89 protein-coding genes are annotated in these 115,343 nt (G+C 45.5%); 58 read left to right on the top strand and 31 right to left on the bottom strand.

Features of this window, described 5'->3' with window-relative positions; genetic code table 11:
- Window positions 1–86 precede the first annotated feature (86 nt).
- The 8 genes from slyA (at window position 87) to L5L98_RS15045 (ending at window position 6,417) form a co-directional block, all read left to right on the top strand.
- Window positions 87–560 carry a transcriptional regulator SlyA gene (gene slyA / locus L5L98_RS15080; RefSeq protein ID WP_105251323.1) on the top strand — a complete coding sequence of 158 codons (474 nt, stop codon included), beginning with the start codon at window positions 87–89 and terminating at the stop codon, window positions 558–560.
- 8 nt (window positions 561–568) lie between these two features.
- A complete protein-coding gene (locus tag L5L98_RS15075) occupies window positions 569–1,627 on the top strand; it encodes an HlyD family secretion protein (RefSeq protein WP_131524366.1) in 1,059 nt (352 codons plus the stop codon).
- Window positions 1,628–1,828: 201 nt separating this feature from the next.
- Complete coding sequence (locus L5L98_RS15070) at window positions 1,829–2,857, top strand: DUF2955 domain-containing protein (RefSeq protein WP_113940046.1); 1,029 nt, start codon at window positions 1,829–1,831, stop codon at window positions 2,855–2,857.
- Between the two features lie 225 nt (window positions 2,858–3,082).
- Window positions 3,083–3,706 carry a c-type cytochrome gene (locus tag L5L98_RS15065; protein WP_168825623.1) on the top strand — a complete coding sequence of 208 codons (624 nt, stop codon included), beginning with the start codon at window positions 3,083–3,085 and terminating at the stop codon, window positions 3,704–3,706.
- 10 nt (window positions 3,707–3,716) lie between these two features.
- On the top strand, window positions 3,717–4,784 hold the full coding sequence (locus tag L5L98_RS15060; RefSeq protein WP_263142115.1) for a c-type cytochrome: 1,068 nt from the start codon (window positions 3,717–3,719) through the stop codon (window positions 4,782–4,784).
- A gap of 505 nt (window positions 4,785–5,289) precedes the next feature.
- Complete coding sequence (locus tag L5L98_RS15055; RefSeq protein ID WP_259511485.1) at window positions 5,290–5,454, top strand: hypothetical protein; 165 nt, start codon at window positions 5,290–5,292, stop codon at window positions 5,452–5,454.
- Window positions 5,455–5,462: 8 nt separating this feature from the next.
- Window positions 5,463–5,984: a hypothetical protein gene (locus tag L5L98_RS15050; RefSeq protein WP_219234519.1), complete on the top strand. Its 522-nt coding sequence runs from the start codon at window positions 5,463–5,465 to the stop codon at window positions 5,982–5,984.
- A gap of 103 nt (window positions 5,985–6,087) precedes the next feature.
- Window positions 6,088–6,417: a cysteine-rich CWC family protein gene (locus L5L98_RS15045; protein ID WP_263142110.1), complete on the top strand. Its 330-nt coding sequence runs from the start codon at window positions 6,088–6,090 to the stop codon at window positions 6,415–6,417.
- 24 nt (window positions 6,418–6,441) lie between these two features.
- Here the strand turns inward: L5L98_RS15045 and L5L98_RS15040 are convergent, their stop codons facing one another.
- Together L5L98_RS15040 and L5L98_RS15035 are read right to left on the bottom strand one after the other, a co-directional pair.
- Window positions 6,442–7,557 carry an energy transducer TonB gene (locus L5L98_RS15040; RefSeq protein WP_263142108.1) on the bottom strand — a complete coding sequence of 372 codons (1,116 nt, stop codon included), beginning with the start codon at window positions 7,555–7,557 and terminating at the stop codon, window positions 6,442–6,444.
- A gap of 215 nt (window positions 7,558–7,772) precedes the next feature.
- Window positions 7,773–8,594 (bottom strand): hydratase, encoded by an 822-nt coding sequence (locus L5L98_RS15035; RefSeq protein WP_263142106.1) that lies wholly within the window; start codon window positions 8,592–8,594, stop codon window positions 7,773–7,775.
- A 318-nt stretch (window positions 8,595–8,912) separates the two neighbouring features.
- On the opposite strand from L5L98_RS15035, the gene L5L98_RS15030 reads away from it, so the two are divergent.
- Entirely contained in the window at window positions 8,913–9,887 is a 975-nt protein-coding gene (locus L5L98_RS15030) for a DMT family transporter (protein WP_113940039.1), read from the top strand.
- A 29-nt stretch (window positions 9,888–9,916) separates the two neighbouring features.
- Complete coding sequence (locus L5L98_RS15025) at window positions 9,917–10,531, top strand: HAD family hydrolase (protein ID WP_113940038.1); 615 nt, start codon at window positions 9,917–9,919, stop codon at window positions 10,529–10,531.
- On the opposite strand, the gene L5L98_RS15020 is transcribed toward L5L98_RS15025, so the two are convergent.
- The 4 genes from L5L98_RS15020 to uvrA all read right to left on the bottom strand — a co-directional run bounded on the left by L5L98_RS15020 (window position 10,528) and on the right by uvrA (window position 17,380).
- The gene (locus L5L98_RS15020) at window positions 10,528–10,899 is read right to left on the bottom strand and encodes a DUF6677 family protein (protein WP_263142103.1); all 372 of its coding nucleotides are present in this window, start codon (window positions 10,897–10,899) and stop codon (window positions 10,528–10,530) included. The two genes, L5L98_RS15025 and L5L98_RS15020, sit on opposite strands and share 4 nt — an antisense overlap.
- Before the next feature lie 138 nt (window positions 10,900–11,037).
- Window positions 11,038–12,960 (bottom strand): DEAD/DEAH box helicase, encoded by a 1,923-nt coding sequence (locus L5L98_RS15015; protein ID WP_011847889.1) that lies wholly within the window; start codon window positions 12,958–12,960, stop codon window positions 11,038–11,040.
- Between the two features lie 194 nt (window positions 12,961–13,154).
- Window positions 13,155–14,309 carry a M28 family peptidase gene (locus L5L98_RS15010; protein WP_219250634.1) on the bottom strand — a complete coding sequence of 385 codons (1,155 nt, stop codon included), beginning with the start codon at window positions 14,307–14,309 and terminating at the stop codon, window positions 13,155–13,157.
- Window positions 14,310–14,497: 188 nt separating this feature from the next.
- Window positions 14,498–17,380, bottom strand: coding sequence for an excinuclease ABC subunit UvrA (gene uvrA, locus L5L98_RS15005; protein ID WP_105251335.1), 2,883 nt, complete (start codon window positions 17,378–17,380; stop codon window positions 14,498–14,500).
- A gap of 403 nt (window positions 17,381–17,783) precedes the next feature.
- Between uvrA and L5L98_RS15000 the strand changes: the two genes are divergently transcribed.
- The 10 genes from L5L98_RS15000 to L5L98_RS14955 all read left to right on the top strand — a co-directional run bounded on the left by L5L98_RS15000 (window position 17,784) and on the right by L5L98_RS14955 (window position 32,389).
- A complete protein-coding gene (locus tag L5L98_RS15000; RefSeq protein WP_168825599.1) occupies window positions 17,784–19,151 on the top strand; it encodes an MFS transporter in 1,368 nt (455 codons plus the stop codon).
- 108 nt (window positions 19,152–19,259) lie between these two features.
- Complete coding sequence (ssb, locus tag L5L98_RS14995; RefSeq protein WP_263142099.1) at window positions 19,260–19,973, top strand: single-stranded DNA-binding protein; 714 nt, start codon at window positions 19,260–19,262, stop codon at window positions 19,971–19,973.
- 166 nt (window positions 19,974–20,139) lie between these two features.
- Complete coding sequence (locus L5L98_RS14990; RefSeq protein WP_263142098.1) at window positions 20,140–21,483, top strand: site-specific integrase; 1,344 nt, start codon at window positions 20,140–20,142, stop codon at window positions 21,481–21,483.
- The gene (locus tag L5L98_RS14985) at window positions 21,476–23,062 is read left to right on the top strand and encodes a site-specific integrase (RefSeq protein ID WP_263142096.1); all 1,587 of its coding nucleotides are present in this window, start codon (window positions 21,476–21,478) and stop codon (window positions 23,060–23,062) included. The genes L5L98_RS14990 and L5L98_RS14985 overlap by 8 nt, the downstream gene beginning before the upstream one ends.
- A complete protein-coding gene (locus L5L98_RS14980) occupies window positions 23,055–25,106 on the top strand; it encodes an integrase (RefSeq protein WP_263142095.1) in 2,052 nt (683 codons plus the stop codon). The genes L5L98_RS14985 and L5L98_RS14980 overlap by 8 nt, the downstream gene beginning before the upstream one ends.
- Window positions 25,107–25,108: 2 nt before the next feature.
- On the top strand, window positions 25,109–25,549 hold the full coding sequence (locus L5L98_RS14975; RefSeq protein ID WP_069454242.1) for a hypothetical protein: 441 nt from the start codon (window positions 25,109–25,111) through the stop codon (window positions 25,547–25,549).
- Window positions 25,549–26,001, top strand: coding sequence for a VPA1267 family protein (locus tag L5L98_RS14970; RefSeq protein WP_069454243.1), 453 nt, complete (start codon window positions 25,549–25,551; stop codon window positions 25,999–26,001). The genes L5L98_RS14975 and L5L98_RS14970 overlap by 1 nt, the downstream gene beginning before the upstream one ends.
- A complete protein-coding gene (locus L5L98_RS14965; protein WP_263142094.1) occupies window positions 25,998–28,160 on the top strand; it encodes an ATP-dependent RecD-like DNA helicase in 2,163 nt (720 codons plus the stop codon). Before L5L98_RS14970 ends, L5L98_RS14965 begins: the two co-directional genes overlap by 4 nt.
- A gap of 118 nt (window positions 28,161–28,278) precedes the next feature.
- A complete protein-coding gene (locus L5L98_RS14960; RefSeq protein WP_263142092.1) occupies window positions 28,279–30,318 on the top strand; it encodes an ATP-dependent nuclease in 2,040 nt (679 codons plus the stop codon).
- Window positions 30,308–32,389, top strand: coding sequence for a UvrD-helicase domain-containing protein (locus L5L98_RS14955; RefSeq protein ID WP_263142090.1), 2,082 nt, complete (start codon window positions 30,308–30,310; stop codon window positions 32,387–32,389). Before L5L98_RS14960 ends, L5L98_RS14955 begins: the two co-directional genes overlap by 11 nt.
- A gap of 434 nt (window positions 32,390–32,823) precedes the next feature.
- Here L5L98_RS14955 and L5L98_RS14950 read toward each other — a convergent pair whose 3' ends face one another.
- The 6 genes from L5L98_RS14950 to aspA form a co-directional block, all read right to left on the bottom strand.
- The gene (locus L5L98_RS14950; protein WP_263142087.1) at window positions 32,824–33,891 is read right to left on the bottom strand and encodes a porin; all 1,068 of its coding nucleotides are present in this window, start codon (window positions 33,889–33,891) and stop codon (window positions 32,824–32,826) included.
- Window positions 33,892–34,121: 230 nt separating this feature from the next.
- Entirely contained in the window at window positions 34,122–34,847 is a 726-nt protein-coding gene (locus tag L5L98_RS14945; RefSeq protein WP_113940031.1) for a fumarate reductase iron-sulfur subunit, read from the bottom strand.
- Window positions 34,844–36,853, bottom strand: coding sequence for a fumarate reductase flavoprotein subunit (locus L5L98_RS14940; protein WP_263142085.1), 2,010 nt, complete (start codon window positions 36,851–36,853; stop codon window positions 34,844–34,846). Before L5L98_RS14940 ends, L5L98_RS14945 begins: the two co-directional genes overlap by 4 nt.
- 151 nt (window positions 36,854–37,004) lie before the next feature.
- Window positions 37,005–37,730: a fumarate reductase cytochrome b subunit gene (locus L5L98_RS14935; protein WP_113940029.1), complete on the bottom strand. Its 726-nt coding sequence runs from the start codon at window positions 37,728–37,730 to the stop codon at window positions 37,005–37,007.
- A gap of 139 nt (window positions 37,731–37,869) precedes the next feature.
- On the bottom strand, window positions 37,870–39,171 hold the full coding sequence (locus L5L98_RS14930) for an anaerobic C4-dicarboxylate transporter (RefSeq protein ID WP_105251341.1): 1,302 nt from the start codon (window positions 39,169–39,171) through the stop codon (window positions 37,870–37,872).
- A 115-nt stretch (window positions 39,172–39,286) separates the two neighbouring features.
- Window positions 39,287–40,729: an aspartate ammonia-lyase gene (gene aspA / locus L5L98_RS14925; protein ID WP_131524382.1), complete on the bottom strand. Its 1,443-nt coding sequence runs from the start codon at window positions 40,727–40,729 to the stop codon at window positions 39,287–39,289.
- A 556-nt stretch (window positions 40,730–41,285) separates the two neighbouring features.
- On the opposite strand from aspA, the gene ansB reads away from it, so the two are divergent.
- The 5 genes from ansB (at window position 41,286) to L5L98_RS22395 (ending at window position 48,047) form a co-directional block, all read left to right on the top strand.
- A complete protein-coding gene (ansB, locus tag L5L98_RS14920) occupies window positions 41,286–42,344 on the top strand; it encodes an L-asparaginase 2 (protein ID WP_113940026.1) in 1,059 nt (352 codons plus the stop codon).
- A 484-nt stretch (window positions 42,345–42,828) separates the two neighbouring features.
- Window positions 42,829–45,663, top strand: coding sequence for a M16 family metallopeptidase (locus L5L98_RS14915; RefSeq protein ID WP_263142082.1), 2,835 nt, complete (start codon window positions 42,829–42,831; stop codon window positions 45,661–45,663).
- Window positions 45,664–45,916: 253 nt separating this feature from the next.
- Window positions 45,917–47,107, top strand: a complete 1,191-nt coding sequence (locus tag L5L98_RS14910) for an MFS transporter (protein ID WP_263142080.1) — start codon at window positions 45,917–45,919, stop codon at window positions 47,105–47,107.
- Window positions 47,082–47,666 (top strand): HTH-type transcriptional regulator YidZ, encoded by a 585-nt coding sequence (yidZ, locus tag L5L98_RS22400; RefSeq protein ID WP_317633961.1) that lies wholly within the window; start codon window positions 47,082–47,084, stop codon window positions 47,664–47,666. The genes L5L98_RS14910 and yidZ overlap by 26 nt, the downstream gene beginning before the upstream one ends.
- A gap of 39 nt (window positions 47,667–47,705) precedes the next feature.
- Window positions 47,706–48,047 carry a LysR family transcriptional regulator gene (locus L5L98_RS22395; protein WP_263186117.1) on the top strand — a complete coding sequence of 114 codons (342 nt, stop codon included), beginning with the start codon at window positions 47,706–47,708 and terminating at the stop codon, window positions 48,045–48,047.
- A 17-nt stretch (window positions 48,048–48,064) separates the two neighbouring features.
- Here the strand turns inward: L5L98_RS22395 and L5L98_RS14900 are convergent, their stop codons facing one another.
- Window positions 48,065–50,782, bottom strand: a complete 2,718-nt coding sequence (locus L5L98_RS14900; RefSeq protein ID WP_263142078.1) for a DEAD/DEAH box helicase — start codon at window positions 50,780–50,782, stop codon at window positions 48,065–48,067.
- A 372-nt stretch (window positions 50,783–51,154) separates the two neighbouring features.
- Here L5L98_RS14900 and L5L98_RS14895 point away from each other — a divergent pair, with 372 nt between their 5' ends.
- Both L5L98_RS14895 and L5L98_RS14890 read left to right on the top strand, forming a co-directional pair.
- Entirely contained in the window at window positions 51,155–52,525 is a 1,371-nt protein-coding gene (locus L5L98_RS14895) for a DUF4397 domain-containing protein (protein WP_113940022.1), read from the top strand.
- A gap of 250 nt (window positions 52,526–52,775) precedes the next feature.
- Window positions 52,776–53,897 carry a sterol desaturase family protein gene (locus L5L98_RS14890; RefSeq protein ID WP_263142076.1) on the top strand — a complete coding sequence of 374 codons (1,122 nt, stop codon included), beginning with the start codon at window positions 52,776–52,778 and terminating at the stop codon, window positions 53,895–53,897.
- Window positions 53,898–54,073: 176 nt separating this feature from the next.
- On the opposite strand, the gene L5L98_RS14885 is transcribed toward L5L98_RS14890, so the two are convergent.
- A complete protein-coding gene (locus tag L5L98_RS14885) occupies window positions 54,074–55,507 on the bottom strand; it encodes a LysM peptidoglycan-binding domain-containing protein (RefSeq protein WP_263142075.1) in 1,434 nt (477 codons plus the stop codon).
- A gap of 210 nt (window positions 55,508–55,717) precedes the next feature.
- Between L5L98_RS14885 and L5L98_RS14880 the strand changes: the two genes are divergently transcribed.
- From L5L98_RS14880 to L5L98_RS14865, 4 genes are all read left to right on the top strand, one after another.
- On the top strand, window positions 55,718–57,073 hold the full coding sequence (locus L5L98_RS14880) for a leucine-rich repeat-containing protein kinase family protein (RefSeq protein ID WP_263142074.1): 1,356 nt from the start codon (window positions 55,718–55,720) through the stop codon (window positions 57,071–57,073).
- A 296-nt stretch (window positions 57,074–57,369) separates the two neighbouring features.
- Window positions 57,370–58,584: an efflux RND transporter periplasmic adaptor subunit gene (locus L5L98_RS14875; RefSeq protein WP_317629530.1), complete on the top strand. Its 1,215-nt coding sequence runs from the start codon at window positions 57,370–57,372 to the stop codon at window positions 58,582–58,584.
- Entirely contained in the window at window positions 58,584–61,655 is a 3,072-nt protein-coding gene (locus L5L98_RS14870; protein WP_263142071.1) for an efflux RND transporter permease subunit, read from the top strand. The genes L5L98_RS14875 and L5L98_RS14870 overlap by 1 nt, the downstream gene beginning before the upstream one ends.
- A 199-nt stretch (window positions 61,656–61,854) precedes the next feature.
- Window positions 61,855–63,675: a sel1 repeat family protein gene (locus tag L5L98_RS14865; RefSeq protein ID WP_317633960.1), complete on the top strand. Its 1,821-nt coding sequence runs from the start codon at window positions 61,855–61,857 to the stop codon at window positions 63,673–63,675.
- A 138-nt stretch (window positions 63,676–63,813) separates the two neighbouring features.
- Here the strand turns inward: L5L98_RS14865 and L5L98_RS14860 are convergent, their stop codons facing one another.
- Window positions 63,814–66,930, bottom strand: a complete 3,117-nt coding sequence (locus tag L5L98_RS14860; protein WP_263142068.1) for a M9 family metallopeptidase — start codon at window positions 66,928–66,930, stop codon at window positions 63,814–63,816.
- Between the two features lie 409 nt (window positions 66,931–67,339).
- On the opposite strand from L5L98_RS14860, the gene L5L98_RS14855 reads away from it, so the two are divergent.
- On the top strand, window positions 67,340–68,341 hold the full coding sequence (locus L5L98_RS14855) for an NAD(P)H-quinone oxidoreductase (RefSeq protein ID WP_198573427.1): 1,002 nt from the start codon (window positions 67,340–67,342) through the stop codon (window positions 68,339–68,341).
- Window positions 68,342–68,831: 490 nt separating this feature from the next.
- Window positions 68,832–69,236, top strand: coding sequence for a hypothetical protein (locus L5L98_RS14850; RefSeq protein ID WP_105251357.1), 405 nt, complete (start codon window positions 68,832–68,834; stop codon window positions 69,234–69,236).
- A 134-nt stretch (window positions 69,237–69,370) separates the two neighbouring features.
- On the opposite strand, the gene L5L98_RS14845 is transcribed toward L5L98_RS14850, so the two are convergent.
- The 5 genes from L5L98_RS14845 to cutA all read right to left on the bottom strand — a co-directional run bounded on the left by L5L98_RS14845 (window position 69,371) and on the right by cutA (window position 76,029).
- Window positions 69,371–70,405, bottom strand: a complete 1,035-nt coding sequence (locus tag L5L98_RS14845; protein WP_263142064.1) for an aldose epimerase family protein — start codon at window positions 70,403–70,405, stop codon at window positions 69,371–69,373.
- Window positions 70,406–70,595: 190 nt separating this feature from the next.
- A complete protein-coding gene (gene galK / locus L5L98_RS14840; RefSeq protein ID WP_263142063.1) occupies window positions 70,596–71,741 on the bottom strand; it encodes a galactokinase in 1,146 nt (381 codons plus the stop codon).
- A 295-nt stretch (window positions 71,742–72,036) separates the two neighbouring features.
- Window positions 72,037–73,692, bottom strand: coding sequence for a cation:proton antiporter family protein (locus tag L5L98_RS14835; protein ID WP_263142061.1), 1,656 nt, complete (start codon window positions 73,690–73,692; stop codon window positions 72,037–72,039).
- A 181-nt stretch (window positions 73,693–73,873) separates the two neighbouring features.
- Window positions 73,874–75,709 carry a protein-disulfide reductase DsbD gene (locus L5L98_RS14830; protein WP_263142059.1) on the bottom strand — a complete coding sequence of 612 codons (1,836 nt, stop codon included), beginning with the start codon at window positions 75,707–75,709 and terminating at the stop codon, window positions 73,874–73,876.
- A complete protein-coding gene (cutA, locus tag L5L98_RS14825; protein WP_113940010.1) occupies window positions 75,706–76,029 on the bottom strand; it encodes a divalent-cation tolerance protein CutA in 324 nt (107 codons plus the stop codon). Before cutA ends, L5L98_RS14830 begins: the two co-directional genes overlap by 4 nt.
- Before the next feature lie 225 nt (window positions 76,030–76,254).
- Between cutA and L5L98_RS14820 the strand changes: the two genes are divergently transcribed.
- Window positions 76,255–76,851, top strand: a complete 597-nt coding sequence (locus L5L98_RS14820) for an FxsA family protein (protein WP_105251362.1) — start codon at window positions 76,255–76,257, stop codon at window positions 76,849–76,851.
- A 277-nt stretch (window positions 76,852–77,128) separates the two neighbouring features.
- On the opposite strand, the gene L5L98_RS14815 is transcribed toward L5L98_RS14820, so the two are convergent.
- The 3 genes from L5L98_RS14815 to L5L98_RS14805 form a co-directional block, all read right to left on the bottom strand.
- Window positions 77,129–78,115 (bottom strand): DUF3187 family protein, encoded by a 987-nt coding sequence (locus L5L98_RS14815; RefSeq protein ID WP_263142056.1) that lies wholly within the window; start codon window positions 78,113–78,115, stop codon window positions 77,129–77,131.
- 696 nt (window positions 78,116–78,811) lie between these two features.
- A complete protein-coding gene (locus L5L98_RS14810; RefSeq protein WP_263142054.1) occupies window positions 78,812–81,898 on the bottom strand; it encodes an efflux RND transporter permease subunit in 3,087 nt (1,028 codons plus the stop codon).
- Window positions 81,899–81,901: 3 nt separating this feature from the next.
- Entirely contained in the window at window positions 81,902–82,984 is a 1,083-nt protein-coding gene (locus L5L98_RS14805) for an efflux RND transporter periplasmic adaptor subunit (protein ID WP_263142052.1), read from the bottom strand.
- A gap of 128 nt (window positions 82,985–83,112) precedes the next feature.
- Here L5L98_RS14805 and L5L98_RS14800 point away from each other — a divergent pair, with 128 nt between their 5' ends.
- A complete protein-coding gene (locus tag L5L98_RS14800; RefSeq protein WP_263142149.1) occupies window positions 83,113–84,102 on the top strand; it encodes a LysR family transcriptional regulator in 990 nt (329 codons plus the stop codon).
- A gap of 1 nt (window position 84,103) precedes the next feature.
- On the opposite strand, the gene L5L98_RS14795 is transcribed toward L5L98_RS14800, so the two are convergent.
- Entirely contained in the window at window positions 84,104–85,471 is a 1,368-nt protein-coding gene (locus tag L5L98_RS14795; protein WP_113940005.1) for an MATE family efflux transporter, read from the bottom strand.
- Between the two features lie 224 nt (window positions 85,472–85,695).
- Between L5L98_RS14795 and L5L98_RS14790 the strand changes: the two genes are divergently transcribed.
- From L5L98_RS14790 to L5L98_RS14775, 4 genes are all read left to right on the top strand, one after another.
- The gene (locus L5L98_RS14790) at window positions 85,696–85,986 is read left to right on the top strand and encodes a co-chaperone GroES (protein WP_006086113.1); all 291 of its coding nucleotides are present in this window, start codon (window positions 85,696–85,698) and stop codon (window positions 85,984–85,986) included.
- 57 nt (window positions 85,987–86,043) lie between these two features.
- A complete protein-coding gene (groL, locus tag L5L98_RS14785) occupies window positions 86,044–87,672 on the top strand; it encodes a chaperonin GroEL (protein WP_263142049.1) in 1,629 nt (542 codons plus the stop codon).
- A 604-nt stretch (window positions 87,673–88,276) separates the two neighbouring features.
- Entirely contained in the window at window positions 88,277–88,513 is a 237-nt protein-coding gene (hipB, locus tag L5L98_RS14780; protein WP_105253052.1) for a type II toxin-antitoxin system antitoxin HipB, read from the top strand.
- Between the two features lie 3 nt (window positions 88,514–88,516).
- Window positions 88,517–89,818, top strand: coding sequence for a HipA domain-containing protein (locus L5L98_RS14775; protein WP_263142045.1), 1,302 nt, complete (start codon window positions 88,517–88,519; stop codon window positions 89,816–89,818).
- 667 nt (window positions 89,819–90,485) lie between these two features.
- Here L5L98_RS14775 and L5L98_RS14770 read toward each other — a convergent pair.
- Window positions 90,486–91,586: a hypothetical protein gene (locus tag L5L98_RS14770; protein WP_263142043.1), complete on the bottom strand. Its 1,101-nt coding sequence runs from the start codon at window positions 91,584–91,586 to the stop codon at window positions 90,486–90,488.
- Between the two features lie 927 nt (window positions 91,587–92,513).
- Here L5L98_RS14770 and L5L98_RS14765 point away from each other — a divergent pair.
- Both L5L98_RS14765 and L5L98_RS14760 read left to right on the top strand, forming a co-directional pair.
- A complete protein-coding gene (locus L5L98_RS14765) occupies window positions 92,514–93,089 on the top strand; it encodes a hypothetical protein (protein ID WP_263142041.1) in 576 nt (191 codons plus the stop codon).
- A 118-nt stretch (window positions 93,090–93,207) separates the two neighbouring features.
- The gene (locus tag L5L98_RS14760; RefSeq protein WP_219253638.1) at window positions 93,208–93,594 is read left to right on the top strand and encodes a carboxymuconolactone decarboxylase family protein; all 387 of its coding nucleotides are present in this window, start codon (window positions 93,208–93,210) and stop codon (window positions 93,592–93,594) included.
- A gap of 127 nt (window positions 93,595–93,721) precedes the next feature.
- Here the strand turns inward: L5L98_RS14760 and L5L98_RS14755 are convergent, their stop codons facing one another.
- A complete protein-coding gene (locus L5L98_RS14755; protein ID WP_006083102.1) occupies window positions 93,722–93,973 on the bottom strand; it encodes a DUF2999 family protein in 252 nt (83 codons plus the stop codon).
- Window positions 93,974–94,300: 327 nt separating this feature from the next.
- Between L5L98_RS14755 and L5L98_RS14750 the strand changes: the two genes are divergently transcribed.
- The 3 genes from L5L98_RS14750 (at window position 94,301) to L5L98_RS14740 (ending at window position 97,141) form a co-directional block, all read left to right on the top strand.
- Entirely contained in the window at window positions 94,301–95,815 is a 1,515-nt protein-coding gene (locus L5L98_RS14750) for an ATP-binding cassette domain-containing protein (protein WP_263142025.1), read from the top strand.
- 517 nt (window positions 95,816–96,332) lie between these two features.
- Window positions 96,333–96,629, top strand: a complete 297-nt coding sequence (locus L5L98_RS14745) for a DUF134 domain-containing protein (protein ID WP_012088215.1) — start codon at window positions 96,333–96,335, stop codon at window positions 96,627–96,629.
- Window positions 96,626–97,141: a NifB/NifX family molybdenum-iron cluster-binding protein gene (locus L5L98_RS14740; RefSeq protein ID WP_263142021.1), complete on the top strand. Its 516-nt coding sequence runs from the start codon at window positions 96,626–96,628 to the stop codon at window positions 97,139–97,141. The genes L5L98_RS14745 and L5L98_RS14740 overlap by 4 nt, the downstream gene beginning before the upstream one ends.
- A gap of 19 nt (window positions 97,142–97,160) precedes the next feature.
- On the opposite strand, the gene L5L98_RS14735 is transcribed toward L5L98_RS14740, so the two are convergent.
- Both L5L98_RS14735 and L5L98_RS14730 read right to left on the bottom strand, forming a co-directional pair.
- Entirely contained in the window at window positions 97,161–97,508 is a 348-nt protein-coding gene (locus tag L5L98_RS14735) for a thioredoxin family protein (protein ID WP_263142019.1), read from the bottom strand.
- A gap of 303 nt (window positions 97,509–97,811) precedes the next feature.
- On the bottom strand, window positions 97,812–98,459 hold the full coding sequence (locus L5L98_RS14730; protein ID WP_219236023.1) for an excalibur calcium-binding domain-containing protein: 648 nt from the start codon (window positions 98,457–98,459) through the stop codon (window positions 97,812–97,814).
- A gap of 411 nt (window positions 98,460–98,870) precedes the next feature.
- On the opposite strand from L5L98_RS14730, the gene L5L98_RS14725 reads away from it, so the two are divergent.
- On the top strand, window positions 98,871–99,257 hold the full coding sequence (locus tag L5L98_RS14725; RefSeq protein WP_105251375.1) for a PadR family transcriptional regulator: 387 nt from the start codon (window positions 98,871–98,873) through the stop codon (window positions 99,255–99,257).
- 1 nt (window position 99,258) lies between these two features.
- A complete protein-coding gene (locus L5L98_RS14720) occupies window positions 99,259–100,221 on the top strand; it encodes a hypothetical protein (RefSeq protein ID WP_263142017.1) in 963 nt (320 codons plus the stop codon).
- Between the two features lie 147 nt (window positions 100,222–100,368).
- On the opposite strand, the gene L5L98_RS14715 is transcribed toward L5L98_RS14720, so the two are convergent.
- Entirely contained in the window at window positions 100,369–101,184 is an 816-nt protein-coding gene (locus tag L5L98_RS14715) for a hypothetical protein (protein WP_263142016.1), read from the bottom strand.
- A 327-nt stretch (window positions 101,185–101,511) separates the two neighbouring features.
- On the opposite strand from L5L98_RS14715, the gene L5L98_RS14710 reads away from it, so the two are divergent.
- The 8 genes from L5L98_RS14710 (at window position 101,512) to L5L98_RS14675 (ending at window position 109,644) form a co-directional block, all read left to right on the top strand.
- Window positions 101,512–103,569 carry a TonB-dependent receptor gene (locus L5L98_RS14710; protein WP_411569212.1) on the top strand — a complete coding sequence of 686 codons (2,058 nt, stop codon included), beginning with the start codon at window positions 101,512–101,514 and terminating at the stop codon, window positions 103,567–103,569.
- Window positions 103,570–103,828: 259 nt separating this feature from the next.
- Complete coding sequence (locus L5L98_RS14705) at window positions 103,829–104,671, top strand: AraC family transcriptional regulator (RefSeq protein ID WP_113939990.1); 843 nt, start codon at window positions 103,829–103,831, stop codon at window positions 104,669–104,671.
- A gap of 135 nt (window positions 104,672–104,806) precedes the next feature.
- A complete protein-coding gene (locus tag L5L98_RS14700; protein ID WP_028759343.1) occupies window positions 104,807–105,520 on the top strand; it encodes a LysE family translocator in 714 nt (237 codons plus the stop codon).
- A 97-nt stretch (window positions 105,521–105,617) separates the two neighbouring features.
- Window positions 105,618–106,448: a hypothetical protein gene (locus tag L5L98_RS14695; RefSeq protein ID WP_263142008.1), complete on the top strand. Its 831-nt coding sequence runs from the start codon at window positions 105,618–105,620 to the stop codon at window positions 106,446–106,448.
- 805 nt (window positions 106,449–107,253) lie between these two features.
- Complete coding sequence (locus L5L98_RS14690; RefSeq protein WP_263142006.1) at window positions 107,254–108,195, top strand: hypothetical protein; 942 nt, start codon at window positions 107,254–107,256, stop codon at window positions 108,193–108,195.
- Between the two features lie 73 nt (window positions 108,196–108,268).
- Window positions 108,269–108,652 (top strand): hypothetical protein, encoded by a 384-nt coding sequence (locus L5L98_RS14685; protein ID WP_219253626.1) that lies wholly within the window; start codon window positions 108,269–108,271, stop codon window positions 108,650–108,652.
- A 101-nt stretch (window positions 108,653–108,753) separates the two neighbouring features.
- Window positions 108,754–109,167 (top strand): hypothetical protein, encoded by a 414-nt coding sequence (locus tag L5L98_RS14680; protein WP_263142004.1) that lies wholly within the window; start codon window positions 108,754–108,756, stop codon window positions 109,165–109,167.
- 81 nt (window positions 109,168–109,248) lie between these two features.
- A complete protein-coding gene (locus L5L98_RS14675; protein WP_263142002.1) occupies window positions 109,249–109,644 on the top strand; it encodes a hypothetical protein in 396 nt (131 codons plus the stop codon).
- A 188-nt stretch (window positions 109,645–109,832) separates the two neighbouring features.
- Here L5L98_RS14675 and L5L98_RS14670 read toward each other — a convergent pair whose 3' ends face one another.
- Window positions 109,833–111,773, bottom strand: a complete 1,941-nt coding sequence (locus tag L5L98_RS14670) for a GGDEF and EAL domain-containing protein (RefSeq protein WP_263142000.1) — start codon at window positions 111,771–111,773, stop codon at window positions 109,833–109,835.
- A gap of 224 nt (window positions 111,774–111,997) precedes the next feature.
- Between L5L98_RS14670 and L5L98_RS14665 the strand changes: the two genes are divergently transcribed.
- Window positions 111,998–112,756: a phosphatase PAP2 family protein gene (locus tag L5L98_RS14665; RefSeq protein WP_263142148.1), complete on the top strand. Its 759-nt coding sequence runs from the start codon at window positions 111,998–112,000 to the stop codon at window positions 112,754–112,756.
- A gap of 54 nt (window positions 112,757–112,810) precedes the next feature.
- On the opposite strand, the gene L5L98_RS14660 is transcribed toward L5L98_RS14665, so the two are convergent.
- Window positions 112,811–113,359 carry a DUF2799 domain-containing protein gene (locus L5L98_RS14660; protein ID WP_263141995.1) on the bottom strand — a complete coding sequence of 183 codons (549 nt, stop codon included), beginning with the start codon at window positions 113,357–113,359 and terminating at the stop codon, window positions 112,811–112,813.
- Between the two features lie 180 nt (window positions 113,360–113,539).
- Here L5L98_RS14660 and L5L98_RS14655 point away from each other — a divergent pair, with 180 nt between their 5' ends.
- From L5L98_RS14655 to L5L98_RS14645, 3 genes are all read left to right on the top strand, one after another.
- The gene (locus tag L5L98_RS14655) at window positions 113,540–113,854 is read left to right on the top strand and encodes a hypothetical protein (RefSeq protein ID WP_317633959.1); all 315 of its coding nucleotides are present in this window, start codon (window positions 113,540–113,542) and stop codon (window positions 113,852–113,854) included.
- 335 nt (window positions 113,855–114,189) lie between these two features.
- Window positions 114,190–115,050, top strand: coding sequence for a PA4780 family RIO1-like protein kinase (locus tag L5L98_RS14650; RefSeq protein ID WP_028759534.1), 861 nt, complete (start codon window positions 114,190–114,192; stop codon window positions 115,048–115,050).
- A gap of 111 nt (window positions 115,051–115,161) precedes the next feature.
- On the top strand, window positions 115,162–115,343 hold a 182-nt coding region (locus L5L98_RS14645; protein WP_263141990.1), incomplete at its 3' end, for a transposase domain-containing protein.

Below are 115,343 nucleotides of genomic sequence, written 5' to 3'. Positions count from 1 at the left end.
GACACAGATCTATTTTGGGCCTAAATATTTACTTAGCCTGCTAACTAAGTATAATGCTTAGCACGCTAACTAAGTGGGTGAGCAAGATGCAAAAAGAATTAGAGCGACTTAAAGAGTTATCGCTGGCGGAGCATTTAGGCCGTCTGCATCGACTGTGGCGTACCGTGGCCGATGTCGAGCTGGCACCTTTAGGATTAACTCATCCCCGTTGGACTGCCCTATGGAAACTGCTGCGTTTAGGCGACAGTGTTAGCCAAAAAGTGTTGGCCGATGCCTTAGAAATTGAATTGGCTTCGCTAATGCGCACCTTAGGGCAATTAGAAGAGCAAGGTTTAGTCGAGCGTCATTGTTGTGACAAAGATAAGCGGGCAAGGATTGTGAGCCTGACGCCAGCGGGATTAGATGTTTTAAAGCAAATGGAAGCGCGGATTATTCAAGTGCGCCGTGAGTTATTAGGCGGGATCAGTGCCGAAGAGTTGAGCGAATTTGAACGCATTATTAGCCTGATCAGCGACAACGCCAGCGCCAAATTAACCAAGGTTACAGACACCCTTTTGTGAGAAAGAAGATGACACCGGATCAACAGTTTGCCCGTTTAGTAAAATTTGCCATGTTTGGCTTTGTGATGGTTTTTGGCTATTTCATGCTGGCCGACACTATGATGCCATTGACGCCTCAAGCAATGGCGACCCGTGTAGTGACTAAAGTGACACCGCAGATCAGCGGTAAAATCCAGACCATAGCCGTGACCAATAACCAAACGGTTGCCAAGGGCGATTTGTTGTTTCAAGTCGATCCAGCGCCTTATGAGTTAGCGGTATCGCAAGCTAAATTGGCCTTAGAGCAAGCCCGTCAAGATAATGCTGAGTTAGATGCCTCGCTACTGGCCGCTAAGGCCGAGGTCAATGCCAATAAAACCACCTCACAACAAAAACGCAGCGAGGCTAAACGTCTCGATGCCTTGTATGCCACCCATGGCGTATCGCAGCAGCAAAAGGAGCTAGCCGATAGCGATGCCGCAGCTGCTGAAGCCAATTTGCTTGCCGCCAATGCGCGTTTAGAAAAACTCAAAGTGAGTCGCGGCAGTTATGGCGAAGAGAATCTTAAAGTGCGTCAGGCGCAAAACCATTTAGCCCAAGCCGAGCTTAATCTGTCTTACACCCAAATACGTGCCGATCAAGATGGGATAGTGACTAACCTGCAGTTAGAAGTCGGTAGTTTTGCGACCGTGGGGCAACCTCTGTTAGCCGTGGTATCGGATAAAGTGGATATTATTGCCGATTTTCGCGAGAAGAGCCTGCGTGGCGTGAATGCTTCTTCGACCGCTTTGATCGCGTTCGATGGCGAACCTGGGCGTTTATATTGGGCGACGGTGAGCAGTGTCGATGCGGGCGTGAGTGCTGGGCAATTCGATGCCAATGGCCGTTTAGCCGCGCCGCAGGAATCGGACCGTTGGGTACGTGATGCCCAAAGATTGAGATTACATCTAGTGTTAGATGGTATGGCAATGAACAGCTTACCTGCGGGTGCGCGCGCGACCGTGCAACTGCTGCCCGAGAATAGCCTGTTTAGCTTGCTCGCTAAGGTGCAGATTAAAGCAATCAGCCTGCTGCACTATATTTACTAGCCTATTTACTAGCGTATTTACCAGCATATTTATCGGCATATCCATTAGTACTTATCTGTGTTGACGAGCACGAGTGACTCGCGGTGGTTTGTATTTGCCGCGAGTGGCTTGAGTGAACGCTTCAAAGCAACATAAGTGTGAACGCAGCATAAGCCAGCTAAACATCCTCATTTAATGTATCGATAGAACAAGGCGACGAGCATGTTACTACGCCATAGCCCATTGACGGCCAACGATTTACGCCAGTGTTTACGGATTGCGACTGGCGCGACCTTAGGTTTTACCCTGTGTAAAATTTTTGGTTGGAGCAATGGAGTCTTTTTCACTGTGACACCTATGCTACTACTCGGATTAGTGCCAGTGATGAATGGTCATGCTATGCGCCAATTATTGGCTTCATCTGCCATGGCTGGGTTAGAGGTTGGGTTACTCGGCGGTTTCTTTGGCAGCCATCCTGGCATGATGACTCCCATCGTTTTCCTATTATTTTTATACCGCTTTGCGGCCATGTCCCGCGGCAGTTTGTTTCTCTTTGGTGCCAACGGTGTGCTGAGTCTCAGTATCATGCTGCACTTTGCCAGCTATCCAGGCGTTGACTTAAACGACTTAGTTTTCAGTAACTTTTGGGCTACCGCACTGTCAGTTGTTATCGCCTACGCTATGACGGCACTCTGGCCCGATGTGGAACCAAGAGCGGCTTACAAACCTGGGCCTAAGGCGCCGCATCGAATGCGCCACGAAGCCTTGCTCGGCGCGACCATAGCGACGGCATCGTTTCTGGTGTTCCAAATATTTGATCTGCGGGATTCGATGTCGGCTCAAGCGACCACTCTTTTGTTATTGTTTCCTATGCATTGGAATGGTGCACTCGACTATGCCCGTAAGCGCGCCATAGGCACTTTGTTGGGGGTGTCGTTTGGGATACTCGTGCAGTTGCTGCTCTATGATTGGTCAGGGCTATTGATGTTAGTTGTCCCCTTGTTGTGGATCGGACTGATGATTTTTAGCCAAGCCCATGTGCGCGAGGCGAATGGCTCAGGTGTCGGTTTTGGTGCTATGACCACGTTAGGGATTTTGTTTGGGCAGTATTTGACCCCAGGTAACGACTTAATCTTCAGTGCCTTATACCGAGTGAGCAGTATTTTAATCGCTATCGTTGGCACGTTACTTTTATGCTATTTGATACATAAGTTATTGAATCGTTTCGAATCGACGCGATTTGGTTATTGAGCAGGCCATTAAGTCTTGAAGGCTTGCAGCTTAACCTTGTACAGAGTAAGGTAAATTTATCCCGTTTGAATTGAACAATAAGTGACTCTTAATGAATGTTAAGGCTCATTTATTGGCTGTTTTAAAAATGAGCGGCTGATTTTAAAATGGGTTTAGTGTGTGAGCACAAACATAAATAACAATAACCCCTATGCTTTAGAGCTTAATTCTCTTCAAGGATAGAACATGAAGATTAAAACATTAGTCATAGGCTTAATGCTATGTAGCGGCTATGCCGCTGCCGCCGAGCCTTCTGACAAACAATCGATGAACGTTATGCCACAAGCTGCACAGCTATGTGTGTCTTGCCATGGGGCAGCGGGTGAGGGCATTGAACCACTTGGCCCTCGATTAGCGGGATTATCTAAAGAATATATCTCGACACAATTGCAGCATTTCCAAGCGGGCGTTCGCCAAAACGCGACCATGATGCCGATGGCAATGACGCTCCAAGGTGACGGTATTGAGCAAGTGTCGAGCTATTTTTCAGCTAAGCCTGCCAATGACGTCAAGCCTGTTATCCGCGGTGAACAAGTTGTTTTTAATGACGACACCGCCCGTTTAGCCTATCAAGGTGATTGGTCCCGTGGTTTACCAGCCTGCGTGACCTGCCATGGTCCTTCTGCATTAGGTGGCGGCTTATTTCCTCGCTTAGCAGGTCAACAGGCGAGTTATATCAAAACGCAATTATTGGCATGGCAGTCGGGAACACGTAAAGGTGACGTCGATGGCATGATGGGGAGCGTCGCGAATAAGCTCACCGTCGCCGAGATTGATGCGTTAGCCAACTATTTTGCGAATTTAAAATAAGGAGCCGGCCATGAAATATTCCGCAATGTTATTACTGGCCGCGATGGGGTCGTTAACCGTTCAGGCGCAAGCTGAAACTGAGCCAGTACAAGAACGCCCAGATAAGCAAGCTCCGCTGCCTTCTTTCCCTAAGGTAGCAGATCAAACCTATCTTACCCCTAGACCTTTGAGTGCGATTCCCGAAGGCGCCTTTGGTGACAAAGTGCGTTTAGGTTATCAATTGTTTGTGAATACCCAACAGCTGCGTGATAAGTATGTAGGTAATGAGCTTAACTGTACCAATTGCCATATGGATGCAGGCCGTAAAGCCAATGCATCACCCCTTTGGGGCGCGTATTTTGCTTATCCGGCGTATCGTAAAAAAGACAATAAAGTCAGTAGCTTTGAAGAACGCATCCAAGGCTGTTTTAACTATTCGATGAATGGTAAAGCCCCCGCATCAGGTAGCCCTGAGTTAGTGGCGCTTTCTGCCTACGCCTATTGGTTAGGCATGGGCGGCTTGATGGATGAGGCTAATATCAGTGGCCCTGTTCCTGAGATCAGTGATGCTGAGTTAGTCAAAGGTGCCAAGCGGGATGACTTCCCACTACCAGAGGCATTAGCTAAGGCGATGACAGTTGAGCAACGTGCTAACTTGCCGGGTCGAGCTTATCCAGAGATCCCAAAACCCGAACAAGCCTATTCACCTGAACGAGGTAAAGCCGTGTATGTCGCCCATTGTCAAACTTGCCATGGTGTTGATGGGCAAGGTCAAGCCATTGCGGGTGTGTATGCATTGCCCCCGCTGTGGGGACCTCAAAGTTATAACTGGGGAGCGGGAATGCACAGGGTCAATACTGCCGCATTTTTCATTTATGAAAACATGCCCTTTGGTAAGAGTATGCAGTTGACGAACCAACAGGCTTGGGATGTTGCCGCTTACATCAACTCCCACGAGCGTCCGCAGGACCCACGTAACAAGGGTGATGTGAAGCAAGCGCAGGAGAAATACCATAATGACAGCGATTACTATGGTCTCACTGTTGATGGCAAAGTGTTAGGCACTGAGTCCTATCCGATTTTTCCTAAGAAGTCATAGTTGAGCCGCTGAGATTAAGTGCTCGTGTGATGTTATAAAGCGAGTAAATAAGTTAGACAGAAAAGCCAGTAAGCATTTAGCTTTGCTGGCTTTTTTATTGGTCAAATATGTGTTGGTCAATTCTACTGAGCGCTCTGTGATTTCAGGGTATTAATACTTAGTGGTTTAGCCCGCTAGTATCGGCTTGTCATGGTATTCGCTCACCGACACGCAGCCAGTCCATCCGTGGATGCTCGACCGCCCCGTCTGATGTGAAAGGATTCACAAATGCCGTGATGGCATGGATGCCAAAAAGCGGCCATGGGGCGGACGGTCGTCTCGCAAATCACCATGACTCACCTTTCGAACATTTGTGTAACCTGTTGGTTTAAAATACAGAGAATTTAGCAATGGATGGCTTGTTAAACTTATTTTCATTAAACAGTTCGCTTGCCAACCTGTTTATTTCGGGTAATCTTTAAGCACAAATTTAACATATTTAATAACATCAAGAGATATTTACTACATGGAAAATAAAAATAATCCACCTCAGCCTAAACCCAATGATCAACGTCAACCTGGAACAGAAAGCCGAACGCCTGTGTTTGATCGCTCTGATAAAGCAAGTAACAATCCAAATACTATTTTACAAAGTGCAACGACACCACCAAGGCCACCCGCAAAACGTTAAGGGGCTATATGACAAATTCAAAACAAATACCAACTGATGATGATTATGACCGTCATTGGAAGTTATTATGGAATACACAATTAGGTGTGCGTTATCACATGCACATGCAAAATTGTTATGCTCGTTTTGGTAAGTTTGTCACTGCTTTCTCACTTGTTATGAGTTCAGCGGCATTTGCGACTTTTTATCAGAATGACAATATTTATGCTAAATGGTTGGCTTGTGCGGTGGCTTTGGCTCAAACACTAGAACTTGTGGTTGACTCAAAAGCGAAAACAACATTGCACGCATCTTTACGGCAAAAGTATTTGCAATTAGAGCTTGAGCTATCAGAGCGAGATTTTGTTTACGATTATGAGCAAAAATCATTAATGGCTAAGCGAATTGCAATAGAAGTTGAAGAGCCACCGATTATAAAAGAGTTGATGAATCATTGTAATAATGAGCTTGTCAGCGTTTATGATTTAGAAGAAAAACACAAAATTTCTATGGGCTGGTATGGGAAGGTAAAAGCCAACTTATATAGTTAATTTCACAGGTTGTCTAAACGCCCCACAATATGGATAGAGAGCTGTGATAGCGTCAAACTTCAATTTTTACGCTATAACAACTTATCTTGCTATAAGGATTACCGTGTCTCAGCCATCGGAACAACCTAAGTTAGAAACTGCGCAAATTTGCCCTTTGTGCCAAGGCGCGAATCAATGTGCTGTGATTGTTGGTAAGGGTATTGAGGATTGTTGGTGTACTAAGCAGGTGTTTCCGCCTTTGGCGGTGTTGCAAGCGCAAGCATCAGATTCGCTGCAAGGGGCAATCAGCCCCATTTTACCGTCTGCCGATGCGTGTATTTGCCAAACCTGTCTAAGCAAACTCAAGCAGAGTTTAAGTCAGGGACTGATTGCAACACAGGATGAAAAAAGCCCATCGAGTGTGAGCGACGGGCTAGGTTATGAGGTGAAATAATCTGTTATAGGTTACTGAAAAATATTAATATTTATCAACATAGTAATCTATACGCACTGTGGTTTGAGCTGACACTGGTTTGCCATTGTCAAACTTAGGGGCATAACGCCATTCTTCGATCATTTTTAGTGTGGATTTCTCAAATAGCACACCGCCTTTGGATTCGAGCACTTCAGGGTTTTTCACAAATCCCATCTCATCAACAGTGAAGTTAAGGGTTACATAGCCGCTTTTACGTTGTAGGAGGTAGGACTTGGGGTATTTTGGTATCGTACGAAACAGCGGTTGTTGCTCCTGAGTGTCGGCCCAGGGGCTCATCTTGCCGATAGCAATACAGTGAGCGGTGGATTCGTCACGTTTTCCTTGGCGCTCATAGAGTTCCACTAAATAAGCGTGGGCACTTAAGGCATAGGGATGGCTAAAGTTAAGGGCTTCAAACTGCTTAACGACTTCTAAAAGCAATGGAATCGCCTTGTCATCATGCTTTTCTGCATACTCAACGGCACCCACCACATAGGTTGCCTTGACTCTGTCTATGGCGTTCTCTGGTAAAATCTCTTTATAAATATCATAGGCATCGAAGGCATAGCGTCTTACGCTTTTGGTGTATAGCTCTGTATTTGATAAGCGGTTGAAGGCGGCCATTTTTACATCGGCGAGCAGTTTCTTTTTATCGGATTTTTCAGCAATTGCGATAGCAGTAAGCAAATCATTTTTCGCATCTTTGGCTTCAACGGCGGTTTGTGCAGCACCCAGTAAGGGATCGATAAGCTCAAGCGCTTCTTTGCCATAATGAACTTTATAGTTAGCCAGAGCGAGTTGATACAACTCATTCGCCTTAGCCGTTTTTGGCAGATTATTTTCTGTAAATGGGTAAGGTGCAACTTGCTTTTCTATCGCGCTGGCCCAGTTCATGGCTAGGTTAGCTAAGTCAACGCTGTCTTTGGTATATTGAGCTTCGCCGAGTTGATAAGCGGCTTTTGCGCTTGCTTCAATATTTGCAGCATCGCCTTTTTCTACGGCGGCTTGATAGTCACTATAGGCTTTGGTAAAGCTATTTTCTGAGGCATGCACGCTAAGAGAAGTGCCTAAAGTGAGGGCAAGAAGACAGGCGATTGGCAGCATTTTTCCGTGCGACATTCTATATATCCTTATTATTTATGAATTTAGATGATACATAGGTGTATATTTTGAGGCAAGTTGGTTTGGCTTTTGTTAATGATGCTTGTGGGGAATGCAGATAATTGAGCACTGAGAACTGAGATTGAAAATAAGCGAGCCCAGCTGAAACTGAGTTCGCTTATTTATCAGTGCCTTGTCGTTTTATAATCCGTAATGACTTCTATTAGCCGCAATCACTTAGCAGTGAAAGTCACTGCGAACTGTCCAAGCGCGCCGTATTCAAATTTGCAGACCTGTGCCAATGGCAGATCGAGGACGCCAGCGTAAGAGCCTGTGATCACATATTGCCCTTGAGTTAAGCCAATGCCTTGGGCGGATAAAAAGTTAACTAACCAGTAGAGTCCCGCCTTAGGGAAACCGTTGGGATGAATGGCGGATTTTTGCAGTGTGTCGCTTTGCTGGTGCTCGCCATTGGCAATATCAACGCTGAGTTCAAAACAGCTGGTCTCTAAATCTGCTAGTGGGTTTAGCACTGGCCCTAACCACAGTCCTTGATTGACTAAGCCATCGGCGAGGGCATCAAAATGCGTCGCTTCACTGGGTGTGTGGTAGCGGCTTTTGATCAATTCTAGCGCCAAACGAATGTCACCTAAGGCCTCGTCGATTTCAGCCTCTGTGTAAGGCGTGCTTCTTGGCGGTAAATCGCGAGCAATCTCGAAGGCGAGTTCGGGTTCGACTCGGGCGAGGCCTTTAGTCGATGGATAGAGTGGGCAAGTGGTCGATTGTTGATACACATCATCTTGATAAATAGGCGCTACGACGGTTTTTTCCGCCGTGGGTACTAGGCATTTCCACGCCGCGATAGGATTGTTGTCGCTTGCCTTAAATATTTCTGCTACGGCTTGTTGAATAGCGAAGGCCTGTTCGAAGCTGGTTGGCCTTAGTTCTGGGATCAGTAAATCGCCGCTCGTGCCTGCTGCGCGGCGCTCGGCTAATTCCTTGGCTGCGGTATTAATATGCGTTTTAACTTGTTCGATCGTGGCGGTAGATAACATTAACTTTCCTATTTAAAGCGTTAGCTTAAAAAGAAGTGGCCTAGAGAGTGTGTGGCAGAAGCCATTTTTATGGGCCAAATATACTCGGTTATTGGCAACGCGGGAAATGCCAATGTTGGCTTTCGGGGTAAATCTGCTGCAGTTGAATCAAGAGTGCGGCCAATATTCCAATTATCGTAAGATGCTGAAACTTGCCTCACATAAGTGTCAGCTAAAGTATCCAAGCTAACGCGAATGTTTCCATGATGATCCGCTAGATATTGTGTTGGCTCAGTGCCAGAATGGCTGTCCATTTTGCGGTTTCTACTGGACTCCTCCGTGAACCTTAGCCATAACGCCCCTCAGGCAAATAATCATGCTCAACTCGGGCTCCTGTTCATCTCAGTTGCGGTTTTATTTTGGGGCATGTTACCTATAGCATTAAAGCTCTCGGCGGCCTTTATCGATCCCGTGACTCTTACTTGGTTTCGTTTTCTGGTCGCGCTTCTAGTCAGCATAGTGATCCAATGGAGCGCAGGTAGTCTTAAGCAATTTGCAGCACTCGATGCCAAAGTTTGGTTAAGGTTAGTGCTTGCTGGCATCTTCTTGATGCTCAATTATGTGTCTTTTGTTTATTCACTCGATTACCTCGCACCGGGCGCCGCCCAACTGAATTTCCAGACTTCGCCCTTTTTCCTCGCGTTTGGTGGTGTGTTGTTTTTTAAGGAACGGCTTAATGCGGTGCAACTCAGCTGTTTTGCAACCTTAGCTTTAGGTATGTTGATGTTTTTCCATCCTAATTTAAATTTTTCTGGGGCTAATAATCATCAGGTTTGGATTGGGGTGATGATCATCCAGTTCTCAGCACTGTCGTGGACTAGCTATGCCTTATTGCAAAAATCCTTACTGAATCGTTTGTCGCCCGCGAACGTGCTCTTAGTGATCTATGGCTTAGGTATTTTCGTAATGGCTCCCTTTAGCGACTTTAGTCAGTTTGTCCGTATGGACAGCTTCGATTGGCAGATAGCACTGTTTTGCGCCGCCAATACCTTGATCGCCTATGGCTGTTTTGGCCAGTCGATGAAGTACTGGCCGACGGCGCAGGTTAGTGCCATGTTGGCCCTAACGCCAGTATTTAGCTTTAGTGCCACGGCGTTAGTGGTGAGCCTTGGCTGGTGGCCAGAAGTATTCCGCGCTGATGAATTAGATGGTTTATCTCTGCTGGGGATTGGCGTGATTATTGTCTCTGTGATGGTGGTGCAATTGCTGCCTATGTACCGTAATCGTCAGGCGAAGCGTTTGCAGGCTGTCTAACGCATACATTTTATCCATGGGAAAGGCCAGTGATCACTAGACTCAGCGAGTTAAAACTTCAGGATATCCGTGGCGTCATCTTCGATCTCGACGGCACCTTAGCGCATTCTAATCCCGATTTTGCTGGGCTGCGGCGGGAGTTGGGGATTCATTCTGGTACGGATATCTTGGCCCATGTCGAGAGTCTTAGTACTGATGAAGCACGGGCTAAGGCGTTAGACATTGTCCATGAGTACGAAAGACAAAGTTCACTCAAGGCCAGTTGGATTGATGGCGCGAGGGAGCTTATCGAATGCCTACGGGCCAAGTCACTGCCCTTGGCTATTTTGACTCGCAATATGCCAGAAGCGGCGCAAATCACTATCGATAAACTCGGCATAGATATCGCACTGGTATTAACGCGCTATGATGCTGAGCCTAAACCGCATCCCGAAGGTATTCATCTTATTTGCCAGCAGTGGCAACTCGCGCCCGCAGATATCTTGTATGTGGGCGATTATCTGTTTGATCTGCAAACTGCGCGCAATGCGGGTAGTCACTGCGCCCTCTATTGCCCTGAAACCATTCCCGATTATGCCCAAGCGGCTGATTTACTGGTCTCTTGCTACCACAGCCTGATTAAAGCATGGACAGTTGGCGACTAGGCATTTTTTGGGGCCGTGACTGCATCTTGCTTATCTTGTTTCAGTCCCAAGCGCACGCTATCTAATAAGGCAATTAGCCAGCAGAGGATAAATCCATACATCAGCTTGTCCGCACCATCACGAATGGTTGCCGTGGTTTGCTTGGTCACTTCGGCTGTAATCACGCCTATATCTAGCGGTAAAACACCAGTTTGAATATCAAGTGAGATAAGCTGTGCTACTTGCATGACTTGTTGCAGCATCAGGCCAAGACTCAGTATTGCCAGCACAAAAAACACTAGGGCGCTGCGTTTATGTTGCAGATAGAAATGGCCGCTGCCGGGGGCGACGAAGGCGGATAATAGTCCAGCGGTAAGGGCTTTTTTCATGGGAGTCGATTACTTATACCATTAAACTCTTTGGAGATTAGACACTAAGCTTTATCTTTGCTAAAGGCAAACTAAGACAAAATCAAGCCAACAAAAAAGGAGCCTAGGCTCCTTTTTTAGTCTCTAGCTTAAGCTAGATTAGTCTTCACGTGGTTTACGTGGTTTACGCTCACCGGCAGGTTTGTCTGCACGTGGTTTGCGGTCAGCAAATGGCTTGTCACCAGTAGACGCAGCACGAGGCTTACGATCACCCGCTGGGCGGTCACCTGTTGGACGATCGCCACGTGGTTTACGGTCACCCGCAGGACGGTCTGAACGAGCACTGCGGCCTGAATCAACAAATACTTGATCACCAGCTTCGCGGATGTTCAATGGCTTGCCACAAACACGTACTTTACGTAGGTGCTGTAACACGTCTTTTGGCATACCGTCTGGCAGGTCAACAGTGGTCACTGCATCATAAAGTTGGATTGCGCCAATGTAACGGCTGTCGATGTTAGCTTCGTTCGCAATAGCGCCAACGATGTTACCCACACCTACACCATTCTCACGACCTACGTCGATCACGTAACGGCACATTTTCAAATCTGGGTTGTCTTTCAACGCTTCAGCTGAGCCTAAGCTGGCTGGCATTGGACGCGGTTCGCGACTTCTGCGTTCACCACGCTCACCACCACGGTCATTACGATCACTTCCGCGGTCGCTACGTTCAGTGCGCTCACTGCGTTCATCACGAACACGTTCTTGAATGGCTGGCAATTGCAAAGGACGTTCTTGCTGAACTTGCTGTAATAATGCAGCGGCTAGCAGATCGGTATCGACTTCTAACTGTTGGCATAATTGAGCAACAGCTTCTTTCATGAAATCTAAATCGCCGTTGATTGTTTCAGCCAATTGCTCACCTAAGCGAGACAGACGACGTTCTGCAACTGTCTCTGGGCTTGGGATTTTCATTGGTGAAATGCGGCTGTTAGTTGAGCGTTCGATAGTGCGCAGCATGCGCATTTCACGGCTCGTTACAAACAGGATCGCCATACCAGTACGGCCAGCACGGCCTGTACGGCCAATACGGTGTACATAAGCTTCGGCATCATACGGAATATCGTAGTTCACAACGTGACCGATACGCTCAACGTCAAGACCACGGGCCGCAACGTCAGTCGCGATCAGAATGTCTAACTTGCCACGTTTCAATTGATCAACCGCACGCTCACGGGCTTGCTGGTTCATGTCACCGTGTAGTGGTGATGAAGCATAACCGCGGGCTTCTAACTTCTCAGCTAACTCAACACATGAGTTACGAGTACGGACGAATATGATTACACCTTCAGTGTTTTCAACTTCTAATACACGCACTAAGGCTTCAAGTTTGTTGTGTTGTGATACTTGTACGAAACGCTGTTCGATTGACTCAACCGTAGTTTGGCTTGATTCGATACGAACATGTACAGGATTACGTAAGTGCTGGTTAGCTACACGCTTAATTTGCTCTGGCATAGTGGCAGAGAATAACGCCAGTTGGCGCTCGCTTGGCGTGTGCTCAAGGATCCATTCGATATCATCGATGAAGCCCATTTTTAACATTTCATCGGCTTCATCGAGCACTAAAGCTTGTAATGAGTCGAGTTTCAAGGTGCCGCGACGCATATGGTCCATAACACGACCAGGCGTACCAACGATAACTTGTGGGCCGCGTTTCAGGGCATTCAACTGTTGTTGCATGCTTTGGCCGCCGTAAATTGGAAGAACGTGGAAATTCTTCATAAATTTGGCATAGCTACTGAACGCTTCAGCAACCTGCACGGCTAATTCACGTGTTGGTGCTAATACTAAAATTTGCGGTGTCGTTTGGCTGGTAACTTTGTTTAATAGTGGTAACGCGAAGGCGCCAGTTTTACCTGTACCAGTTTGCGCTTGACCTAAAATATCTTTGCCAGCCATAAGTGGATCGATACTGGCTGATTGGATTGGCGTTGGTTTTTCATAACCTAGCTCGTCAAGAGCACGCAACAAATTCTCGGATAGGCCGAGTTCACGGAAAGTTCTTTCATCGGATGACATTGGGTTGTAGCCTTGTGGATGCGCGCGCGAAATGGCGCTAAAGTTTCACAGACAGAAAATCAACCCCGTGTCGATTTCCCGCGAACGACGGATTATAGCAGCATGGCGGCCACTTTACCAATCAGAGTCACGCTATTTAACCTGTTTTCTGCATTTTTTTCGCTAAAACTGAGCAAGAAACGCGCCACTTCCCATTAATTCTTTAAATATTCAACATTTAATTGAAGTAACTCGAATGCTGACTCTGTCACTGCCGCAAGAAAAGTGATGTCGATTGTCGCGACGGTATCCTCTGGTGTGTGATATTGGGGATGGGTCGGCACACCAAAATACAGCCAAGGGATATTCGCTTTGTGGAAGGGGTAATGATCCGACGCCCGCAGCCAATCGGTACTTTGTATGCTTCGACCAACGGGTTTAGGGTGCGTGAGCTTAATGCAAAGTCGGTTCTGTTGATTCAGTAGGGGTTTAAATTGATTGAACTGAGTGAAGTTTCGACTGCCTTCGAGGTAAATCCCATAGGGCCTGCCGGGGTGACTCACCATATCTAAATTCAACATCAGCTCAAAAGTCGCTTCTGGCAGGCGGGTTTTGAGTTGCTCTACCAAGGCGATACTGCCATAGAGCCCGGGTTCTTCGGCATCGGTTGCCACAAACATCAGGTTTACCTTAGGCAAGGTATTGGGTTGTAGGGCAAATTGCTGTTGCCAATGTTTGGCAATGGCGAGCATAGCAGCGACGCCCGAGGCGTTATCATCAGCGCCGTGGTAAATCTTGCTGCCGCTCATGCCTAAGTGATCATAGTGGGCGACGATAATGCGCCATCGATTCGTCGGTTCTGCCGTCATCACGGTGGCGACCACGTTGGCGCCAGTTTCTTGGGTGAAGAAGGTTTTATATTCAAAGGGCACGATAAAGTCCGCTCCCCAAGGCTGTAAACCTAGCCCCTGAAATTGCTGCTTTATATAGTCACGACTTTTTGCCGCACCTTGAGTTTGGGTTTTGCGGCCTTCAAATTCATCCGAGCTTAATACTGTGACTGTCGCTTGTAACTCTGTGGGCTCGGCCCAAGTGAGTTTTAGCTCAGTGCGTGCACAAGTTTCGGTTGAGTTAGCGCAACCAGTGAGGGTCGTTGCAACAACGCAGGCCAGTGCTAATAAGCCAAGTCTTTGGGATTGATGTCTTATAAGGTGCGTGATCTTGAACTTGGCGAGCAGCTGACCGATACGACTGTGGTTGAATAGAGTCGATGCGCTTAGGTTTATGTCGCTTAGGTTTTTACTTAAAAGTGATTGATACTGCCTCGGTAATATAAGGTGAGTCACTGGGGACTGAGTGCTATCACGCATGGACATTCCTTATCGCTGAAGCCTTCGCCAGAAGATGAATATCATCTTTGCCTAAATCCGATTCTAATTCAATGAGATCTATATGTATGCGATAGCTTAAGCATATTGGATTGCTGAGCGAAAAAAAGCGCAGTGCTTAGGGCGACTGCGCTTTTATTATTCAGACCAACTGCGGCATGAGCCGAATGTTAAGCCTTAGCTTTATTGGCCTTTGCCAGCTCGATATCCCGTTTTAGCAGTGGCTTTAAGAAGCGTGCCGTGTGGGAGGTTGGATGCTCGGCGACTTCTTCCGGCGTGCCTGTGGCTAAAATCATACCGCCACCACCGCCACCTTCTGGGCCTAAGTCGATAATCCAGTCTGCGGTTTTGATCACATCCAGATTATGCTCAATCACCACAATCGTGTTGCCGTGGGATTTGAGACGATGCAACACGTCGAGCAGCAATTGAATATCGGCAAAATGTAAACCCGTGGTCGGTTCATCCAAGATATACAAGGTTTGGCCCGTGTCACGTTTGGACAGCTCTTTGGCAAGTTTCACCCTTTGGGCTTCGCCGCCCGAAAGTGTGGTTGCACTTTGGCCGAGACGCACATAGGACAAACCCACATCCATCAAGGTTTGTAGCTTACGGGCAATGGCAGGTACGGCATCGAAGAACTGACGCGCATCTTCCACTGTCATCTGCAGTACTTCGTGAATATTCTTGCCTTTATAGCGTACTTCTAAGGTTTCGCGGTTGTAGCGCTTACCTTTACAAGAATCACAGGGCACATACACATCGGGTAGGAAGTGCATTTCTACCTTGATCAAGCCGTCGCCTTGGCAAGCCTCACAGCGTCCACCTTTTACGTTAAAGGAGAAACGGCCGACTTGATAACCGCGAGTGCGTGACTCTTGGGTTCCGGCAAAAATCTCGCGAATTGGGGTAAAGATGCCCGTATAAGTGGCCGGATTTGAGCGCGGTGTGCGGCCAATCGGGCTTTGGTCGATATCGACCACTTTGTCGCACAGTTCCATCCCTTCGATACGATCATAGGGTGAAGGCTCATCCACTGTCGCCCCGTTGAGCATTCTATGGGCGATCTTGAAGAAGGTATCGTTGATTAAGGTCGATTTACCCGAACCCGATACGCCTGTTACACAGGTGAAGAGGCCAATGGGAATGGTTAAATCCACATTGCGCAAGTTGTTGCCGCGTGCGCCAAACAATTGAATGACTTGGTTTTTGTCGAAGGGAATGCGCGGCGTATCGATATGAATGCTGCGCTTACCGGAAATATACTGGCCAGTGACCGATTCTTCACAGGCGATGATCTTCTCAATCGGACCGTCACAAATGACTTCGCCGCCGTGTACACCTGCGCCTGGACCAATATCGATCACGTGATCCGCCATACGGATCGCATCTTCGTCATGCTCAACCACAATCACAGTGTTGCCCAAATCCCGCAGGTGGATCAGGGTTTGCAGCAGACGCTCGTTATCCCTTTGATGCAGACCAATTGAGGGTTCGTCGAGCACATACATCACGCCGACGAGCCCTGCACCGATTTGGCTGGCGAGTCGAATACGTTGGGCTTCACCACCGGAGAGGGTTTCTGCCGAGCGTGATAGGCTCAAATAATTGAGGCCCACGTTCACGAGGAAACCTAAGCGATCGCGGATTTCCTTTAAAATCTTCTCGGCGATCTGCGCCTTTTGGCCGCTAAACTCGACTTTCTCGAAGTAGTCCAAGGCTTCGCCAATCGACCAAGTGGTGAGTTGTGGCAGGTTGATATCACCTAAAAACACGTTACGTGCTTCTTCGCGTAAGCGCGAACCACCACAGCTTTGACAAGCTTGGGTATTGATAAACTTGGCTAATTCGTCACGTACCGAGTTGCTTTCGGTTTCGCGATAGCGCCTGTCCATGTTGTTTAGAATGCCTTCGAAGGGGTGATTACGCACCACCACATCACCGCGGTCATTAATGTATTTAAAGGCAATACTTTCTTTACCTGAGCCGTAAAGTACGATTTTGCGGACTTTTTCGCTAAGCTGCTCGTAGGGCACTTCGACATCGAACTTATAGTGTTCGGCGAGTGAGCTAAGCATTTGGAAATAGTAGAAGTTGCGCCTATCCCAGCCGCGAATCGCACCGCCCGCCAGTGAAAGCTCGGTATTGGTGATCACGCGCTCAGGATCGAAAAATTGTTGTACCCCTAAACCATCACAGGTTTGGCACGCGCCAGCGGGATTGTTAAAGGAGAAGATCCTTGGCTCTAATTCCGCCATCGAATAACCGCAGTGCGGGCAGGCGAAGTTGGCCGAGAAGATCAGTTCTTCGCCTTTGGATTTACCAGTACCCGTGTCGTCTTCCATGCTGGCAACGGTCGCTATACCGCCGGAGAGTTCCAGCGCAGTTTCGAAGGATTCCGCTAAGCGTTGCTTGATATCGTCACGCACTTTAAAACGGTCGACGACCACTTCAATCGTGTGTTTAACGTGTAAGTCTAAGGTTGGCGGATCGGTTAAGTCACACACTTCACCGTCGATACGCGCGCGGATATAACCCTGCGCTGATAGACCTTCGAGCAATTTAACGTGTTCACCCTTACGGGCGTTGACCACAGGTGCAAGCAGCATCAAGCGGCTGTCTTGGGGCATTTCCAACACTTTATCGACCATCTGGCTGACGGTTTGTGCCGCCAAGGGTTGATTGTGTGTCGGACAACGCGGCTCACCCACGCGTGCAAACATCAAGCGCAGGTAATCGTAAATTTCGGTAATCGTGCCCACGGTCGAACGTGGGTTATGGGAGGTGGATTTTTGCTCTATGGATATCGCCGGGCTTAAGCCTTCGATATGGTCCACATCGGGCTTTTCCATTAAACTCAAAAATTGGCGAGCATAGGCAGATAGGGACTCGACATAACGTCGCTGGCCCTCGGCATATAAAGTATCGAAAGCGAGGGAGGATTTGCCAGATCCCGATAAGCCCGTGATGACAATCAGTTTATCCCTTGGGATAGTCAGGTTGATATTCTTGAGATTGTGGGTGCGTGCGCCGCGTATTTCAATCTTATCCATCTATCGCTCTAATGCCATATGCTTAAAAAAATGAGCACAAGTATCGCACAGTTCCGCCGCTGAGTTTAGTTGATTCTGTGATCTGCACTAATCCTAGGGCTGGCACTGGCTTTAAGTCGGCCTGCTTTGCGGGATGTTGTGGATGGAATGGATTAACTAAGATTAATACTGTTGTTGCGCACTGACTCACAGGACAATTGTGAACACTATGTTAGACTCATTCCCCTGTGCCTGAGCGTTAAAAATAAAGATGTTAACTCAGACACAGTCAATATAGGTCCGTGATAAACGGGATAAAAGCTAAGTGTATAGTCAGTGGTTTAGGCCACTATTTCCTTTTGAGCAAATCCTTTTGGGTGTGGTAACATGCGCCCCTTAAAAGACTTCAATCCAGGGCAAAATCATGGGTAACAACGGACTTTCGGGTACTGAGAAAAAAGTCGCGTTTTCTTTAGCCAGTGTATTTGGTTTGCGCATGATGGGCTTGTTTATGATCATGCCCGTCTTTGCACTTTATGGTCAGCATCTCGAAGGCTTTTCGCCTCTGTGGGTGGGTATTGCTATCGGCGCCTATGGTCTGACTCAAGCCGTGCTGCAAATCCCTATGGGGATTTTATCTGACAAATATGGTCGTAAGCCGATTATTCTTGGTGGCTTAGTGTTGTTTGCTATTGGCAGTGTTATCGCTGCTAACGCAGATACGATTTATGGCGTTGTCTTTGGTCGAGCTGTACAGGGTATGGGCGCGATTGCCGCTGCCGTGCTGGCGCTTGCCGCGGATTTAACCCGCGACGAGCAGCGCACTAAGGTGATGGCGATTATTGGCATGTGTATCGGGTTATCTTTTGCCCTGTCTTTGCTAATGGGACCTATCGTTGCGCAACATCTTGGGTTGACTGGATTGTTTTGGTTAACGGCGGTATTGGCTATTGTCGGTATGCTGTTGATCCAGTTTTTAGTGCCTAATCCCATCACTCAGGCACCCAAAGGAGACACTCTAGCAACGCCCGCTAAGCTTAAACGTATGTTCCTCGAGCCGCAATTATTTAGGCTTAACGCTGGGATTTTTATCCTGCATTTAGTGCTCACCGCAGTATTTGTGGCATTACCGCTGGATCTGGTGGATGCGGGTCTAGTGAAAGAAAAACATTGGATGCTGTATTTCCCTGCTTTTGTGGGCGCATTTATTTTGATGGTGCCGTTAATCATCATAGGGGTTAAGCGCAAAAATACTAAGGCGATGTTCCAAATTGCCCTCGTGATCATGATAGTGGCATTGCTGGCGATGGCCGCATTTGCGAGCAATCTTTGGGTATTGAGTTTTGCCGTGGTGCTCTTCTTTACAGGGTTTAACTATTTAGAAGCCTCACTGCCAAGTTTGATTGCTAAATTTTGCCCCGTCGGCGAAAAAGGTTCGGCCATGGGCGTGTATTCTACTAGCCAGTTTTTAGGGGCTTTTTGTGGTGGTATGCTCGGTGGTGGTGCTTTCCAGCTCGTGGGCGCAGTCGGGGTATTTGTTGTTGCCGTGATCTTAATGTCTATTTGGTTATTCCTGACATTAGGCATGCAAAATCCTGTGTTGTTAAAGAGTTACACCTTAGAAGCCGAAGTGAAAGACAAGGCGCAAGCGCGCGATATGGCAACCCAGTTATCCCAATTAATGGGCGTCGTCGAAGCAATAGTCGTGCTGGACGAGAAAGTGGCTTATCTCAAGGTAGACGAGCATTTCGATTTAAGAGAAGCACGAGCTGTGTTAGGCTCTGCTCAATAATATCTGGTCTGCCGTGTGGTATTTGGGGAAGCTGATTTTCCTCTATGGCAATAAAGATAAACAACATACTGAATTAATAGATTATTTAAAGAATCGCAGGAGATTTCAATGGCCAGTCGTGGTGTTAACAAGGTAATTTTGGTTGGCAATTTGGGACAAGATCCAGAAGTGCGTTATATGCCAAACGGTAATGCAGTCGCAAACATCACAGTAGCGACTAGCGAATCGTGGAAAGACCAACAGGGTCAACAGCAAGAGCGTACTGAATGGCACCGTGTGGTTCTGTTCGGCAAATTAGCTGAGATTACAGGTGAATACCTGCGTAAAGGTTCACAGGTTTACCTTGAAGGTAAACTGCAAACTCGTAAGTGGAAAGACCAAAGTGGTCAAGACCGTTACAGCACTGAAGTGGTTATCGACCAAAGCGGTAGCATGCAAATGCTAGGTAGCCGTGGTCAAGGTGGACAAGCACAAGGCGCGCCAATGGGCGGCGGCATGCCACAAAACGCAGGTTATCAATCTGCACCACAGCAAGCCGCTCCTGCGCAAAATCAATATGCGCCAGCGCCTCAAGCTGCACCTGCTTACCAAGCGCCAGCTCAGCAACAATATGCTGCGCCAGCACCTGCCCAGCAGCAAGGTTATGGTCAGCCACAGGCTCAACAACCACAACAACAAGGTGGTTATGCGCCTAAGCCACAAGCCGCTCCAGCGCCAGCTTATCAAGCGCCTGCAGCACCGGCACAGCGTCCAGCGCCGCAACCACAGCAAAACTTCACTCCAGATTTGGATGATGGCTGGGATGACGATATTCCGTTTTAGCTTACGCATAAATTAAAAGTGTAAATTTAAATCTTAAATCCACACTTAAAATAACTGAACCCAGTATTTTTACTGGGTTTTTTATTTTTAACACTTTAAAAAGTCGAAATCTCATTTTATACTAGGTTTAACGTATAACTAAAGTGTTAAAATAAAGGTCGTATGGATGATCGCATATAGTGTGGAGACGTTGGTTTTTGATAATGGTGAACGTTACCCCATCTTAATGGGTGAAGACGATATGCCACATTTCCATATAACGCTTTGGGTAACAAATAAGTTAAGGTCAGGCGGAAAAGCGGAATCAACTATCTCTAACAAATTGGAACATGTGAAATGGTTTTTGGGTTGGCAAAATCAAGAGCAGCGAGACTTGTATCGTGAATTCCAACAAGGAAAGTTTCTTGATGAAGATGACATTGAAAATATCAAATCTTACCTAGCATTAGATATTCAGCAGTTGAAAGGAAAGGCTACCAAAAAGAGTAAGGGACGAAATAAAGTTGTAAGCTTAATGGATTCGCCAAAGCTGATTGATGTCGCTCCATCGGTTGGCCGCAGTCATCACTATAATCGTATGACATCTGTTATAGAGTATCTAACTTTCCTTGCAAAATTAGCAGTTAAGCAATCCCCCTCGCCTCAAATTAATCAAAAAATTGAAAAGATGGAAAAGGCATTCAAAGCTGCTCGCCCTAAAGGAAAGGGGCATAATGTACTAGATGACAAAGACAGTAAAACTCTGCCAGATGGGTTAGTTAAAGAGTTTATTGAAATTGCACATTATGAACATTCTCTTAATCCATTTAAGAATGAAAGCATACGATTCCGCAATTATTTGATGTTCCTTTTGATTGAACGACATGGCATCCGAAGCGGCGAATTGCTTTCGCTCAAATTAACAGATATGACCTTGCACGGGGACAAAAAGTCATTTTGGGTTCGACGAACACATGATGATAGAAATGACCCACGTAAAAAGCAGCGAGTTGCTAAGACAAGAGAGCGGAAACTAAGGCTCTCTGATGAAACGGCAGAGTTACTTGATACTTATATCCAAAAATATCGTCGCCCCCTGCAAAATGCGAAAAAACACCCATACCTTTTTGTAACTCATCGCAAAGGGAATACGCAAGGGTTACCAATTTCAGGATCATCTTTTGACAATACTATCGTCCCTGCAATGAAAGGGGTTGATGAAAAATTTGCAGATATTCATCCTCACTATTTTAGGCACAATTGGAACGAGGTTTTTTCAGATAAAATTGATAAAAACAATGTGTTAGCTGAGTCTAGCGTGGAGGGGTTCAAAAATATTGATAGCGGCACAGAAGCTAAAATGCGCATGCATCAAATGGGGCACTCAAGTGAAAAATCGGGGAACGTATATAACCAACGTCACGTTTCCAAAAAGGCTAATGAGGTGTCCTTAATGGAGCAAGAAGAACTCCAAAAGAAAGCTGCGGAAGTAAGGAAAGCAAACGTAGATAACGGAGGAACCAATGAATAATGTTGTATTAAAAGTACGTGATGGCCAAGGGCCATCTACTCTGAAATCCCCCTTTAAAACCTCACGGGATGGTTATAGCTTTGATATTAAAACTAATACATGGGCTCTAAATAAAGACACAACAATCAGTTTTCAAAAAGATGTTTTGGAGTTGGAATCAGACACACTAGATGGATTGCGAAAGGCACTGGCTCGCTATGCAGAAGAATCTTCAGCTAAACATACACTAAATATGTATCAAAGATTTCAACGGATGGTAAGGGACACCGGGTGTAAAGCTATTGATGAGCATGTTATTAGGAATTGGCGAGCTATGCTAGATGATGAGCATCAATGGTATTTAGGGGCACTGCGTGGCTTCTTAATCAGTTGGCATGACTACGGCTACAAAGGAGTTAGTAGTGAAGTCGTGAAAGTGCTTGAGAAGATGACACTATCAGGAAATCAGAAAGGAGTCGCGATTGCTAATCGTTGTCCATATACAGGTGCATTGACACAGAATGAGCAAATAGCAGTCGCAAATGAACTTATTCGCTTGTTTGCCGAGAACAAAATTACATTAGCATGTTATGGCTACCTATCTACTCTACAAGCGACAGCCAGAAGATCTGTACAAATACGGCAGTTAAAAGCAGAAGATCTGATAAAAGAAAAATGCGCTAAGAGCGGAGCTACTAACTTCTACCTTAATATCCCGCGAGCAAAGCAAAGAGGCGTCGGGTTTCGTGAGGTTTTTAAAAGACTGGCAATAACAGAAGAGCTTTATCTTACCCTCAAGAATTTAGTTGTTCAGGAGCAAAAGAGGTTAAGTGATACGTGTGGATTTGAACTTAGCCAGAGACAGAAAGATTTAACTCCAATTTTTGTAGATTGGGCTAGTGTGTCTCAATTTATTGATAAACATTCTGATGACTTTCGCTCAGAGCAAATATTCAGCTCGGACATTCTACATTTATCGACAAATCAGTTTCGGGACGGCTTTATGAGGCAAGTGAACTTGCTAAACCAAGCCGTAAGCGAACGCACGGGTGACTTTATTCAAATATCTGCCAGACGTTTCAGGCGAACTCGGGGTACTAATCTCGGGCGTAGGGGAGTTAGTGCATTTATCATCGCAGAGGCGTTAGATCAGTCAGATACTCAAAATGTGATGGTCTACACAGAAAACACTGCTGATACAGTAACGTACATTGATAAGGCCATTGGTCAACAATTGGCTCCATTTGCGAAGGCTTTTAAAGGGGAAATAATTAAAAATCTTCAAGATGGCGAACGTGGCAATGATCTAACAGCTCGAATTCCAAACAAAGATAATGAGGTTGTAGGCGCATGCGGAACCAATAATTTTTGCGTGAAAGGTTATGAAGCCTGCTACCTATGTGAAAAATTCAGGCCTCTCTTAGATGCTCCACACGAAAAATTCTTGGATAGTCTCTATCGAGAAAAAGATGCACGTCTTAAAGCAACAAAAAGTGAACAGTATGCCTCTACGAAAGACACATTAATTTTGGCAGTTGAATGGGTAGTACAGGCTTGTGCTGACATGAAACAAGAGCAAGAGGCCTCTAGTAATGGCTAATAATATAATTCGATTTAAAGCGAAAGCTGAGCTTGATGCTGCACAAAACCTAGCCAGGTTTATCGAAGATTGCCGTACTCATTTAACGGTTTTTGGTAAAGACAAATGGCATGAGAATAAATGGGATACTATAAATGGAAACCGCAAAGTTGTTGTTCGCTTTTCTACCAATCTCAAGCCATCAAATTCATACAGTTATGAGCCGTTATCTGAACCATTTTTAGACTTTGCTAAGGCCTACATCAAGAATTCATACACGGATAGACCTGTAACCAATTTACAACGTCATATGGAAGCATTTCGCGTGCTAGAAGAAGCGATAATTGCAGCGACTGGAAAAGCTGACATTTTGATGCTGAATGGAACGGTACTAGAGCATCTTGATGAAGTATTTCATCGCCAGCTTTCAGATCCCGCAGCAAGAAATAAGGCGGGTTATCAAATGCAATTGATACTCGATTTTTGCCGTGAAAACTTCATTGCACCAAGCTTACCAGAATGGTCTAACCCATATGGGAAAGTTAAAGATCTGACAATTGCTCTTGATGAAAAGGGGCAAGAATATCGTTCTGAAAAATTGCCAACTACTGAGGAAATGATGCTGGTTGCTGAATTATTTAGCAAGGCTCCGCAACTAGGCATTGAAGCTGAATATTATACAGCAATATATGCCTTGCTGATGACAGCTCCTTCACGAGGCTCAGAGGAAACGGCATTGCCAGTGGATTGTCTCGTATGGGAAAAAGACAGGGCTGGTGATAATCAGCTTGGCATACGATGGGTGCCTGCTAAAAAAGGCAAAATAGGAATTAAATGGGTTCCTACGGTGATGCAAGATATAGTCGTAATGGCCGTTGAGCGCCTGAAACGTATAGGTGAACCCGCTCGTAAAGCTGCAAAGTTTGCAGAGGAAAACCCTGAGCGGTTCATGGTTCATGATGGTTGTATTACACCATCAAATTTCCCTGAAAATGCACCGTTGTCGATAGAGCAGCTGAATGCCGCATTAGATTTAAACCTAAAAAGTTTCTCGCCACTAAATACCAAATGGTTAAAACAGCTGTTAGTTGAAAATGATGGTGTTATTACATATCAAACACTTGGGAAATTTGAGTACGAAAGATTCACAAAAAAATTTCCGAAATGGCCATATGTGGATAAAGGACAAAAAGTAAGGGTTTCAGAGGCCTTGTTGCTACATCGAGATAAAGAGTTTCATGCTGATTTCAATCCAAGAGGTTTTTCTTTTAGCATTCCAACAGTGAATTACATCAATGATCGCTTTGCTGAATCAGAGACTAAAGGTGAACGCACGCTGTGGGCAAAGCATAGTTTTAGTTTAAAAAGTGGTGAACCCATTGAATTGACCACACATCGTGCTCGTCACTGGCTCAGTAACATGGCCGAAAAAGGAGGAATGGATGAGCTTACATTGGCACACTGGGCTGGTCGTGCAAAAGTAGGTGACAACAGGAAGTATGATCACCGTACAGAGGACGAAAAATCCGAGCAAGTTGCAGATTTAATGATCCCAAAAAACGCTGGTATTCTTGATAAAATTAAGCACAGGATACCGGTGACGTTTAAGGAAATTGGTAAAGATTTGGATGGTGCTGCAATAGTAACTGAGTTAGGGATTTGCGAGCATGACTATGCAATGACCCCCTGCCAGCGCAATGGTGACTGCGAAACTTGCAAGGAACTAGTTTGCATCAAAGGGTTCAGTGACTCTTTAGATTTACTCAAAAAGCGAGAACAAGAGGTTCAGTCTCAATTAAACAAAGCATTAATTGATCATGATATGGGAGCTTTTGGGGCAGATCGATGGGTAACGAACCACGGATGGCGGTTGTCTCATATCCGCACAAAAATTCGTATTCTCGAAGATGAAAATACCCCAGATGGAGCAGTTGTTAGAATTCCTGAGGAATATGATCCGTCACCCGTTAAAGAAATGCTCAGAGAAAAGGGATTGGATACCGAAGTTACATCACCAGAAAAACTTCAATTTGAAGATGAATTGTTCGAGCTAATGGAGCTGTAATCATGCCTAAAATTGTAGTTACCAATGAAAATATCTCTGACATTTTGCATTTGATTGATACATGGAAAGGTAAATTAACTTGGCCGTTGCTATGCAATGAGGTCAAAGCAATGCTTGGGCTTGAAGATGTTACCCGCCAGGCTTTATCTGGATATAAAGAGATTCAGGAAGCGTACACCGCTCGCAAGCAGTCTTTACGGGAGACTCCCATTGAAAAAAAACGCAGCGAAGATAGTAACGTTGAGTATTGGAAAAATCAGGTAGAAGGCTTGGAAGCTGAACTGGTACGGGCAAATAATACAATTGCCAAATACAAACAACGCTTTGTTTTATGGCAGCACAATGCATATAAGCATGGTATACGTATTGACTCATTAGATGACGCAATTGAGATGCTGGAGCAGCCTATGACTGCGATTAAGCGCAGAACAGGAGGCGCATAATGGCTACTGAGAAAGGTGTTAATGGCACTGAGAAAGCTCTGCAAAACCTCAGTGCATTTCAAACTTGGGTAGCAACTCAATCGGATGAGGATTTTACGCAGATTACCTTTAGGGGGCAGCTCAATCGAGGAGAAGTAGCCAAAGCGATTGGCTGTGGTAAATCAGCATTAACGCAAAACCCTGCGCTTAAAGACGCCTTAAAGTTACTGGAAGACAATCTGCGGGGAAAAGGGATTCTGCCGCCCGAAGCCGAAACGGTCAAAGGTCTCAATGATAAACCTAAGCTATATGACAATACTGCTAATCGCAGAGCTATGGATTCAAATCGTCTTTCCGTGTTAGAAGCGGAAAATATTGAGCTGAAAGCCAAGGTTAAAGAACTAGAAGGGAAACTTGAGCGCTTTGGCGAGCTGTCTGAAACACTTTCTGAAATGGGGTTCATGCCACGATGAAAATTGCTTTGCATGAAGATCAAATTCGGATTACCAGTATCCCATTTTCTTCGGCCAACTTGGTGATATTCAGCGGCGTACCACTTAACCGAAACTCCTATAAAACTAATAGTGGTAAATACTACGTCACCATCAAAGTGCATCCTGATTCTATCCCTGTTCAACCCGCAATAGGTCAGCATTGGTCAGTAAAAGGTGCTCGCTTAATTACAGAAGCAGAAATAGGTGATTATGTGATGCAGCAGCATACCTATGAGTTACCTGAGCACATCGTGTGTAGTTTGCCTGAAACAGGTGAACAACTCATTCAATTTATCGCAAAAGAAAGTGACTTCAAAGGTATTGGTGAAAGCAAAGCCAGAGCTCTCTGGGCGAAGCTGGGTAAGGATTTTCACTCAATTGCTAGAAAAGATACACCTGAATCAAGAAAGCAGCTTAGAAGCGTTCTGAGCGAAGATTCTATCAGTGCCCTGTTTGAGGGTTACGCAAAATATAAGAATCTCGCCTACTGTAACTGGATGACGGAACATAAAATTCCTGCCAGCGTCCAGCAACGCTTGTTAAAACATCATGGCGAAGGCGCTATTGATGCCATAAAACAGGACCCGTACCTTCTGATTGGCTTTGGGATGTCGTTTGCGGATGTGGATAAATTAGCTCTAGTTAAGCCTTTTAATTGCAAAAATGACGATAATCGTCGGCTGAGTGCAGCACTAGAAGCTGCCATCCGAAAAGAAATCAACAAGGGCCACACTTACACCACGCAAGCAGCGCTAAAGCCATATATGGTTTCGCTTCTCAAAGATAAAACACTTGTGACACAAGCATTTATTGCAGGACATCACAAAGCGCAGTACCTGCTTAATCCAGAGAAGGGAACTTACCACCCTACAGCCCAATTGTTGATGGAGAATGTCGTTGCTAAACGACTCAAAGCTCTTGCCAGTCAAAATAACCTGTACGATGAAATGGCCAATGAGGCATTCCATGCTGCATTTACAGCGCTCCCATACGCCCTCACGCAGAAGCAAAGCGATGCGGTTGTCATCTGCATGGATAATGCTGTCAGCTGTATTACTGGTGGGGCGGGTACAGGTAAAACTACGGTGCTTAGAACAGCACTTCGAGCCTACCATCAGATGGGTTTTGAAATACACGCGGTGGCCCTTAGTGGCAGAGCGGCTATGCGTTTACATGAGTCGATTGGTTTTATCACATCAACCATTGCCAAACTGCTGCGTAAAGACCCAATAGAGCCGACAGATGAGAAGCAAAAACACCTTCTGGTTATTGATGAAGCAAGCATGATTGACCTGCCCACGATGTACCGTTTGGTGAATCATATCCACCCCTCAGTGCGTATTATTTTTACTGGTGATCCAGACCAGCTTCCGCCCATTGGCTGTGGGAAAGTGCTAGCGGATATCGTGTTTTCAAACGCTATCGCCAACACCAGACTTGATATCGTTAAACGCCAAGAGGGTTCAACAGGTATCCCTGAATACTCCAAGCTCATCAACCAGGGCATTTTACCAGCACAGTTAAGCACTGGGAAAATCACCTTCCATGAGACAGCAAAAGGCGATATACCTCAAGTGTGCTGTGCGTTGTTTAAGCAATCACCTGAAAACAGTCGTGTAATGGCACCGACTAAAGCACTTGTTGCTGACATCAATAAACTGATCCAGACGCAGGTTAACGCAGATGGTCAACTGCTTGAGTTTGAAATGCACGGAGAGCGATACTTTCAAAATCTGAAACTGAATGATGTTATTTTATTCACGCAAAACCATTACGACAAAGGCATTCAAAACGGCTCCCTTGGTACGCTAACTAGTGTTGAATCATCAGGTGAAAGCTACGGTGAAGTCACACTTGATACCGGTGACAAGATTGAGATAACGCAATCGGTGCTCGATTGTATGGAGTTGGGTTATGCGATAACCCTTCACAAAGCTCAGGGCTCGCAATTCCCTAGAATTATTATTGCATTACAGAACGGCAAAATCGTTGATAGAGCGTGGCTATATACTGCAATAACACGAGCTGAGCATGAGATCCATATTGTCGGTAGTTTTCAGGATATGAGGCTCATTACTGAAACCATCAGTAATTCACACAAAAGAAATAGCCATTTGGCTGATTTGTTGGCCAATTAATGGTTATGTCAGAAGCGAGCGAAAAGCGGACAATTTTAAAATTGTCTGATAGTCTGAGAAAAAATCAGTTGTCGACCCAAAGCGGACCTCTAGTAATTAACAATTAAGGACAATTACCTTGTACCTAGCCGAACTAACCATTACCAATTTTAGATCATTTGGCCCTGACGGCATTACGGTTAAATTTCGCGAAGGGTTAACAGCTCTTGTGGGTGAAAATGACTCTGGCAAGACGGCAGTAATTGATGCTTTAAGATTTCTCCTCGGAACAACCGATCAAGAATGGCTTCGATTTAGTGATGATGACTTCCATAAGGCAAGCAAAGGTAGCTCTGTATCAAATGAAATTAAAATATTTGGCACATTTAAAAAATTAACTCCCGGCGATAAGTCAGGATTCGCAGAATACTTAACCTACGGAGTTAGTCAGGGAGATGAACCTATCTTTCACCTTACGCTTACAGCAAAGCGAATGGGAACTAGAGCCGGGAGGCAATATATCTCCACAGACCTTCGATCTGGTAAAAATGGAGAGGGTCCAAATCTAGACAACAACTGTCGTTTATTGCTCGCAGCTACATATCTAAGGCCACTTCGTGATGCTGAACGAGAGCTTTCTTCTGGGCGTAATTCTAGGCTTTCGATGGTCTTAAACTCACTTGATGGCGCAGAAGTGGGCAAGCTGTTTGACGCGGCAAGTACTGATCTATCTTCATTTAGTTTCGATGACATTAGACAGCTGGGGTTGCTAGGACTAGGTGACTTATTCAACAAGCTGATTGAACTTCATCCTCATATTGATAATGGGAAATCAAAAGTTAATCGTCATTTAGATGAATTGCAACTTCATGGCGACTCACTAAAAAGCTCGATATCGGTTAGTCAGAATGGCTCGGGTTCTCAGAGGCTTAGGCAACTCTTAGATAAGTTAACTCTAAATGTGGATAATACACTTGGGAGAATGGGGCTAGGGTCAAATAATATCCTCTTTATTGCATGCGAATTAATCCTTTTAGCCGATGGTCAAGATAACTTTCCACTATTGTTAATAGAGGAACCCGAGGCACATGTGCATGCACAGCGTCAACTTAGGCTAATACAGTATCTTCAGAAAATAGTTGCCTCCCAAGATGATAATGAAAACAAACCTCAAATAATAATCACCACGCACAGCCCCAACCTAGCATCTGAGGTTGATCTCAATAATTTAGTTGTTATTCGAGCTGGCAAGGCTTTTTCTACCGCTGATGGTGAAACTGAGCTTGATTCAAATGATTATAAATTCCTCTCGCGTTTTCTAGATGTAACTAAAGCGAATCTATTTTTCGCTCGTGGAGTCATGATTGTAGAGGGCGATGCGGAAAATATTTTGATGCCTACCTTGGCAAAGTGCATTGGGAAAGATTTTACGGAACATGGAGTTTCTATGGTCAATGTCGGAGGAGTTGGACTGCGACGATACGCTAAAATCTTTATGAGAAAAAATCCTGCTCAAGATGGAATACAGCCTGCGCCAGTTGCTTGTGTCACCGACTTGGACGTTATGCCAAACTGTGGCCCCTATATTATTAAAATCATCAAAGACAATAGTGATTGGCCTATATTAGGGGATGGAGAGGAGAGAAAGTGGCGTGCTAAGCAGGATTTTCAAGGGACGGGATTAAATGAACATAAGGAAAAGATTAAATCCAAGGCCCATGGGCAGAGTGTAAAGTCATTTGTAGCAGATGAGTGGACTCTAGAGTATGACTTAGCATTTGCAAACAATAACGCTTTGGCTGAAGAGGTCTGTATTGCCGCTCAATTAGCAATATGGGATGAGGGTGATAATTACTCTGAATACACAGCTAAGGAAAAATTTGAGAAGGCCCAAACCAAATACGCTGACTTAAAGGAAGAAGCTGACCAACTTGCGGTAGATAAGGGTTGGGACAAGAATGAAGTTTTAGCCAGCAAAGTCTATGCAAAGTACGTCACAGGCTCTAAAGCTTCAAAATCCATCGCGGCACAGTATTTGTGTGAAATTATCTTGGATAATACAAAGCGCGACATAACTTATAATTTAAGGGTTAAACTCCCAAGCTACGTTGTTGAGGCAATAGACTACGTTACATCGAATCTTAATACTGCTTCAGGAGGCGAGATTCGTGGAAGTTGATCTGCTAAAGATTACGGATGATGATATTGCTTGGGTGGTGAGAGTGTTAGGTTTGCCTGATGATGCCTTCTCCCAGGAAAAAGATGGAGGCTCGAGGGAGAGAATACTTAAGTCTATTGGCGAAACATTGGATGTATCGGCTTGTCCCGGCAGTGGTAAAACAACTTTGCTTGTTGCAAAGCTGGCGATACTTGCACGTAACTGGCCTTATCGACGTCAAGGCATGTGTATTCTTTCGCATACGAATGTTGCGAAAGACGAAATTGAAAAGCGCCTAGGAGGAACGGAAGTCGGCCGAGCGCTTTTATCATACCCACATTACATTGGAACTATACATGGGTTTGTTAATGAATTTATGGCTCTCCCTTGGCTAAGATCGAAAGGGTACCCAGTTAAGGCTGTTGACGATGATATGGTTAAAAGGCATAGAGTTAGTTGCCTTAATTGGAAAGAGCACCCACAGCTTAACGGATGGCTAAAAAATAAGGTAAAAAGTTCAAAGTGGGATGTCAATATTTCGGACATCATTGACTCATGGACTATCTCGTCGGCGGCGTTCCATGTTGTAGATAAAAGCGGAATGCCAATATTTAAGAATTCCGGAGAATCCAGTGATCAACTAAAAAATATCGTTGAGCGTGTAGTTGCTAGCGGTTATCACCGATATGACGAGATGTTTATGTGGGCAAACGATCTTATCGATTGCTCGCCTGCCGTAAAGCAGCATATCCGAGGCCGCTTCCCTCTTGTATTTCTTGATGAAGTTCAAGATAACAGCGAAGTTCAATCATCCATACTTCACCGGATATTCATGGAAGGAGATGGCGCAAGCTGCAGAATGCGATTCGGTGATAGTGATCAGGAAATATTTAATCATGTTGGTGAGGTTAACAGGGCAAAAACTGATAAATTTCCATCAGATGAAGTTAAGTATGATCTCCCAAATAGCCATCGCTTCGGTCAATCAATAGCAAATTTAGCTTCTCCTTTATCGGTAGGCAAAATGATCTTGGCAGGCCAAGGGCCTAAGGTCGGTTCATCAAAAGACACTGCCCACGCTATATTTCTAGTTGACGAAGATAGCACCGGGGCTGTCTTAAAAGCCTACGGACAGTATTTGCTCTCAGTATTTGATGAAGAACAAGAATTATTGGATCGATTGACTTTTACCGCTGTTGGAGCTGTACACCGAAATAAAGAGGGGGCGGAAAAAAACAAACCCCACAATTTATCTCATTACCACATTAAATATGATCCAGATATCGCTAGTAAAGACCCAAAGCCTAAAACTTTTTTGCAATATGTCAAAGCTGGTCATAGGTTGGGAGAGAAGTTTGCCACCGAAGGAACTGGAGGTGAATCATTCACTACAGTTGAGCGTATTACTATCGGGATAATTAACTTTGCTAAAGAGTTATCAACACAATTCGATCTAAAACCAAGACAAAGAAATCATCGGTTCATTTTGGAGTCGCTAAAGGATGACAAAGCGAATTGCGATAAATACCTTAAGCTTATTGGCTCTCTCGCTGTTGACCGAAACTTCCCTTCGGAAGCTGATTGGAGTACCACATGGAAGGATATTGTAATCGACGTCGTGACTTCGCTATCCGGAGTCGCTCCACAGAGCGACCATCCTTTTCTAGATTATCAACAATCTGAAGATTTTTCTTCAAATCATATTGGTACTCGGAACAACACATATACTGTAGAGAATGACGGACGGAAAGTGAATATTAAGTTAGGTTCAATTCATTCCGTAAAAGGCGAAACGCATACTGCGACTTTGATGTTGGATACATATTTTAATAAATCGCATCATTTGAAAATGATCTTTCCATGGATAAAAGGCAAACTCAAAAAAACAATTTCTGATTCTGATGTAAAGCGATTAAAGCTTCATTACGTGGCTATGACACGGCCCTCGCATCTACTTTGCTTGGCAATGAAAAGGAGCCATATAGAAAATGAGAGTGGGGAATTAAATCAAAAGGAAGTCGACGCGTTGAAGAAGCAAGGATGGGGAAAAGTCGCTGTCGTCGATAAAACTGGTAAGTGTGATTGGTTGTGATGTACCTAATGTCCGCTTCTGGCACTAAGCAGTCTTGGGCTTTATAGGTATAAGTGCCATACAAAATGTGTTAAAATAAAGCGATTAAAAGACCGTTGTTTACTTATTATTGTTTTTATATTGACGGAATAGAATAAAGTGTAAAAATTAATGGTGGTGAGTTTTTATGTAAATTCATGAATTGAAATTGATTTTTACATTTCACTCACTCACTCGTGAATGTGGTTGCTGTTTTTTACGTATACTTCCTTTTTAGCCCGGAACTTTCTAAAAGTGTAAAGACAAAATTAGAATAAATCCATTTAAGCCACGCCAGTCGTGGCTTTGTTGTTTCTTGTCTTTATGTTTTTAAGTTTTGTGCTGTGAGGCCGTGGGCGAGGTTGCTAAATCTTTCACCTCGCTTGCTCACATAACGATACGTTTGAGATAGAAACTTAGAACGTATAATCGAAGTTATAACGCATGCCTAGCATGATCTGGTCATTGGTTTCGCGGTATTCAAAATCTGTTTTTTGATATTCGATGAAGGTGCTGAATTTCGGTGTTTTATGCCATTCCAGCGTAGTGTTATAGGCATTGTATTTCGCGGAGGTGATGTCATTGTCGCCATCGTCATATCTGGACACGCCTAGCTTGATTTTATAGCTGTCAGTGATGGGATAGCTTGCAACTACATCCAGTGTTGAACCATCCAATGTTGTGCCATCGACGCTGTCTTTTTCAATGTTTTGGTAGGCTGCGGCGAGGAACAGAGAATTGAAATTTTTTGCTAGTGTTACACCGAATGTATTTTCATCCTTGTTGTCCTCTAACTCTTTATTATAAAAAGCTGTGGCAATGTAGATGAAGTCGGTTTTATAACGGATGCCCGTGTTAACGAAGTCACTGCCGCCACTGCCTTTATTGCCGTCGAATTGCGCATCGGCCGAAAATAACAGGTCGCCAAACTCTTTACGATAGGTCACGAGATTATTGAGCCTGAATGGGCTCGCACTGTCATAGGCCAGAGGTGTTCCTGAGCGGTTAAAGATATCAACGGGATCGGAAATCATTTCCTGTGTGACGGCTTGTTTACCTATGGCAACGCTACCAAAAAATCCCTTTAATCCGACATAGGCTTTGCGCGCATCGCCAAAGTCACCGTCATCTTTGATATCGACCTTAAATTCCCCTTTCGCAAAACCGACTAAGCCATTACCGAGTTGGTGCTCTGCAGCAAAACCTATCCGCGAGTTTGCATCGCCAACATCCCACACATCGTCCGAGTTAGTGTGGGTCAGGCCGAATGTTGGGCGTAAAGAACCATAAAAATTAAACTGGGTATCCGATGGCACTGATGGCTCATTTTCTTGAGCTTCGAGCATGGCGAGTCTCTGCTGAATTTGTTGTAATTCAGTGCGTAATTCGTCATTGGTTTCTGCTGTATTATTGGCTTGAACGGCAAAAATAGGTGTGGCAAAGCTCAGCACAAGTATGGCTGATGTAAGTTTAGACGGTTTCATTTATGTTTCCTTACATAACAACTACTCGCGTTACGCTAATGGATTTTGTTGCCGATTGAGCTGTATCGCTAGTAGTAAGGAGCTGCACTTGTGATAGTGCTGGGGAGGCGCCTAACTAAGAAAATTAGGCTTCGTAACTCAGCAGCTGACAGATAAAACCTGCCAGCTGGCTTTGGAAAGGTGTTGCCCTAAAACCCCGCTAACGCAACGGGACTTTAGGTTAAGGAAAACTAGAGTATGCTTGCGGCCATTTTGCGACGCAGGTAAGCAATCTGCTGCATGTGCGGCAAATCTTTGGGGCAGTTATCTTGGCAGCCGAGTAACGTCATACAGCCGAACACGCCGTCTTGATTGCCAATCACATGGTAGAAATCATCCGCGCTGCGGCTGTCTCTGCTATCCATTTCAAAGCGGGCAATTTTCATCATGCCAACCGCGCCGACAAAGGTGTCACGCATTTGTTTGGTGGCGCAGGCCGACACACAAACGCCACATTCGACACAGCGTTCTAGCTCATAGATCCGTGCGGCTTCTTCGGGTGCCATTGGATTTTCGAGACGATGAATGTCCTGATCATCGGGTCTAGGGTGCAGCCACAGTTTTAAGCGTTCGGCTAATTCACGCATAAATTTACCCGTGTTCACAGATAAGTCGCCAATCAGCTCGAAGCCAGGTAGCGGCATGAGGGTGATTTCGCCATTAGGATAATTTGCCGTTAACGTGCGACAGGCAAGCGTGGGGAAACCATTGATCACCATGGCACAACTGCCACAGATGCCCGCGCGGCAGACAAAGTCGAACTGCAGTGAAGGGTCTTGTAGCTCACGTAGTTGATTTAAGGCGATAAACACTGTCATGCCCGGTGTTTCAGTCAACTGATAACGTTCCATCTTTGGCTTGTCTTGGCCATCTTGCGGATCGTAGCGAAAGATATTAAAGCTGATTTGACGGCTCATAGTGGTTTGTTTCCTACCGGTTGGGCTGGAGTGATCGCTAAGGTATCGCTGAGGCGTTCATTAGGAGCCTGCAGGTGGCTTGGCAGCTCGTATGGCATCAGGGCTCGCTGCAGTGTGTCTCTATCGGGGTCATCACCTAAGCTCGCGAGCACTTGATTGATTTCTTGTACGCGTTTTTCGGTATCTGGATGGGCGATAGTATTGTCGTTACCGTAGCCCCGGTATCCCGGTGGTAGCTCCATTTTCATTACATCTAGCGCTTCATAACGCAGTACTGGTTCAAGTGATTCGGCATCTGGCCAAGTCGCCAGTGTGCGGTTGAGCCAATCTTTATCATTGCGTTGTGGGTAATCTTCCCGTGAATGGGCGCCGCGGCTTTCAGTGCGAGCCTCTGCGCCACAGGCGACGGTTAGGGCTACTTTTAACATACGGGTGACGCGCAGCGCTTCGACTAACTCAGGATTAGCGTGACGTTTTTTACATTTAAGGCCAAGATTTTTTGCCCGCAGCAGCAAGTCTTTCAAGCCTTTGATGGCTTTATCTAACTCGGGTCCATTACGGAAGATCCCGACGTAGTTCATCATGATGCGTTGCATTTCTTTCTTTATTTGGAAGGGATTTTCTGTACCGTTGCCTTCGACCAGTCCATCGATTTCTTGCTGTAATTTATCGATGAATTTTTGAGTCAGTGCGGTATCAATTTCTAAGTCGTTATTCTGACAAAAATCAGCGACATATTTGCCGATGATCATGCCGCCGACCACAGTTTCTGCCACCGAATTACCGCCTAAACGGTTAAAACCATGCATGTCCCAACAGGCCGCTTCTCCGACACTGAACAGTCCTTTGAGTTGTGGACTCTCACCTGTGGCATTGGTGCGCACGCCGCCCATGGAGTAATGCTGGGTTGGCCTGACGGGGATCCAATCTTTGCACGGATCGATACCGAGGAAGTAATCACAAATCTCTTTCACTTCGCGCAGGTTGGTTTCGATATGTTCACGGCCCAGCTGCGTAATATCCAGCCACAGATGCGGGCCGTAAGGGCTTTCGACACCATTGCCTTTGCGCATGTGCTCTGTCATACGGCGTGAAACCACATCGCGGGAGGCGAGTTCTTTTTTCTCTGGCTCGTAATCTGGCATAAAGCGGTGGCCGTCTTTATCGCGCAGGATACCGCCATCACCACGACAACCTTCAGTGGTAAGGATCCCCGCGGGCACTATGGCGGTAGGGTGAAACTGCACCGCTTCCATATTGCCTAAGGTCGCGACACCTGTGTCGAGTGCTAACGCTTGGCCTATGCCTTCGCAGATGGTGGCATTGGTCGATATTTCATAAATCTTGCCATAACCGCCGGTGGCGATGGTGGTGGATTTGGCGACATAAGCGCGCAATTCACCTGTGACTAAACAGCGGGCAATGACTCCATGGCAACGCTTACCGTCATGGATAAGCGACAGGGCTTCAATCCGTTCATGTACTGGAATGCCCATGGAGATAGCTTGGTTATCGACCGCGTACAGTAAAGAGTGGCCAGTGCCGTCTGCGGTGTAACAGGTACGCCATTTTTTTGTGCCACCAAAATCGCGGGCATTGATTAGGCCGTGAGCTTCTTCAGCCTCATTGAGCGTTACCCTTTGCGCGTTCATGATGACTTCACGTGGGCCGGCGGATATTCTCGACCAAGGTACGCCCCAGTTGGTGAGTTCGCGGATCGCTTTTGGTGCAACGTGGGCAAACATGCGTGCGACGTCTTGATCGCAGCCCCAGTCAGAACCTTTTACCGTGTCTTGAAAGTGAATGTCTTCGTTATCGCCCATGCCTTTAACGGTATTGCCTAGGCTGGCTTGCATTCCGCCCTGTGCGGCGGCCGAATGTGAACGTTTTGCGGGAATTAACGATAGCACTAAGGTATCTAGGCCTCGCTCTTTGGTGGCAATCGCGACTCTAAGGCCTGCCAATCCTGCGCCAATGACTAATGAGTCTGTATAAATGATTTTCAAATCAGATCCTTATCTAATAATTTAGATAACATTTCATGGATTTATCATTGCGCTCCTCGGGCATAGATGCGCTGCAACTATGTATCAGAGGAGGATCCGTATGTTGTTTGTCTTGCTATATAGGCTAAGTGCGCCGATAGCGTCATGCCCATTACTGAGGAATAAACGGTTGTACCGGCAAAACTAATTCGATACCAATATTGATATAGGTCACTAGGCTTAATGTGCCTAAACACAATAAATAGACGATCAATACTTGCGCTATAGTGCGGATAAGTGGACGGTTACTACTCACACCCCACTTTAATATCACTCGGTATAAACCAACGATGCCGTGGAATAACACGATAGGTAAAAACACCACGTATAAGAGCCAAGCGTTATCGTGGTAAACCCGTTCGGCCGAAAGGTGAGGGCCAATATCAGGGTTTAAAATCATAGTGGCAAGATGGGCTGACACTAAGAAAAACAGTAAGAAACCGGTGATCATCTGCCAGAACCATGCTTGGGTATCTCTATGCTTGATAGTCGACATGAAGCCACGCATCGCTCGCCATTGACCTAATTGCACCGGAAAACGACGTAGTGCGGTGGCGGCATGTACTGCAACAATCACCAGCATAATGACTGAAATGATCTGGGTCACGATGGGGAAGCCATGACCCGTCGAGCTAAACATACTGCCTTCTAAGAATTGCACCATGTGAAAGAAGGTTTCTTTACCAAATAAAATGCTCGCCTCGAAATGCATATGAAATAAGAGGAAAATACCTAATATAAGCCCTGTCGCACTTTGTAAGCAGTCTGCTTTAGCCGACCAAGCTTGGCCAAATGGTCCGCCGTTAATGGCGGTAGGAACACGCGTTTTTGCTGACATTAATTCACCTCTTACTCGATTTGCTATGGCGTGAATGTACCTGCATCACGCCAAAACAAAGTCTATAGATACAGATTAAAAGAAGAGGGTTAATCCATTTGTAGGCATTAGCCCTGAGAGCACTTAGGGTAAAATTGAGCTACAGCATCATGCCGCCAAACAGGAAGGCCAATGCCACACTGGTGGCAATCGTCACAACGCCAGGGACCAGGAACGGATGGTTAAATACCGCCTTACCAATCCGAGTCGAGCCGGTATCATCCATCTCGACCGCAGCCAGTAGCGTGGGGTAAGTCGGTAATACAAACAGCGCGCTGACGGCGGCGAACGAGGCTACGGCTGTCAATGGACTTACGCCAATCGCCAAGGCTGCGGGCATTAGCGCTTTTGTTGTCGCGCCTTGGGAGTAGAGCAGCATGGAGGCAAAGAATAAGGTTACCGATAATAACCAGGGCTGACTTTGCAGTAAGGTGCCGGCTAAATCTTTGATTTCCTCGATATGATTCGACACTAAGGTATCGCCTAACCAAGCCACACCTAATACACAGACACAGGCTGACATGCCTGACTTGAAGGTGGCCGCATTGGATATTTCGCTCGCGTCTAACTTACAGAAAATCGTAATAGCGGCAGCTGCCGTGAGCATCAGCACCATAATGGCGGCGTCGCGTGGCAATACAGGGTCAACAATCAAACCGACTTTGTCAGATATCGCAGTGGCATAGGCCATGACAGCCGCAATCGCCAGCAAGAAAATCATCACAGATCGTTTCGCGCCGGCTTTAATTTTGATCTCAGTTTTACCGCGTGTTTTAACTAAACCTTTGGCTAAGCGTTCTTGATAGACAGGATCATCGGCCAGTTCTTTACCCATTAAGTTGGCAACAACGGCGCCGACCATGCAGGCGAGGAAAGTTGAGGGAATACAAACGGCTAACAGTACTAAATAATCTACGCCAAACGGCTCTAAGATACCTGAGAAGAACACGACAGCCGCTGAAATCGGTGAGGCGGTAATGGCGACTTGAGATGCGACAACGGCAATAGATAAGGGACGAGAGGGGCGAATGCCTTGCTCTTTTGCGACTTCGGCAATAACAGGTAAGGTGGAGAATGCTGTGTGGCCTGTACCCGCAAAGAGTGTCATGAAATAGGTGACGACAGGGGCCAGAAAGGTGATTTGTTTGGGATGCTTACGTAATAATTTTTCTGCCAGTGAGACTAAATAATCCATCCCTCCAGACACTTGCATGGCCGCAATCGCGGTGATAACTGACATAATGATGAGGATCACGTCAATCGGGATATTGCCCGGTTTGAGTCCCATCCCCGCGGTCAGTATCAGTACCCCGACACCGCCAGCGAAGCCGACTCCCATGCTACCCATCCTTGCACCAAGGTAAATAGCCCCGAGGACGATAATTATCTCTAATATAATCATAGTGTTAACTCTATTTTATTTTTTAATTTCAATAGCCTACGCATATTCACTCTGCGCAGGCTTATTCTTGAATCATCGAGTTGTGGGCTGGGAAAGGCTCCCCAGCCCCACTGAGTTACACTTTGGCTTTGCTGGTATTGCGTTTAGCCTGATATTTAGGATTCATCAGGTTTTCAACTGAGAGAATGTCATCGAGTTCTTCAACCGTTAACAAACCGCGTTCGAGTACCACTTCACGGACATTTTTACCCGTTTGAGCGCAAATCTTGCCTATGATGTCACCTTCATGGTGGCCGATGATTGGGTTAAGGTAGGTCACGATCCCGATAGAGTTCATCACATGGGCCATGCAGATCTCTGGATTTGCTGTGATACCTTCAACGCATTTTTCACGTAGAGAGATACAGGCATTGCCCATCAAACTGAGCGACTCAAACATTGCCTGTCCAATCACAGGTTCCATTACGTTAAGCTGTAATTGGCCAGCTTCGGCGGCCATAGTGATAGTGATATCATTGCCGACAATCTTAAACGCAACCTGATTGACGACCTCAGGGATCACAGGGTTAACCTTGGCTGGCATGATGGAGGAACCCGCTTGCAGCTCAGGAAGATTAATCTCCTTCAGACCTGTACGTGGACCCGATGAAAGTAAGCGTAGGTCGTTACAAATCTTGGACATTTTAATCGCCATACGCTTAATTGCACTGTGCAGCATAACGTAGGCACCACAATCGGATGTCGCTTCGATTAAATCTTCCGCTGGCACATAGGCACGCCCAGTAATGTCTGCCAGATACTTAATGGCTAATGCGGAATAACCGACAGGCGTATTGAGCCCTGTACCAATGGCGGTTGCGCCTAAGTTCACTTCTAACAACAACTCTTGGCAACGTTTGATGGACTTAATTTCTTCTCGCAATGTAACTGCAAAGGCATGAAACTCTTGGCCTAAGGTCATAGGCACGGCATCTTGCAATTGAGTGCGGCCCATTTTTAAGATGGTTTTAAACTCTGTGGCTTTAGTGTCGAAAGCGCTGATAAGGTCGGTTAATGCATCTAACAGAATATCGGTACTGTTGATGACCGCAATACGGAAACCTGTTGGATAGGCATCGTTAGTCGATTGGCATTTATTGACATGGTCATTAGGGTTGATGACATCGTAACGGCCTTTTTCAAGCCCCATGATTTCCAGTGCAACGTTGGCTAATACCTCATTGGTATTCATGTTGACCGAAGTACCTGCGCCTCCTTGATAAACATCGACCGGAAATTGATCAACAAATCGACCCGTTGTGAGTATCAGATCGCACGCTTCAATAATTTTGTCAGCGATTTCAGGACTTACAGCGCCTAATTCACTGTTAGCCATGGCAGCGGCTTTTTTTGTTAGCATCATGCCACGGACTAATTCAGGTACATCGGAAATTTTTTGATTACTCAGCTTAAAGTTTTCGATGGCACGCAATGTATGTATGCCATAATAAAATTCATTGGAAACTTCTTTCGTGCCCAATAAATCTTCTTCGATCCGTACGCTATTAGTATCTTTCATTTCGATCCTATTAAATCCAATTAATAGTAAGATATATCTCCGAGTATTGAGTTGTGGATGTGTACAATAAGTATACGTAACACATCAAGAATAACTCATCGAAAACATGAAGGAGAATCGTCTCCTTGACTATCGAAGTAGATCTTAACGCTTTGGCAATAACAGGATTAGGATGGTGATCACTTAACTGTATGAAATAGTGTATTTCTTTTTTTTCTTAGATAAGTCTCTCAACTAGGATCACTAGTGTGAGCCATTACTTTTTGATGCAAATTAGCTATAGATTTGTTATTCGTTAACCAATCGGCGACATATTTATTCAAGTGTTTTTAAAATTAAATAAACCATACGATATTTAATTGTCACTGCGTCAATAGCGAATAATCATTGATTAGTTAAATCTACTCAATAATAAATGCATGGTGTTTTCCTTAAAGTTTAAATAATCAATTAGATAACGCTAAATCTGTTATTTCATTTTAGTGAGAGCTATCACAGTGAGGCTTAGACAATAGTGCACACTGTGGGCGTTTATTATTAATCAAAGGATGTAAGCATGAATTTTCCAATGCGTAAGCTTTTGCTCTCGGTCACTTTAGGGTTATTTCTCTCCTCCGCGGCGCAGGCGCTTCCACAGGTACGTATTATTGCCACGGGTGGCACTATTGCGGGAGTCGGACAATCGGCTACTGAGTCTAACTATCAGGCTGGTGAAGTGGGCATTAGTAGCTTAATTGCGGCCGTGCCTGAAATGAAACAACTTGCTGATATTCAAGGTGAGCAACTGGTTAAAATCGGTTCGCAGGACATGAACGATAAAGTTTGGCTAGCCTTAGCCAAGCGCATCAATCTGCTATTGGCTGATAAAGATGTCGACGGTATCGTCATTACCCATGGTACTGATACCTTAGAGGAAACGGCGTATTTTTTAAATCTCACCATCAAGAGCGATAAGCCTGTAGTACTGGTTGGGGCAATGCGTCCATCAACTGCCATGAGTGCCGATGGCCCGATGAATTTGTATAACGCAGTCGCGACCGCCGCTAACCTCGAATCTAAAGGTCGAGGCGTGTTAGTGGTGATGAACGATACCGTATTGAATGCCCGCGATGTGACTAAGACTAACACTACAGGTGTACACACTTTTGCCGCGCCTAACTTTGGCCCGCTTGGCGTTATCCATAACAGCAAGATTGAATACATGGGCAAAACTGAGCGTCAACATACAAGGCAAACGCCTTTTGATGTTAGCAAACTCGACAAGTTGCCACAGGTAGGGATTGTCTACAACTATGCTAATGCCAGCGATTTACCTGTTAAAGCTATGGTTGAAGCGGGTTTTGATGGCATAGTCAGCGCTGGTGTAGGTAATGGTAATATTTACCACTCAATATTTGACACCTTAGCTAAGGCGAGTCAAAAAGGCACCTTAGTCGTTCGCTCTAGCCGAGTGCCCACAGGCGCAACCACGCTTGATGCCGAGATAGACGATGCTAAATATGGTTTTATCGCAGCAGGTAATCTTAACCCGCAAAAAGCCCGCATTTTACTGATGCTGTCGTTAACGCAAAGCAAAGATCCACAGCAGATCCAACGTTGGTTTCAACAGTTTTAAGATTCAACTGCGTGATAAAACAAAAGTCCTGCGAATATTCGTAGGGCTTTTGCATTTTGCATTAATGGCTTACCTGTGAAGTGGTTTTTTCACGAGGCCATGAGCCGAAATATCTAAACTTTGGTGTGATTTTTAAAGCCAAAATTGTGAGGGTTCAACTCAGATTTTCAATCAAGATATTGCTCTGTAATTAGATTTAAGAAAGTGCTTGGCTAATTAAACACTCAATATTTCGCTAATATATGTATACCATTCCACAGTAACCATTAAATCCACAGCTGTTTCAGCTTCCTTCCTCGCTCATTATTTTTCGGCATATTCTGACTATATATCAAGGCGATAAACTATTTTTAGTACGGCATAAGGTATTGATTTTGTGACTTAAAGTGCTTTAGGTACTATAGTGAAAGCTTATTTTATCTGAAACATAGGTGAGCGCTTCCTAGGTTTCTTGTTTGATTTTGGGGGAAAAGTGCGAATTTTAATGAACAATTTCAAGGTAATCAGTTTTGTGCGTCAGTGGTTACTGCTGGCGCTTTTGAGTATGGCGTTGCCACTGCAGGCGAGCGAAGATCCGCTGTGGATGGGAACGACAGGCTTGCCTATGAGTGAGCGGATCCATACCGGTGAACTTGCCAATGGTATGCGTTATTTATTGGTGAGCAATAAGACGCCGGAGCAGGCGGTCATAGTGCGGATGCGGGTGGATGTAGGCTCTTTGGTCGAGTCTGATGCCGAGCAAGGATTAGTGCATTTTCTTGAACACATGGCCTTTAATGGATCGACCGGATTGGCGGCGGGGGAGATGATGCCGACATTACAGCGCCTTGGCCTGAGTTTTGGCGCCGATACCAATGCTGTGACTGAGTTTCAGCAGACGGTCTATCAATTCAACCTGCCAAGTAATAGCCAAGATAAAATCGATACTGCTTTGTTTTTAATGCGAGAAATTGGCAGTAATTTATTACTCGACCCGGCGCTTATTGAGCGTGAAAAAGCGGTGGTGTTGTCTGAACTGCGTGAACGTAGCGGTGCGGATCTTGAGAATTACCGTAACCAATTACAGTTTTTAATGCCAAATACATTGTTGTCAAAGCGCTTCCCCGTGGGCGAGGCGAACAGTATCAGTAATGCCAATCGCGAGGCGTTGCTGTCTTTATATCAGCGTTTTTATACGCCCTCACGCACCACTTTAATTGTGGTGGGTGATATCGAGGTAGCCGCGGTAGAACAAAAGATAAAACAACAGTTTGCCAGCTGGAAAGCCGCGCCTTTGGCCGCTAAAACCAAGGAACAAGCTATTGGTACTGTCGCAGAGCGCCAAAGTGTCGATGCGGCGGCATTTTTTGATCAAAGTCTGTCAACGTCAGTTTCCCTTGGCATGCTAAAACCCATCTCAGCGATTACCGATAGCCCTGCTGTGCGGGAGCAGGAAATGTTGCTCGAGCTTGCCCACGGCATCTTGTATCGCCGTATGGAGTCGCAATTACTGCATAGCCAAGGTTTATATGGTGTAAACCTGCAGGTTGGGCCGCAGTTTGATATTGCCTATGGAACACAAATGAGCCTAGGTACGCAGGAAAATAACTGGCAAGAGGGAATCGCACTCTTGGATAAAACCCTGCGTCAAGCAAAAGAGTTTGGTTTTAGCCAGCAGGAAATTGACCAGCAAATCAAACGTATGCATAAGGGATATCAGCTAAGTGTCGCGGGGAGCAGTACCATTCACAGTGTGAATATTGCCGAGAGTCTAGTGTATTCGGTGGCGGGCAATCGCGTCCCTGTCGAACCCGATTGGCAGCTCGCATTTTTTGAAAAAATAATGCCAACAGTGACACCGCACAAGCTAAGCCAAGTGTTTAATCAAACATGGAACGCTACGCCGTATTTGTATCTGACGAGCAATAAGCCCATTGAAAATGCTGAAAAACAGCTTATCGCCAGCTACGAGAAAAGCCGTAAACAAGCGGTGAGCGCACCAGCAATCAAGGCGATTGATGAGTTTGCTTATACTCAGTTTGGCGAGCAAGGCAAGTTAGTGGCTGACAGTCGCGATAAGGAAACGGGGATTCGCCAACTGCAATTTGCCAATGGCGTGCGTCTTAATCTTAAGCCTACCAACTTTAATAAAGGCACCACATTGGTCAGCCTAAACATTGGCTTTGGTGAAGTGCCATTCCCTGAGTTGGATGGTTTGTCTTATCTGTTTAACAGTGCGTTTGTGCAGGGTGGGCTCAAGGCCCATGATTATGACAGTCTGCAGGATATTTTTGCTGGGCAAGATATTTCCATCAACTTAGGCCTGCGTGAACAAAGTTTTGGCGGCGAGATTAGCACTAATGCCGCAGAGCTACGCACGCAGCTTGGCTTAATGACGGCTTATTTAATTGAGCCGGGTATGGATAAGCAGGCTGAGCAATTGTTTCGTGAACAAGTGATTGCCGAGCAACAAAGTATTCATAGCAACCCACAATCTGAGTTTTCTAATCAGTTTGCCCGTATCTCCCATAATGGCGATAAACGCTATGGTTATGGTGAGCCTGAAGAAATTCTCAAACGTCACTTTGGCGAATTAGCGCCTAGTTTCCATTCGGCCGTCGAACAAGGGGCGATTGAACTCGCTATTGTGGGTGATTTTGACGAAGCGAGTGCCATTGCTGCTGTGGCTGAAACGCTTGGCGCTATTAAGCGTAGCCCTATTGCTAATGCTCAGTCGATAGTACCTGTGTTTCCGAAAGTGCCCGTTCAGAAAACATTAACGCATTATGGTCAACTGGATATGGCGGCACTTGCCATGGTGTGGCCTACAACGGACATGACTCACTTGAGTCAACACGCGGGATTGGGTCTGCTGGAGCAAGTGCTAAGCATTCTATTAACGGAAAACGTGAGGGAGAAGGCGGGTGCGAGTTATTCGCCATCGGCCTTTTCTTACAACGATTTCAATGCCAGCGGTTATGGTTACTTAGGTTTGTTTAGCGTGACGACTCAAGCCATGTTGCCAACGGTTGCCGAGTATTTCACCGCCGCAGTTAAGCAAGTTAAAGCGCCTTCGGGGATCAGTGAGGATTTGCTTAATCGAGCCCGCCAACCAGTGCTTGAGTGGATGCAAGCTGCACCGCAAACCAATGGTTTTTGGTTAGATCTCACCTCAACCGCCCAGAGTCATCCCGGTCGTTTTGCTGCCTTTAAACAAAGGCAAGCGTTAGCGCAGCAGATGACAGTTGCAGAACTTAATAAATTGGCGCAGCAATATCTGCAAGACGATAGTAGTTTAATGATCCAAGTCCTGCCTGCACCGCCAGAACCTCAGCAATGAGTGTTGGGCTCATAGAATAGTAGGCTGATCATTCACCGACATATCCCCAGTGGTCACAAACTGCAGGGGATATTTTTCTACCTCTTTCCTCCATCAGTTCTGTTACCAACTTTTCTTCCACGTTCGTGGTGTTATGTCCTCCCATAGGTCGTCAATGGAAATACCTGTTGTCGAAAATGCCACTCACAGATCTGCGCGAGTGAAACTAGGCTAGGCGCAACTTATGTGTGAGATGGCTAACGGAGTGAGGTATATGTTTCGATATCTATTGTGTAGTTTTTGTCTGGTGCTTTTGTATCCGACAGGGATAGATATGTACTTGGTCGGTTTGCCGCAAATTGCGCAGGATTTAGGGGCGAGTGAGGCGCAGCTGCATATTGCTTTTTCAGTGTATCTTGCGGGCATGGCGACCACTATGCTGTTTGCGGGGAGCTTAGCCGATAGGATTGGGCGTAAACCCATTACCTTGTTTGGCGCATTTTTGTTTGCTATTGCCTCTTACTTTGCCGGTAGTGCGCAAACCAGTGATCTCTTTTTAATGGCACGCTTTGCACAAGGCATTGGTGCGGGTTCTTGCTATGTTGTGGCTTTTGCGATTTTGCGTGATGTATTAGACGATAAGCGCCGAGCAAAAGTGCTCTCTATGGTCAATGGCGTGACTTGCATTATCCCAGTGATAGCACCTGTGATAGGCCATTTAATTATGCTTAAATTCCCATGGCCTAGCCTATTTAACACTATGGCGGGGATGGGATTAATGGTATTAACCCTGTGTATTTTTGTATTGCGCGAAACCTATCCTAAACCGCAATTTCACACCACAGTTGAGTCGGGTGGATATAAAGAATCCTTTAAACAGCGGTTTTTTCTCAGTCGCGTGGTGATAACGACTTTAGGCGTGACCACGATTTTAAGCTATGTAAATGTCTCTCCCATGTTGATCATGGGGCAGATGGGGTTTGACCGTGGACAATATTCCAACACTATGGCTATGACAGCATTTGTGAGTATGGTGGCCTCATTTTCGACGCCCTTTTTGCTTAACCTGTTTAAAGAAAAATCGTTAATTTTGTTCTCTCAGACATTATTTGCCGCCGCAGCACTGGTGTTGATCTTGACCCAATTGGGCTGGCTGGGTCAGTTATTCAATCTGCTCAGTTTTGGTTTTGTGTGTTCGGGCTTTGCGATTGGATTTGGGGTCACCATGAGTCAGGCGCTGAGTCCATTTGTTACTCGGGCTGGAGTTGCCAGCTCTTTACTGGGAATTGCCCAAGTGTGTACTTCAGCCTTGTATATTTGGGTGATGGGTCTGCTCGAAGTGAGTGCGATTAATATATTATTAGTGATCCTCGCTGTTGGTGCGCTGGTGAGCATTGCACTGATCTTAGCGGTTCCTAAATTGCCGGAAATTGTAATTAATGACCAAATCCCTGAGTCGGCTTGATCTTAACTTATTGTTTATTTTGCAGCTTTTATTACAGGAGCGGAGTGTCTCTAAGGCTGCCAAAAAGCTCAATGTCACGCCATCCACTGTGAGTAAGTCGCTGGCCAAATTACGGGATTGGTTTGACGATCCCTTATTTGTCAAAACGCCGCAGGGATTTCAGTTAACGCCATTGGCTCACGGTATGGAGCAGGAGTTATCGGAATGGTTGCAAATGGGTAAGCAACTGATGGCTAAGCGCGGTGACGAGATGACCAAAGGGCTCACCTTCGAGTTGATGCTTGAGTCGCCTTTGTTGCTTATCATGCTTAATGAGCTGACTCAGGCCATTTATACTCAATACCCTGATGCAAAGGTGAAGGTACGAAATTGGGATTACGATTCACTCGAAGCGATTGTGCGTGGTGAAGCTGATATGGGTTTTACCGGCCGAGAAAGTCATCCACGTTCCAAGGAATCCCTTGATTTACTGCCGTATTTTATCGATTTTGAGGTTTTATTTACCGATCTTCCTCAGGTGTATTTACGCCGCGATCATCCCGCCTCGCAGGAAGAGTGAAATATAGACACCTTTCTTAAATATTCGCATATCAATATCTTGTGGGAAAAAAGCGAAACTTGGGCCTTAGATGATGTGCTTATTGAGCTTGGGTTAAGCCGTAATATTGTGCTGACCTTGGCCAGTTTTGAGCAGTCACTGTTTGTCGCGGCAGAGCCTCACCACAGCATGATGGCAATTGCGCCACAATATTGCGAACAATATGCCCGCCAATTACATCCTGACTTAGTCAGTCGCCCTATTCCGATAAGTGGCGAATATCTTGATAAACTCGCGATCCCTTTTACCTTGATTTGGCATAAGAGAAACAGCCACAACCCCAAAATCACTTGGTTGCGAAGCAAGATAAAAGCGATTTATCAACAGCGTGCGCATGATTAAGGCTGTTATTTACTGCATTAACTTGTTTGGGTAATACCCAATTGCTGACAAATATGTTGGATACAAAGTTCTCGCTGTTGGCACCATAGCCCGTAGCTGACGGGGATAAGTTTAATGCCCGCGCGCTGTAACAGTTTATACAGTTCAATCTCGAAAAAGTCCGCCCAAGGTCCTGGGTAACCGATTAAATCTATTGCTAAATATTGGTTACCATAGCGGCACAGAATATCCAGTTCTAGCCCCGCCATATGGTAGGCGCGCCAGACAGTTATGCCTTTTTCTTCAATCGCGTGTGCCACAGACTGGCCGAAGTTATCGAGGGAATCGACATAATTATGTGCCGCTTGAAATTGACCCGCCGATGCTAAGTAAGTTGCCAGTAAATTATTGTTGGGGAGTTCATGCGCTTGTACCGATAAAAATAGCCACTGCATTTGTTTAGCTCGGGTGATCGCGACATTGAACATATCGGCTCGATTTAAATACACGGCGGCACGGCTGTCGTTGGCCGTAATGCTAAACGACAGCAGCATAATATCGCGCTCTTCCCCTTGAAAACCAAAGGGCGTGGCAATCCGTAAGTGGTGACGCTCGAGTTGTTGTGCGCTAAAGCGCGTGAGGATCTGCTGGGATAAATACTCTGCCTGATTGCGAAAACAGGAGAGCACACCAATGCTGGAAGGCACTAATACATTATCTTGTTCATTAATCAGTTGAGCTAACTTTTGAATTAATGCCTCAGCTTCTATGGCGTTAATTCCCTTACTATCACGGCTGCCAGTAACGTGGACTCTGTGTAAGTGCCCTGAACTCGTGCAGGGTCTGTGCTGCATAATCTTCAGCATGCCTTGATAAAACTGCTGATTACTAAATTGGATCAGCTCAGGTTTACTCCGAAAATGCTCATTTAAAAATACCACTTGGGATTGGCTCGCAAGGGACAGTGACGCTAAGTCGAGCATACTGGCATCACGGTAGCTCATTAGGCCGCGGCAATCCGGGGCGAGTCCGAGTTGGGTCTGGATTTGGGTTTGTTTTGCGCGGGATAAAAACGAGAAATGTCGCAGTTGTTTGCTATCTCCCACCACCAGTGCGGCCTTTGCTCGCTGCAAGGCCGGTAAACATGCGGCAATATTGGCTTGAGTGGCTTCATCAATAATGACTAAATCAAACATTTGCAGCTCCATAGGGAGCACTTTATGTAAGCTGGCAAGGCTAGATAACCAAATGGGAAAGGTTTGTTTTAAGGCATCAAAATCCGTCTTGTAGAAGCCGTCGAGTTGCTTAGCGGACTGCCGAGCGCGTAACGCACTGGCAAAACTCACCAATGTACTGCGCTTATTTTTGAGTAATTGGTTTAATCGATAGTGAGTGGCCAATTGTAAGTATTTGAGGCTTAAGTCTTCTTTTTGCGCGATGAGGGCCGTTAATTTATCGAGTTCATTCCATTGCTGGGCAAACCTTTTTATACCTGCATGGTAAGCCCAGTTGTAAAATCCTAAGCGCCAACGGGATTGTCCTTGTTGTAAGGTCGCCAGTTTTTGGCCGCGACGTATGGCATGGCGGCAATGACGTATAAAGTCCGCTTCCATTTTGACTTGCTGACGAGTCACAGTATTAAGTTGTTGTTTTGCATTGAGTAGCAACTTATCCGAGACGGCCTCATCAGATGCAGGGTGCTGACCATGGAGCATTTCATCAATCTGGTTTTTAAGGACTTTTATAAACTGCGGCGAGCCGGCTCGAATAAGACTGCTCCCAAGCTGGAATTGTTGTTGCAATTTATCGGCAATCACATCAACAGCAACATCAGTGTGGGCGACGATGAGGACAGATTTACCCCTTAATACCTGCTCTGCTGCCACAGTGGCTATGGTGTAACTCTTACCTGTTCCCGGCGGGCCTGAGATCTGCCCCAAAGTATGATTGGCCGCAATCTTTAAGGCCTGAATTTGCGCGCGGCTTAACAGCCCAGGAAGATAAGCCTCTTGCGTGTCTTCACTGGCGCTGATTGATGTTGTTTGTTGTGTTTCTGCGAATAGCGCTTTAAGCGGTGCTGATGGTTCAGCCGCTGTCATTAGTTTGTCGAGTTCGTGCAAAATGCCGCGACTTGCGATCGAACGTTCTGCCAAAATGATTTGGCTTCGACTAACCATAAACTGCCCACGTTTACGGCATAAGCTAGTGAATTCAGCCTCATCGATCAGCTTGGGAAAATGCAATAAATGACTGGTATCAACATCGGCTTGGCCCGCCCGCAGCCAAGATATCCAGCCACTGACATCCGTTGGATTATCGCGTAAATCTTGGCTTAGGCTATGTCCTTCAACGACTAATTTTTCTAATAGAGCTTCATTGATAGTGAATAGCCCTTGGCCAGCTAGAGTGTTATTGCTCTCTAGGTAGAGATTATCGCCGTCGGCCTGCAATTGGCATTCGCGATAAAGGAGTGGTGTCACGACTTTACGTTTTTCGCCATTAAGGTCGACTGTGCCGCAGAAAAACAGACAGCAGTGCAATAATACCTTTTCGCGTAAATACAAAGTGCTACGTGCTAGTAATGTACTGGCGGGAGCAAATGGCACTGGCAAGCGGGGTAGGAAGCCACTGCTTAACTCGTCTTCATGTTGGAGTAATAGCTGATCTTGCTCGGCAAGCTTGTGGCTAGACCAGAGATTGATTTCAGCACTATCGTGTTGAAAACATTGTTTGTAGTAGTTGAGAATCCCTTGCAAATCCTATCCATCCCAAAGGCTTAATTGGCGATGCGAGAGTAACCTAATCGCATTAGTCGAACAAGGTTTGTACCGTCTGAAGATAGTTTATCCATAGTCGCTTTAAGCCTAAAAGAGAGGTGTTCGATAGAACAGTCATTTTCCACTGGAGCAGAATTTTTGAGAGTCGAGCAAAAGTATCAGCAGCCGCATTTGTATCAATTAAGGGCCTGAAAAGTGTGGTTTGTATCACTTTTTGGTGTGTTATTGAAATGTTTGTTAAGTGTTTGAGTTTGTAAAATATTTGTTTTTGTTTTTAGTGGAAATTGCCATTGTTGTCATTGTATAACTGCGTAGATTGAACTGAATTTTTGTCTGCTAATGAGGGAAACAATGATAAAAAGTAAGCTAAAGGGATTCGCTGCGGTGGCTGTTGCCTGTTTAGCGGTAACGGCATGTGGCTCAGATGATAATAATGAAGAGGGCACAGATCAAAATGCCACCTATGTGCAATTCTATAATGCTTCAGCTGGAAGCACTGCTACTGCACTCAAAGTTGCCGATAAAACCTATGAAAGTGTGATCTATGGGGACACTATGCCGCGATTTACGTCGACGGCTGGCGTAACTGCGATTGAAGTGATGGCTAAGGATGCCTCTGATAAAGATATCTCTATTTATAAAGAAAATATCGATTTGAAAGTTGCAACGGACCATTTCTTTGTATTACATGGTGATTTTACCGAACCTAAATTACTTAATATCAACTATTCTCGCACTGAACTCGATAAGCTCAACGAAGTGGCTGAAAACAGTAAAATGCAGCTCTTGATTGCCAATACTGCTGTACATGCCCAAGCCTTTGACGCTTATGTTTCTAAGTCGACCCAAACCTTTGCCGATGCCGTGATGTTAGGCAGTGTGGCCTACGGTGAAGTGTCGCAGCCACAAGTGATGGATACGGGTGAATATAAGGTTTACCTCGCACCAGCGGGAACAACCAATGTTTCTTATACAACTGCGAACATTAAATTCAGTTCTAAGGTGCCTTATAAGCTGATCATCCGTGAAGGTTTTGGTGCTTCGGATTCAAAAATCACCTTGGACAGTGTCGATTCAACCACCAATGTTCGCAATCATGTAGCATTAGAAGCGAGTGTCGATTATCGCGTCTTTAACGGTTTAGGTTCGCACATTATCGATGTGAAAGTGGCTAGCAGTAAGCAAGATACTCTGTTTAGCGAAGTGCCATCTTTTGGGGTGACTAGCTATCAAGGTGCTGAGTTTAATGATTTTGGTGTGAGTGTGTTCGACCACAGTACGCAAAATAAATTGCTCGATAACGTGTTGATCACCCTTAACCAAGATGAGATTAAAACCATCTTCATCTATGAGCAAACGACCGAGCAGGGCAGCCAAGTGAAGGCGATGGAGATGAAGCAAACTAAGACGCCAAGTCCCTATAGCTTTAAGTTCGACATTGTGAGTTTTGCCGATAAAAGCAATCTAACCGTGTATTTCTTAAAGGCAAATGACACGATTGAAACGGCTGTAAATAAGATCACCGCAGTCAATCCTGCGAGCCCTCAGTCAGTGACTGTGCCAGCTGGCGAATATTCTATTAAGGTTATCGCTGTGGAAAACGGTACTAAAACCGTTGTCTATGCATCCGATTTAATGGATTTCAGCAATGAAGATAATGTGACTATGGTGCTGAATAAAGATCCTTCTACTAGCTTTGGTTATAACTTGATTAAGATCTAACCGCTAAGGTGAGTGAACGGCTCTAATAAAACAGCGCTACTTAGGTAGCGCTTTTTTTTGGCTGTTTTTTTGTGCTCGTTTTAGTGGGCTTAGTAGATTGAGCATTATTGTCTTAGCATTCACTTTTTATTGATTGTGGCTGCGGGGTTAATGTAGGCTGATCGGCAAAAATTAAGCCGAGCATTGCTGTGATGTGGATAACGCTGTGATGTGAATAACGCGAGCAATATAGGAAAAGGAGTTCACTGTGATGAGTAAAGGATTTAAAGACGGTCATTTCCAAATTGGTGAAGGCAGTATTAGCGGTACTATAGCGTGTATGTTAGCGATATTATCGTTTCTGGGCGTATTGGCGTTTCATTTTCCCGAATATCTCACCACTCCTGAATTACGTCAAAGCTATAGTGTCGATGTTATTCGCAGCTTAATATTTGTCGCCTTAGTGGTGTCGGGCAGTTTAGGTTTATTGAATTTTATTCGAAATAAAAATAAGCGTTTCGGCTTTGTGGCTTGGGTATTTGTGAGTTTAGCGATTGCCTTTGGTGGTCATCAAGTTGAGGTCGAGCCTTTTGCTAATCATAAGGTCTCACTGGGTTTAGATTGGTTTATTTTAGACTTATTAGGCTCAACCTTAATTTTCATTTTTATCGAGAAATGGCTACCCCATAAACCAGAACAAGCAATATTGAGACCCGAGTGGCAAGGGGATTTAAACCATTTTTTGGTGAATCACTTAGCGATTGGATTTGTATTATTGGTGGCAAACCAATTTGTGCAGTCGACCTTTTCTTGGGCTATTTCCAGCACAGTGCAAAGCTTTATCGCGGGTCTTCCCTTTGTGTTGCAACTGTTGTTGATTTTATTGGTCGCTGATTTAATGCAATATGCGGCGCACCGTGCCTATCATGAAATTCCTTTCCTGTGGCGCTTCCATTCGGTGCACCATAGCGCGAAACATTTAGATTGGTTGGCTGGTTCAAGGCAACATATGTTTGAGTTGATTGCTACCCGTTGTTTAGTGCTCACGCCGATTTTTATCTTGGGATTCTCCAAAGACATCATCAGTATTTATGTGATTATCGTTGGCGTGCAGGCGGTCTTTAACCATGCCAATGTGCAGGTTAACTTTGGCTGGCTACGTTACTTAATTGTCAGTCCGCAATTCCACCATTGGCACCATGCTTCCGATAAGGCGGCAATCGACCGTAACTATGCTGCCCATTTTTCTTTTTTAGATTACCTATTTGGGACTGCAGTTCGAGGTCAGAAAGAGTGGCCAGAGCAATATGGTGTCGTGGGCGATTACATGCCTGTTGGCATGTTTAAGCAGCAATTGTATCCCCTTGGTTTAGCGAAGAAAAACACAAAATAATGGCACTGCAATTGGAGTGGTTTGTTTTGGAATGATTGTCCGAGAGCATTGGTTAGGTCAACTGAGCAGTAACGCTGAACTGTGGCGGTTAACTCTGATATTGGGATAGAAACAAGCCCAACACAGCGCTTGGGAACCGCGCTTTGTTGGGCTTTTTGCCGTTCAAACTACAATCGTTATTCGGAAATTTTCAGTTCTTGGCCTGGCTTAATAATGCTTTTGCCATTGAGCTGGTTCCACTTCATTAAGTCAGCCAGTTTAACCTTATTCTTACGGGCGATTTTATCCAGCGAATCACCAGATTTCACCTTGTAAGTAGTCGCTTTTACTGCAGGTTTATCGGCCGATGTTGAGGTAGTCGCTTTAGCTTTGGTCGACGACTTATTGCTCACTTTTTTATCTGTCTTCGCCTTGGTTTTAGTGGGTTCAGGCTCATTATCATTGCCCGCCATTGGCGTTAACAGTGTGAGCTCTTGGCCGATTTTTAGGCGGTCAGATGTCAGATTGTTGGCCTGTTTTAATGCTTTCACTGACATATCAAACTTGGCTGCGATTGTGCCTAGGCTGTCACCAGATTTGACGATATAGCTTTGGCTGTCATAGCGTTTTTGAGCGTAGAGCTTGTCTTGATTTTCCTGATAATGACCTATGTTTTCCAGTGGTAAGGCGATTTGATATTTGCCTTTGCTGGGGATTACACCTTGGCGAAAGCCTGGGTTATAGGTTTTAAATTCTGCTTTGCTGAGCCCTGCTGCATTAGCAATCTGGCCAATATCTACGCCATTAGGTGCTGGCACTCTTTCCAAGAAAGGGCGGTTAGCAATAGGGGGGACTTTTAAACCGTAGTGGTTGGGATTTCGAATAATCTGAATAAATGCCAGCCACTTAGGAACTGTTTGTACTCGCTTAGCAGGGATACCCAGTGACCAAAAGTCCGTAGGTTTGCCCTTGGCTTTGTTTTTATCAATGGCGGCTTTGATCACTAGCTCACCGGTATTGTAGGCGGCGACGGCGTTGATCCAGTCTTTGTCTAAGGTGTCGTATAGGTGCTGTAGATAGTCGAGCACTGCATCGGTTGAGGCCAGCGCATCTTTACGGCCATCGTAGGCAGAATTCACCGTTAAGCCAAAATTACGTCCAGTAGCAGGGATCATTTGCCACAGTCCTGCGGGGCCGTTTGCTTGTGCTAAAGGGTTATAGCCACTTTCGACTATGGGCAATAACGCCAATTCTAATGGCATGTTACGCGCTTCGAGCTGGCTGACTATGTAATACAAGAATGGCTCGGCGCGATCGCCGACTTGGTTCATAAATTTTTGTTTATCATCGAAAAAGTTACGCTGTTTACGTACTTCGGCATCATCATGGACGTCAATGGTATTGGCGTGTTGGATCTTTTCCCACACGTCGCTGTACTGCTCAATCACTGCGGGTGGTGTTTGATGCTGTTGTGGCGAGTGGTCGTTATCGTTACTGACATCACTTGCTGTGGCATTGAATTCAGTGGTTGATGGGCTTGCTGATGTTGTAGCGCAACCGCTCAGTAGGGCCATTAGCATGGCAAGCATAAGCACTGTAAAAGAGTGCGTTTGGCGAAAATGTGTCCGCATGATTGTCCTGTGATGAGTTGACTGGGCATTCCATATTGGTGCACATGCTAATCTGTTTTCGAGTTTCTGGATAGCTCCCCCAAGTTTTACCTATTGTATCAAAGTTGTCTTAAGGCCGATTGTGCCGCCCTTTGATTGCAGATCCTGCGTTTAGCTTTGTCGATTTATACGCTACCATAGCCGCGATTTTTCATTAACTTGGGTAGCAAAGTGCAGACGTTAGCGCAGTTAAGGGCAGGGCAGTTACAAGGGATCACACGTTTACAATTGGTTGAGGATTTAACCGAGTTCCCGCGGGAGATTTTTGATTTAGCCGATACCCTCGAAATCCTCGATTTATCGAATAATCAACTGAGCACTTTGCCCGAGGATTTACACCGCTTATCGCATTTAAAGATAATTTTCGCCTCGAATAATCGCTTTGAACAGTTGCCTGAGGCATTAGGGCGCTGCACAAATTTAGAGATGATTGGCTTTAAGGCCAATCAAATCAAAACAGTGACTGCTGCGGCATTACCGCTGAAAACCCGCTGGCTCATCCTAACCGATAACCTCATTGAGACGTTGCCTGCGGCCATGGGCGATTTACATCGTCTGCAAAAATTAGCTTTAGCGGGTAACCGTTTAACAACCTTGCCCGAGTCCATGGCTAATTGCCGCAACTTAGAGTTAGTGCGTTTATCGGCCAATCAACTCCACGCACTGCCAGCTTGGTTACTCAGTTTGCCCAAACTGACTTGGCTTGCCTTTGCGGGAAATCCATTCAGCCATACCTTAGTCGATCCCCACGCCGATGTGGCCACAGTGGCGAATGTGACTCTGGGTGATATCAAGTTGGCAGAGAAGCTTGGCGAAGGGGCTTCTGGGGTCATTTATCGAGGCGATTGGTTGAATCAAGCCATGATAGCCGCGACGGGGGCGGCGCAGATTGCGGTAAAACTCTTTAAGGGTGAAGTGACGAGCGATGGTTATCCTGCTGACGAGTTAGATTGCTGTCTCACAACGGGTGATCATCCCTGCCTTATTAAGGTCGTGGCGCACATTAGCCAAAAAGATCAATTGGGTTTAGTGATGGAACTTATTCCACCAGGGTTTAGTAACTTAGGGTTACCACCAAGTCTTGTCACCTGCACTCGCGATACCTTTAAAGACGGTAGCGAATTTCGCCTTGATGAAGTCGCCAAAATCACACACCAGTTGGCCGATGCGATGGCGCACATGCATGCTAAACAAGTAAGCCATGGTGATGTCTACGCCCATAATATTATGGTTAATCAACAGATGAGCTTATTGTTTGGGGATTTTGGTGCGGCATCAAACTTACGCAATCTATCGACAGCAGAACGCTTAGCGATAGAAGCTATTGAAGTGCGGGCGCTCGGTTGCTTGATTGAAGATCTGTTGGCCTATGTGGATGCATCGGCCTATGTGAGTGCCTCGATTGGCCCTCTGTACTACACACAGTTGAGTGCGATTAAAGACGAGTGCATGCAGTTAGATGTGGCTCAGCGCCCCTGTTTTGCAGACGTGAAAAAGGCCATCGGAGCCCTATTAAAAGGTAAATAGTGGCTTGCTAATAGGCTGGCTCTACACTTGTTTCAAGTTTGCTGTATTTTATGGTTGTTTGTGTGATTTAAGTGCTCACTATTAAGTTTATCGTTAAGTTATTGTTTTGTTTGGTTGTGTAACCGAGTTTTTACTGGCACTGACTGGGATTAAGCCTATAGGCTGTATACCCAAATAACCTCAAATTGCTGAAACAGGCACTTTGGGGGGACTTGGTATTAGTTTTGGGTTCAATCCGGTTTGCTGTTGTCGGATAGGATGTCCGTTGAATAGTAAGAACGATAGGTTTGCATACTATGTTTACACGAACGCTGTTTATACAAAGAGTAACTGAACGAGCACGCAGTGCATGCGATATGTCATTAAAAAGCCATCCCCATCATCTCCCAAAGGCGCCCTTATTCGCGCCTTTGCCGTTTCTACTGGCGAGTGTTTTCGCTTTAGCCCCTATGGCCGTGATGTCGGCGGACAAGGTTGACATTATCCCTGTGACGGTCGAGGCCGTTAAAGAAACGTCCTTTGCCGATGTAGTGAATGAAGTCGGTAAAATCAACGCTATCGATTCAGCCACACTGAACTTTAATGCTAGCGAAAAAATTAGCGCGATTCATTTTAGTAACGGCGACAAAGTGACTAAAGGCCAAGTGATTGCCGAGCAGGACAACATTAAAGCCAAGGCTGATTTAGACAAAGCCAAGAGCACCTTAGCACTGGCTAAAACTAAGCTGGAGCGTATCGAAGATTTACTGATTAAAGAACCCTTTGCGCTTGCTAAGCAAGATGTGGATGAGCTACGGGAAAATGTGAATCTGGCCGATGCGGATTTTCGCCAGAAACAAGCAACCATGAACGATTACCTGATCAAGGCTCCCTTTGATGGTCAGTTGACCAGCTTTAGTCAGTCTATCGGCAGTCAAATTGGTGCTGGTACGGCCTTAGTCACCCTCTATAGTTTAAATCCGGTCGAAGTGCGTTATGCCATTAGTCAGAAGGATTTAGGCAAGGCGCAAAAGGGCCAAAAGGTGAATGTGACTGTTGAGGCCTATGGTAATAAGGTATTCAAAGGGTTAGTTAACTATGTTGCCCCTGCGGTAGATGAAAGCTCAGGACGGGTTGAAGTGCATGCCGCCCTTGAAAACCCTGAGTTTAAGCTTGCTCCTGGCATGTTCGCCAACATCAAGCAGTTCTATAGTCTAGGGATTAAACGTCTATTAGTGCCGCAAAATTCGATTATTGCCAATAACGATGAACGTTTTGTCTGGCTAGTGCAGGGCGATAGCGTAGTAAAGCAAGTGGTTAAACTCGCTCAAAATACGAATGACGGTTATGCCGTCGTGACTGAAGGTTTAGCCGAAGGCGATTTAGTCGTTAAAACGGGTATGCAAAACCTCAAGTCCGATAGCAAGATCAAAGTCGTGCAGGATAGAAACACTGCAGATAAAGCGGCAACATCAAGCGCTGACAAAGGTGCTGATTCAGGCTCAACTCCAAATATTGAGGTGGCTGAATAATGCGTTTACCCGAAGTCTGTATTCGTCATCCTATCTTCGCCTCCGTACTCAGTATTATGGCTGTGTTACTGGGCTTGATTGCCTTTCAAAAACTCGATATCCAATACTTCCCTGAGCATACCACCCACTCGGCATCTGTGAATGCGTCGATTGCAGGGGCGAGCGCCGATTTTATGTCGAGCAACGTGGCCGATAAGTTGATTGCTGCGGCTTCGGGCATAGATAAAGTCGATACCATGTCGACCGATTGTAGCGAGGGGCGTTGCTCATTAACGATTAAATTCAATGATGACACCAGCGATATTGAATACACCAACTTAATGAACAAGTTGCGTAGCAGCGTCGAAGGGATTAACGATTTCCCCCAGAGCATGATAGATAAGCCCACAGTTACCGACGATACCTCGGCCACGGATTCGGCCAGTAATATCATCACCTTTGTGAACGCGGGTGGCATGGAAAAGCAGGCTATGTACGACTACATTAGCCAGCAGTTAGTACCGCAACTCAAACAAGTTCAAGGCGTTGGTGCCGTTTGGGGGCCCTATGGTGGCTCACAAAAGGCGGTCAGAGTCTGGCTCAATCCTGAACAAATGAAGGCGCTGAATATTAAAGCTGCCGATGTGGTGGGCACGTTAGGCTCCTACAATGCCAGTTTTACCTCGGGCGCGATCAAAGGTAAGTCGCGGGATTTCTCGATTAACCCTTTGAATCAAGTTGAAACGCTTGAAGACGTGAAGGATCTGGTGATTAAGGTCAGCGAGGGTAAGATCATCCGCGTGTCCGATGTCGCCGATGTGGTGATGGGCGAGGAAAGTCTGTCGCCGAGTATGTTGTCTATCGGTGGACATAGTGCAATGTCATTGCAGATTTTACCGCTGAGCAACGCTAACCCAGTGACAGTGGCTTCGAACATTAAAGCCGAAATTGCACGCATGCAAAAACATTTACCCCAAGGCTTAGAAATGAACTTGGCCTACAACCAAGCTGATTTTATTGAAGCCTCCATCGACGAAGGGTTTTCTGCGTTGATTGAAGCAGTGATCTTAGTTTCGCTGATTGTGGTGTTATTTTTGGGTAGCCTGCGGGCGGCATCGATCCCCATTATTACCATTCCCGTGTGCGTGATTGGGGTGTTTGCTGTGATGTCGGCGCTCGGATTTAGTATCAATGTGTTGACTATTCTGGCGATTATTTTGGCCATTGGCCTGGTGGTGGACGATGCCATTGTGGTGGTCGAGAACTGCTATCGCCATATTGAAAACGGTGAAACGCCTTTCAATGCGGCGATTAAAGGCTGTCAGGAGATCATTTTCCCTATCATTGCGATGACGTTAACGCTCGCCGCCGTGTATCTGCCGATCGGATTAATGTCGGGCTTAACCGCCGATCTGTTTCGGCAATTCTCCTTTACCTTAGCAGCGGCCGTGATGATCTCTGGCGTGGTGGCGTTGACTTTGTCGCCTATGATGAGTGCCTATCTTATCAATACTACTGAGCAACACCCTAAATGGTTTAGTCGAGTCGAGAATGCGCTGCAGCAGTTAAATCATTTGTATATCAATGAGCTGAATAAGTGGTTTGTCCGCAAGCGTTTGATGTTTGGCGCGGCTGTGGTTTTGGTGGGTCTTGCGGGTATTGCTTACTGGCAATTACCCAAAATACTCTTGCCTGCGGAGGACTCTGGCTTTATCGATGTGGCGTCTAATGGCCCTACCGGTGTCGGTCGGCAGTATCATCTCAATCACAATGCTGAGCTTAATGGTGTGATGGACGAGCATCCTGCGGTAGGGGCTAACTTGTCCTATATCGAGGGAGAGCCAGTGAACCATGTGCTACTCAAACCTTGGGGTGAGCGCAGTGAGGGTATAGATGATGTGATCAGCGATTTGATTACAACATCAAAGGAAAACGTTTCTGCCTATAACATGTCGTTTAGCATTCGCTCAGCGAATAATCTCAATATTGCCAATAATTTGCGTTTAGAGCTGACGACCTTAGATCGGAATAAGGACGAACTCAGCAAAACCGCCGCCAAAGTGCAAAAGTTACTCGAGGATTATCCTGGCCTGAATAACGTGGGTAACTCAGTGCTTAGGGATCAACTACGCTACGATCTGTCTATCGATCGCAACGCCATTATCCTCTCAGGTGTGAGTTATGGTGATGTCACTAATGCGCTTTCTACCTTCCTTGGCTCAGTGAAGGCGGCGGACTTACATGCTACCGATGGTTTTACTTATCCTATTCAAGTGCAAGTAAACTTAGACAAACTGAGTGATTTTAAAGTGTTGAATAAGCTGTATGTCACTTCAGAATCTGGGCAAGCACTGCCATTGTCGCAATTTGTGTCGATTAAACAGACCACGGCGGAATCTAACATTAAGACGTTTATGGGTCTTGATAGCGCTGAATTGACGGCAGATATTATGCCCGGCTATTCAACTGATGAAATCAAAACCTACTTAGATGAACAATTACCGACATTGCTTAATGATGCCCAAGGCTTTAAATACAATGGCGTGGTAAAGGATCTTATGGATTCGCAGGCGGGCACTCAGTCGCTATTCTTGCTGGCATTGGTGTTTATCTATTTGATTTTGGCTGCGCAGTTCGAAAGTTTTGTCGATCCCTTAATTATCTTACTGACAGTGCCCTTGTGTATTGTCGGTGCGTTATTGACCTTAGCCTTGTTTGGCCAGAGTGTGAATATCTATTCGCAGATTGGTTTATTAACCTTAGTGGGGCTAGTGACTAAGCACGGTATCTTGCTGGTGGAGTTTGCCAATAAGCAACAAGACCAAGGTTTGAGTGCGATTGAGGCGGCGCGAAGCAGTGCCAAATCTCGTTTAAGACCGATTCTAATGACGTCTTTAACCATGATTTTAAGTGCGATTCCTTTAGCCTTGGCATCGGGACCGGGCTCGTTAGGATTAGCTAACATAGGTTTAGTCTTAGTCGGAGGTCTGTTAGCGGGCACTTTCTTCTCGTTATTTGTAGTGCCTGTGGCCTATGTCGCTATGGCTGAATTGAAGGCCAGGGATGTGCTTGCTAGACTGCGAAGTGCTTAAGTTGAGTTTTATGCGCTGGGTTTATCGAGCTTAGACTGAGAGGCATGGGTTCAACTTGCCTGTAAATACGTTATGATTTAAGCCAACGGCTAAACGCGTTGGCTTAATTTTTTGTCGATAACTTAATGATCTTTGTTGTATTTAAGCGAGTGTTTAAGTGCGAGTGGATTTGCCTCATCAGCGACGGAGAGCTGGCATTATGAGTTTGTTACATTGCCTTCATAGGGCTTTTTTATATTTGGCTTGCTCGGCTGGATTGATGTTTGCCTCTCCCGCCATGGCCTCTTTTTGGGATTCCTTATTTCGTAGTGAGTTGCCCGTCGATCAAGTGACTGCACCTGTAGATAGTCCGCGTTTCGAGTTTGTTGGTGTATTACCTGCTAATACGCAATTAGAACTTGTCGGTTATTACGTTTCATCTGTTTGTACCCGAAAGGAAATCCGTTTTCCCAGTGGTGATATTGCTAATCCCTACCGCGCGACATTCGAAGAAACCTCAGTGCTGCGGCAAGTGATTAGCAGTGGTAGCAAAGCGAGTGAGTTTTCGCTGCCCTTAGCTTTGAACGGTGGCGGCGATTGTCAGTGGCGGCTTGAGGATTTAATGCTCGATGTGACAATACTGCCGAACCATCCGTTGTGGCAAAGGGCTAAAGCACTTAAACAACAATACCTTGCTAAGTTGCAGCGCACTTCTGTTGTGGATGCGGCACAAGTTGCTAGCCAAACGACGTTGCCGACTCAAGTGTCACCCCACGATGATTTTTATTTAAGTCATGAACTTAATATCGATCCTATTCATGCGGGTAGCGAGGCGGATAATTCGTTGCTTGCGACTACGCCTTTATCTTTAGCGCCAGTTTACTATCCAGTATTTATTCATTCTCCTAAGGAAGACAAACCCTTCGAGGCTAGGCTGAAAAGTAGTTTGCAGCAAATTTCTAGCCTATGGGCTAGTCCTTATACTCAAGCGGTTCGTCGCGGTGATGAGGCTGTGATGCGGGTGAATTTTAATCCACAGATTGCCGAACAGTATGAGGTCAATGTTTGGTATCAGCCTGATACGGTTGAGGTGAATTATCCCGATGGTACTCAATATACTTATGCTAACGGTGATGTGAAATTGTATGCCTATGGTAAACCTGAATCTCAAATCAAGACGTTAGCTCAGAGTGCCAAGGCCGAAGATAAGCGCTTCTTGGCACGTATCTATGAGCTTGGGCACGCCTTACCCAAGGATAAAATTAAGGCACAGAAATATTACCGTGAAGCCGCTGAAGCTGGCGATATTGAGGCGCTGCATTGGATGCGAGATCAAGCGGGTTACGCGGGGCGTGCCGATGAAAAGATCTATTGGCTGGAACGCGCCGCAAGCTTTGGTGATAACGCGGCAAAGCTTGAGTTAATCCGTTTACCTTTATCGGTTATCGAGCGTGGCTTGGTTAATACAGGTGCGGATAAGGTCCGTGAAATGCAAGCATGGCAGCAGTTAAATCAGCTAGTTGAGCAAGGGTTGCCTGAGGCAAGAAGTCTGATGGCGTTTTATCAAGTGTTATCTTGCTCGCCCTATTTTAATGCTACAACGGCATTGGAAAATTATCGCCAAAGCGTTAAAGCTCAACCTGATTTAGCGCGAGATGCTGCCGAAACCTATTATTACTTTAAAGAGGATTTTGAGCAGAGCGAAGAGTTTTGGAACATTGCCGCCGAGCGAGATCTTTACGCCGCCGCTGAACTTGCCAATATCCTGTTATTGGAACCCTATCGAGATACGGTTAACGCGCGATACTGGTTAGAAAAAGTGACAACCTTGGGTGCCAAACAAGGCTTGCAGGCGGATATTCTAGGCAATGCTTACTTCCAGTTCGCAACTCTGTTAGATAAAGGCGAGGGTGGACCGGCCGATGCGAAAACAGCGTTAACGCTTTATCAGCAGAGCCTTGAAATTGCAGAGCGATTTTCAAATGACTATGAAGCAAGGGCTAAGGACAGAGTGCAAGTGCTTGAAGAGATGCGCTTATAACGTCATGTTTATATAAAAGAGTATTCGTTAGCATTTAGCCAATAAAAATCCCTGCCATGGCAGGGATTTTGCTATTTATTCAGTTGCTTAATCTAAATGAGCTGATTTAAACGTTCTGGCTTAAACAACGACAGCCAACTAGCGTAAATCAACCTGCAGTGCGACACCCGAACTCTGGGGTTCACTCTGCATTGTGATGTAATACCACCCCACGTTTGGTGCATCGACTGTGATACTTTCTTGAGTGTTAGCAGGAGTGACAGACGCTGCATCGAAGTGTTGAGCATTGGCCCAAGTCGTCCCCGAAAACAGGCTAACATCACCACTGCCGTGGGCGGAGTTGATGCTTAGCTGATTCGTTCCCTCTGGTACCCAAAGGTAATAATCGTTGCGCCCATCGGCGGTGCAAATGGCTTTGCCAGCACTGAGCTCACCATAACTTAAAGGTGATTGCGTCGCGCAGGCATTGGCAATCAGCACTGGATCGGGGGGATTACTCGTGCCTGTGCTTAAGGTCAGTGTTACGCCGCTAAACTCAGTGGCAGTATCAATCGTGATATAACGCCAGCCACGATTGGCGCTGAAGTTAAGCGATTCTTGATTTCCTGCTTGAGCGCTCTTTGCATCGGCATTATCTGCGTCGGCCCACTGACTGGCATTGAAGTAAATATTGGCATCCCCAGCGCCGCCCTTAGTGGTGACAGTGAACTGGGTATTATCTTCCTCAACCCAGAAGTAGAAGCTGTTACGCCCGCCACTGATGCACTCATTTTTGCCTAGGGTGAGCTTACCGTAATCTAAGGTCACTGCGCCGCAATTGGCTGGTGGCTCAGGATCCACGCCGCCATCCCCCAGATCGGGGTCGATATCAGCAAATAGCTCAGTGGTGCTGACTTGCATATCGACACCGCCAAAGTCCCCCGATAAGGTAATGTAGTGCCAATACTCGTTAGGGTTTAACTGCACCTTAATCACTTGATAATTACCATTACCGATACCAGCCCCTTGGTTTTGCTCAGGGCTTGCCCAGCCTCTAGAATCGAAATAAATGTCGGCATCCCCCCAACCACCGCCAATTTTGATCCAAAGCTCTTGGGCTGTGCGATCGGTATTGGTGAAGCTGAAACTGGCGCGGCCGAGTTTTGAATCGATACATTCCATCGGCACATCAATTTTCAGGCTGGCCGATTCAGTGTAACGGTAGGCTTCATTAGTCACTTGGCAAGGTGAGTAATCCTTACTGATAGTGCCCGCTGGTCCTGTCCAGTTGCCTTCGCGGCCACTGGATTCAGCGTCGACATCACTCGGGCCCTTATCGACTATGCCATCGTCAGCAGTGCTTAAACCACTGGCGAGCCAACCCTGCCATTCGTTATCGTAACGTGTGCCGATATTATCCATAAAGGCTTGATATTCTGCATATTGATCGTTGCGTAGGTAGGCTAGAATCTGTCTCACATCGTTCCTGTGGTGTTCAAACATGAAACGCACCGCCAGATAACCCCAGCGATAGATGCGGTCTTGGCCAGATTCATAGTTGTTTTTGAATATGGTCGACAACATAAACTCACCGGTTTCGCCCATGGCAATGGCCGCGGTATTGGCGTCACGGTAAGAAATGTATTCCGCTAGGCCTTCAATCCACCAAATGGTATTGGCCGACGTGCCGCGACTAAAGTCACCAAACAGGTTATAGCGCCCGTCTAGGTAGTGCACATATTCGTGTTGCAGGTTCCAGACATGGAAATCCGGCGTGCGCCATTCGGCTTCATAGGCGATAAAACGCGCCTGATTTTTGAGTCCGGCGGGCGAGCCTTCAAGGTACATGCCGCCGTTGTCGGTATTGATACCAAAGATACTGTTGGCTAAGGATTTATACTCAGACGAGCTGCCAAATATCACTAGCTCTAAATCATCGTTGTTATCCTGCCCCACGGGTTGCATGCCCGTTTCGAGTTTACTGTGGAAATAACTTTCTTGGCTGGTCAGCACATCACAGGCCCATTTGGCTTGATCTTGATAGAGATCTTGGGCGCGGATCTTGAGGCTGTCGGAGCATTTCCAATTAAAAGGTAAAGCATCGGCTTCTAACTGCGCCTTAAAACCACAGATATTGTAATCGTTACAATGGCTGCGATCGTAATAGTCGGCCATTTCTGCCGCCGCGTACCAAAGTACTTTGCTCGGTTCGGTTTTACTGGTGCTGTTGAGGATGTTTTTGACCAGCTGGGTCACTCGTGGGCGCATGGCATCAATGTAATACAGCCTAGATAACTCTTTAACTGAGTTGACCAAAAGGTACTCTGCATTGGTGCCTAACAAGTCGCGATGTTCGAGTTGGAAGTTATTTAGCGCATCTAAAATACCTTGGTCACGCGCGAACAGCGCCTGCATGTCATCATTCCATTGGGCACGGAATAAGGTGGTAAACACTGAGTTTGCTGCGGCGTTCATGGCGAAACTGGCTTGCCAGTTAGCGTCGTAGTCCGTTAGCACTTTTATGGTGACATGATTAAAATCGGCGCCGAGCTCGGCAGAGTCAATCAAGATTAAGGCTTCTTTCAACACGCCAGCATTGTCATCGGAGACAGTCCAAATCGCAGCGTTCGCAAATAAAGCGTTGAGGGCCGATTTTAAGCTGGCCTTAGCGGCGTTGCTGTAAGCGGGCACATCATTTGGGCTGTAAAACTGCACATAGAGGGCGGCGCGGACAAAATAAATATGCGATTCAAGATGCTGAACATCGACCCCAGTGTAGTCCTTGGCTTTAGTGGCAATGGCGTTGGCGACACTGATCACATTGGCCTCGCTAAATAGCGCGGTGGCGCTACTGCCTTTGAGGCTATAGAGCTTACCGACGCACTCGGGTGTCGATTGGCTCAATTGATCCACTAGGGCTTGGCCCGATTTACCGACAAAGTCACTGCAGTCATTGCTCTGCATCGCGGCGCTACGATTTTGCAACTTAAGTGGGGGTTGCTCCGAGACCTCTATCAGACGTTTTTGGCGTGAATGAATCTTAGGCTGCTCTGTCATCGTCGGATCATTGGGGGATGCCATCAATGGCGTCTCCCGCAGTAGCGGTCTATGTGATTCAATTAAGCTAATCGGTGCAGAGGGCGGCGGCGGGACGGGTTGAGCTGGTGAACTGTTTGGTGTGTTGTTGCCTAATGGGGGGCTTGCATGAGTGTTATGGGCAAGAACGGGAGTTGCAATCGCTAAGCTAATTGCTGCGAAGAGTAGTGTGTTTTTCATTGTGTATCCGTAGTTATCTAGTCTGCAAAGCAGATCTTCCTTGGGCGTTATTTGATGCATTTAACACAGACTTGCATCAAACCTCATTGGATTATTTGCGTGATAACAATAGCGCGACAAACATCGCAGCCAGCAAATAATGCCTCAGAATAATGGCTGTAAGTTTTTAATATATCTAGTATTTGTCATAATATTTTTTTGATACATCTTTTCTGTTCAGCTTAGGTTCAGCTTTCAGTTCAAATGGTTAACGTCAGCCGCTTGATTTAGTGCGATGGAATATAGAATGGAATAACTGTGGCTATTTGGCTTGAAATTGCGCTAGCTTAGCCGCATTAAGGTTTAGCAAACGAACCGTTTAAGCATAGCAATCTGCTATTAGGTTGGTGCCATTCTCACAGGAGCTTTTATGTCAGCTTTACCAAGCGAGTACACCCATATTCATGTTGAGCAACCTGGGGCGCCCGAGGTGATGCGGCTATCGCGCTCGCCTTTGCCTGTCCCTGCGGCGGGGCAAGTGTTGATCCGCGTACATGCAGCAGGAGTGAATGGCCCCGATGTTAAACAAAGAGTGGGTGCGTATCCACCGCCACCGGGAGCATCACCGATTATTGGTCTTGAGGTTGCTGGGGATATTTGTGCCCTCGGTGACGGCGTGAGCCAATGGCAAGTTGGCGATAAGGTATGCGCCTTAGTGCCGGGCGGCGGTTATGGCGAGTATGTGCTCACCTATGCTGCCCATTGTTTGCCTATTCCAACGGGCTTTAGTTATGTGCAGGCAGCTGCGCTGCCAGAAACCTTCTTCACCGTATGGGGCAACCTGTTCATGCGTGCGGGACTCAAAGCGGGCGAGACGGTACTGATCCACGGTGGCTCAGGTGGCATTGGTAGTACGGCTATTCAGTTGGCCAGTGCGCTGGGTTCAAAAGTGATAGCGACGACGGGACAGGATGAGAAGCGCGATTATTGCTTGAGCCTTGGCGCCGCTGAAGTCATCAACTATCGTACTCAAAACTTTGTTGAACCTGTGATGGCACTCACTCAAGATAAGGGCGTAAACGTGGTATTTGATATCGCGGGTGGTGATTTTATCAATCTCGACTTACAAGCCTTAGCGATGGACGGGCGTATGGTGTCGGTAGCTATGCAACGGGGGCCTAAAGCCGAGGTCGAGATTTTCCGCCTGATGGCAAAACGTATCATGTGGACAGGGTCGACCCTAAGACCGCAGAGCGTGGAGGCCAAAGCAGCAATTGCCGCTGAATTATTTGAGAAAGTTTGGCCGTTGTTAAACGCCCATAAAATTGTCCCCAATATTTTTGCAACCTTTCCATTAGCACAGGCCGCTAAAGCCCATGCTTTGATGGAGTCGGGTGAGCACAGGGGCAAAGTAATACTGACTGTCATTTGAGCTAGGCATACTGGATTTTGCAGCGACATATTTGCTTTAAGTCGCTGCCATTCGAGTCAATCTAGAAGACATTCTGACATCATAGTGGCTTAGTCATTGTTCGGTAAATATGAGTTTGTAGCGTTGTAATTAAATCTTCATGGATAACCTTGATGGTTAACTTTACAGCAACCTCGAATTGTTAACGTTGATGACTCATCAAACACCATAGATATGATTGCTTTTTCTTGGGAATAAAACTTGCCGCGTCGATTTTTTAGACTAAAGTCGTTAATGATTAAACTTTTTGGGTACTTTGGCAGAAATTAATACGTAATTAGTGAAAATTTCATGGTATGAGGCATTGATTATCGGAAATATTCTGTAAAAATACCCAGTTGAAAACGTCAGAGACTTTCAGGCGCTATTCGTGGATCAAAGCAAGCGATGCTTCGCTTATTCAGGCTAAAAAACTCATGGTGTATGTGTTGATTTAAGGGTATTAGCATATATGTATAACACAGCAAAGAAACAGGTTTGGTATGGTGAGCTGAGAACATCGAAAGGCAACGCGATTGTCGTCCATGACAACCAGCTGCCCGATGCCTCCCCAGGACGTATCTACCTATACAATACCGATCGCGATGCGATCATTGAGTATGTGGAAGATATAGTCAAAGTGAACCTATACGACTTAGATGAGGCTGCGTTAAAAGCTGCTGAGGCTAAGTTTGGTGGTGCATGGAAGGCGGCAAGATCTCAATTTATGAGTAAACATCAAGCTCGCATTGACTTGAACAACGTGAAGGAAACTGCGCCTGTACGTAAGGCGAAGCCTGAAGTTGAACCAGAAGTCGAATCTGATGCCGTTGGCGTGGATTTTGACGATGATTGGGGCGATGATTTTGATGATTAACACAGTGTCGGCCTAAGGGCTAACACTGTGAGTGTAAGGAATAAAGTAGTGTTTATTTTATTCCTTATCGCTTTATTTATTCCTTTCTGCTAAATCGTGCTTTTCCTCGTTTTCTCAATTTTTATTGCGAATGGCTACGCATCGGCATCGAACTGATAACGACTGATGTGGTGATAAACCTTGCCTGGCATTAACCAAACGTCATCACCAAAGCGCTCGCCTTGGTTCGGTGAGTCTGGCAGCATCTGCGGCTCTAAACACACGGCATTATGTTGATTTAATACCAGTTGATTGCGACCTACAGTGCCATTTAAAAAATTAGCACAGTACAGCTGCACACTCGGTTGATTAGTATAAACCGTCATAGCACGACCGCTGATGGGACTGCTTAAACTACCAAAACGGGCGAGTGAGCCATCGGGGTTATTCATCATATAACAGTGATCATAACCGCGAGTGCTTGCGAGTTCAGCGGCATGCAGCTTGTCACCTAAGCGTATTGGTTGACTTAAATCGAAAATCGACCCAGTTGTATCGGCAATCCCAGTGGGAACACTGACATCATTCATGGTGAGATAGCGCTTGGCATCGATTTGCATCAGATGTTCGTGATTGGTCTCTGAACCATCGAGGTTGAAATAACTGTGCTGGGTGAGGCTTACGGGACAGGCTTTATCGACGGAGGCTAAGATTTCTACGTACAAATTATTGCCTGCGAGGCGGTAATCCAGCTGAACCGTGCAATTACCGGGGAAACCCATGTCGCCATCTGGGCTCATTAAGGTCAAACGCACACCATCGGGGAGTTGACCTAGTTGCCAGTTTTTACGATTAAAACCCTCATGGCCGCCGTGTAAACAGTTAGTCGCTTGGTTTACATCTAATTGATAATCATGACCTTGATAGTGCATTTTGCCGTTAGCGATGCGATTTGCAAAGCGGCCTGCAATGGCACCTAAATGAGCCGATTGGGTCAAGTAATCTTCGGCGCTATCACAACCTAAAACGATATTGGCACGTTCGCCGTGTTTATCAGGGGTCCACAGAGCGCGGATAATACCGCCTAAGCTGATGACTTCTAATGCGAGTATGCCATTGTCGATCCGAACCCGTTCGATTTCACCGCCGCGGGGATCTGTCCAAGGATCCAAAACACTGAAACGTACCATTTAGCTTCCCTCTGTGTTGAATATGCTCACTGCTTATTGTGTTAAATGAGTATGTTAACCCTATCATTTGCCATCAACAGCATAAAGTTCAGTGATGAATTCGTATGTTATCGACGGCGTAGTCACTCTATTCGGTTGTCTTTGGTTTAAGTGCGGCTAAGTGCTTGTTCTAGCAAATTGCCTGTTCGGGCTAGTTATCGATGCGGCCCGCGCCAGCGCTGGCGGAACATAAATACACTGTGGCATCGATGGCGGTTTTTTCGAAGAATTCATGTTCAACGGCGGCAACAACAGCGTCCGTCAGTTCATGGTCGACTAAGGCGACCACGCAGCCGTCGGTCATGCGGATGCCACCACGTTCGCCGATCACTTGGCTAACAATTTCAACTAAAGTATCAAATTCGGGCAGTGTGACTTCAAAATCATCACGCAGTGAAGCATGGGATTCAGCCATTAAACGACTGAATTTTTGGATGTTATTTTGCTCTAGGGCGCGGGCAGCATTTTGAGTTCTTTGGTTCTCAGTGACTACGTGTTTCGCTCGGCGGTATAGCACTTCATCTAAATCGGCCTTTGCACTTTCTAGTTGGCGTAAATCGAGGTGACGCAGTGCATCTAAGCCAAAGTACTCTGCCGCTTGTGCACACTCAGTGCGACGTTGCTCATTGGTCGCAGCTAAGCGTTGTTTCTCGATATGGGCATCTATGATGATAAGGCTTAGGTTTTCTGGAATGGGAATAGCTTCGCTATCGAGATCTAAGCAGTCAATCAGGAGTGCATGGTCTTGCTCACCCATGGCGCTGCACATTTGATCCATGATGCCACAGGCCGACTCAACATACCTGTGCTCGCCGCGCTGTGCGAGTTGCGCCACCGCCATTGGGGATAAATGCAGTTGGCTGGTATCACTAATGGCTGTACCGAAGGCGACAACGAGTGCGCCCGAAGATGAAAGACCTGCAGCAAGTGGCACATCGCCCACAATGGCTAAGTCTAAGCCCTTGGCTAATAAGCCAGTTTGCGCCATAGCTGCAGTAAAACCTTTGAGGTAATTCACCCAGCCATCTTGCGGGTCCATGTCGTTTTCTTGGCCGAAAACCCACTCTTTAATTTGTCCGGGAAACGCATCGGCGACGGCTCGAAATTTAGTATCTTCACGGCGTTTTACCGCAATTACTGTATGAAAATTAATGGCTGCCGGGAGTACAAAACCGTCGTTGTAATCCGTGTATTCACCGATCAGATTGACTCGCCCAGGGGCTTGATATAAATCGTCGGCTTTAGTGCCAAAGGTTTGGACAAATAACTTTGTGGCGCGTTGCGCAGGGTTTGACATGCTGTAAAAAATTCCAAAAAAGCTGAGCTAATTTCGTTACCGTCATCGATTTATATCACGACTGAGTCAGTGATGTAACTGAGATTTTTTGCTGAAATGGCGATAGGCTGCAATGAGTAAATCGATACTGGGATGAGGATGCAAAATAGCGTATTGAGTGTTTTATCTAGTTAATTGATTTGTAAAGATTAGTCAGCATTTAGTTGGATGCCGCACAAACTAGCAGAGGCTGTTACTGTTCGTTTGTGCGACCTGTTATGGTGTGATTTTAATTTAATGCAGCATTAGCAGGCACTTAACTACGTGGCTCCGCATTAAGTTTAGGATCAGGCACTTGTACAGTATCTTCCGCTTGAACTGTGTTTTTCTCCGAGTTTTGCAATAGCTCGTAAATTACATGATCCACAAAACCGGCACCTGCGGCTTCGTACAGGTTGTACACACTGTGTACCCCCGATTCTCGAAGCGCCGCGGCATCATCACTGTACTGCACAATTGCACTGATTTTGCCTTGATAATTCAGTTTTTTGAGTTGCTCAACTGCAAACATATTTCCCGCGTGGTGCGGCATGGCTAGCAGTACCAGTTTAAGATTAGGTGCTCTGTCGAGTTTTTCCCAAAAGTCGGTATCTGAGGCGTCACCTTGCACTACATTGCGACCCTTTGTTTTATGTAAGTCGACTAAGTCTTGCTTGTGTTCAATACCGAGAATTTCCCCATCAAATTGTTCCCTGAGTTCATCATAGGCACCGCTACCAATACGGCCCATGCCTAAGATTAAAAAGCGTGGATTGCCAATGGCGATGGGTCTATCTTCTGGGTGTAACGGGCGTTTTTCTAGCTTGATTAAACGCTGCTGGAATCGCTGGTAGATATTACCGACGGTGGCGTTAAGTGGCGCGGCGAGTAAAAAACTAAAGCTTAATGCCACGGCGATGATCACTAGCCACTCAGGAGGTAACCAACCTTTATAGGTGGCTACTGCGGCGACGATCAAACCGAATTCACTGAAGTTACCTAGGTTAAATGAGCCCAACATAGAAGTACGCGAACGCAGCTTAAAGCGGGTAAGAATGTAAACAAACAGCAGAATTTTGAGTGGCACTAACAACACCAATAGCGCCGCGAGGACGATATCCGATACCGTAGGTAAGCCATTGAGTCCTATGGTTAAGAAGAAGGCAACGAGGAAGAGTTCTTTAAAATAGAACAGGGATTTTGCCAGCTCGGAGGACTTTTTGTGGCCCGCCAACAAGATACCGATAATCAGTGCGCCGAGATCGGGTTTTAAACCAACAGATTCAAATAACCAAGCGCCAACCACGAGTGCCATAACTAGGCCGAAAAGGACTAAGAGTTCACCGTGGCCGACACGGTCGAACGCTTTATAGATGAGCGGTTTAGCCAGTGGCAGTAAGAGTAATGCAAAGGCCCATACCGAAGGTACATCGCCTTTAGAAATGGTTAAAAACAGTACGGCGAAGATATCCTGCATAATCAAGATACCAATAGCGACCCGGCCGTAGAGGGATTGCACGTCGCCTTTATCTTCTAACACTTTGACCACAAATACGGTGCTGGAGAAGCTTAATGCGAAGGCAATTAACGTCAGTTGTTCTAGGTTCAGACTCGTGAGTTGGCTTAAGCCCAGTAAGCCGAAGAGTTTCAGAATCGGCACAAAAATCACGATCGAGAGCACTAAGTGCACACTCGAACCCGCCCATACTTCGGCCTTGAACAGGCTACGAATATCGAGTTTTAACCCTATGGCGAACAACAGTAAAGTGACGCCTAGGCTGGCGAGTTCTTGCAGTAATGGCAGGCTTTCTTTATCTATTCCTAAGATGAACAGTACAAAGCCTGCCACTAAGTAGCCGATGAGCGGAGGGAGTCCTATACGGCTGACGAGCATGCCGCAGATGAGTGTAATAATGAGGATGCCTGGTTCCATGATGCTCCAATCTAAAAAGTCTAAAATTGTAAGTGATTGTATAAGAAATCTATGACACTTGGATAAAAAAGCGGACTTTTAATGAAAAAAGTCCGCTTTTTATTGGTGTTGCGGTAAATACACTTGGCTGTTAAAACTCGCGTGAACTAAATCACTCCGCTGGTCTAAGCCTAAATCGTTACTATTTCACGAGATGATCTAAATGGGTGGCAAAATCTTTGGGGCCCATAAAACCAGTCACGCGTAAATCTTCCCTTTGCTCACCTTGTTCATTAAACATCAACAGCGTAGGCAAACCGAGCACATTGTATTTTTCGAGTAAGGCCACATCGACCTTGTCACTTTTAGTCACATCCGCTTGTAGCAGCACGATTTTATTCATGCGGGCTAACACGTTGGCATCTTTAAAGGTGATGGCTTCGAACTCTTTACAGGCAACACACCAATCGGCGTACAGATCGAGCATCACAGGCTTACCTTGGGCGGTAGCGGCTGCAATTTCTTGCTCAAGATCTTCAATCGATTTAATCCGTTTAAAGCCATGGACTTCTTCGGTCGTCGCCGCAGTGCCTACGGAATTGTTATTAAAACCAAAGTGTCCCATCACAGCTTGGAATCCGTAGGAGAAGCTCGCCAGTAGCGCCAGCGTTAATAGGACTGAACGTACAGTTTGTTTCCAGTTAAATTCACTGAGTTTGTTCTGATGCATCAAGTAGCCGGTGAAGCTTACGCCCCACAGTGACCAAAGCACATCGGATACTACTCCTGTCCAAATACGGCCAAGCATCACGATAGATACAGCGATCAGCAGGAAGCCGAAGATAGTCTTGATGATGTCCATCCAAGCGCCGGCTCTCGGTAATAATTTACCGCCTGAGGTGCCGATAATCAGTAGAGGTAATCCCATACCCATACTGAGTACATACAGGGCTAAGAAACCTTGGAGTAGGTCGCCGGTTTGGGCCACATAAACGAGTGCACCCGACAGCGGCGCGGTAGTACAAGGTGATGCGACAAGGCCAGAAATCACGCCCATCAAGAACACGCCAACTAAGTTGCCGCCTTTTTGATTATTCGAGACTGAGTTCATCTTCTCCTGCCAGCTCGATGGCAGTTTCAAATCGTATAGGCCAAACATAGATAAGCTGAGCACAAAGAACAAAATCGCGAGTACGACTAATACGGCAGGATGTTGTAATGCCGCTTGGTATTTTAGTCCCGCCGATGCGACCACTAACCCTAAGATAGAGTAAGTGATTGCCATGCCTTGGACGTAAGCCATGGACAAGGTAAAGGCTTTTGCGGTTGAGAGCTTTTGCCCTTGGCCGACAATAATACCCGACAAAATCGGATACATAGGGAATACGCAGGGCGTTAATGCCAGACCGACACCTAGACCAAAGAAGATCACTAAAGTCCAAATTAAGCTGTCGTTCGACAGCATTTGGCTCAGGGTATCTTGCTGAGTAATGGGTTGCGTATTGGTTTTATCGGCAGTGCTTGGCTCAGTGCTGGTTTGCTCAGTCGTCGTGGTTGATTCGGCGCCTGCAATTAATCCATCGTTGGCTGCAATCGCCTTTAAAACGACTTCATGCTTGGTCGGTGGATAACACAATTTACCTTCGGCACAACCCATAAAGGTCACTGTGAGCGTGGCATTTTCATCGGCCTGTTTTAAACCAACGGGAATATCGACATAGGTATAATAGACTTCTTGCTTACCAAAATACTCATCTTCATGGGGCTTTCCCTTTGGTAGAGCGACCGTGCCTAACTCGGCACCATTGACGCTAAATTTAAGCTTGTCGCGGTACATATAGTAACCGTCGGCAATCACCCAATTGAGTTTGACCTGATTACCTTCTTGCTTGGAATCGAAGACAAATGCTTGATCGACAGGCATCAATTCAGGCTCACCCTTCATGAAGTCGAATTTGTTACCGAAAACCCCTTCACTATGAGCTAAGGGCGCAAGAAGCAATAAAGAAGTGAAAATAAGGCTGAGTAGTTTTTTCATGGCTGAGTGTTGTCTTTTATCCAATCTAAGTAGGCTGGTAGCCCGTGGGTCACAGGCACGGCAATAATTTCGGGTACTTGATAAGGGTGAAGCCTAAGCACAAGTTGTTCTAACTCTGTATATCGACTTTGTAAACATTTAATCTGTAAGCTAAATTCTTGCTCTTCACAGATTTTTCCTTCCCAAGCATAAATTGAACGTATCGGGGCGGAAATCTGAACACAAGCGGCAATACGCGACTCAATTAAAGCTCGGGCCAAAGTATTGGCTTGTACTTCATCGGGGCAGGTAGTGCTAACCACTAAATACTGATGCTGCATAGTGTTAGGTATCGTCTCTTAAGAATCTTAAAGTTCGCTTAAGCCAACTTCGTTAGGCTACTTTACGTGTTTTAATGGTCTCATACATTAGCGGGTTAACAAAAGGGTGAGCTAAATATCAGTGTTTTGCTCCCTTACTTGGTCCTAATGGTTATCCTGACTTGAATTAAGACCGGATAACCCCCATTTAGTTTACAGAGATAGTCAGATAAACCTGAGGTCGGTATGTTTTTCATTATATTTTTACTCTTTGTGCTGATCCCAGTAATAGAGCTGTCGGTGCTGATCCGTGTGGGTGAAGTGCTTGGCACTTGGACTACCATAGGTTTAGTGCTGTTTACCGCCGTGCTCGGGGTCTCTCTGGTTCGCAGCCAAGGCTTAAACACCTTAATGCAAGTACAACAAAAACTCGCCCGTGGTGAAGCACCGGGGCAAGAAATCGTTGAAGGTATGATGTTAGCTATGGCGGGCATCTTGCTCGTGATCCCCGGTTTTGTAACCGATGCCATTGGCCTATTATTCTTGACGCCATTAACCCGTCGTCCCATTGCTGCCTTGCTGTTCAAACGTATGCAGTTACGGGTTGTTGCCGGTTTACAGGGCACAATGCACGGTGGCTTTCAAGCAGGCCAAGGTCCCTTTGGGCCTAAGCCACAGGACCCATTTGGCCAAGCACCATTTGATGATAGTGTGAAAAAGGACGGTAATGTGTTTGAGGGAGACTTTGAACATAAAGTCGATCCAAGTGATATCAAACCCGCTAGCCATCAACTCTCTGATAAAGCGCAGGACAAAGAACAGGATAAAGATCCTAAGCCTTAGTCTTAGTATGAGTCTCGTATTGTCTTAGTCGCTTTTTGCGTTAGTTTTTTATTGGATTAACTCATTTGATTATCGCGTTTATTCGCCCCTAATATCCCTTAGATACCAGTGGCCCACTGAATCAATCTGACCTGTGCCGCTGGTTCACCTCCACCGTAATAGCCATTTCACTCTTAAAAAACTCCAATACTAATAACCCGCCCACTCAGGTATAAGAGTTAACATGATATTAGAGAAAAGCTTTTTTTTCGCATCCACGCGATAAAGTTAGGTATTATTAAATCATGACTCTGTATCCAAGAGAAAAAGCAATATCAGTGCTGTTGTCCATGTTGAGTAGGTTTTCGACGATAGTGAATTCAATTGCACTGTTATTCAGATAATACCTATAGCCTAGAAATACTTCGTGAGAAGGTTTTGAAAAGTCATTATCTGTTTTGAGTAAACCTTCATAGTGATGTAATTCAATAAGCCAACCATGGCGTCCCATTAAATACTCATAACCTAAAGATAACATTACAGCATGGTCTTTATAGTCTATTCCAGATAGACTTTCATCATTTTGTCTAAAACTTATACCTGTTGTGGAGTAAAAATGATGCATTCCAGATGTATAGCTATAATTCAGCTGTAATGCTTGTTCAAAACGGTTATCTACAAATGGGCCAGAATTAACATGGTTGTAATATAAGCTGCCACCAATTGATAGACCATAATTATCCTCACTAAGCAATTGATATTCTAAATAGAAATTTAGGGCATTCGTTAGCGTATCGCCAGAAAGATCAGGTTGATTTATACCATTCTTTGAAAATATTTGGTTTTTGTCTTTGATTGTATTGTCGCGGCCATTTTGACCCACACCAAATGCATCATGAAACCAGATAGTGACCGAGTCAAGATGGTTATCCCCACTAAAACTCCACTTATAATTAGTATCAAACATCCATTTTTCAGTGAGTTGCCACTTTATTCCGCCATTAAGAGAATTATGATAATAGTCAGCATAGTAATCGTCAGTTTCAGCCCATACACTTGCTACTGTTGCAGATCCGTATATCTCTTTTTTCCCTTCAGGCTGTGCAAATCCTGAACGAAGTAGAGGCGTTAAGCTACCCGCCTGTGTAGGTGATTGGGCATGCACACGAAGTGGCCCATAATGACTATAATTGATATTTTCTGCGAAAGTACTCGGTAAAAATATTACCGTATAAATTAGAGGTGCTCTAATAGTCACAAATAAAATTTTCTTTGCATATTTCATCGAAAACTCTTTTTTAGCTAATATCTATTAAAAGCAATGTTTTGTAGTGAGGCTGATGTTATGTATAAATGACTTAAATTTTGTCTGTTTGAAGCAATAAAGTTTTTGATTAGACAGATTTATAATTAATTTTAGAATTAAAAACTACAAAAAACATACCATAATAGTACAAGTGCGAGCCAGAATGACCTACAGATAAACGGGATTGTAGTGAGTATTAGTAAAGTGCTAATAACTGCCAGTAATATTGTCTGTTTACTCATTGTCTGGACGCTATCAAAGCGTAATTTCATGATGTTTCTCAAACATAAATTATTATGCTAACAAAGCAATAACATTGTTTATGTTGTTAGTTATAGGTAGTGGTATTTCAGATGGCATTGTAAATGAATAATCAGCACTAAATATACCGCTGCTATTTACTCGTGTAAATGTGTGTAACAGGTAATTGTCCCGTATTAGCGGTGAAAATATGGAACTGATAGTTCATATTTTTTAATTAATATATTTATTTATCAGTCATATTAGTTATCGTAATTAAAGACCAATCTCAGTTTGCCAAACTTGTTTATCTAATGGATGTGCTTGTTTAAATTGTCCCTCAAACCGCAATAGATCAAAAATGAAATGGCCAGCCAGCCACGAATGACTGACCGGCCGCGCCGGGAAGCGTTTTTGGATAAAATGCGGAGCAGGTTAGCTGGGTGATTGACCTCCTGTTGCCGTCGCTTTGATATTGAATACTAGGCTGTACATCACTGGCAGTACGATGAGCGTCAGCAGAGAAGCGAAGCCTAGACCGAAAATAATTGTAATCGCCATAGAACCGAAAAACGCGTCGGGGATCAGCGGTATCATCCCGAGCATAGTGGTTATCGCGGCCATCATCACTGGACGAACACGGCTGACACAGGAGTCGATTAAGGCAAAATAGGCTGGTTTACCTTCACTGAGCTCGAGGTTGATCTGATCGACCAAGACAATACCGTTTTTAATCACCATGCCCGACAAACTCAGTAATCCGAGTAGTGCCATAAAGCTGAAGGGCGCATCGAACAACAAGAGTCCCGCCGAAACCCCAATCAAGGCCAGTGGCACAGTAAACCAGATCACTAAGGGCTGACGCACTGAGTTGAACAAGAATACGGTAATTAAAAACATCGCTAGATAACCTAAGGGAATTGAGCTAAATACCGACGCTTGTGCTTCACCTGCGGTTTCAAATTCACCGCCCCATTCTAAGCGGTAACCCGCGGGCAAGCTGATCGCTTCGACTTGGTCTTTGATTTTGCGCAGTACAGAATCGGCGGTTTCATTGCTACCAAGCTTAGGATCGGCCATTACTGCGAGCATGCGCATGCGATCGCGGCGCATCACCAGCGGATTTTCCCACTCAGTGTTGAAGCTACTGACTACTTGGGTGGCGGGCACAAAGGTATTGTGTTCGCTGCTCCAAATTTGCAGCTTCCATAGGCTGTCCGCTTGCAAACGTTCTTCGGCGGGCGCTCTGGCGACTATCGGCAACAAGTGGCTGGTTTCTCGGTATAAACCTATTTGCTTACCGCTAAAGTTAACCAATAGGGCATTGTCGAGGTCTTGCTTACTGATCCCCGTTTCCCGCGCTTGGGCATTTTCCAGTTGCGGACGGATCAACGGCACTTGATTACGCCAGTTGTGACGTATGCCATCCATGCTTGGTTCGGCGTGGAAAATCGCCTCGGCTTGAGCACCTAAAGCGCGCAGCACTTCAGGGTTATCACCGTAAAAGCGTGCCTCAATTTTGGCGGCGGGCGAAGGGCCGTTCTCCATGTTTTTTAAACGATATTGTGCATGCGGGAAACGTTGATTTAACAAGGTTTCTAATTCTGGCATATAGGCTTTAACTGCGTCTAAATCCTGCATTTCTACAATCAACTGGGCAAAGGCGGGATAGCCTTTTTCTGGCTGATAAGGCAGGACGAAACGCTGCGAACCTTGGCCAATAACGGTTGTTAAGTGTTTTAGCCCAACGTCTTTTTGCTCGTCCAGCGTAAGCATTAACTTCTCAATATCAGCGGTAAAACGCTCGGTCGCCTTGATGTCAGTCCCCTCTGGCATCCAGATATCCACAAAGAAAATCGGCGTGTTAGAAGCAGGAAAGAACACATTCTTGATATGACCAAAGCCCACTACAGCGCTGAAAAGCATAGCGATAACCAGCAGTATGCTCACCAGCCTAAAGCGCAGTGCCACAATTAAGCTTGTGCGATATAAGCTGAAGAACCAGCCCTTGTAGGGGTCTTGGGCTTCTTCATCGCTCGGCGCATCTTTAAATAACAGATGACAGAAAAACGGCGTGAGTGTGATGGCGGTGATCCAGCTGATAAACAGCGAAATCATCAACACTTGGAATAAAGAACGGCAGAATTCACCGGCGGCATTTTGCGATAAGCCAATGGGGGCAAAGGCAATAATGGCAATTACAGTCGCGCCCAATAGCGGCCACTGGGTTTGGGACACTATCTGTTTGGCCGCTTCCAAACGGGTCTTACCGCGACGGATACCAATTAAAATGCCTTCAGTAACGACAATGGCGTTATCGACCAACATACCAAGGGCAATAATGAGTGCGCCGAGGGAGATGAGCTGTAGCTCAATCCCGAGCACTTTCATCACGATAAAAGTACCTAGAATCGTCAGCAGTAAGATCAGGCCCATCAATAGACCTGAGCGCAATCCCATAAACAGCAGAAGCACGGCGATCACTATGGCAATGGATTCCATTAGGTTGATTAAGAAGCCGTTAACTGTCTCATCTACCGCCTGACTCTGATTATAAACCGTCGCTAAATTCATGCCGATTGGGCGTTGTGATTCAAGCTCGGCTAAACGGTCACTGACCTTTTGCCCGATTTCGACTACATTCACACCGCTAGAGAAAGAAATCCCCAGCGATAACGCAGCTTCACCTTTATTGTGATAAAGCACATTAGGGGTTTCGTCATAATCCCTTTCAATATTGGCAATGTCGCCAAGGTAAATCAGCTCAGAGCTACCCGGAGGGCTGACGATTAAACGCGCGAGATCCTGCACATTGCTAAATTCGCCCGTGGGATGAATGCGGATACGGTTATCGCCAATCACTAAGCTGCCCGCGTTAGAGACGACGTTTTGATTGTTCACTAAGCCATAGATATAGCTCTGATCTAACCCCAGTGCCGATAGCTTTTGCTGGGAGATTTCAATCACGACTTGCTCGGTGACGTTGCCAGCAACAGAAACCTTTTTCACTCCAGGTACTAGCACTAGCTCACGGCGCAGATAGTCGGCGTAATTGCTCAACTCGCGGTTGCTGTAATCAGGTCCCGAAAGGTTAAATAAAATGCCATACACATCGCCAAAGTCGTCCATCACCTGTGGCGTTGCTGTGCCCGGCGGCAAGTTTCCCGCTGCATCATTAACTTTACGACGCACTTCATCCCACACCTGCGGCAGGCTGGTTTTATCGTAGCTTTCTTTAATCTCGATTTGGATTTGTGATAAACCCGCACTATTAATTGAAGTCACATGCTTAATGGCGTCGAGTTGCTGCAGGGCATCTTCGAGCGGTAATGTCACTTCTTCTTCAACTTGCTCAGGCGATGCACCGGGATAAGCCGTGATCACTAAAGCTTCTTTAATGGTAAATTCGGGGAATTCTAGTTGCCCCAAACCGGTAAAACTGACGCTACCACCCACGAGTAGCAGCAACACAAACATCCAACTGATGACTTTGTGGCGTATCGAATACTCTGCAATGTTCATCAATTACACCCCACGCTGCCAGCGTAGTGGTTTGACTTTCATGCCATCGGATAATTGAGACACTCCAGCGCTGACGATGAGATCGCCCTTGCTGACGCCCGTTAAAATCTCAACACCTTGATTACTGACGCGTCCTAGCGTCACCATCGTCGGTTTTACTTCACCCGATTGCGCTTGATAAATCCACACTTGCACTTGGCCATCTTGGTCGCGCTTATCGATAGCGGTCACTGGCACTACCGTTGACGCGAGGGCACTAGGATCTTTGACTAAGGCTAAGGTCAACTCGGCACTCATTCCTGGAAGTAACTGAATATCTTGAGGTTGAGGTAACGAAAACACCACTTCATAGGCTTGGGTACCCGGCGTGACTTGAGTCGAGTATTCTTTAAATTTGGCATCGAAACTTTGCTCAGGGAAGGCACTAAAACGCACTTTAGCTGCAAAGTGAGCTTGATCGGTATATTGCTTCAAACCCGCCGCCATCGACTCGGGAACTTGAATGCTAATATCGAGCAAGTTATTGTTCTGTAATGTTAATACCCCTTGGTTTGCTTGCACTATTTGGTGGTTATCCACTAAACGTTTGGCGACTGTACCGCTAAAAGGCGCCGTTAAACGGGTGTAACTCAGTTGATCGCGTGCAGCGGCTAAGGCGGCGGTGGCCGATTTGAGTTGCGCTTGAGTGCTATCAAACTCAGATTGTGAAATCAGCTTGCGATTGAGTAGCTCGACTTTACGTTTAAAGTCAGCGGCTAACAGTTCATGCTCCGCCTCGCGGGTCATTAAATTATTGTGGGCGTCCCTGTCATCAAGTTTTGCGAGTAAGCTACCTTGAGTGACTCTTTGCCCTTCAACTAATGCCAATTCTGTTAATTGTCCTGAAATGCGGAACGACAATTCTGCGCGACTATTGGCGGCAACGCGGGCTGGAAATGTTCTGAAATCTCCGTCTTCTACATTGAGTACTTCAAACAGTTTAACCGGACGAATTGTTGCCACTTGCACTGAACTTTCCGCAGGCGAACAACCACTGATCAGGGCTGGAAGCAGCATTGTCAGCGGCAAGAGTCGATATGATTTCATGGTGGAGATTTCCTAGTTAACAAATTGTCAGCATTTCTGGGCGCGAAGATACCAGCTAAATTAGTTGCAATAAATGGGATAATTTGGGAATATCAGTCCCACATAATGAGATTGAACTTAAGGTCAAAATGAAGACAGAGGACTTAGCGTTATTCCACCGAATTGCTGAAACCGGTAGTTTGATTGAAGCGGCGGATTTACTTAACTTGCCAAAATCGACTGTGAGTCGGCGTTTGCAAGCCTTGGAAGATGAGCTGAACATTAAATTGTTCCACCGTCAGAGCCGCTCTATGACGCTCACTTCTGCGGGCAGTCATTTTTACCAGCGCTCGCAGAATATTTTGGCTCAGCTCGACGAAACCCTATTCGAAATGACCAATGACGATGCTGAGATCAGCGGGCATTTGCGCATTCAAATGTTCCCCATCCACAGCATGAAAATCTTGATGCAGGCCATTTTCCGCTTTATGGATATGCACCCTAAACTCACCTTAGAAGTCATCAGCAGTTCAGAATCCGTTGATATGGTGAAACATAATCTCGATGTGGCTTTTGTGGTCGAGCCTGCGTTGGATACCTTAGATTTAGTAGTGCGGCCAATTTTTACCACTGACTTACGTTTTTACGCCAGTCCGCAATATTTAGCGGCACATGGCACACCTAAAACACCGAAAGAGATTGAAGCGCATAATGTGTCTATGTTCCGTTTATCCAATGGCAAAATCTTTAATGAGTTATTTATCGGTTCAGAACAAGAGGTGAGAGTCAGAGGTAATTTCTGCTCAAATAGTATTGAAGTGGCGGTTGAGTTTGGATTGCAAGGACGCGGCATAGTGTATGCGCCTGCTGAAGTCGTGGATGAATATGTACAAAGCGGTGAGTTAGTGACTTTGTTACCTGAAATCCAGCCCCACCAAGGCGAGTGTTTCTTAGCTTATCCATCAAGACGTTACGTAAGTTTAGCCTGTCGACGCTTTATCGACTATATCATGCAAGAGTTAGTGCCAAATGGCGTGCCGATCAACATGAGCGAGCAAGGCCCACGTCGATCCTGCAAAGCCTCTACGGAAGCGTTTTCAGACGATGTCTTGCGCTTTCCCGTTAAAAAATCAAGCTAGTTTACCCCTCGCTAATGGCGTTTGCGGTCGTGATCTTTGTGGGCTCACAGATCCGCTGCGCCAGCCAGTAACAGGCAATTCCCATCAAAATATTAGTCACAGGTAGCGCGAGCAGCAGGCCTTTAACGTCACCTATATACGATCCCAAGGCTGCTAGCGGCAGCATGAGCAGCACTAAGCGGCACAGATTGATGACTAATGAACTCATAGGCCTGTGGTAGGCATTGAGCGAGGTCGCGACAATAATCACTATACCCAAAGGTCCGTAGGCGCAGGGCAGCACTAAGATATAAAAACTCAGCCATTCGATAACCTGCGGATCGGTACTGAATAAATGCGCGATAGGCTCGGCTAAAAAGATCAGTGGGATATAGAGTAAGGTTTGGAAAATAAAGATAAATTTTATCGATAATAGCAGGGCTTCTTTTGCTCTGTGTGGCTGTCCTGCCCCTAAGTTTTGCGCAATAAAGGGCATTAAACTCGACGACAGTGCCATCACTACGATTAATAGCACTGACTCTAACCGAGTACCGGCACCAAAGGCTGCCACGGCGCTGTGATCGATATGCGCCAACATGGCCATAATAATGGCATTAGCTAGTGGATTGATTAAATTCATCAAGGCGGCAGGTTGTGCGATATGGGCTAATTTGCTCCAGTTTGCGCGCATTCTGTCTATGTCAAAGGCGGTCCATTCGAGCATTTTGCGCCTGACAATCAACAAATATCCCGACAAAGATAAGGCAATCAACCAGGCGAACAGGGTTGCAATCGCGGCGCCTTGGATTTCTAAACGTGGAAATGGCCCAATACCAAAAATCAATAACGGATCGAGGATAAGATTGATGAGCGCCGCCAGCGCCATGATCATCGCCGGCGAGCGGGTGTCGCCAGTGGAACGTAAACCTTGATTGCCTACCATCAACAATACCAGCAGCGGTGCGCTGACATACCAGTAAATCATATAGTCGTGGATCAGCGGCAAGCTGTCATCGTTTGCCCCGAGTAAGCGAAACAGTGGCGTAATAAAAATGCTACCCAGTGCGGCTAAACTGGCGATCAAGACAAAGGTGAGCAATAAGGCATCATGCAAGAACACTTTGGCCTTATGGGCATTACCCGAACCGATAAGTCGACCTAAATTGGTCGAGACTCCAGCGCCAATACCAATGGCGATGCTAGAGATCACTAAGGTCACCGGAAAGGTAAAACTGATGGCGGCTAAGGCTTCAGTGCCCAATTGGCTGATAAAAAAAGTGTCAGCGAGGCTGAAACCTAGAATGGTCATAATGCCAATTAAGTTGGGGAGGCTCATGTTGAGCAGTACACGACCAATTGGCGCGGTGAGCAGCCCGTGTCTGTCTTTCATGGAAAAATAGTGCCTTGTTAGCGAGCGGAGGCGAGATTCTAGCAGGATTGTGCGGACTTGAAAAAACCGACATCAAAAAATTGAAGTTTTTTTTGTAAATGCCCTTGGATCTCGACACTGTCAGCCCCATATCTCAGACAGCAAAAGAGCAGACTAAGGTGTCTGTTTTTTTAATCACAAATAGGCTCGATTGTAGGGCATCAAATCATTAGGAGAGTTCATAGATGAATATTCGTCCATTACATGACCGCGTAATCGTTAAGCGTCTAGAAGTTGAATCTACATCAGCGGGTGGCATAGTACTGACCGGTAGCGCCGCTGAAAAATCAACTCGCGGTGAAATCCTTGCTGTGGGCAATGGCCGTATTTTAGAAAATGGCACAGTTAAGCCACTGGATGTCAAAGTGGGTGACGTGGTGATCTTCAACGAAGGTTACGGCGTTAAGAAAGAAAAAATCGACGGTCAAGAAGTCTTGATCCTGTCGGAAGCTGACCTGATGGCAGTAGTGGGTTAATCCTCAGCATCAATTCGACATTCCAATTAATCATTAAAAATTTAAAGGATAATCAAGATGGCAGCTAAAGAAGTTGTATTTGGTAATGACGCTCGCGTAAGAATGCTGGCTGGCGTAAACATTCTCGCAAACGCAGTTAAAGTGACCTTAGGCCCTAAAGGCCGTAACGTGGTATTAGACAAGAGCTTCGGCTCACCACTGATCACTAAAGACGGTGTTTCTGTTGCCAAAGAAATCGAGTTAGAAGACAAATTCGAAAACATGGGCGCGCAAATGGTGAAAGAAGTTGCTTCTAAAGCCAACGACGCCGCCGGTGATGGTACTACTACTGCAACTGTATTGGCTCAAGCCATTGTCGTTGAAGGCTTAAAAGCCGTTGCAGCCGGTATGAACCCAATGGATCTGAAGCGCGGTATCGACAAAGCCGTTATCGCTGCTGTGGCTGAATTAAAAGCCTTATCACAACCTTGTGCAGATTCAAAAGCGATTGCGCAAGTTGCGACTATCTCTGCAAACTCTGACGAATCTATCGGCGAAATCATCGCAACTGCGATGGAAAAAGTCGGTAAAGAAGGCGTGATCACAGTTGAAGAAGGCCAAGCGTTAGAAAACGAATTGGACGTAGTAGAAGGTATGCAGTTTGACCGTGGCTACCTATCTCCATACTTCATCAACAAGCCAGAAACGGGCAGCGTTGAATTAGATCACCCATTCGTACTGTTAGTAGACAAGAAAATCTCTAACATTCGCGAACTGTTACCTATCCTTGAAGGTCTGGCAAAAACCGGTAAGCCATTGCTTATCGTTGCTGAAGACGTTGAAGGCGAAGCATTAGCAACATTAGTTGTGAACAACATGCGCGGTATCGTGAAAGTGGCTGCTGTTAAAGCACCTGGCTTTGGCGATCGTCGTAAGGCAATGCTGCAAGACGTAGCAATCCTGACTGGCGGTACTGTTATTGCTGAAGAAATCGGCCTAGAGCTTGAAAAAGCAACGTTGGAAGATTTAGGTACAGCTAAGCGTGTTGTGATCACTAAAGACAACACCACCATCATCGATGGTAACGGCGAGCAAACACAAATTGCTGCTCGTGTAAGCCAAATCAAACAACAAGTTGAAGAGTCAACTTCTGACTACGACAAAGAAAAACTGCAAGAGCGTATGGCTAAACTAGCTGGCGGCGTAGCAGTAATCAAAGTTGGCGCAGCGACTGAAGTTGAAATGAAAGAGAAAAAAGCCCGCGTTGAAGATGCTCTGCATGCAACTCGCGCTGCGGTAGAAGAAGGCGTGGTTCCTGGCGGCGGTGTTGCTCTGGTTCGCGTAGCTTCTAAGATCGCTGAAGTAGAAGTATTAAACGAAGACCAAAAACACGGTGTGGTTATCGCACTGCGTGCAATGGAAGCGCCACTACGTCAAATCGCCACTAACGCGGGTGAAGAAGCGTCAGTTGTTGCTAACACAGTGAAGAACGGCAGCGGTAACTTCGGTTATAACGCCGGTAATGACACTTACGGTGATATGTTAGAAATGGGTATCCTTGACCCAACTAAAGTGACCCGTTGTGCATTGCAATTCGCTGCGTCAATCGCAGGTCTGATGATCACTACAGAAGCTATGGTTGCTGAGATCCCACAAAATGCTAGCCAAGATATGGGCGGTATGGGTGGGATGGGCGGCATGATGTAATTTTTGCTGGTCTAAAACGTTGATTACGGCGTTGCTGCTCGCTCATATACACACAACGTATGCTACGCTCACAGCGCCTTGTACTGAACGTTTTATGCTGTGCAAAAACGTCAGACCCCTAGGCCTAAGTTCTTAGTCCGCTAAGAGCGACACCTAAAAAAATCCCTGATACTTAATAGTGTCAGGGATTTTTTTGTATCTGAGGGGCTAAGGAAGTGTTGCTTAACCACTCTAGATTGTATTGGGAGCAGAAAGCTAAACGTCGTGGTAAAGCGCCTTGTTCTAACTCGATTTATCCAACGTAAGATACTTTGCTGGTCTGATGCCTAAAAGCCTCAAACCAAAGTTCTTGTAAAAGAAAACCCCGATGCTGGTAACAGTTTCGGGGTTTTGTTTTTGGTCTGGCAACTTGGGGAAGTATTGGGTGTACTTACCTACACTTTTTGAGATTTAAGCACTGAAATGACCATGAAGGTGTAACATTGTACACTTTTTGATAGCTTGTCATTTTCAACAATCCAAAAGTGTAGTTCTGTACACTTTTATATTGAATGGGGCTGGTTTTAGGGCTAAGGTGTATGAAGTTACACTTTTGGAGATGATGATGGCATCACCGCTAAATCAACAATCCCTAGGCTTGTTAATTAAAGAACGAAGGAAAAGTGCTGCTCTTACCCAAGACGTGGCGGCCATGCTGTGCGGCGTAACCAAAAAAACGCTGATCCGAGTTGAAAAAGGTGAGGATGTTTATATCTCAACCGTATTCAAAATCCTTGATGGTCTGGGGATTGATATCGTTTCGGTTCAAACCAGCGACACCGAAACTAACGGCTGGTATTAACCCATGAGTACTTCTAAAAAGCTCACGTTAGAGATGCACCTCGGTGATTTAATTATCGGGGAATTGTCCTTTGATGCGACGACCGACACCTTTGCCGTGCATTACACCGAAAAGTGGCAACAAAGCGGATTCCCACTATCCCCAACAATTCCCTTAGATGGCCCAGCAAGTAGCAGTCAGATATCGATGTTTTTGGTTAACTTATTACCAGAAAACAAAGGATTAGATTATCTAATTGAATCGCTTGGCGTCTCCAAGGGAAATACCTTTGCCTTGATCCGCGCCATTGGTCTCGATACCGCAGGTGCTGTTGCTTTTGTTCCTAAAGGGACTTTGCTGCCTGAAACACAATTACGGCCAATTAAGGCTGAAGAAGTTATTCAGCGAATTGAAGATCCCACAATGTGGCCTATGGAAATTTGGGACGGCAAACCTCGACTGTCGGTAGCGGGTGTACAACCTAAATTAAACCTGTTTTATAACGGTGAAGAATTTGCATTTGCCGAAGGCGCGCTTTCATCTACCCATATTGTTAAATTCGAAAAATATCGCCATTTAGTGCTTAATGAATTTATGACGATGCGCCTAGCTAAGGCGATTGGAATGAATGTGGCTAATGTCGATATTGTTCATTTTGGAGATTACAAAGTACTCTGTGTCGAACGCTTTGACCGACGTTATATACCAAATGCGCAAAAGGTATTAAGAAGACATATTGTCGATAGCTGCCAAGCTCTTGGTTTTAGTGTTAGCAAAAAATATGAACGTAATTTTGGTTCAGGGCGTGATGTTAAAGATATTCGTGAAGGGGTAAGTTTTAACAGGCTCTTTAGTCTCGCAGCAAAATGCCGTAATCCAGTGGCCGCTAAGCAGGATATGCTGCAGTGGGCGCTATTCAATTTACTGACCGGTAATGCCGATGCACACGGTAAAAACTACTCGTTTTTTATGACGCCAAGCGGAATGGAGCCAACTCCTTGGTACGATTTGGTCAGCGTGGCTATGTATGAGGATTTTGAACAAGAGCTTGCTATGGCAATTGATGACGAATTTGATCCAAACAGCATTTACGCGTATCAATTGGCCGCATTTATTGATGGCCTAGGTTTACCAAGAAATCTATTAATCAGTAACTTAACGACAATAGCGCGAAGAATACTGCAGGCAATAGCTGAGGTGGTTTCAATGCTCCCGGCTCTCGATGAGAGTGAAGCATCATTTGTGGCTCATTACAAAGCGCAGTTGCTGGCGAGATGTGATCGTTACCTTAGTTTTGCTGACGAGGTCAGGGATGTCGAAGTGTAGCTCTAGCTACAGCTTATGACCCAGCGGTAATTTCGTAGGGAAAGGGGCACTCCTGTCACCTTGGCTTTGTTTGTTAATCTATAGAGAGTTGAGCATATCCCATAATTCTTGATTGCTTTTAAAGGCAAAATCAAAGTCGTGGGGCTTCACCCCACACCCGACCAAGGAGGACTGCTCGTCCTATCAAAAACGTCCATGTTAAACTACCAGCTTGATATCCCTATCTCGCGCTCAAAACGGCCGTTGACCTTCGCCCTTGGATGCTCCAAGACGCCCCTAGCGAAGTTACATGCATTAGGTACTAGCCTTGGTCTTATGGATAAATTGGTATCGCTTCCGAAGGCAACGTCCCTGTACCTACGAAAGCTAGTCGGACATCCATATCCGGGCTCACGCAGTTTATTCCAATGCCCTGCGGCAACTTCGCAGGGGAGGGTGAACTTCTGTAGTCTCGGTGTCTGTTGTTAGATCCAAAAGAGTTATGCCTGCCCCATCTTTGTCGCAGGTATTTTTTAAGCATGTTATTCCCCTTGGGATGCATTGCCTCACGGCAGGATTGAGCGCCTCACGGCGGGTTAAAGTGCCCACGCTTCACAGCGTTGGTGGGCTTGCGGTTTATAGGTATATGGGGATTTTAGGCGGGAGAAAGCGTTAACGGATATCGACGTTAGTTATTACTATTAAGTTCAATTGCTGCTTTCTTTCCTAGTTCAGTCGAGAAATACATCCCATTTTCTGTTTTAGTTATCATACCAGTGTTAATTAATTCTGAAACAGCCTTTCTAAACTCACCTAATGAATATCTGTTCTTAGGAAGTGACAGCATAAGATTTTCATGTTGCATTGGAGTTTTATTTAATATGTTGAATATCTCATAACCTAATTCATTTGGAAAATATCTCCTGATAACATCCGAACTAATCTCTGCTACTTTCCTTACGTAAATATTCTTACCGTCAGTTACGTAATTTTCTCGTTCAATTGCCGTATCATATTTTGCATTTACTATTCCTGTATTATTCCCTACTTTATCTTTATTTAATGAATCATCTTCAGTAATACCCATGTTACTAATCAATTTTTCCAATGAAACAATTTGTTTGGCCTGTTTTTGAGTAACATTTTCATGCTTGGTGAGTAATTCTTTTAATGTAATTATCTCATTATTACTTTTAAGTGCCTCAGCTTCAAGAGAGGCCACCTCATGCTTGACTTCCTCTAATTCTTTAACAAGGAAATCAGAATGTTTTCGACTCTCTACACTAGCATTTCTCTCTGATTCTAAAGATAGTTTAAAATCTTCAATTTGTTGTCTGTAATCATCCAAGGAAGCTTTAAGGGTAACATTTTCAGTCAATATACCATCTATATTATTTTGCGTTTGCATTTGAATCTTAGTAGGTTCAAAGCTTTTTGAGGCTTCTAAGTGAGCGATTTCCAGTTCATCCTCTCCACCTCTAATTTTATATTTGTTGAGCCTGTTTTGTCTAACTGATGTTAAGTGATCAACAAGCCACTGAACAATATTATTTATCACAATTGGTAAAATCAACAATGCTCCGGTTAGTAGAAAAGGAGCTATTAAGCTTCTTTCCTTTACGGTATTTTTTATATAATCAATCTTACTTAAAGTTTCAGAATTTGAGCTAATTAAAAAATAGATAACATCCCAATTGTAAAAAAGTATAGAAAATACTACTGCACTAAAAAACGGGCTTTTCATTCTGTCATTTTGAAGTTTAAAAAATTCACTTATAAATTCTTTCATAGCTTTTTTCTCGAATAAATGCTCTGTCGCTATTATGCTAGCATCCAACCCTAAGTCAATGCTTGTAAAGCATTTTTATAATTCAAATTAACAATTGTAATCTCTTTATTGGTTATACTCCCCTTCACTACCTGATTGGTATTCATATCCTTCATCACATAATTAAGCGGTACCAACTTTGCCAGAAAAATTTTATAAAAGGGATGGTGGGCATAATTCTGTTTGCTTTGCATGACTCGCAGGCAACACCAAAGCGATAGGAGTTCATCTTCCCCTGCGAAGTTGTCGAAATACGCAGATAGCTCTTAGTTGTTTGAGTGGGGCCGTGGCGACATCATGGATGATGGCGCAGGCTCGGGGGGACAGGGATACCCCATCTGAGCCGTTAGGCAATTTTTATTGGAGTATGAGACCCGTCTCTAAAGCATGTAACTTCGCTAGGGGCGTCTTGGAGCATCCAAGGGTGAAGGCCAACGGCCGTTTTGAGCGCGAGATAGGGATATCGAGCTGGTAGTTTAACATGGACGTTTTTGATAGGACGAGCAGTCCTCCTTGGTCGGGTGTGAGGTGAAGCCCCACGATCTTGATTTACTTTGGCTTTTAAGCCGCAAACGAGCAGCAAAATAGTCTGCCGACCTTTGATAAGATCGAAAGCGAGGACAGACATATTTCTTTCTGAGTTATTTACAAGAAAAATATAGGTATCTTTGAGTATTCTAAGCTTCTATCACTTGGCCGTAGGGTTATATAAAAATGGCAGTCTTGCGTGTGATAGATTGGAGACTATCTCGATGATAAATTGGTTGAATACTAATATATTGGAAGACATTTAAGCTGAACAAAAATAGTGGGTTAAGCTCTTATTCTCAATTACAATGCACTATTTTCATTCGCTAAATGCGGCATTAAACGAGCAGGAAACACAGTATGAATATCCCAATGATTACCGCGCTTCAGAGTGCTATTACCGAAGCGCTAGAGAGTATACCAACCGCTGAGGCGGAGCAGATTTATGCATTGTCTTTCTATATCAACAACGAATATGACGATCCCCGTCTACCTACGCTGACAGTCGGCTATAACACAGTCGACGAGTGGCATGCCTCGATTCCAAAGGCTTCTAGCTCTGACGAAGCAAAATGGAACTATGCCTTCTGGCTTCAAAACGAACTCCTCGTCTTTGGGGATTCTGACTCTCAGACTGCGGATATCTTAGCTCGCTGGGTGGCCGATCTCGGTCTCGGGTACAGTGATGCGGAGGAAGATGTCGATTTTGAGCGCTGCCTTGAGCTCGGTCAGGAGATAACCGAGCAATTTGTAGCTGCAGTATGCGTTGTCGCTTCTACACTCCATTCCAACTTAACCGTTAGTCGCGTTTTCGGTCGTTCGGTACCCATCATAGTTCACGAGCTCGAGTACTATAACGAGATCGCAGATCAGACAGAGGCCTGTAACCCTCCCAGACTCGCCGAAGAGTTCGTTTCTTGGGTGCGCTCAATTTAACGTTAGTTATTAGTTATAGGTGGTAAGGATATAGGGCAGATTGGTTGGCGGCGGTTCAATAAGCCTAATTACAGAGCTTAATCACATAGCTTAATCACATAAGAAAAAGGATGCATCGATGAACGATGAGCAATACGAGAAGGGGCTTGAGGTGCGTCGTGCTGTGATGGGCGATAGCTATGTGGATAAGGCGCTCAATAGTGCGACGGATTTTACGCAACCGCTGCAAGATTTAGTTACGGCCAATTGCTGGGGTGAGGTTTGGGTGCGTGATGCCATTTCAAGGCAAACGCGCAGTTTGATTACCATAGCGACGCTGGCGGCATTAAAGGCGCCGACTGAGTTAAAGGGCCATGTGCGGGGCGCGCTAAACAATGGCTGCTCGGTTGAAGAGATCCAAGAAGTCTTACTGCATTGCACCGTTTACTGCGGTATGCCTGCGGGGATTGAAGCTTTTCGAGCGGCGAAAGAGGCGATTGAGGAGTGGCAGGCGCAAAACAGTTAGCTTACTTGGTATTGATCATTTTGAGCGTCAATGGCTTTGAGGTTTAGTGGTTTTAACATTCGCTAGGGGAGCTGATTTACGCGCATTCCCCTAGCGCATGATGGCTACAAACTTGAACAGTCTGCGCTTATTTTTGCAGTTGGGCTTTTGCGGCTTCTACTTTTGAGAAATCCAAACCGAGTTCAAGCACGGCTTCTTTGATCAAGGCCGGTTTCTGCATCACTAGCCCCAACAGTTGTTGTAATTTTTCGGCTGGGATACCTAATTGACCGAGCGTACCCATCGCCATTAATGGATTTTCGGTTAATGTTTGAAACAGTTCTTGGATTTTAGCGTCACTGACGTTGTGTTCTTTTAAGATGGCAATAATGGGATTCATTGCATTACCTTGTTGATATGAAAGTTAAACAGGTGCCGATTTTATCACAGTTCTGCCAGAGTGGTTGCCTCACACATGCTGTACCCGTTGGATGTTGCCACGCTTTACCTATGCCATTAAGCGCATTAGATTTTATTCCCAATAAGCTTTACTCTGGTGACGTATTCCCCAAAATCTGCCGATAAAACCTGAGCGACTGTCGTGCATCGTGAGCCGTTGCATTGGATATTATGGCTCTAGATATTATTGCCTTAGATATCATGGATCAATGCGATTGGGTAATCGCTGGCTTTTATCATCCCTTAAAAATAGAAAGGAACTGTGGTTATGCTTGATGTTGTCGCGAACCAAGACAAAAGTATTGTGGTTAAACAGTTACGATACGGGCGTGATAATGAGGTGCTAGTGGTCGATGAGTGGCAACTGCACCCTGCTGAACATTGGGCGATTTTCGCGACCGACAGTTATTGTGGTTCCTTGCTCGGGCGAATATTAACGGGTGATATTCTGCCCGATGAAGGGACGATTGCTGGCCTGCCGCAACGTATCGGCTGGGTGTCACTTGGGTTGCAACAAGCATTGCTGGAGCGCGAATTAGAAAAAGACGAGCTGGATTACGGTTCGAGTGTCGAATCCTTAGTGTTGGAATGCTGCCAAGATGCCAAGCAACTCCCAGCATTATTACAAAAGGTTGGGCTTGAGCCGCTGCGTCGGCGCGGTTTTCGGCAATTATCCACGGGCGAAACGCGCAGAGTCATGCTGGCACGTGCACTGGCAATGTTACCGCAATTGCTGATTTTAGATGACCCTTATGCTGGGCTCGATGCTGAACATCAGGCGAGCTTATCTGAGCTGCTGAGTGAAGTGGCCGAGCATAGCCAGTTGCTGATCATTACCTCTCGCCAAGAAGAATTGCCGCCGTGCATCAGTCATGTGGCGCTGTTTAATGGTGAGATGCTCAAATCGGGGCAGAGTGTACACAAACTCAGCCCGTCGATGTCGATTGAGCAATGGCACAATCATCCTGTGATGGCGCAGTTGAATGCGTTATCCGCCCAACGTAGCGATGAACTCTTGGCCTTAATGGAGCGGCAAAGGCACAACGCCGAGGCGTTTGATCCTCTGGTCGAGATTAAAAATGGCAGAGTGGAATATGTCAGTGGGCTGATTTTCAGCGGCGTGAATTGGCGCATCGAAGCAGGGCAACATTGGCAAGTTCGTGGCCCAAATGGCTGCGGTAAAAGCACTTTGCTGGGGCTGATTTTAGGCGACCACCCCCAATGTTATAGCAATGACATCACGCTCTTTGGCCGACCTCGCGGAAGCGGCGAGAGTATTTGGCAGATTAAACAACGGATTGGCATAGTATCGTCGGCGCTGCACTTGCAATATCGCGTCAGTTGCTCGGCATTAGATGTGCTGCTTTCGGGCTTTTTTGACTCTATTGGCCTGTACCATAAACCCACTAAGCCTCAGCTAGATTTGGCGAAGGAATGGTTGGCGATTTTGCACATGACAGGGCTGGCGAGCGCCAGCTTTAAGAAGCTCGATTATGGTCAGCAGCGGTTACTGCTGATAGGTCGCGCCTTGATTAAACAGCCACTGTTGCTGATTTTAGATGAGCCGTATCAGGGCTTAGATTTTATCAATCGCACCTTAGTGATGCGGGCGCTGGAGATGATAGCCGAGCATCATCTGAGCCAATTGCTGTACGTGTCGCACCATAGGGAAGATGCCCTACCTGCGATTAAAAACTTTGTCGATTTTATCAAGCAAGATGACGGCTATTCGGTACAGGTGAACTACTGTGAGTCTGAGGATTTAACCCGTTTAAATCAGTGAATGCCACCTATCGCAGCAGCTTAACGGCTGCTTATTTGTTTGCAGAGTTTGTCCCCCAATGCAGGTTAAGATTGATCTTACTGGGCGCTAGCCATTGAGAGTGTTAGTCACGCTCAATGGCAATATACCTGTGGCGCGAAAGATTTTCGTATTCCAGTGAAAACTGAGATGCACCACATATCGATAATGATGGCATCGCCCTAGTGTTTAATCCCCCATTCGCCAGACAGCAGTTCTGTTAATTAGTCATGCTTGATATAGGTAACTGTGAGCCGTCTTACAGTTTTGAATGTCGTTGGCGCGAATAATAGTTTCTGGCCTAGGCCAGAAACTCGTGACAGTTTTATGGTTCATCCACTGAACTTATTCATCAAGTCAGTTATCACGCTTGAGAATCCAGAACTATGGACTCCCTTAGCGAGATGAGCCCGAGTGTCACTCGTAGTACCGAAGATGTGCACTAAGACCTAAAACACGATTTCAAGACATATAAGACGACTTAAAGATAAAAACATTTATGCCAAGACCCAAAAAATGCCGTCAATTATCGAGCTGTGTGCCCTGTAGCCTATTTAAGCCTAATGGGATCCCTGCGGTTAAATTAACTCATATTCAATTAGAGGCCGATGAGTTTGAGGCCCTCGAACTGGGTGACGTCAAAAGATTAAGCCAGATCGAAGCCGCGGCCTTGATGGGGATCTCTCGGCAAACCTTTGGATACCTTCTCGCCAATGCCCGTAAAAAGGTGGCGACGGCTATCACTCAAGGTCAAGCCTTGAGGCTGCCAACCCAAACAGACAAGGATTTATCATGATTATTGCCATGCCGATGAGCCGCGAACGCCTCGCCAGTCACTTTACGAAAGCCCTACAAATTGGCTTTTATAATGAACAGTTTCAACGAATCAAACTGGTCGATAACCCGGCAATTGAAGGTGACTGTAGTGCCAAAAAAGCCTTATTAGAGCTGATTATCCAACAAGGTACCGACATTGTACTTGTGCAGAATATCGGTGAGCGCATGTTAGGAAAGTTGCTCGATGCGGGGATTAGTGTGAGCAAAGGTAGTGCGAGTCAAACAGTGGCGACTTTACTTGCACAAACGGCGGATCTTAATCTTAGATTGACGGATGCATCCCAAGGCCGCGCTTCACTCAAACATGCAGCCAAGGGCGGATGTTGTCATTCTACAGGTGACGGCTGTGGTTGCAGCGGTAAAGCTAAAGCAGCATCTAGCTCAACACGTCTTATAAGCACGCCAGCAGTACAGGTTAAGCTCGATAAGTCAGTGCATTACGCTGGGTTTAGACCCTTGGTAAATAAATAATCTCAGTGTTTAATTTGAATTATTCCGCCACAGTTAAAGCGTAGGGGCGGGCAAGCGCCCCTCGAATATCCGCTAATGAAAACACCTTAGAAAACCGTCCGAAGGTTTTGCCATAAAACACACATTCCACCACAGGCAAGGCAAATACATTGCGGCTCGCCGCTATCTCACCTTGGGCTTGGCAATCAATATAGGCCATCCGCATCTGCGGGAACGCTTGCTCCAACATCTCAGCAATTCTCGGTTTGAGCGTTTGACATACACCGCAGTTTGGCGCGCCAAATAACAACAGCACCGCAGCATGCTCGGTTAACATGGACTCAAGCATCTCAGGTGAATCAATGTGCGTGATGATATCGGTGTGCATGCGTTGCCATTTGGAAGTTGTGATGAGTATGAATTGAGTATGAATTGAGTATGAATTCATGGGCTAGTTTGCGTATTTCTAGGGTTAAAGCCAGCCCATTTTTACCACGCTACTACCGATAAATTGACCAAGGTAGAATAAACTAAGCATGAGAAGCCCGATACTGGCAGCAATCACTCCGATTTGCTGTATGCCTGTCAGGCTATCTCGCCATTGTTTTAGATTATTTATCATTTCACTACCTGCTACCTGCTACCTGCTCAGGCTTAAGGTTATACGCGTGACTTTACATATGTCGCATTGCTAACTGCACCACTGACGCTCGCAGGGAATGCCATCATCGTCACCATCCATTTGAGTATTGGGGCAATGTTGGATGTAGAAAGTCGCCTCAGCACAGGAACTCATGTGGCTGCAATGGGTTTTACCTGTTTCACATTGGAAACTTGGTGTTGCCGTTGCTTGTGTTCGCGCTTTAGTTTCATACATGGGCATTGGCTGAATGTCTTCATTCGTGAGGACAGGTACTTCATCGATTGCAGGAGCTTCATTGAATTCTTGGTATTGTTTAAAGCCAAAGATAACGATGGCCACGATGATTAGCAGCGGGATTATTGTATTAAAGGACGATTTTCGTGGGCTATGGTAATGCGCTTTGTTTTTGTTATTGAAGTTTTCATTGCGTGATTGGATATGAGAGTGGGAGCGTGTTGTTGCACTCGCTGCAACGACTGCGACGCCTTCAATCGAGGCGATAACCGCTTTTCTTTTGCCGTCATTTTGCACTTCCGTTTGATACAGAATGCTGTCGCCCACTATGGGTTTTCTCGCCATCTTTTTCAGCACTGAAATGTGAATAAACACATCTTGGGCTGCGTTTTTTTCAGGCTGAATAAAGCCAAATCCCTTTTCATCGTTCCAGCGTACCAGTACGCCTCTATCCATGAGCATTTTCTATGTCCTTAATTTAACCGCTTAATATTTTTAGTTATTGAATATCAATACTTACTTGAGTCGCTCCGATTTATCTTTTTTAAGGAGCAAACCGTACTTAGGTTGACGAATCGGCTATTCAATGTTGGATGCTAAGTTACTCAAGCAAAGGAAGTTTTGCAATTTTTTATCTTGAATTTGCTTATGTGTGACTCATTCGCATTGAGTGTATGGCGGTGGGGAAATGTGAGCACTCAGCAGAAACGGTTGGCATTTTTGTAAATTCAATACAAACAATAGATTGCATTAGTAACAAACAAAGTGATCAAAAAATGTGCGTAAAAACTTGCAATCTTACTGTGTGCTACATAGTATTTGCTGTGTGGCGCACAGTGTGTGTGACACAGTGTTAAGGATAGGAATTCGACAATGACAAGTTCACAGCTAGTCAAAATGCGACTCGAGTTGCGCCGTGGGGTATTAGTGTTGGCGGTACTGGGATTATTAAAACAAGCCCACTACGGTTATTCGCTCCGCAAACAGTTGCAGGAAGGCGGTATCGATATTGACGAAGGGACTCTGTATCCCTTAGTGCGCCGCCTAGCCGATCAAGGATTGTTGGATAGTGAGTGGCGACAGGCCGAAGGGCGTGAGCGTCGTTATTACCAATTGTCGTCATTGGGGGCTGAGTTGCTCAGTCAACTTACCGATGAATGGCAGCAACTTAATGGCGCCTTGGCTTTTTTACTGGAGCAAAGCGCTGACACTAATGGCTCAGATATGAAAAGCTCAGACGAGAGTGCAGAGGAGATTTGATATGGAATTAGTCGATCGCTATATCGCCGCGGTGCAGCGAGAATTGCCCGAGAATAAACGTCAGGAAATTGGTCGTGAATTAAAAGCTAATATCTGCGACCAATTGGATGCCCTATCTGAACAAGGCGAATTGACTGAAGCGCAAATTGTCGCGGTATTAAAGCAAATGGGTCATCCCTGTAAGGTCGCGCAGCAATTTGTTCCGGCAGTACCTATTATTGCCTCTGAGGATATTCCGCTTTTTAAACATACACTTTTCACTGTGCTTGGGGTCTTGTTTGTGCTGCAGGTTGTGGGCGGCACGACTCAATGGTTGGGCTCTGCAGAGGGGGATCTATTAGGATTTATCCACCATATTGCCAAAGGTTTTATCGGCGATGCCTGTCTTGCCTTTACCGCTATCCTGTTGGCCTTTTGGAGTTTCTCGGCTCAGGGGAAACCCCTATCTGGCAGCAATTGCCAAAAATGGCAGCCGCAGAATTTGCCTAAGATTGGGCCCGGTTGGCAGCATATTAGTTTAAGCGATGTGTTTACCGATCTGGCGACATATCTTTTTCTCTTACTTGTGATCTGGTGTTCTGTGTGGATGAGTAGCGAGCAATTAGCCGCGCGGACTGTGATTTTCAGCGCCAGTGCTCAGCAATTGTTGCAATGGTTTAGCCCTATTATTTTGCTGTCTATGGGGAATAGTCTCTGGCAACTACGCCGCCGAGTGTGGACTACTGAATTGTTACTGGCGAATATGGGGATCAATCTTGCTTATGCCTCGTTCTTAGTCTTTCTGGCCTTTGGTTCGCCACTATTACAAAACCAAGTACAAAACCAAGGCGCTGAATTAAATGGGGAATTTACGTTATTACAGTTAGAACGTTGGCTAAGTTATAGTCTAGTGATTGCCGCTATGTTCCCTGGCTATGAGGTGATTCGCGATGGGTTGCGTTGGCGTAAACTCGTAAGCAAATAAGTAAGGTTTAACCTAGGTTTTGTAGGTGAGTTTTATTCACTTTTTCATCGAATACATGGCCTGATCAGCATGATTGAACAGGCTTTTTACATTAGTGCCATCTTCTGTGGAGAAAAGTAAGCCACGACTTTTACCGTCGATGCTGATTTATTCTGGGGTATCGCCATTATTCATTTCATTATTAAGCGATTTTTGGGCCTGTTGTTTGTAGGTGTCAAATATGCCTTCTTGCTTCATCTGTTTTAGCTCACGAGCAAGATTAACGGCGAGTGCCGCGTGACGTTTATTTAAGTAACCATAGCTGGTGAGTTCTTCTAGGGTGGCAATCGCGATTATTTTGCTGCCTTGAAACTCAGGCGTTTGTAATAGATCCAATGAGCTTGCCTCCGTATCAATATAGATATCGATTCGGTCGCGGAGCATTTTACGAAAGGAGCTCGCGGGGGACGAAGATTCAGTCAGACGCTCCTTAGGAATGAGTCCCTTTAGCTTTTGTTCTGCGAGGAACACGCCTCGATAGTATTCGATCTTGTATCGACTCTTTTGCAGTGCTTGCCAGTTAGGTATTTTGATTTCGGGATTGTGCGCGAAGGCAATTAAATGGGTATCGATAACCGGTTCTTCAATTCGAATGAGGTTGGTAAACTTTTCGCCATAATGAGATACACGCCCCGGCTCGCCATCCACTTTACCTGAGTCCGCCATCATACTGGCGCGAGCTGCAGGAACCACTTGATAGGAGAAGTCATATCCTAAGCGTTCAAAGGCTTGGGCGTAAATCAGTTCAGCCCATTTAAAGTAGAAGTTATGTTTGGGGTCCTCATAAAACGCCATCGTAATGATAGGTTTATCAGCAATCATTGCTGTGGTTTCTGCTGTTGATTTGCTGGTTGCATGAACCGAGACACAAAAGAAAAGGCCTACCCACACACTCCAAATGCGCATATTGCTCCGTCGCTGCATAGCCAGTCCCTAAACGTGTTGAGTTATTTAGAGTATAGCTAGCCTGATAAATGGGTTCATTTTTATTCAAGCAAGATTATTTTATTTCCATGATTTCGCACTAACACACGGTTGAAATGTGATCTGTTGGCGGACATTTTGTCCTTTTGGGTTTAAAAATGTGCGATACGGCACATAGAAATGATATTTGCCTGTATTTTGCTGGTTTTTTATTCATCAGAGTTTGAGCTTGATCGGTTTTTTGCTTGTAAATAAGGCGTTAAATCCTTGCCGTCTATCACCTGTAGTAGGAAAGAAAGGATGAAATCGGGACTGGGATTATCAGGAATGCGGTTATCAAAGCTTTGGTTATCAATGACGTGGTTATTACCTCTTTGTTGTTTATCGAGTGCCGTAGTGGCAGAGGCGGCAACGGACAATATCGAACGCCTTGAGGTGCGCGGCAGGCAAATTAACACCTTAGGCCATAGCACTTCGGCATCGGAGGGAATAGTCGGCGCGGCAGAAATCGAGAGTCGACCCCTATTACGAACCGGCGAAATCCTCGAATTTGTTCCTGGGATGATAGTCACTCAGCACAGTGGTTCGGGTAAAGCGAATCAGTATTTCTTACGCGGCTTTAATTTGGATCATGGCACAGACTTTAATACTCGAGTCGATGGTATGCCTGTGAATATGCGAACCCATGGGCACGGTCAGGGTTATACGGATCTTAACTTTTTGATCCCTGAACTTATAGGCGAGATCCGTTATGCCAAAGGCGCTTATTATCCTGAGGTGGCCGATTTTTCTGGCGCGGGTGCTGCGCAATTACTGCTGGCTGATCAACTCCCCCATAACCAAGTTGGGGTGACGTTGGGTGAATATGGCTACCAGCGACTCGTGGCGACTCAGGAGTTAAACACTGACATGGGGCGTTTTATTTGGGGTGGTGAGGCACAAACCTATGATGGCCCGTGGACGGATATTGATGAGGATGTGAGTAAGATCAGTCTCGTCGGGCGTTATTTAACTCGGCTCGGCGAGGGTGACTTGAGCGTCACTATGATGGCCTACGACAACAGCTGGAATTCGGCGGATCAGATCCCCGCCCGTGCGGTGGATTCTGGATTAATTGATTTTTATGGATCTTTAGATAAAGACGTCGGCGGTGAATCTAACCGTTATAGCGTTTCAGCTAATTACGATGCGGGTGATTGGCAGGGAAATGTCTACGCTATTCGCTCGACTATGAATTTATTCTCTAATTTTACCTATTTCTTAAACGATCCCATCAATGGTGATGAGTTTGAACAAGTCGATGAACGCATGATTTGGGGCGGCGATATTAAGCGTGATTGGCAAACTTCACTTGGCGGCACTCAACTGAATTACAGTGTGGGCGGCGATGTGCGTTATGACGATATTGGCGCAGTGGGTTTGTATAACACTCAGGCGCGACAACGGCTGAATACGGTAAGGCTTGATGAAGTGCAAGAGTTATCGAGTGGCATCTTTGGCAAAGTTGAGTGGCTGCCAGCTGAGCAATGGCGTTTTAATCTTGGGCTGCGTTACGATTATTTTGATGTGAAGGTCGACAGTGATAATCCGCTTAACAGTGGCGATGCGTCCGATGGTATGTTCAGCCTCAAAGCCGGTGCTTCTTATTTGTGGAGCGATAATCTTGAGTTATATGTTAATGCAGGCCAAGGGCTACATTCGAACGATGCCCGCGGTGCAACGATCAAGGTTGACCCTGTGAGTGGCGATGAGGTCGAAAAAGTCGATCTGCTCGTGCGCTCAAATGGCGGCGAATTTGGGGTGAAATACTATGACAGGGACTTTATTAATTTCTCTGCTGCGATCTGGTATCTGCAACTAGATTCAGAATTAGTATTTGTGGGCGATGCGGGTAACACTGAGCCGAGTCGTGCATCTGAACGTTATGGTGCTGAATTAACGGCTTATTATTGGCTGAATGAGGCAATCAGTATCGATATGGAATTAGCGTGGACTAACGCCAGATTTACTGAAAATGAATTTGAAGAGGGCAAGTATATCGATGGCGCAGTTCCCTTTGTTGCCAGTGCGGGCATCACCTATCGACCCGACGGAGATGGCCTGTATTCGAGTGTACGCGTGCGGCACCTTGGCGAGCGGGTGCTCGACAGCTTTAATGACCACAAGGCTGATGCGACCACATTAGTTAACCTCGCATTAGGATACGAGTTCCGCCGTTTCGACACTAAGCTTGAGCTGCTCAATGTGTTTGATAGTAAAGATCACGACATAGATTATTTTTATGCCTCTCGTTTGCCCGGCGAAGCTGCCGAAGGCGTTGAAGATCAGCATTATCATCCTGTTGAGCCACGAATGGTGAGAGTCAGCGTGAGTTATCATTTCTAGTGGTATTCATCGGTTAAGGCGATATCGAAGGTTATTATGTATTTCGCCGAGCAAAAATGTATCTCATTAAGCGTCCAGATAGTTGGGCGCTTTTTTCTGCTGCACTCATTTAAGCGCTAATCTAAGCCCAAATCGCTTCAAACTATGTGGCTGCAATAATTTACTATTCCCACGCTGACAATGGAGGCTAGAATGATGACGAGTCGATCTGAGTTTCCCCCTGTTTTACAGCTGATGCTATAGGTAGTCGCCGCGAGTTATGAGTACTGCAACACCCATTGAAAACATTAATTATTGGCGTCATCCTAGCTTATCAGGCATAGAACTGAGTCAGGCGGAATTTACGCATTTCAGTTTTGATAAACATGTGCATCTGGATTACCACTTAGGCGTAGTCACTCAAGGCGCGCAGCAGTTTGTGAATAAGGGCAGCAGTTATCAGCTTGGTCAGCATAGTTTATCGACCTTAAATCCCGACGAAACCCACGATGGTCAAAGCCGCGATGCCGACGGTTATCGGGTGAAAGTGATGTCGATCCCCGTGGAATATATGAATGAAGTCAGTCAAGAACTGGGTTTGAAGGAGCACTTTTTCAGCGCGCCTATGGTGGATGACCCGACGCTTTATCAATATTTTATTCAACTACACGAGCTATTAATTCAAGGCCAATGCAGTGCGCTTGCGGGTGAGTCCCACTTACTGAATTTTATTCATCTGCTGCTGGAGCGTTACCCGAGCGGTATTTCATCTTGCCTATCTAAACCGAATCAACCGCAGGGGTTATCTAAGTTGCAGGTGAGCTTAGTGAAACAGCGAATTCACGATGAGCCTTGGCATAATACTCAACTTGAAACCTTAGCCAATGAAGTGAATTTAAGTAAGTTTCAGTTTTTACGGCAATTTAAACAGGCGACAGGGATGACTCCCCATGCTTATCTCAAGCGGGTGCGTTTAGAGTTGGCGAAAAAGTCCTTAAGTCATGGCGCTTTAGTGGCGGATGTGGCGCAGCAGTTCGGATTTTTCGATCAAAGTCATTTAAACAAAGCTTTTAAGCAGGCATTCCTATTATCGCCAGTGCAATTTCAGCGGCGTATGCTCTAATTTCCCCCGTCTTCGACGCCGCTGGTTTTTAAAAAACACTGAATAGTGCAATTTATTACAATTCAGCGCTGCGACAAATTGCCATACTGGCTGCCTCAGTTATCGTTATTAACTTTTTTGCGGAGCCGCATATCTATGGATTTATCTTTATTACTCACCTTGGCTGTAATCCATGCCGTTGCTTTAATCAGTCCCGGACCCGATTTTGCCATTATGGTGAAGATTGCGACTCAGCAGTCCAGAAGCACTGCGGTTGCCGCCGCTGTGGGGATTTCAATAGCCATTTTAGCTCATACGATTTTGAGTCTGACCGGTGTGAGTCTACTCATTAAGAGTTCGCACACTCTGTATCTCTTAGTGCAAATTGTGGGGGCTTCTTACCTCGCTTGGATGGGGTTTGGTGCCCTGCGAGCCGGTCTTGCGATACTCGCTAAACGTAAAATGAGTGCCAGAGTCCATGCAGGGACAAATGATGATGCTGTCATTAGCGCTGGTGACGTTGAAGGCGTGGCGTCTGTTGCTGGTGGCTTAGGTGGCGCTATGTCACGCAGGCAAGGTTTTTTGACTGGGCTTTATACCAATCTATTGAATCCGAAAGCATTAGTGTTTTTCTTAACCCTGTTTTCGGCCTTGATTACCCCAAGTGTTACAACGAGCACTAAAATCGCTTCCGCTATTTTGTTGTTGTCTTTGTCATTGGCATGGTTTGGCTTTTTAGCGGTAATGTTGTCAAAGGCGCAGGTGCAACTTAAATTGCAGCGACTAACACCGGTTATCGATGCGGTTATTGGTGTCATCTTTATGTCGGTAGCCTTGGCGATTTACTCAAACCTATTGTTAACCGCTTAGTCTGGCGCAGTGTAAATCACCTTAGGTTTTAGTCTGAGGCACTTATGGTATTCTTGGCCTTTAGTCTCAGCAGAGACATTTGGAGTAAGGGATAAATATGCCATTCGCCTCACGACTCAAGGGAAGCAAATTAGCTGTTTTCAGCCAAGTTACACTAATGAATATCGCGTTTTCTGCGGCGTTAATATTCAGCGTTATGGGTTTAAGCATCAATGCAAACGCCGCTGATGAAGCCATGCCACAGGAATATATCCCTCTGGTGCAAGGGCTTATCGACGCCGCCAAGGCCAATGATCTTGAGGCGATTGCTAAGCGTGTGGCTTACCCGCTTAAACGTGAATATCCTATCCCCGCGATTCAAAATACGCAGGAAATGATCGCACGTTTCGATCAGGTTTTTGATCCTAACCTGCTTGAGCAGATCGCCCATTCTAAGATTGAAGCCGATTGGCAGACGATGGGCTGGCGCGGCATTATGCTCGGTAGCGGTGTTGTGTGGCTGGATTTTGATGGCAAGATCATCGCCATTAACTATCAAACACCGGTAGAGGCAAAACTTAAAGCAGAGTTTATTGCCAAGCAACAAAGGGCATTACATCCGAGTGTGAGTGAGTTTGTCAGCCCAGCGTTATCTTGGGAGACCGCCAAGTTTACCATTCGTGTCGATGATATGGGGAACAGCCAATACCGCTATGCCGCATGGGCAAAGGGTAAGTCATTGAGCGACAAGCCAGATTTAGTGCTGAATAAAGGCAAACTCGTGTTTGATGGCAGTGGGGGGAATCATTCATGCCAATTTCGCAGCGGCCCATACCAGTATTATTGTTATGTCACCGTCTTAGGCGGCAGCGATAGTCCTCTAGGCGAGCTAGTGGTGTTTAAGAATGACCAAGAAATACTGACACAAGCCGTTATTAAAGCAGACTAGTCTCGTTTCCATATCCCTATGAGTGAGATTTAAAGCCGCGACCCTATGGTGATGGTCGCTGCTTTAATAATCCTAACGATTTCCTTTAGCTAGAAGCTATTGCCCCAAAGTGTGTTTCGTAGTTTGAATGCTTTAATCAAAATCAAAGTCGTGGGGCTTCACCCCACACCCGACCAAGGAGGACTGCTCGTCCTATCAAAAACGTCCATGTTAAATAGCCAGCTCGATATCCATATCTCGCGTTCAAAGCGGCCGTAGGCCTTCGCCCTTGGATGCTCCAAGACTCCCCCAACGGAGTTGAAAGCTCTTTGTGCTCATTGCCAAATTTGCTATCGCTTCCGAAGGATGCGCTTTACATCCATGTAAAGCCCTCCAGTTCGGCAGTCCTAGCCTCTCGCTCATAAGCGCGAAAATCACCGATGTTCATTCGCCCCTGCACCTGCGAAAGCTAGTCGGTCATTCATGACCGAACTCACGCACTCTTTATTAAATCAAGAGCTCTATTCGCCCTGCGGCAACTCCGAGTGGAGGTGTATTCCTTGGAGTTTTGAGTCGTTAGATAGCGATTGAACAGCAAAAAATAAGCGCGAAAAATGAGAAAGCTAAAACGATATCAAGTGATTACCCATCAAACTGTATAAAAAACCGCTACCGCAAAAAAGCAAATTCCTATAGCATCATTTATACCCATTTACATGGATGTGGCAGTGGCCATATTTGAGATTTAGTCAACAAGCGATTTATGCCCTGCAAACAGCGCAGCGCATAAATACTAAGACGTTAACTGCTACCTAGAATTGAGATTATGCGCGTAAAACTAAAAAAGATAGCCGACAATTTGAGCGATGAAGAACATTCATCTATCGCGGATGAAATACGCCAAGGAAAAATCGATGGTATATCTCTATCATACTTAGGTGGTGCTTTTGGTCCTACATGGTCTGCGGGTAACGATTACAGTTTAGATTTCCTGAAACACTATTCGGGCATTAGAGCTTTAGAGATTTTTCTTCCTGCGCTAACAAGTATTGATGCTATTGCTGAGCATGTAAACGAAATAGAGTTTTTGAGTCTGGGAGAGCTTAATAAAAAAACTGTATCTTTAAGGCCTCTATCAGATCTGAATAAGTTAAATTCTCTGAGTTTGGTCAAAAATAAGAAAGATATCGATTCTATAGCTACGCTCACTAGCCTTAGAGACCTAACCCTTTCAGGGTATCAAGAAAAACAAATAGAGCATGTTGCTAGTCTGAGTAATTTAGAAAATTTATATTTGGGTTTCGGCACATTTGAAGACCTAAATGCTATTAAAGGATTATCTAAGTTAACAAGCCTAGAAATACTTTGGGTAAAGAAATTACACGACCTAAGTGCCCTGGAAAACCTGACATCTCTTGAGATATTGCATTTAAGTACTCTAAAGCAAGTTACATCCATTCCAGATGTTTCCAATCTAAAGCACCTTAAGAGCTTGATCATGGATACCATGAATGGACTTTCCTCTTTGTCAGGTATTAAAGGCAGCTCAATTAACGAATTGGCTGTAATTAATTCGAAGATAGATCCTGTATTGCTTTCTGAGCTAAATAATAGTTTGCCAGTGCTGCAGCGGCTTGTACTTGGTCTCGGAACTAAAGGGAAAACAAATGAAGCATCTAGTTTCTTTGATAGTTCCGTTATATGCGACACATTTAATGATTTAAAATACAGTACAGCCAGAGGCTATAGAATTGAGTTCTGCAGTTAACAAGGCGCTGCTGTCGGACAAATTTTCCGCTGCGCTCCAAATTTGCCGCAGAGCGCGGCGTTAGGCATACACAATGAGCCGTAGATACCTTAATCTTCAAGAAGCCGAGTCGGCGCTTAAGCGAGGGAAAGCAGTTGAGTGCTTTCTTGGTGGCTGTGAACGGTATGGCCGTGCTGGTATTCAATGGCTAAGCGTTCGAGGTCCCAAATCCGAAATAGATGTTTCAGTTTACGAAACTGCTGATTTGGGTGATGAATCATTCCTTAATATTTATGAGTTTGGTCCACTAGATCCAGATCTAGAGCTAGAGGATGCCAATGAGGTCAAATCATTCACTTCATTTGGCCAAGCGATAGAGTTTATTGAGCAACGATTCGCAGGATCATCTGAAAGGTTATTGAACGAGTTTATGATTCAAGATGAATATGCCGACTATATTTCGAGGGGCCGGAAGTAGAAATGCCTAACAATCGCAGGCACAGCGACGGCCTTTTCGTTGCAGCTCCGCCTTCACTACAAAGCCGCGCGTGCTGCGGGCGTTAACTTTATGGAAGAACTATGCACCCTCAAGCACCGCTTAAATTTTGCTATCAGGCCCTTACAAAAAAGGCGGCAAGCTATTATCGCTGGTGGGTTATCGGCACTATGTTACTTGTTCTTGCTGCATTCGTTGGTGTTACAGCTTTTGAAATGGCTGAGTGGTTATTATTTTTAACCTTTGTCCTTGCAGGGATGGTAATGATTATCACAACGCTAAGGCTTTTCTTAGTGAAACTCTTTGAAGAGAATGCTGATGCGATTAATCTGTTCTCTAGTTATTTTCCGTCTCTGCTAGGCACCCGTAGATTGGAGTTAGCTTGTAAGATAACAAATTCAGTTTATTACGGAGTGTTTTATCTTTGTTGTTATTTCTTGTTGGCAGCTATTTTTTTGTTACCGCTGTCTTTAGTTGTAGAGTATGCAAAAAGTTAACAAGGCAAGTCAGCATCGCACCTTCGGTGCTGGACTCGCTAACGCTCGCCGCTTGCGGCGTTATGTTCTCAGGGAGAGGTTGTGAATTTGGAGCACTTTTTACGAGCCATGTTTATTGCTATAGCAATATGTTTTGTTCCAATTATGCTGTTTTACTGGAGTAATGAATCTGACTTAATAAAAATGGATTTTAAATACTTCTATGAATCAATACATTTTGTTTTAGTGTTCTATTTTATATTCTCAATTATTGGATGGATGTTAATTGGCTTTCCTGTGCATTGGGTGGCAGTAAAGTTCTTTAATCAGAATAAATGGTGTTATTTTTTAGGGATTCTAGCTTTCGGTATTCTGATTTCACTACCTTCTATGAAAATTGAATTGTTTTTGTTTTATGCAGGTATTTCGGGATTACAAGCAATCTTATTTTTGTGGTGGTTAGCAAGAGAACATAATAAGTTGCTTAAACGGACGTAAAACAGTTGGCTTGCGTTTGTAAGGTGATAACCCATAGAAATTTTAATCCGAACTCCACGAATTAGAGTAAAAAAACTAGCTCACTTTTGTACAAATGTGAGTTATAACATTCTGTGGAAATGACTATTCACGTAGCATTATTCAGTCGGTTTTAATTCGCGAAATAAAAAAGAGCATTAAGGATGAACTTAATGCTCTTTTTTATGGATAAATGCCTGCTCAAACTGTGTTGCGGTAATGGGTTTACCGTAGAGGTAACCTTGGCCTAAGTCGCATTCTTCGTGACGAATAAAGGCATCTTGTTCTAGGGTTTCTACGCCTTCGGCGATCACTTCCAAGTCCAGTTTCTTACCAATGGCAATAATTGCCTTGGTTAACTCTCTATTTTGTTCGTTTTCTTCGAGTTTACTAATAAAGCAGCGATCGATTTTTAAGGTGTCGAAAGAGTATTTTTGTAGATAACTTAAGGATGAGTAGCCTGTGCCAAAATCATCTAGGGAGATGCGGATACCGAGTTCTTGTAGTTTTTGGATGGCATTGTGGGCAATGTGTTCATCTTGCATCAGCATGCCTTCGGTAATTTCAAGTTCTAAGGCGGTCGGTGGCAATTGATAGAGGGTGAGTAAGTCGGCTATGTGTTCGCTAAAGCGGGGATTGCGCATTTGCAAAGGGGAAATATTGATGGCGATTTTAAACTCTTGGCCTACCTCGCGACACCATTTTGCCGCCTGAGACAGCGCGGTATGCAATACAAAATTACCAATATCGATAATCTGGCCATTACGTTCAGCTAAGGCGATGAATCTGTCTGGGGCGACATTGCCAAGGATGGGATTATGCCAGCGCAGCAGGGCTTCGGCACCAATCACTTGCTTCGTCTTTAAGTTAATAAAGGGTTGGTAATGCAGGCTTAATTCGTTCTTGTTCAGCGCATCGACCAAATGGGATTCCAGTTGATAGCGTAGGTTTAAAGCGGCTTGTGTATCTTGATTAAAGAAGCTGTGAGTTGAGCCATCAGCCTTGCTGATCGTCATGGCCGCTCCGGCTTTTTGCAGCAGGATGGCGGCATCGATACCATCCATAGGCGCTTGTGCTATGCCCATGCTCGAGGGAATCGTGATTACAAAATCAGCCACACCAAAGGGGGTATTACAGCAGTTAAGCACTTTATTGATGAGTTTATTGGTTTCGTTATTCGAAGGTTTGTGGGCTTGAATAATCACAAATTCGGCGCCAGCGATGCGGGCGATAAAGGTGTTTTCATCGGTATAGTGCTGTAAACGTTGGCTGAGAATCGTGAGAATTTTATCGCCAATCAGGTAACCATAACTGTCGTTGATGGATTTGAAATTACGCAGCCCAAGATAGAGTACTGAAATCTTTTCTTTGCGATTCACTTTTTCGAGCATGATCGACAGACTATTAATCAAATTGATGCGGTTGGGTAATCCCGTGAGCGGATCGTAGCTTTTATGGTATTCCAGTGAGGTTTCGGTGGAGGTGCGGTTTTCGATTTCTTTAATGAGCTTACCGCTAAGTTCGGCGAGTTCATGGGTGCGCTGTTGTACTTTTTGCTCTAGCTGCTGATTGTGCAGTTGTAGCTTAGCCTGTTGATAAAGGGTGACTAGGTTAGCTTCGATACCATTTTGAAACCGAGCGAGTAAGCTGCGAAAAGATTGGCGGTAATTATGCTCTTGGCTATCGAGCATGCAGATAGTGCCAAAGGCACTGCCATCTGGCCAACGTAAAGGTAAACCACAGTATGCGATCATGCCGAGTTTAATGTCAGGATTTTTGTCCCAGTTTTTATCTTTTAGGGCGTTAGGAATGTGGAGTTCCTTACCTTCTTTGATCACTGTTTCGCAGTAAAGCCCGTGGCCTAAACTGTCTTTATCATGTTTTTTATAGGGATTACCTTGGGTGCGGCTCGAGGTAAAGACCTCAATATCGGTTTGATGGACACGCATGATCAAAGCGGCGGGAGTGTCGACTAATTCAGAGAGCAAATCTAAGGTTTGTTGCCAGTTATCAACCATTTCTTGGGGAACAACGATTTTGTCTGTGTCGATCGTAATGTCGGCAAATAAACGATCTTTTTGAGACTGGTTAATGGCGAGGTTGTATGGCATGAATGCTCAGTCCTAGAGGCGCGATACTATCCATAAACTATAGTCTTTTTACTCATGATGTGAGTCTTTTCGATAAATTTAGTTACTGCAAAATCTCGGTTCTATCTTAAATGCTGCGCTGTTAGATCTCTTAAGTGTTAGGTAAGAATTCAACGGTACTCTAGCACTAAATGTTCTGGTTTTTGGATTTATTAGTGAATAACTATCTGAAAGATAAAGTTATGATGACATTTATGGATTTTGCTAAGGGGCATTTAATTACGCCGCTTTTAGTGTTTGCAGTGATCATAGTGGGGCTTGAATGGACTCACGCTGATATGAAAGTCGCGACTTTGTTATTTCATTGGCAAGGGGGCATCGACTCTTGGCCATTGAGAGGATATTGGTTGACCGAAGATTTACTGCATGTCACTGGGCGTAACTTTGTCATCTTGCTGGCGGTGAGTGTCGTAGTTGGCATTGCCTTTAGTTTTCGAAGTGATAGGGTAAAACCGTACCGCAAAGGTTTGATTTATCTATTTTGTAGCGTATTGGCGAGTGTGTTGCTGGTCCGAATTGGCAAAAGCATTACTCACATGACCTGCCCGTGGGATGTGATTGAGTTTGGCGGCCAGATGATACATTCATCCTTGTTTTCTCGTTTACCTAAAAGTGCTGAGTTTGGTCAATGTTTCCCTGGTGGCCATGCCAGTGGGGGATTTGCTTGGGTTGCCTTGTATTACGTGCTGCGTGAGTATCGCCCGCATTTAGCTAAGTTTGGATTAATCTTTGGTTTGAGTTTAGGCCTAGTATTTGGCATTGGCCAAGAGTTACGCGGCGCCCACTTCTTGAGTCATGATTTATGGAGTTTAGCCATAGCATGGACGTCCGCTAGCCTACTCTACTATGTGTTTTTTCTGCGCTCGCCTGCGTTTAGAAAGTCTAAATTGGTCGCTTTGGGTCAAATGTTCAAGGTTGCAAGTAGTGGAATATCGCAAAAATAACGAGCTGTGAAGCTAACGCCCTGAGTCCTTATTGGGTTCAGTATTTTTTATGGCTTAAAATCTAAATTCGAAGCGCATATCAGGTCTGCGTAGGCGAGATCTTTCATCTAACAGTTGGTTTTTTTCGTTGAGTAGACTGTTTTTCTGTTTCAATAAGTCAGCCTTGTCGGTGAGATTATTGATCTTGCCATCAAGACTGCTTATTTCCCTCTCTATGGTATTTAAGCGATCGGCAATCTCAGTTAAACGTTTGTTGGTCAGGTATTGTTGATGGCCTTGGTTATAGCGCTCAACAAACTGGTTATTACTGCAAACCCCATAATAACTTTCTCCCGCTAAGCCTACGCGGTAGCCATTTTCTGGCACGCAGTAACTGGCTAACCCTTGCTGGTATCCTTGTTTCCACTGCGCGGTATCGACATTGAGATTAAATTCACGACAATCTTTTTGATATTGATTTAATTGCCCAGAACTTGTCCCACGGTTGCCATCGGCAAGCCCAAGGGCAAACCAATCACTATTGGCGCATTCTTCAATCGATAAGCTGCTGCATTGAGTCAGGGATAGGACTGAAAGTGCGAGGAAAATGCTGGGATAGTGCATGGATAAGTTCTCTATATGTTGTGGCGTTTAGGATAAAGGCTCTTATGGGGGAGATCTAGCTATATATACCGCTATTTATACTGTAATAGATGCGTTTTGTTGGGCAAAATCCATCACAGTTTAGCGTATGAATGCATGATAACCAGCTGATATTGTGTTAGTTTGCGGTTAACTCTTTAAATGTCTGCTTTGGTGCTCGCTATGATTTCACTCATTTCATCTGTGCATTCTGCTTCATTACCGGCAGTTAAGTCGGCTCATCAATCCCTTGATACTGCCGAGCCAAATGGACTTAAATCCTTTACTTATGGTGCATTAGGGCTGGCGGCTCCTAAAGCTGAGGTCAGTTTTGATGGCAATGCAAGGAGTAAAATATCTGAGCCTAGTGCGGATGATGTAGATGACGTTAAGAGTTCAAACGACACTTATTACAGTGCAGGCCAAATATTGAAAGCGGCGGCGACTGTGGGCAGTGTGATTGCCTTGTTTGTTTGAGTTAAGTTCCTGCACCAATTTAGCTCTGGGTATTATTTCAACTGGCTTGAATTGGTATATTCGCCGCGGAATATGGCTTGTTGTTTTGAGTCTGGTTTTATTTGGGTGAGCATAAAAGAATATTCTTTTAGTTAAAGTGGTATTTTCAGTCTCTTTCTTTGCCAAAGCGCTGAGTAAATCTGGTATTGTGTTTAACACGCAAGTGCATTAGTTTTTACTTAAAATTCGTTTAACAATCCTAAACTATATTCATCAAACTTCCGCTGGAGACCGCTTTTGTATGAAGATTTGCCCGCAGTATTCCATATCATGCCTAAGTAAGGTATAAGGGCGCTATGAAAACTCCGAAACGAATCCAACCCCTGGTTGATGAAGGACTGGTCGATGAGGTCATTAGCCAGTTAATGAGCGGTAAAGAAGCGACTGTGTACGTTGTACGCAGTGGTGATGATATCCGCTGTGCCAAAGTCTATAAAGAAGCGGACAAGCGCAGTTTTAAGCAAGCTGTGTTATATCAAGAAGGCCGAAAAGTCCGTAACAGTCGTCGTGCGCGCGCGATGGAAAAAGGGTCTAAATTTGGCCGCGATCAGCAGGAAGAAGCTTGGCAAAATGCCGAGGTTGAAGCACTTTACCGTTTAGCGAATGCAGGTGTGCGGGTGCCAACGCCTTACGGCTGTTTCGATGGTGTGTTGCTGATGGAGTTAGTGACGGATGCCGAGGGCAATGTCGCGCCGAGATTAAACGATGTCAGTATGTCGGCAGAAAAAGCATTGAAGGATCATGCGTTGGTGATGACCTATGTTAAACGTATGCTCTGTGCGGGGTTAGTGCACGGTGACTTGTCTGAGTTTAACGTGTTAGTTGATAGTGAAGGGCCAGTGATTATCGACTTACCTCAGGCCGTCGATGCCGCTGCAAATAACCATGCTAAATGGATGTTAGCGCGTGATGTGAATAACATGACTCAATACTATGGTTTGTATGCTCCTGAGCTGCTAAAAACACAATACGCCAAAGAAATTTGGGCCTTGTTTGAAGCCGGTGAATTGAAGCCTGAAACGCCATTAACGGGTGAGTTTACCGAAGTGCTGGTTGAAGCCGATGTTAGTGCGGTCTTGGAAGAAATCCAAGCAGCCTTTGAAGAGGCACAAGAGCGTAAGCAGCGGATCCAAGAGGCAAACGAAGAAGACTATTAATCGTCAGTCGTTGTTTTTCACCCATAAAAAAGACGCTCAAAGTAGTAATGCCGATCAGTTAAGACAGATCGCTTGACGATCTCGCTGAAAAGATCAAAATCCGATGACCTCATGTCATCGGATTTTTTTATGCAACTCTCAGAAGCACTCGCCCGTACTCATATTACCCGCCTAACCGAATTCACCTGCTTAGCAGATGTGTTAGAACCTGAGTTAATTCAATCTTGCCTAGACTCTCAGGGCGTTGCGACGTTAAGACGGCGTAAATTGCCGATGGACGCGATGATTTGGGG

It is taken from the genome of Shewanella sp. SM23 (genome assembly GCF_025654295.1).
Lineage (GTDB): Bacteria > Pseudomonadota > Gammaproteobacteria > Enterobacterales > Shewanellaceae > Shewanella > Shewanella oncorhynchi.
Note: the sequence above shows the minus strand (reverse complement) of the source record. Positions and strands in the feature narration are given on the sequence as shown.

What these genes read in the sequence shown, in the direction of transcription:
- slyA (WP_105251323.1), top strand. Translation starts at nt 87, where the DNA reads ATGCAAAAAGAATTAGAGCGACTTAAAGAGTTATCGCTGGCGGAGCAT.
- L5L98_RS15075 (WP_131524366.1), top strand. Translation starts at nt 569, where the DNA reads ATGACACCGGATCAACAGTTTGCCCGTTTAGTAAAATTTGCCATGTTT.
- L5L98_RS15070 (WP_113940046.1), top strand. Translation starts at nt 1,829, where the DNA reads ATGTTACTACGCCATAGCCCATTGACGGCCAACGATTTACGCCAGTGT.
- L5L98_RS15065 (WP_168825623.1), top strand. Translation starts at nt 3,083, where the DNA reads ATGAAGATTAAAACATTAGTCATAGGCTTAATGCTATGTAGCGGCTAT.
- L5L98_RS15060 (WP_263142115.1), top strand. Translation starts at nt 3,717, where the DNA reads ATGAAATATTCCGCAATGTTATTACTGGCCGCGATGGGGTCGTTAACC.
- L5L98_RS15055 (WP_259511485.1), top strand. Translation starts at nt 5,290, where the DNA reads ATGGAAAATAAAAATAATCCACCTCAGCCTAAACCCAATGATCAACGT.
- L5L98_RS15050 (WP_219234519.1), top strand. Translation starts at nt 5,463, where the DNA reads ATGACAAATTCAAAACAAATACCAACTGATGATGATTATGACCGTCAT.
- L5L98_RS15040 (WP_263142108.1), bottom strand. Translation starts at nt 7,557, where the DNA reads ATGTCGCACGGAAAAATGCTGCCAATCGCCTGTCTTCTTGCCCTCACT.
- L5L98_RS15035 (WP_263142106.1), bottom strand. Translation starts at nt 8,594, where the DNA reads ATGTTATCTACCGCCACGATCGAACAAGTTAAAACGCATATTAATACC.
- L5L98_RS15020 (WP_263142103.1), bottom strand. Translation starts at nt 10,899, where the DNA reads ATGAAAAAAGCCCTTACCGCTGGACTATTATCCGCCTTCGTCGCCCCC.
- L5L98_RS15015 (WP_011847889.1), bottom strand. Translation starts at nt 12,960, where the DNA reads ATGTCATCCGATGAAAGAACTTTCCGTGAACTCGGCCTATCCGAGAAT.
- L5L98_RS15010 (WP_219250634.1), bottom strand. Translation starts at nt 14,309, where the DNA reads ATGCGTGATAGCACTCAGTCCCCAGTGACTCACCTTATATTACCGAGG.
- uvrA (WP_105251335.1), bottom strand. Translation starts at nt 17,380, where the DNA reads ATGGATAAGATTGAAATACGCGGCGCACGCACCCACAATCTCAAGAAT.
- L5L98_RS15000 (WP_168825599.1), top strand. Translation starts at nt 17,784, where the DNA reads ATGGGTAACAACGGACTTTCGGGTACTGAGAAAAAAGTCGCGTTTTCT.
- ssb (WP_263142099.1), top strand. Translation starts at nt 19,260, where the DNA reads ATGGCCAGTCGTGGTGTTAACAAGGTAATTTTGGTTGGCAATTTGGGA.
- L5L98_RS14990 (WP_263142098.1), top strand. Translation starts at nt 20,140, where the DNA reads ATGATCGCATATAGTGTGGAGACGTTGGTTTTTGATAATGGTGAACGT.
- L5L98_RS14985 (WP_263142096.1), top strand. Translation starts at nt 21,476, where the DNA reads ATGAATAATGTTGTATTAAAAGTACGTGATGGCCAAGGGCCATCTACT.
- L5L98_RS14980 (WP_263142095.1), top strand. Translation starts at nt 23,055, where the DNA reads ATGGCTAATAATATAATTCGATTTAAAGCGAAAGCTGAGCTTGATGCT.
- L5L98_RS14975 (WP_069454242.1), top strand. Translation starts at nt 25,109, where the DNA reads ATGCCTAAAATTGTAGTTACCAATGAAAATATCTCTGACATTTTGCAT.
- L5L98_RS14970 (WP_069454243.1), top strand. Translation starts at nt 25,549, where the DNA reads ATGGCTACTGAGAAAGGTGTTAATGGCACTGAGAAAGCTCTGCAAAAC.
- L5L98_RS14965 (WP_263142094.1), top strand. Translation starts at nt 25,998, where the DNA reads ATGAAAATTGCTTTGCATGAAGATCAAATTCGGATTACCAGTATCCCA.
- L5L98_RS14950 (WP_263142087.1), bottom strand. Translation starts at nt 33,891, where the DNA reads ATGAAACCGTCTAAACTTACATCAGCCATACTTGTGCTGAGCTTTGCC.
- L5L98_RS14945 (WP_113940031.1), bottom strand. Translation starts at nt 34,847, where the DNA reads ATGAGCCGTCAAATCAGCTTTAATATCTTTCGCTACGATCCGCAAGAT.
- L5L98_RS14935 (WP_113940029.1), bottom strand. Translation starts at nt 37,730, where the DNA reads ATGTCAGCAAAAACGCGTGTTCCTACCGCCATTAACGGCGGACCATTT.
- L5L98_RS14930 (WP_105251341.1), bottom strand. Translation starts at nt 39,171, where the DNA reads ATGATTATATTAGAGATAATTATCGTCCTCGGGGCTATTTACCTTGGT.
- aspA (WP_131524382.1), bottom strand. Translation starts at nt 40,729, where the DNA reads ATGAAAGATACTAATAGCGTACGGATCGAAGAAGATTTATTGGGCACG.
- ansB (WP_113940026.1), top strand. Translation starts at nt 41,286, where the DNA reads ATGAATTTTCCAATGCGTAAGCTTTTGCTCTCGGTCACTTTAGGGTTA.
- L5L98_RS14915 (WP_263142082.1), top strand. Translation starts at nt 42,829, where the DNA reads ATGAACAATTTCAAGGTAATCAGTTTTGTGCGTCAGTGGTTACTGCTG.
- L5L98_RS14910 (WP_263142080.1), top strand. Translation starts at nt 45,917, where the DNA reads ATGTTTCGATATCTATTGTGTAGTTTTTGTCTGGTGCTTTTGTATCCG.
- yidZ (WP_317633961.1), top strand. Translation starts at nt 47,082, where the DNA reads ATGACCAAATCCCTGAGTCGGCTTGATCTTAACTTATTGTTTATTTTG.
- L5L98_RS14895 (WP_113940022.1), top strand. Translation starts at nt 51,155, where the DNA reads ATGATAAAAAGTAAGCTAAAGGGATTCGCTGCGGTGGCTGTTGCCTGT.
- L5L98_RS14890 (WP_263142076.1), top strand. Translation starts at nt 52,776, where the DNA reads ATGAGTAAAGGATTTAAAGACGGTCATTTCCAAATTGGTGAAGGCAGT.
- L5L98_RS14885 (WP_263142075.1), bottom strand. Translation starts at nt 55,507, where the DNA reads ATGCGGACACATTTTCGCCAAACGCACTCTTTTACAGTGCTTATGCTT.
- L5L98_RS14875 (WP_317629530.1), top strand. Translation starts at nt 57,370, where the DNA reads ATGTTTACACGAACGCTGTTTATACAAAGAGTAACTGAACGAGCACGC.
- L5L98_RS14870 (WP_263142071.1), top strand. Translation starts at nt 58,584, where the DNA reads ATGCGTTTACCCGAAGTCTGTATTCGTCATCCTATCTTCGCCTCCGTA.
- L5L98_RS14865 (WP_317633960.1), top strand. Translation starts at nt 61,855, where the DNA reads ATGAGTTTGTTACATTGCCTTCATAGGGCTTTTTTATATTTGGCTTGC.
- L5L98_RS14860 (WP_263142068.1), bottom strand. Translation starts at nt 66,930, where the DNA reads ATGAAAAACACACTACTCTTCGCAGCAATTAGCTTAGCGATTGCAACT.
- L5L98_RS14855 (WP_198573427.1), top strand. Translation starts at nt 67,340, where the DNA reads ATGTCAGCTTTACCAAGCGAGTACACCCATATTCATGTTGAGCAACCT.
- L5L98_RS14850 (WP_105251357.1), top strand. Translation starts at nt 68,832, where the DNA reads ATGTATAACACAGCAAAGAAACAGGTTTGGTATGGTGAGCTGAGAACA.
- L5L98_RS14845 (WP_263142064.1), bottom strand. Translation starts at nt 70,405, where the DNA reads ATGGTACGTTTCAGTGTTTTGGATCCTTGGACAGATCCCCGCGGCGGT.
- galK (WP_263142063.1), bottom strand. Translation starts at nt 71,741, where the DNA reads ATGTCAAACCCTGCGCAACGCGCCACAAAGTTATTTGTCCAAACCTTT.
- L5L98_RS14835 (WP_263142061.1), bottom strand. Translation starts at nt 73,692, where the DNA reads ATGGAACCAGGCATCCTCATTATTACACTCATCTGCGGCATGCTCGTC.
- L5L98_RS14830 (WP_263142059.1), bottom strand. Translation starts at nt 75,709, where the DNA reads ATGAAAAAACTACTCAGCCTTATTTTCACTTCTTTATTGCTTCTTGCG.
- cutA (WP_113940010.1), bottom strand. Translation starts at nt 76,029, where the DNA reads ATGCAGCATCAGTATTTAGTGGTTAGCACTACCTGCCCCGATGAAGTA.
- L5L98_RS14820 (WP_105251362.1), top strand. Translation starts at nt 76,255, where the DNA reads ATGTTTTTCATTATATTTTTACTCTTTGTGCTGATCCCAGTAATAGAG.
- L5L98_RS14815 (WP_263142056.1), bottom strand. Translation starts at nt 78,115, where the DNA reads ATGAAATATGCAAAGAAAATTTTATTTGTGACTATTAGAGCACCTCTA.
- L5L98_RS14810 (WP_263142054.1), bottom strand. Translation starts at nt 81,898, where the DNA reads ATGAACATTGCAGAGTATTCGATACGCCACAAAGTCATCAGTTGGATG.
- L5L98_RS14805 (WP_263142052.1), bottom strand. Translation starts at nt 82,984, where the DNA reads ATGAAATCATATCGACTCTTGCCGCTGACAATGCTGCTTCCAGCCCTG.
- L5L98_RS14800 (WP_263142149.1), top strand. Translation starts at nt 83,113, where the DNA reads ATGAAGACAGAGGACTTAGCGTTATTCCACCGAATTGCTGAAACCGGT.
- L5L98_RS14795 (WP_113940005.1), bottom strand. Translation starts at nt 85,471, where the DNA reads ATGAAAGACAGACACGGGCTGCTCACCGCGCCAATTGGTCGTGTACTG.
- L5L98_RS14790 (WP_006086113.1), top strand. Translation starts at nt 85,696, where the DNA reads ATGAATATTCGTCCATTACATGACCGCGTAATCGTTAAGCGTCTAGAA.
- groL (WP_263142049.1), top strand. Translation starts at nt 86,044, where the DNA reads ATGGCAGCTAAAGAAGTTGTATTTGGTAATGACGCTCGCGTAAGAATG.
- hipB (WP_105253052.1), top strand. Translation starts at nt 88,277, where the DNA reads ATGGCATCACCGCTAAATCAACAATCCCTAGGCTTGTTAATTAAAGAA.
- L5L98_RS14775 (WP_263142045.1), top strand. Translation starts at nt 88,517, where the DNA reads ATGAGTACTTCTAAAAAGCTCACGTTAGAGATGCACCTCGGTGATTTA.
- L5L98_RS14770 (WP_263142043.1), bottom strand. Translation starts at nt 91,586, where the DNA reads ATGAAAGAATTTATAAGTGAATTTTTTAAACTTCAAAATGACAGAATG.
- L5L98_RS14765 (WP_263142041.1), top strand. Translation starts at nt 92,514, where the DNA reads ATGAATATCCCAATGATTACCGCGCTTCAGAGTGCTATTACCGAAGCG.
- L5L98_RS14760 (WP_219253638.1), top strand. Translation starts at nt 93,208, where the DNA reads ATGAACGATGAGCAATACGAGAAGGGGCTTGAGGTGCGTCGTGCTGTG.
- L5L98_RS14755 (WP_006083102.1), bottom strand. Translation starts at nt 93,973, where the DNA reads ATGAATCCCATTATTGCCATCTTAAAAGAACACAACGTCAGTGACGCT.
- L5L98_RS14750 (WP_263142025.1), top strand. Translation starts at nt 94,301, where the DNA reads ATGCTTGATGTTGTCGCGAACCAAGACAAAAGTATTGTGGTTAAACAG.
- L5L98_RS14745 (WP_012088215.1), top strand. Translation starts at nt 96,333, where the DNA reads ATGCCAAGACCCAAAAAATGCCGTCAATTATCGAGCTGTGTGCCCTGT.
- L5L98_RS14740 (WP_263142021.1), top strand. Translation starts at nt 96,626, where the DNA reads ATGATTATTGCCATGCCGATGAGCCGCGAACGCCTCGCCAGTCACTTT.
- L5L98_RS14735 (WP_263142019.1), bottom strand. Translation starts at nt 97,508, where the DNA reads ATGCACACCGATATCATCACGCACATTGATTCACCTGAGATGCTTGAG.
- L5L98_RS14730 (WP_219236023.1), bottom strand. Translation starts at nt 98,459, where the DNA reads ATGCTCATGGATAGAGGCGTACTGGTACGCTGGAACGATGAAAAGGGA.
- L5L98_RS14725 (WP_105251375.1), top strand. Translation starts at nt 98,871, where the DNA reads ATGACAAGTTCACAGCTAGTCAAAATGCGACTCGAGTTGCGCCGTGGG.
- L5L98_RS14720 (WP_263142017.1), top strand. Translation starts at nt 99,259, where the DNA reads ATGGAATTAGTCGATCGCTATATCGCCGCGGTGCAGCGAGAATTGCCC.
- L5L98_RS14715 (WP_263142016.1), bottom strand. Translation starts at nt 101,184, where the DNA reads ATGCAGCGACGGAGCAATATGCGCATTTGGAGTGTGTGGGTAGGCCTT.
- L5L98_RS14710 (WP_411569212.1), top strand. Translation starts at nt 101,512, where the DNA reads ATGCGGTTATCAAAGCTTTGGTTATCAATGACGTGGTTATTACCTCTT.
- L5L98_RS14705 (WP_113939990.1), top strand. Translation starts at nt 103,829, where the DNA reads ATGAGTACTGCAACACCCATTGAAAACATTAATTATTGGCGTCATCCT.
- L5L98_RS14700 (WP_028759343.1), top strand. Translation starts at nt 104,807, where the DNA reads ATGGATTTATCTTTATTACTCACCTTGGCTGTAATCCATGCCGTTGCT.
- L5L98_RS14695 (WP_263142008.1), top strand. Translation starts at nt 105,618, where the DNA reads ATGCCATTCGCCTCACGACTCAAGGGAAGCAAATTAGCTGTTTTCAGC.
- L5L98_RS14690 (WP_263142006.1), top strand. Translation starts at nt 107,254, where the DNA reads ATGCGCGTAAAACTAAAAAAGATAGCCGACAATTTGAGCGATGAAGAA.
- L5L98_RS14685 (WP_219253626.1), top strand. Translation starts at nt 108,269, where the DNA reads ATGAGCCGTAGATACCTTAATCTTCAAGAAGCCGAGTCGGCGCTTAAG.
- L5L98_RS14680 (WP_263142004.1), top strand. Translation starts at nt 108,754, where the DNA reads ATGCACCCTCAAGCACCGCTTAAATTTTGCTATCAGGCCCTTACAAAA.
- L5L98_RS14670 (WP_263142000.1), bottom strand. Translation starts at nt 111,773, where the DNA reads ATGCCATACAACCTCGCCATTAACCAGTCTCAAAAAGATCGTTTATTT.
- L5L98_RS14665 (WP_263142148.1), top strand. Translation starts at nt 111,998, where the DNA reads ATGACATTTATGGATTTTGCTAAGGGGCATTTAATTACGCCGCTTTTA.
- L5L98_RS14660 (WP_263141995.1), bottom strand. Translation starts at nt 113,359, where the DNA reads ATGCACTATCCCAGCATTTTCCTCGCACTTTCAGTCCTATCCCTGACT.
- L5L98_RS14655 (WP_317633959.1), top strand. Translation starts at nt 113,540, where the DNA reads ATGTCTGCTTTGGTGCTCGCTATGATTTCACTCATTTCATCTGTGCAT.
- L5L98_RS14650 (WP_028759534.1), top strand. Translation starts at nt 114,190, where the DNA reads ATGAAAACTCCGAAACGAATCCAACCCCTGGTTGATGAAGGACTGGTC.